The 113,629-nt window shown below is 43.1% G+C and carries 125 protein-coding genes and 1 pseudogene (1 of these 126 only partly in view); 45 read left to right on the top strand and 81 right to left on the bottom strand.

Translation table 11 applies throughout. The annotated features are described in order from the left end of the window. From wrbA to NKI27_RS06200, 4 genes are all read left to right on the top strand, one after another. On the top strand, positions 1–62 hold the 3' portion of the coding sequence (wrbA, locus tag NKI27_RS06215) for an NAD(P)H:quinone oxidoreductase (protein ID WP_265048817.1). 544 nt of this gene lie to the left of the window's left edge; only the last 62 of its 606 coding nucleotides appear in the window; the start codon falls outside the window, past its left edge; it ends in the stop codon at positions 60–62. Positions 63–81: 19 nt separating this feature from the next. Then, positions 82–447, top strand: a complete 366-nt coding sequence (locus tag NKI27_RS06210) for a DUF2069 domain-containing protein (protein ID WP_265048816.1) — start codon at positions 82–84, stop codon at positions 445–447. A 123-nt stretch (positions 448–570) separates the two neighbouring features. Continuing rightward, positions 571–2,343, top strand: coding sequence for a GspE/PulE family protein (locus NKI27_RS06205; RefSeq protein WP_265048815.1), 1,773 nt, complete (start codon positions 571–573; stop codon positions 2,341–2,343). Between the two features lie 117 nt (positions 2,344–2,460). After that, positions 2,461–3,189, top strand: a complete 729-nt coding sequence (locus NKI27_RS06200; RefSeq protein WP_265048814.1) for a hypothetical protein — start codon at positions 2,461–2,463, stop codon at positions 3,187–3,189. Positions 3,190–3,258: 69 nt separating this feature from the next. On the opposite strand, the gene NKI27_RS06195 is transcribed toward NKI27_RS06200, so the two are convergent. After that, positions 3,259–4,479: a hypothetical protein gene (locus tag NKI27_RS06195; protein WP_265048813.1), complete on the bottom strand. Its 1,221-nt coding sequence runs from the start codon at positions 4,477–4,479 to the stop codon at positions 3,259–3,261. An 83-nt stretch (positions 4,480–4,562) separates the two neighbouring features. Between NKI27_RS06195 and NKI27_RS06190 the strand changes: the two genes are divergently transcribed. Continuing rightward, positions 4,563–5,719 (top strand): IS3 family transposase gene (locus tag NKI27_RS06190; protein WP_265049475.1). Its coding sequence is split into 2 segments (ribosomal slippage): positions 4,563–4,809 and positions 4,809–5,719, totalling 1,158 coding nucleotides; the frame shifts between segments, so codons are not numbered across the junction. Here NKI27_RS06190 and NKI27_RS06185 read toward each other — a convergent pair. The 8 genes from NKI27_RS06185 to NKI27_RS06150 all read right to left on the bottom strand — a co-directional run bounded on the left by NKI27_RS06185 (position 5,651) and on the right by NKI27_RS06150 (position 13,597). Next, positions 5,651–7,135 carry a hypothetical protein gene (locus tag NKI27_RS06185; protein WP_265048812.1) on the bottom strand — a complete coding sequence of 495 codons (1,485 nt, stop codon included), beginning with the start codon at positions 7,133–7,135 and terminating at the stop codon, positions 5,651–5,653. The genes NKI27_RS06190 and NKI27_RS06185 overlap by 69 nt on opposite strands. A 68-nt stretch (positions 7,136–7,203) precedes the next feature. Further along, positions 7,204–8,163, bottom strand: a complete 960-nt coding sequence (gene icmH / locus NKI27_RS06180; protein ID WP_265048811.1) for a type IVB secretion system protein IcmH/DotU — start codon at positions 8,161–8,163, stop codon at positions 7,204–7,206. Between the two features lie 116 nt (positions 8,164–8,279). Further along, a complete protein-coding gene (tssK, locus tag NKI27_RS06175) occupies positions 8,280–9,605 on the bottom strand; it encodes a type VI secretion system baseplate subunit TssK (protein WP_265048810.1) in 1,326 nt (441 codons plus the stop codon). A gap of 23 nt (positions 9,606–9,628) precedes the next feature. After that, entirely contained in the window at positions 9,629–10,093 is a 465-nt protein-coding gene (gene tssJ / locus NKI27_RS06170) for a type VI secretion system lipoprotein TssJ (protein ID WP_265048809.1), read from the bottom strand. A 137-nt stretch (positions 10,094–10,230) separates the two neighbouring features. After that, a complete protein-coding gene (gene tagH, locus NKI27_RS06165; protein ID WP_265048808.1) occupies positions 10,231–11,586 on the bottom strand; it encodes a type VI secretion system-associated FHA domain protein TagH in 1,356 nt (451 codons plus the stop codon). Between the two features lie 123 nt (positions 11,587–11,709). Further along, positions 11,710–12,417: an acireductone synthase gene (gene mtnC / locus NKI27_RS06160; protein WP_265048807.1), complete on the bottom strand. Its 708-nt coding sequence runs from the start codon at positions 12,415–12,417 to the stop codon at positions 11,710–11,712. Next, entirely contained in the window at positions 12,414–12,974 is a 561-nt protein-coding gene (locus NKI27_RS06155; RefSeq protein ID WP_265048806.1) for a 1,2-dihydroxy-3-keto-5-methylthiopentene dioxygenase, read from the bottom strand. Before NKI27_RS06155 ends, mtnC begins: the two co-directional genes overlap by 4 nt. Next, positions 12,974–13,597 carry a methylthioribulose 1-phosphate dehydratase gene (locus NKI27_RS06150; RefSeq protein ID WP_265048805.1) on the bottom strand — a complete coding sequence of 208 codons (624 nt, stop codon included), beginning with the start codon at positions 13,595–13,597 and terminating at the stop codon, positions 12,974–12,976. The genes NKI27_RS06155 and NKI27_RS06150 overlap by 1 nt, the downstream gene beginning before the upstream one ends. Positions 13,598–13,970: 373 nt before the next feature. Here NKI27_RS06150 and NKI27_RS06145 point away from each other — a divergent pair, with 373 nt between their 5' ends. Further along, positions 13,971–14,741 carry a PEP-CTERM/exosortase system-associated acyltransferase gene (locus NKI27_RS06145; protein WP_265048804.1) on the top strand — a complete coding sequence of 257 codons (771 nt, stop codon included), beginning with the start codon at positions 13,971–13,973 and terminating at the stop codon, positions 14,739–14,741. 19 nt (positions 14,742–14,760) lie between these two features. On the opposite strand, the gene smrA is transcribed toward NKI27_RS06145, so the two are convergent. After that, positions 14,761–15,342, bottom strand: a complete 582-nt coding sequence (gene smrA, locus NKI27_RS06140; RefSeq protein ID WP_265048803.1) for a DNA endonuclease SmrA — start codon at positions 15,340–15,342, stop codon at positions 14,761–14,763. 248 nt (positions 15,343–15,590) lie between these two features. Between smrA and NKI27_RS06135 the strand changes: the two genes are divergently transcribed. Continuing rightward, on the top strand, positions 15,591–17,582 hold the full coding sequence (locus NKI27_RS06135) for a DUF294 nucleotidyltransferase-like domain-containing protein (RefSeq protein WP_265048802.1): 1,992 nt from the start codon (positions 15,591–15,593) through the stop codon (positions 17,580–17,582). Positions 17,583–17,657: 75 nt separating this feature from the next. Continuing rightward, positions 17,658–18,389 (top strand): 3'-5' exonuclease, encoded by a 732-nt coding sequence (locus NKI27_RS06130; protein WP_265048801.1) that lies wholly within the window; start codon positions 17,658–17,660, stop codon positions 18,387–18,389. A gap of 16 nt (positions 18,390–18,405) precedes the next feature. On the opposite strand, the gene acnA is transcribed toward NKI27_RS06130, so the two are convergent. From acnA to NKI27_RS06115, 3 genes are all read right to left on the bottom strand, one after another. Next, on the bottom strand, positions 18,406–21,159 hold the full coding sequence (gene acnA / locus NKI27_RS06125; RefSeq protein ID WP_320109455.1) for an aconitate hydratase AcnA: 2,754 nt from the start codon (positions 21,157–21,159) through the stop codon (positions 18,406–18,408). Positions 21,160–21,319: 160 nt separating this feature from the next. Continuing rightward, entirely contained in the window at positions 21,320–22,108 is a 789-nt protein-coding gene (locus NKI27_RS06120; protein WP_265048799.1) for a substrate-binding periplasmic protein, read from the bottom strand. Between the two features lie 279 nt (positions 22,109–22,387). Beyond that, positions 22,388–22,705: a hypothetical protein gene (locus NKI27_RS06115; protein WP_265048798.1), complete on the bottom strand. Its 318-nt coding sequence runs from the start codon at positions 22,703–22,705 to the stop codon at positions 22,388–22,390. A 247-nt stretch (positions 22,706–22,952) separates the two neighbouring features. Between NKI27_RS06115 and NKI27_RS06110 the strand changes: the two genes are divergently transcribed. The 5 genes from NKI27_RS06110 to NKI27_RS06090 all read left to right on the top strand — a co-directional run bounded on the left by NKI27_RS06110 (position 22,953) and on the right by NKI27_RS06090 (position 24,660). After that, entirely contained in the window at positions 22,953–23,234 is a 282-nt protein-coding gene (locus NKI27_RS06110) for a type II toxin-antitoxin system Phd/YefM family antitoxin (RefSeq protein WP_265048797.1), read from the top strand. A gap of 238 nt (positions 23,235–23,472) precedes the next feature. After that, positions 23,473–23,745: a type II toxin-antitoxin system RelB/DinJ family antitoxin gene (locus NKI27_RS06105; protein ID WP_265048796.1), complete on the top strand. Its 273-nt coding sequence runs from the start codon at positions 23,473–23,475 to the stop codon at positions 23,743–23,745. A 9-nt stretch (positions 23,746–23,754) separates the two neighbouring features. Next, complete coding sequence (locus tag NKI27_RS06100; RefSeq protein WP_406802954.1) at positions 23,755–24,018, top strand: type II toxin-antitoxin system YafQ family toxin; 264 nt, start codon at positions 23,755–23,757, stop codon at positions 24,016–24,018. 100 nt (positions 24,019–24,118) lie between these two features. Next, positions 24,119–24,358, top strand: a complete 240-nt coding sequence (locus NKI27_RS06095) for a type II toxin-antitoxin system ParD family antitoxin (RefSeq protein ID WP_265048795.1) — start codon at positions 24,119–24,121, stop codon at positions 24,356–24,358. Beyond that, positions 24,358–24,660 (top strand): type II toxin-antitoxin system RelE/ParE family toxin, encoded by a 303-nt coding sequence (locus NKI27_RS06090; RefSeq protein WP_265048794.1) that lies wholly within the window; start codon positions 24,358–24,360, stop codon positions 24,658–24,660. Before NKI27_RS06095 ends, NKI27_RS06090 begins: the two co-directional genes overlap by 1 nt. A 65-nt stretch (positions 24,661–24,725) precedes the next feature. Here the strand turns inward: NKI27_RS06090 and bla are convergent, their stop codons facing one another. The 9 genes from bla to NKI27_RS06045 form a co-directional block, all read right to left on the bottom strand. After that, positions 24,726–25,610: a class A beta-lactamase gene (gene bla, locus NKI27_RS06085; protein WP_406803129.1), complete on the bottom strand. Its 885-nt coding sequence runs from the start codon at positions 25,608–25,610 to the stop codon at positions 24,726–24,728. Positions 25,611–25,669: 59 nt separating this feature from the next. Continuing rightward, a complete protein-coding gene (locus NKI27_RS06080; protein ID WP_265048792.1) occupies positions 25,670–26,335 on the bottom strand; it encodes a hypothetical protein in 666 nt (221 codons plus the stop codon). Positions 26,336–26,398: 63 nt separating this feature from the next. After that, entirely contained in the window at positions 26,399–26,662 is a 264-nt protein-coding gene (locus NKI27_RS06075; RefSeq protein ID WP_265048791.1) for a Txe/YoeB family addiction module toxin, read from the bottom strand. Then, complete coding sequence (locus NKI27_RS06070; protein WP_265048790.1) at positions 26,655–26,909, bottom strand: type II toxin-antitoxin system Phd/YefM family antitoxin; 255 nt, start codon at positions 26,907–26,909, stop codon at positions 26,655–26,657. The genes NKI27_RS06075 and NKI27_RS06070 overlap by 8 nt, the downstream gene beginning before the upstream one ends. 245 nt (positions 26,910–27,154) lie before the next feature. Beyond that, positions 27,155–27,703: an imm11 family protein gene (locus tag NKI27_RS06065; protein WP_265048789.1), complete on the bottom strand. Its 549-nt coding sequence runs from the start codon at positions 27,701–27,703 to the stop codon at positions 27,155–27,157. Positions 27,704–27,824: 121 nt separating this feature from the next. Then, complete coding sequence (locus NKI27_RS06060; RefSeq protein WP_265048788.1) at positions 27,825–28,349, bottom strand: HNH endonuclease; 525 nt, start codon at positions 28,347–28,349, stop codon at positions 27,825–27,827. Positions 28,350–28,590: 241 nt separating this feature from the next. Next, positions 28,591–28,878, bottom strand: coding sequence for a type II toxin-antitoxin system RelE/ParE family toxin (locus NKI27_RS06055; RefSeq protein WP_265048787.1), 288 nt, complete (start codon positions 28,876–28,878; stop codon positions 28,591–28,593). Then, positions 28,875–29,141 carry a CopG family ribbon-helix-helix protein gene (locus tag NKI27_RS06050; RefSeq protein ID WP_265048786.1) on the bottom strand — a complete coding sequence of 89 codons (267 nt, stop codon included), beginning with the start codon at positions 29,139–29,141 and terminating at the stop codon, positions 28,875–28,877. The genes NKI27_RS06055 and NKI27_RS06050 overlap by 4 nt, the downstream gene beginning before the upstream one ends. A 154-nt stretch (positions 29,142–29,295) precedes the next feature. Then, on the bottom strand, positions 29,296–29,730 hold the full coding sequence (locus NKI27_RS06045; RefSeq protein WP_265048785.1) for a hypothetical protein: 435 nt from the start codon (positions 29,728–29,730) through the stop codon (positions 29,296–29,298). 189 nt (positions 29,731–29,919) lie between these two features. Between NKI27_RS06045 and NKI27_RS06040 the strand changes: the two genes are divergently transcribed. Both NKI27_RS06040 and NKI27_RS06035 read left to right on the top strand, forming a co-directional pair. Then, entirely contained in the window at positions 29,920–30,165 is a 246-nt protein-coding gene (locus NKI27_RS06040; protein WP_265048784.1) for a type II toxin-antitoxin system CcdA family antitoxin, read from the top strand. Next, the gene (locus NKI27_RS06035) at positions 30,165–30,482 is read left to right on the top strand and encodes a CcdB family protein (RefSeq protein ID WP_265048783.1); all 318 of its coding nucleotides are present in this window, start codon (positions 30,165–30,167) and stop codon (positions 30,480–30,482) included. Before NKI27_RS06040 ends, NKI27_RS06035 begins: the two co-directional genes overlap by 1 nt. A 95-nt stretch (positions 30,483–30,577) precedes the next feature. Here NKI27_RS06035 and NKI27_RS06030 read toward each other — a convergent pair whose 3' ends face one another. Further along, a complete protein-coding gene (locus NKI27_RS06030) occupies positions 30,578–30,778 on the bottom strand; it encodes a hypothetical protein (protein WP_265048782.1) in 201 nt (66 codons plus the stop codon). A gap of 285 nt (positions 30,779–31,063) precedes the next feature. Between NKI27_RS06030 and NKI27_RS06025 the strand changes: the two genes are divergently transcribed. Beyond that, entirely contained in the window at positions 31,064–31,312 is a 249-nt protein-coding gene (locus NKI27_RS06025; RefSeq protein WP_265048781.1) for a type II toxin-antitoxin system Phd/YefM family antitoxin, read from the top strand. Beyond that, positions 31,302–31,547 carry a type II toxin-antitoxin system RelE family toxin gene (locus NKI27_RS06020; RefSeq protein ID WP_265048780.1) on the top strand — a complete coding sequence of 82 codons (246 nt, stop codon included), beginning with the start codon at positions 31,302–31,304 and terminating at the stop codon, positions 31,545–31,547. Before NKI27_RS06025 ends, NKI27_RS06020 begins: the two co-directional genes overlap by 11 nt. 110 nt (positions 31,548–31,657) lie before the next feature. Here NKI27_RS06020 and NKI27_RS06015 read toward each other — a convergent pair whose 3' ends face one another. Then, entirely contained in the window at positions 31,658–31,873 is a 216-nt protein-coding gene (locus NKI27_RS06015; protein ID WP_265049560.1) for a hypothetical protein, read from the bottom strand. Between NKI27_RS06015 and NKI27_RS06010 the strand changes: the two are divergent. After that, positions 31,841–32,056 (top strand): annotated as a pseudogene (locus tag NKI27_RS06010) (transposase domain-containing protein); the annotation flags it as partial. The gene NKI27_RS06015 and the pseudogene NKI27_RS06010 overlap by 33 nt on opposite strands. Next, positions 32,046–32,339, top strand: coding sequence for a hypothetical protein (locus NKI27_RS06005; RefSeq protein ID WP_265048779.1), 294 nt, complete (start codon positions 32,046–32,048; stop codon positions 32,337–32,339). The pseudogene NKI27_RS06010 and the gene NKI27_RS06005, both read left to right, overlap by 11 nt. Before the next feature lie 14 nt (positions 32,340–32,353). Here the strand turns inward: NKI27_RS06005 and NKI27_RS06000 are convergent, their stop codons facing one another. The 8 genes from NKI27_RS06000 to NKI27_RS05965 all read right to left on the bottom strand — a co-directional run bounded on the left by NKI27_RS06000 (position 32,354) and on the right by NKI27_RS05965 (position 35,573). Beyond that, complete coding sequence (locus NKI27_RS06000; protein WP_265048778.1) at positions 32,354–32,593, bottom strand: hypothetical protein; 240 nt, start codon at positions 32,591–32,593, stop codon at positions 32,354–32,356. Between the two features lie 46 nt (positions 32,594–32,639). After that, complete coding sequence (locus NKI27_RS05995) at positions 32,640–32,939, bottom strand: hypothetical protein (protein WP_265048777.1); 300 nt, start codon at positions 32,937–32,939, stop codon at positions 32,640–32,642. A gap of 117 nt (positions 32,940–33,056) precedes the next feature. After that, a complete protein-coding gene (locus tag NKI27_RS05990; RefSeq protein ID WP_265048776.1) occupies positions 33,057–33,464 on the bottom strand; it encodes a lysozyme inhibitor LprI family protein in 408 nt (135 codons plus the stop codon). A gap of 81 nt (positions 33,465–33,545) precedes the next feature. Continuing rightward, positions 33,546–34,010, bottom strand: coding sequence for a GFA family protein (locus NKI27_RS05985; RefSeq protein WP_265048775.1), 465 nt, complete (start codon positions 34,008–34,010; stop codon positions 33,546–33,548). 198 nt (positions 34,011–34,208) lie between these two features. Continuing rightward, entirely contained in the window at positions 34,209–34,457 is a 249-nt protein-coding gene (locus NKI27_RS05980; RefSeq protein ID WP_265048774.1) for a hypothetical protein, read from the bottom strand. 292 nt (positions 34,458–34,749) lie between these two features. Then, a complete protein-coding gene (locus NKI27_RS05975) occupies positions 34,750–34,950 on the bottom strand; it encodes a hypothetical protein (protein ID WP_265048773.1) in 201 nt (66 codons plus the stop codon). A gap of 66 nt (positions 34,951–35,016) precedes the next feature. Beyond that, complete coding sequence (locus tag NKI27_RS05970) at positions 35,017–35,328, bottom strand: type II toxin-antitoxin system RelE/ParE family toxin (RefSeq protein WP_265048772.1); 312 nt, start codon at positions 35,326–35,328, stop codon at positions 35,017–35,019. Further along, entirely contained in the window at positions 35,316–35,573 is a 258-nt protein-coding gene (locus tag NKI27_RS05965) for a type II toxin-antitoxin system Phd/YefM family antitoxin (protein ID WP_265048771.1), read from the bottom strand. Before NKI27_RS05965 ends, NKI27_RS05970 begins: the two co-directional genes overlap by 13 nt. A 1,009-nt stretch (positions 35,574–36,582) precedes the next feature. Here NKI27_RS05965 and tnpA (NKI27_RS05960) point away from each other — a divergent pair. From tnpA (NKI27_RS05960) to tnpC (NKI27_RS05950), 3 genes are read left to right on the top strand one after another with little or no spacing between them, the layout of a single operon-like run. Further along, positions 36,583–36,894, top strand: coding sequence for an IS66 family insertion sequence element accessory protein TnpA (tnpA, locus tag NKI27_RS05960; RefSeq protein WP_265048683.1), 312 nt, complete (start codon positions 36,583–36,585; stop codon positions 36,892–36,894). Continuing rightward, positions 36,891–37,250 (top strand): IS66 family insertion sequence element accessory protein TnpB, encoded by a 360-nt coding sequence (gene tnpB / locus NKI27_RS05955; RefSeq protein ID WP_265048682.1) that lies wholly within the window; start codon positions 36,891–36,893, stop codon positions 37,248–37,250. Before tnpA (NKI27_RS05960) ends, tnpB (NKI27_RS05955) begins: the two co-directional genes overlap by 4 nt. Before the next feature lie 24 nt (positions 37,251–37,274). Then, on the top strand, positions 37,275–38,870 hold the full coding sequence (gene tnpC, locus NKI27_RS05950; RefSeq protein WP_265048770.1) for an IS66 family transposase: 1,596 nt from the start codon (positions 37,275–37,277) through the stop codon (positions 38,868–38,870). A 146-nt stretch (positions 38,871–39,016) separates the two neighbouring features. Here the strand turns inward: tnpC (NKI27_RS05950) and NKI27_RS19395 are convergent, their stop codons facing one another. The 6 genes from NKI27_RS19395 to NKI27_RS05925 all read right to left on the bottom strand — a co-directional run bounded on the left by NKI27_RS19395 (position 39,017) and on the right by NKI27_RS05925 (position 44,766). Beyond that, the gene (locus NKI27_RS19395) at positions 39,017–39,415 is read right to left on the bottom strand and encodes a GFA family protein (RefSeq protein ID WP_406802947.1); all 399 of its coding nucleotides are present in this window, start codon (positions 39,413–39,415) and stop codon (positions 39,017–39,019) included. Between the two features lie 239 nt (positions 39,416–39,654). Then, a complete protein-coding gene (locus NKI27_RS05945; protein WP_265048769.1) occupies positions 39,655–40,401 on the bottom strand; it encodes an N-formylglutamate amidohydrolase in 747 nt (248 codons plus the stop codon). A gap of 33 nt (positions 40,402–40,434) precedes the next feature. Beyond that, positions 40,435–41,637, bottom strand: coding sequence for a hypothetical protein (locus NKI27_RS05940; protein WP_265048768.1), 1,203 nt, complete (start codon positions 41,635–41,637; stop codon positions 40,435–40,437). After that, positions 41,615–42,022: a gamma-glutamylcyclotransferase family protein gene (locus NKI27_RS05935; RefSeq protein WP_265048767.1), complete on the bottom strand. Its 408-nt coding sequence runs from the start codon at positions 42,020–42,022 to the stop codon at positions 41,615–41,617. The genes NKI27_RS05940 and NKI27_RS05935 overlap by 23 nt, the downstream gene beginning before the upstream one ends. Before the next feature lie 34 nt (positions 42,023–42,056). Then, positions 42,057–44,351 (bottom strand): VIT and vWA domain-containing protein, encoded by a 2,295-nt coding sequence (locus NKI27_RS05930; RefSeq protein WP_265048766.1) that lies wholly within the window; start codon positions 44,349–44,351, stop codon positions 42,057–42,059. A gap of 1 nt (position 44,352) precedes the next feature. Then, entirely contained in the window at positions 44,353–44,766 is a 414-nt protein-coding gene (locus NKI27_RS05925; protein ID WP_265048765.1) for a helix-turn-helix domain-containing protein, read from the bottom strand. Between the two features lie 488 nt (positions 44,767–45,254). On the opposite strand from NKI27_RS05925, the gene NKI27_RS05920 reads away from it, so the two are divergent. After that, on the top strand, positions 45,255–45,812 hold the full coding sequence (locus NKI27_RS05920; protein ID WP_265048764.1) for a hypothetical protein: 558 nt from the start codon (positions 45,255–45,257) through the stop codon (positions 45,810–45,812). Position 45,813: 1 nt separating this feature from the next. Here NKI27_RS05920 and NKI27_RS05915 read toward each other — a convergent pair whose 3' ends face one another. After that, entirely contained in the window at positions 45,814–46,059 is a 246-nt protein-coding gene (locus NKI27_RS05915) for a hypothetical protein (RefSeq protein ID WP_265048763.1), read from the bottom strand. 315 nt (positions 46,060–46,374) lie between these two features. Between NKI27_RS05915 and NKI27_RS05910 the strand changes: the two genes are divergently transcribed. The 9 genes from NKI27_RS05910 (at position 46,375) to NKI27_RS05870 (ending at position 51,418) form a co-directional block, all read left to right on the top strand. After that, the gene (locus tag NKI27_RS05910; protein WP_265048762.1) at positions 46,375–46,542 is read left to right on the top strand and encodes a hypothetical protein; all 168 of its coding nucleotides are present in this window, start codon (positions 46,375–46,377) and stop codon (positions 46,540–46,542) included. Between the two features lie 11 nt (positions 46,543–46,553). Then, a complete protein-coding gene (locus tag NKI27_RS05905) occupies positions 46,554–46,823 on the top strand; it encodes a hypothetical protein (protein ID WP_265048761.1) in 270 nt (89 codons plus the stop codon). A gap of 4 nt (positions 46,824–46,827) precedes the next feature. Continuing rightward, positions 46,828–47,124 (top strand): hypothetical protein, encoded by a 297-nt coding sequence (locus NKI27_RS05900; RefSeq protein WP_265048760.1) that lies wholly within the window; start codon positions 46,828–46,830, stop codon positions 47,122–47,124. Between the two features lie 15 nt (positions 47,125–47,139). Further along, on the top strand, positions 47,140–47,445 hold the full coding sequence (locus NKI27_RS05895) for a hypothetical protein (RefSeq protein ID WP_265048759.1): 306 nt from the start codon (positions 47,140–47,142) through the stop codon (positions 47,443–47,445). Between the two features lie 49 nt (positions 47,446–47,494). Next, on the top strand, positions 47,495–48,088 hold the full coding sequence (locus tag NKI27_RS05890; protein ID WP_265048758.1) for a YdbT family protein: 594 nt from the start codon (positions 47,495–47,497) through the stop codon (positions 48,086–48,088). Continuing rightward, the gene (locus NKI27_RS05885) at positions 48,085–48,579 is read left to right on the top strand and encodes a hypothetical protein (RefSeq protein ID WP_265048757.1); all 495 of its coding nucleotides are present in this window, start codon (positions 48,085–48,087) and stop codon (positions 48,577–48,579) included. Before NKI27_RS05890 ends, NKI27_RS05885 begins: the two co-directional genes overlap by 4 nt. Further along, positions 48,569–49,411 carry a hypothetical protein gene (locus tag NKI27_RS05880; RefSeq protein WP_265048756.1) on the top strand — a complete coding sequence of 281 codons (843 nt, stop codon included), beginning with the start codon at positions 48,569–48,571 and terminating at the stop codon, positions 49,409–49,411. Before NKI27_RS05885 ends, NKI27_RS05880 begins: the two co-directional genes overlap by 11 nt. 1,006 nt (positions 49,412–50,417) lie before the next feature. After that, the gene (locus NKI27_RS05875) at positions 50,418–50,870 is read left to right on the top strand and encodes a hypothetical protein (RefSeq protein ID WP_265048755.1); all 453 of its coding nucleotides are present in this window, start codon (positions 50,418–50,420) and stop codon (positions 50,868–50,870) included. Between the two features lie 29 nt (positions 50,871–50,899). Next, the gene (locus NKI27_RS05870) at positions 50,900–51,418 is read left to right on the top strand and encodes a hypothetical protein (protein WP_265048754.1); all 519 of its coding nucleotides are present in this window, start codon (positions 50,900–50,902) and stop codon (positions 51,416–51,418) included. 331 nt (positions 51,419–51,749) lie between these two features. On the opposite strand, the gene NKI27_RS05865 is transcribed toward NKI27_RS05870, so the two are convergent. The 20 genes from NKI27_RS05865 to NKI27_RS05770 all read right to left on the bottom strand — a co-directional run bounded on the left by NKI27_RS05865 (position 51,750) and on the right by NKI27_RS05770 (position 67,254). Next, positions 51,750–52,529 carry a hypothetical protein gene (locus NKI27_RS05865; protein ID WP_265048753.1) on the bottom strand — a complete coding sequence of 260 codons (780 nt, stop codon included), beginning with the start codon at positions 52,527–52,529 and terminating at the stop codon, positions 51,750–51,752. Between the two features lie 89 nt (positions 52,530–52,618). Beyond that, complete coding sequence (locus NKI27_RS05860; RefSeq protein ID WP_265048752.1) at positions 52,619–52,891, bottom strand: hypothetical protein; 273 nt, start codon at positions 52,889–52,891, stop codon at positions 52,619–52,621. A 50-nt stretch (positions 52,892–52,941) separates the two neighbouring features. Beyond that, positions 52,942–54,537, bottom strand: coding sequence for an IS66 family transposase (gene tnpC, locus NKI27_RS05855; RefSeq protein ID WP_265048751.1), 1,596 nt, complete (start codon positions 54,535–54,537; stop codon positions 52,942–52,944). A 24-nt stretch (positions 54,538–54,561) separates the two neighbouring features. Further along, positions 54,562–54,921, bottom strand: coding sequence for an IS66 family insertion sequence element accessory protein TnpB (gene tnpB, locus NKI27_RS05850; protein WP_265048694.1), 360 nt, complete (start codon positions 54,919–54,921; stop codon positions 54,562–54,564). Beyond that, positions 54,918–55,229 carry an IS66 family insertion sequence element accessory protein TnpA gene (gene tnpA / locus NKI27_RS05845; RefSeq protein ID WP_265048695.1) on the bottom strand — a complete coding sequence of 104 codons (312 nt, stop codon included), beginning with the start codon at positions 55,227–55,229 and terminating at the stop codon, positions 54,918–54,920. Before tnpA (NKI27_RS05845) ends, tnpB (NKI27_RS05850) begins: the two co-directional genes overlap by 4 nt. 337 nt (positions 55,230–55,566) lie before the next feature. Further along, positions 55,567–55,710 carry a hypothetical protein gene (locus NKI27_RS05840; protein ID WP_265048750.1) on the bottom strand — a complete coding sequence of 48 codons (144 nt, stop codon included), beginning with the start codon at positions 55,708–55,710 and terminating at the stop codon, positions 55,567–55,569. A 203-nt stretch (positions 55,711–55,913) separates the two neighbouring features. After that, the gene (locus NKI27_RS05835; RefSeq protein WP_265048749.1) at positions 55,914–56,348 is read right to left on the bottom strand and encodes a hypothetical protein; all 435 of its coding nucleotides are present in this window, start codon (positions 56,346–56,348) and stop codon (positions 55,914–55,916) included. Positions 56,349–56,441: 93 nt separating this feature from the next. Next, positions 56,442–56,939 carry a JAB domain-containing protein gene (locus NKI27_RS05830; protein ID WP_265048748.1) on the bottom strand — a complete coding sequence of 166 codons (498 nt, stop codon included), beginning with the start codon at positions 56,937–56,939 and terminating at the stop codon, positions 56,442–56,444. Between the two features lie 77 nt (positions 56,940–57,016). Further along, the gene (locus NKI27_RS05825) at positions 57,017–58,111 is read right to left on the bottom strand and encodes a DUF7146 domain-containing protein (protein ID WP_265048747.1); all 1,095 of its coding nucleotides are present in this window, start codon (positions 58,109–58,111) and stop codon (positions 57,017–57,019) included. An 89-nt stretch (positions 58,112–58,200) separates the two neighbouring features. Further along, positions 58,201–58,362 carry a hypothetical protein gene (locus NKI27_RS05820; RefSeq protein ID WP_265048746.1) on the bottom strand — a complete coding sequence of 54 codons (162 nt, stop codon included), beginning with the start codon at positions 58,360–58,362 and terminating at the stop codon, positions 58,201–58,203. 74 nt (positions 58,363–58,436) lie between these two features. Continuing rightward, the gene (locus NKI27_RS05815) at positions 58,437–58,757 is read right to left on the bottom strand and encodes a hypothetical protein (RefSeq protein ID WP_265048745.1); all 321 of its coding nucleotides are present in this window, start codon (positions 58,755–58,757) and stop codon (positions 58,437–58,439) included. A gap of 77 nt (positions 58,758–58,834) precedes the next feature. Continuing rightward, the gene (locus NKI27_RS05810) at positions 58,835–60,661 is read right to left on the bottom strand and encodes a VWA domain-containing protein (protein ID WP_265048744.1); all 1,827 of its coding nucleotides are present in this window, start codon (positions 60,659–60,661) and stop codon (positions 58,835–58,837) included. Between the two features lie 10 nt (positions 60,662–60,671). Then, on the bottom strand, positions 60,672–61,607 hold the full coding sequence (locus NKI27_RS05805) for a DUF3150 domain-containing protein (protein WP_265048743.1): 936 nt from the start codon (positions 61,605–61,607) through the stop codon (positions 60,672–60,674). A gap of 231 nt (positions 61,608–61,838) precedes the next feature. After that, a complete protein-coding gene (locus NKI27_RS05800; protein ID WP_265048742.1) occupies positions 61,839–62,237 on the bottom strand; it encodes a hypothetical protein in 399 nt (132 codons plus the stop codon). 123 nt (positions 62,238–62,360) lie between these two features. Beyond that, on the bottom strand, positions 62,361–62,660 hold the full coding sequence (locus NKI27_RS05795; protein WP_265048741.1) for a hypothetical protein: 300 nt from the start codon (positions 62,658–62,660) through the stop codon (positions 62,361–62,363). A gap of 64 nt (positions 62,661–62,724) precedes the next feature. Beyond that, complete coding sequence (locus tag NKI27_RS05790) at positions 62,725–63,534, bottom strand: hypothetical protein (protein ID WP_265048740.1); 810 nt, start codon at positions 63,532–63,534, stop codon at positions 62,725–62,727. Continuing rightward, the gene (locus NKI27_RS05785; RefSeq protein ID WP_265048739.1) at positions 63,531–64,496 is read right to left on the bottom strand and encodes a CbbQ/NirQ/NorQ/GpvN family protein; all 966 of its coding nucleotides are present in this window, start codon (positions 64,494–64,496) and stop codon (positions 63,531–63,533) included. Before NKI27_RS05785 ends, NKI27_RS05790 begins: the two co-directional genes overlap by 4 nt. Before the next feature lie 318 nt (positions 64,497–64,814). Then, the gene (locus tag NKI27_RS05780) at positions 64,815–65,054 is read right to left on the bottom strand and encodes a hypothetical protein (RefSeq protein WP_265048738.1); all 240 of its coding nucleotides are present in this window, start codon (positions 65,052–65,054) and stop codon (positions 64,815–64,817) included. A gap of 157 nt (positions 65,055–65,211) precedes the next feature. After that, positions 65,212–66,219, bottom strand: coding sequence for a lambda-exonuclease family protein (locus tag NKI27_RS05775; protein WP_265048737.1), 1,008 nt, complete (start codon positions 66,217–66,219; stop codon positions 65,212–65,214). Between the two features lie 81 nt (positions 66,220–66,300). Next, positions 66,301–67,254 (bottom strand): recombinase RecT, encoded by a 954-nt coding sequence (locus tag NKI27_RS05770; RefSeq protein WP_265048736.1) that lies wholly within the window; start codon positions 67,252–67,254, stop codon positions 66,301–66,303. Positions 67,255–67,315: 61 nt separating this feature from the next. Here NKI27_RS05770 and NKI27_RS05765 point away from each other — a divergent pair, with 61 nt between their 5' ends. After that, complete coding sequence (locus NKI27_RS05765; RefSeq protein ID WP_265048735.1) at positions 67,316–67,657, top strand: hypothetical protein; 342 nt, start codon at positions 67,316–67,318, stop codon at positions 67,655–67,657. Between the two features lie 377 nt (positions 67,658–68,034). Here NKI27_RS05765 and NKI27_RS05760 read toward each other — a convergent pair whose 3' ends face one another. The 4 genes from NKI27_RS05760 to NKI27_RS05745 form a co-directional block, all read right to left on the bottom strand. Beyond that, positions 68,035–68,397 (bottom strand): hypothetical protein, encoded by a 363-nt coding sequence (locus NKI27_RS05760; protein ID WP_265048734.1) that lies wholly within the window; start codon positions 68,395–68,397, stop codon positions 68,035–68,037. Next, on the bottom strand, positions 68,397–68,696 hold the full coding sequence (locus NKI27_RS05755) for a hypothetical protein (RefSeq protein WP_265048733.1): 300 nt from the start codon (positions 68,694–68,696) through the stop codon (positions 68,397–68,399). The genes NKI27_RS05760 and NKI27_RS05755 overlap by 1 nt, the downstream gene beginning before the upstream one ends. A gap of 270 nt (positions 68,697–68,966) precedes the next feature. Next, the gene (locus tag NKI27_RS05750; protein ID WP_265048732.1) at positions 68,967–69,110 is read right to left on the bottom strand and encodes a hypothetical protein; all 144 of its coding nucleotides are present in this window, start codon (positions 69,108–69,110) and stop codon (positions 68,967–68,969) included. A gap of 57 nt (positions 69,111–69,167) precedes the next feature. After that, on the bottom strand, positions 69,168–69,434 hold the full coding sequence (locus NKI27_RS05745) for a hypothetical protein (RefSeq protein ID WP_265048731.1): 267 nt from the start codon (positions 69,432–69,434) through the stop codon (positions 69,168–69,170). A 571-nt stretch (positions 69,435–70,005) separates the two neighbouring features. On the opposite strand from NKI27_RS05745, the gene NKI27_RS05740 reads away from it, so the two are divergent. The 5 genes from NKI27_RS05740 to NKI27_RS05720 all read left to right on the top strand — a co-directional run bounded on the left by NKI27_RS05740 (position 70,006) and on the right by NKI27_RS05720 (position 73,187). Then, positions 70,006–71,415, top strand: a complete 1,410-nt coding sequence (locus NKI27_RS05740; protein WP_265048730.1) for a fused MFS/spermidine synthase — start codon at positions 70,006–70,008, stop codon at positions 71,413–71,415. Positions 71,416–71,418: 3 nt separating this feature from the next. After that, positions 71,419–71,829 carry a CFI-box-CTERM domain-containing protein gene (locus tag NKI27_RS05735; protein ID WP_265048729.1) on the top strand — a complete coding sequence of 137 codons (411 nt, stop codon included), beginning with the start codon at positions 71,419–71,421 and terminating at the stop codon, positions 71,827–71,829. Next, positions 71,822–72,331, top strand: a complete 510-nt coding sequence (locus tag NKI27_RS05730) for a PD-(D/E)XK nuclease family protein (RefSeq protein WP_265048728.1) — start codon at positions 71,822–71,824, stop codon at positions 72,329–72,331. Before NKI27_RS05735 ends, NKI27_RS05730 begins: the two co-directional genes overlap by 8 nt. 94 nt (positions 72,332–72,425) lie before the next feature. After that, entirely contained in the window at positions 72,426–72,695 is a 270-nt protein-coding gene (locus NKI27_RS05725) for a hypothetical protein (RefSeq protein WP_265048727.1), read from the top strand. Between the two features lie 144 nt (positions 72,696–72,839). Beyond that, positions 72,840–73,187 (top strand): hypothetical protein, encoded by a 348-nt coding sequence (locus NKI27_RS05720; RefSeq protein ID WP_265048726.1) that lies wholly within the window; start codon positions 72,840–72,842, stop codon positions 73,185–73,187. A gap of 16 nt (positions 73,188–73,203) precedes the next feature. Here NKI27_RS05720 and NKI27_RS05715 read toward each other — a convergent pair whose 3' ends face one another. Then, complete coding sequence (locus NKI27_RS05715) at positions 73,204–76,206, bottom strand: Tn3 family transposase (RefSeq protein ID WP_265048725.1); 3,003 nt, start codon at positions 76,204–76,206, stop codon at positions 73,204–73,206. A gap of 123 nt (positions 76,207–76,329) precedes the next feature. Here NKI27_RS05715 and NKI27_RS05710 point away from each other — a divergent pair, with 123 nt between their 5' ends. Next, entirely contained in the window at positions 76,330–76,827 is a 498-nt protein-coding gene (locus NKI27_RS05710; protein WP_265048724.1) for a DUF2894 domain-containing protein, read from the top strand. Positions 76,828–76,937: 110 nt separating this feature from the next. On the opposite strand, the gene NKI27_RS05705 is transcribed toward NKI27_RS05710, so the two are convergent. From NKI27_RS05705 to NKI27_RS05675, 7 genes are all read right to left on the bottom strand, one after another. Beyond that, complete coding sequence (locus NKI27_RS05705) at positions 76,938–77,675, bottom strand: DsbA family protein (protein ID WP_265048723.1); 738 nt, start codon at positions 77,673–77,675, stop codon at positions 76,938–76,940. Between the two features lie 458 nt (positions 77,676–78,133). Further along, complete coding sequence (locus NKI27_RS05700; protein WP_265048722.1) at positions 78,134–80,230, bottom strand: HlyD family efflux transporter periplasmic adaptor subunit; 2,097 nt, start codon at positions 80,228–80,230, stop codon at positions 78,134–78,136. Beyond that, complete coding sequence (locus NKI27_RS05695; protein WP_265048721.1) at positions 80,227–81,648, bottom strand: HlyD family efflux transporter periplasmic adaptor subunit; 1,422 nt, start codon at positions 81,646–81,648, stop codon at positions 80,227–80,229. The genes NKI27_RS05700 and NKI27_RS05695 overlap by 4 nt, the downstream gene beginning before the upstream one ends. 118 nt (positions 81,649–81,766) lie before the next feature. Then, positions 81,767–82,579 (bottom strand): efflux RND transporter periplasmic adaptor subunit, encoded by an 813-nt coding sequence (locus NKI27_RS05690; RefSeq protein ID WP_265048720.1) that lies wholly within the window; start codon positions 82,577–82,579, stop codon positions 81,767–81,769. Next, positions 82,580–84,496, bottom strand: a complete 1,917-nt coding sequence (locus NKI27_RS05685; RefSeq protein ID WP_265048719.1) for a TolC family protein — start codon at positions 84,494–84,496, stop codon at positions 82,580–82,582. It lies immediately after the preceding gene. Positions 84,497–84,573: 77 nt separating this feature from the next. Beyond that, positions 84,574–95,760 carry a cadherin-like domain-containing protein gene (locus NKI27_RS05680; RefSeq protein WP_265048718.1) on the bottom strand — a complete coding sequence of 3,729 codons (11,187 nt, stop codon included), beginning with the start codon at positions 95,758–95,760 and terminating at the stop codon, positions 84,574–84,576. A 627-nt stretch (positions 95,761–96,387) separates the two neighbouring features. After that, positions 96,388–96,540, bottom strand: a complete 153-nt coding sequence (locus tag NKI27_RS05675; protein ID WP_265048717.1) for a hypothetical protein — start codon at positions 96,538–96,540, stop codon at positions 96,388–96,390. A 192-nt stretch (positions 96,541–96,732) separates the two neighbouring features. On the opposite strand from NKI27_RS05675, the gene NKI27_RS05670 reads away from it, so the two are divergent. Beyond that, positions 96,733–98,229, top strand: a complete 1,497-nt coding sequence (locus NKI27_RS05670; protein ID WP_265048716.1) for a flavin-containing monooxygenase — start codon at positions 96,733–96,735, stop codon at positions 98,227–98,229. Between the two features lie 16 nt (positions 98,230–98,245). Here the strand turns inward: NKI27_RS05670 and NKI27_RS05665 are convergent, their stop codons facing one another. From NKI27_RS05665 to NKI27_RS05645, 5 genes are all read right to left on the bottom strand, one after another. Then, positions 98,246–101,248, bottom strand: a complete 3,003-nt coding sequence (locus NKI27_RS05665; RefSeq protein WP_265048715.1) for a Tn3 family transposase — start codon at positions 101,246–101,248, stop codon at positions 98,246–98,248. 364 nt (positions 101,249–101,612) lie between these two features. Continuing rightward, entirely contained in the window at positions 101,613–102,164 is a 552-nt protein-coding gene (locus tag NKI27_RS05660) for a condensin complex protein MksE (RefSeq protein ID WP_265048714.1), read from the bottom strand. Then, complete coding sequence (locus NKI27_RS05655) at positions 102,157–103,527, bottom strand: hypothetical protein (protein ID WP_265048713.1); 1,371 nt, start codon at positions 103,525–103,527, stop codon at positions 102,157–102,159. The genes NKI27_RS05660 and NKI27_RS05655 overlap by 8 nt, the downstream gene beginning before the upstream one ends. Beyond that, positions 103,518–106,397, bottom strand: coding sequence for a coiled-coil domain-containing protein (locus tag NKI27_RS05650; protein WP_265048712.1), 2,880 nt, complete (start codon positions 106,395–106,397; stop codon positions 103,518–103,520). The genes NKI27_RS05655 and NKI27_RS05650 overlap by 10 nt, the downstream gene beginning before the upstream one ends. Beyond that, positions 106,378–107,193 carry a hypothetical protein gene (locus NKI27_RS05645; RefSeq protein ID WP_265048711.1) on the bottom strand — a complete coding sequence of 272 codons (816 nt, stop codon included), beginning with the start codon at positions 107,191–107,193 and terminating at the stop codon, positions 106,378–106,380. Before NKI27_RS05645 ends, NKI27_RS05650 begins: the two co-directional genes overlap by 20 nt. A gap of 118 nt (positions 107,194–107,311) precedes the next feature. Between NKI27_RS05645 and NKI27_RS05640 the strand changes: the two genes are divergently transcribed. Then, positions 107,312–108,151, top strand: coding sequence for a WYL domain-containing transcriptional regulator (locus tag NKI27_RS05640; protein WP_265048710.1), 840 nt, complete (start codon positions 107,312–107,314; stop codon positions 108,149–108,151). A gap of 113 nt (positions 108,152–108,264) precedes the next feature. Here NKI27_RS05640 and NKI27_RS05635 read toward each other — a convergent pair whose 3' ends face one another. Together NKI27_RS05635 and NKI27_RS05630 are read right to left on the bottom strand one after the other, a co-directional pair. After that, a complete protein-coding gene (locus tag NKI27_RS05635) occupies positions 108,265–108,858 on the bottom strand; it encodes a mobile mystery protein B (RefSeq protein WP_265048709.1) in 594 nt (197 codons plus the stop codon). Then, positions 108,851–109,318: a mobile mystery protein A gene (locus NKI27_RS05630; RefSeq protein WP_265048708.1), complete on the bottom strand. Its 468-nt coding sequence runs from the start codon at positions 109,316–109,318 to the stop codon at positions 108,851–108,853. The genes NKI27_RS05635 and NKI27_RS05630 overlap by 8 nt, the downstream gene beginning before the upstream one ends. Before the next feature lie 1,188 nt (positions 109,319–110,506). On the opposite strand from NKI27_RS05630, the gene NKI27_RS05625 reads away from it, so the two are divergent. Genes NKI27_RS05625 through NKI27_RS05615 form a run of 3 tightly spaced genes read left to right on the top strand, consistent with a single transcriptional unit; the run spans position 110,507 to position 111,739 of the window. Then, entirely contained in the window at positions 110,507–110,887 is a 381-nt protein-coding gene (locus NKI27_RS05625; RefSeq protein ID WP_265048707.1) for a hypothetical protein, read from the top strand. 9 nt (positions 110,888–110,896) lie between these two features. Next, on the top strand, positions 110,897–111,262 hold the full coding sequence (locus tag NKI27_RS05620) for a hypothetical protein (RefSeq protein WP_265048706.1): 366 nt from the start codon (positions 110,897–110,899) through the stop codon (positions 111,260–111,262). 42 nt (positions 111,263–111,304) lie between these two features. Further along, positions 111,305–111,739 carry a hypothetical protein gene (locus NKI27_RS05615; protein WP_265048705.1) on the top strand — a complete coding sequence of 145 codons (435 nt, stop codon included), beginning with the start codon at positions 111,305–111,307 and terminating at the stop codon, positions 111,737–111,739. Between the two features lie 9 nt (positions 111,740–111,748). Here NKI27_RS05615 and NKI27_RS05610 read toward each other — a convergent pair whose 3' ends face one another. The 3 genes from NKI27_RS05610 to NKI27_RS05600 form a co-directional block, all read right to left on the bottom strand. After that, positions 111,749–112,456: an endonuclease gene (locus NKI27_RS05610; RefSeq protein WP_265048704.1), complete on the bottom strand. Its 708-nt coding sequence runs from the start codon at positions 112,454–112,456 to the stop codon at positions 111,749–111,751. Positions 112,457–112,496: 40 nt separating this feature from the next. Further along, positions 112,497–112,685: a carbon storage regulator gene (locus NKI27_RS05605; RefSeq protein ID WP_265048703.1), complete on the bottom strand. Its 189-nt coding sequence runs from the start codon at positions 112,683–112,685 to the stop codon at positions 112,497–112,499. A gap of 225 nt (positions 112,686–112,910) precedes the next feature. Continuing rightward, positions 112,911–113,180 carry a hypothetical protein gene (locus tag NKI27_RS05600; protein WP_406802933.1) on the bottom strand — a complete coding sequence of 90 codons (270 nt, stop codon included), beginning with the start codon at positions 113,178–113,180 and terminating at the stop codon, positions 112,911–112,913. Between the two features lie 307 nt (positions 113,181–113,487). Here NKI27_RS05600 and NKI27_RS05595 point away from each other — a divergent pair, with 307 nt between their 5' ends. Continuing rightward, positions 113,488–113,610 (top strand): hypothetical protein, encoded by a 123-nt coding sequence (locus tag NKI27_RS05595; protein WP_265048702.1) that lies wholly within the window; start codon positions 113,488–113,490, stop codon positions 113,608–113,610. Positions 113,611–113,629: the final 19 nt, after the last annotated feature.

Raw genomic sequence — 113,629 nt, 5'->3', positions numbered from 1 at the left:
AAACACTGTGCCAAAAACAAGGCCAGCGCGTGGCTGAACTTGCATTAAAATTAAATCGTTAAACCACTGAGATAGACCACCATGACATTGAACCAAAAAGTAAAGTACTCCCAAATAACCGCATTATTATCCTACTTGTTATTGCTGGTTTTATTGGTGGTTTCTACCCTGATTACAACGCTGCCACCCGAAGCCTCTCGAGGGCTGATGCTCGCAGTCAAAATAGTCCCTTTGATTATCTTTTTGCCGGGCTTGCTAAAGGGTCATCTTCGTGCCCATATTTGGCTCTGCTTTGTTGTACTCTTCTATTTTACCCGTTCAGTCGTTGCAGCCTATTTAACCGAAGGTGACTTATTAGAAAGCGCCATTACGGCAACAACCGTCTTGCTATTTATCGCCTCTATGATGAATGTGTTTTGGCAAAAACGAACCGGTGTGCCCCTTTAAAGCAACAAACGAGAAGGAAATCAGCATAAAGATAAACAGCCGTTATACTTAGAGTAATACACGCGATCTCTCTGATTGCAGCGGCTATTTTTCAGGTTAACTTGAACGGACATTCATATCCAAATGAATAATGCAGTTTCGAAAAAAATTAAACAGACATTAGCGCTCTCCGATATTGTTAACCAATTGTTAGCTGATGGCATTATTAATCAAGAAGATTCTGACCAGCTCGTTAACCAATCAAAATCAAGACAAGCGTTATCACTGCATCCGTTAGAAATTATTGCAGGGGCTAATCTAAAAAACCGTCTCTGTGATGAAAACCTCACCTTAGACAACCTGAGCCAATGGTTAGCCGACTGGGCTGATCAGCCACTTTTCCATATTGACCCTCTCAAGGTCGACGCCAGTAAAAGTGCAAATGCCATGTCTTTCGCATTTGCACAACGTCACGGCATACTCGCTGTCGAAACGTCACCAACACAAGTGGTGGTTGCCAGTGCTCAGCCGTTTGTCGATGACTGGGTTGAAAATTTACAACACGTATTAAGAAAAAGCATTAAGCACGTGGTTGTAAACCCTGCCGACTTAAAACGTTTTACCATTGAGTTTTATCAGCTTGCCAACTCTGTTAACAAAGCCTCTGGTCAGTCTCAAAGCAGTATTCAAAACTTTGAACAAATGCTACAGCTCGGTAGCGATGCTAATCCAGACGCCAACGACCAGCATATTGTTAATATAGTAGACTGGTTGCTGCAATATGCATTTGAACAACGCGCTAGCGACATTCATATCGAACCACGCCGAGAAATTGTGCAGGTCAGATTTCGTATAGATGGCGTATTGCACAATGTTTACGAACTACCCGCTCAAGTGGGGATCGCGGTCATTAGCCGCCTTAAAATTCTAGGTCGCCTGAACGTTGCCGAAAAGAGAAAACCACAAGATGGCCGCATTAAAACCAAAGGTGAAAACGACAAAGAAATAGAACTTCGTCTTTCAACATTGCCAACAGCCTTTGGCGAAAAAATGGTCATGAGAATTTTTGACCCTGATGTATTATTAAGGTCCTTTCCTGACTTAGGGTTTTCAGCTGAAGACAGCCGTCGTTGGGAACGCATGGCAAAGCAACCAAACGGCATTATTTTGGTGACAGGCCCCACAGGGTCAGGCAAAACCACAACGCTCTATTCAACCTTACGCCAACTGGCCACCACCGAAGTCAATGTCTGTACCATTGAAGACCCTATTGAAATGGTCGAGCCTCTGTTTAATCAGATGCAAGTTCAATCTAATATTGACCTCTCATTTTCGAGTGGCATCAAAGCACTCATGCGACAAGACCCCGATATTATTATGATCGGTGAGATTCGTGATTTAGAAACCGCAGAAATGGCAACCCAAGCCGCGCTCACTGGGCACTTAGTACTATCAACCTTACACACCAATGACGCCCCCAGCACGATTACTCGATTAATAGAACTCGGGGTTCCCTCGTATATTATTAAAGCCACCGTACTCGGGGTAATGGCACAGCGGTTGGTCAGAACCCTTTGTTCTAAATGCAAAGCGCCTCACCCTATTGATGAAGACGCATGGAAGAGCATTACAACGCCATGGCGAGCCCCATTACCGTCAAATACGTGTAGACCAGTCGGCTGCCTTGAATGCCGCGATACCGGCTATAAAGGCCGTGCAGGAGTCTATGAGATCATGCCTATCAGCAATACAATGAAGCCGCTTATATCCGATAACTGTGATCTTGAAGCATTAAGAAAGCAGGCCATAAAAGAGGGTATGCACAGCCTCAGACTCAGCGGCGCAAATAAAGTCGGTGCAGGCTTAACCACCATAGAAGAAGTGTTACGTGTGACACCTCAAAGTATGAGGCAATAGAATTTTCTACTGAGTAACAATTTTATATTTCTGTGTTGAGTGACTATTTGATAGAATAGGCGCTCAGCCCTCTTAACGGATTAAGAGGTGGTTATTATTGAGCGAAGGATTCGCAGCATGTCACACCATTTTTTAGCTATATCCCCTTTTTTAAATTCAGTTTTCGCGCTTAACACGCCGGTCAAAAATATGGTTTTGGCGCTTGTTATTCCATCGGTACTGGCCAGCCTAACCGCATGTACTAGCAACGTACGATTTGACGATGCTGAGTATCGGGCTGTTGGGCTAACTCAACCGCAAAATGGCAAGATATCAAACCCGCCAGCAACTCATTATGATTCACCTGAGCAACTGCAGTATGACGCCGATGGCTATAATGAGATATCAGGCAATATTAACCGGCTGTCCCGCCGTTACGGTCACGATTTAACCATCAGAAAAATCATTCAAACCATTCGTATACACTGCACCGCTCAACCCCTTACCTCAGCCAAACAAGCAAACGCAGAACCACTTCAATTCTGTCATTATCAGTTCCCCAAGACTTGTGGTTCTCACCGTTTTTCACTGATAGAAAACACTGACAATACCGCATTGGTCTATCATGACCGAGTCACTCAGAGAAATATCCTAGATCAGATTCGAGATAACGAGTACGCACAACCAGGCTTATGGGATTTTGCAGACCAAGTCAGCGTCAGCTCCCCATATCCTGAGCAGCAACTGTACTATCAGTTTTCAGGACAAACCTCTCAGGCTTGGGTAGTGGGCATTAATGATAAAGATCGCGAGCAATTTGGAACGCTCTATGCGAAAGCAGTGAACGAAACATTGGCTTGTTTTTAGAGGGTTGAAACACAAAGGAAAAGAGGGGAAATCACCCTCTTTTTTTGCTATGACCGCGCATCGTTTTTATTATTTATACAGTTCATTCCGGTCAATGCGAACAGATCTTGTATCTTTCTCAATCCATTTCTTAATCGCCTTCAGTTTTTCTAAATATGCCTTTTCTTTAGCCTCTTTCCCCTTGATGCCGGCTTGTTTCAGTATAGAGTCTTTAGGGTTTTCGGGTTCTTTCATCCACGGGGCATCGCCGTCATACTGCTCGGGAACACTAAACCGAAACTCATAAGGTATATTGTTATTAGGAGTGACATATAGAGACGCTTTTTCACAACTAAACCCTGTTTTACCCAGCGTTTTAAAGTCTCCAAACTGGTAACGAAATGGGTCCGAACTGTCTGCTTTTAACTGCGGCGGATTTGTCTCAATAACCTCAACACGCCCCTCTCCAAAGGGTCTAATCCCTTTCACAACGTAGCCCGTAGGCGACTCATAATCAGGCACATAGTGAGACACAAACAGGTGTCGTTTATTGGATTCTTGCTCACTCACACCAAACCAACCCGCTAGGGCTTCCATTTTTTCTTTCCATTTAGGTGCAGTGCTATCTTCAAACAGTGCCAGCAATTGTTTAAATGCAGCGTTCTTTTTAAAATGAGTGCTTTCATCTGCTTTAAAAACAATGGGCGCAGGGTTATCAGCCTGATAGTATCCGCGCGCCACCTGATTCATCTCTCCCAGATAATGCATTGTTTTAGTCAATTTTGGACCTTGGGTATTCTTGAAAACAAAATTAAACTCTTCCAACTCAAACGCTAGGTTGAGATGCTTCCATACACTCCCCAAGTTTTCGTATCGATCTTTTTCAACGTTCGAAGCCATCACCACGACCATAAATTCAACCGATGCCGCCCAATCATAATGTTCAAACGAAATGGCCCTCTCTCCTTCAAGGGTGATAGGAATGCCCAAATGCGTGGCAACCTGCTTGATGTCGTCGGAGAAACTAGCATGAGGTAGAATCCACTTGCCTTGCCCCTTTGCATCGGGGATGCGCACCAACACAGCAACATTTTGATAGTCAGCTTGATTAAAAAGTGGCGGATACTGAGTCGTGGCCGCTCGATCAAGTAAAAAGTCTTTGTCGATCATTAACGCCTCATGAGGTCGTTTTTTATCTACTTGAGTACGAAATGACTCGCGATAATCGACATCCGTAGATTGTTGGGTCCAGTATTTTGAGTGCCCTGTCGCGTCCTTTTCCCACTCACAGCCTTTTTTGCCATTAGCCACTGAAAATCGAACGGGGTGCTCTGTTGTGTTTGAATTAACAGGACACTTTAATAATGGAATATAATCCTATTATTGAGGTGAATATGACTAAACGAACAAATAAAAGTTATCCAGACGAGTTTAAACAAGAAGCAGTTGCTTTAGTGCTCGAACAAAATTATACCGTTGTAGAGGCTGCCGCATCATTAGGCGTCACTGACAAAATCTTATATAACTGGGTCGCAAAACACAAAAAGCAGGCTTCAGGTGAAATGCTGTCAGTTGATGAACGAGCAGAACTGATTCAGCTTAGAAAAGATAATAAGCGCTTACAAATGGAGCGTGAGATATTAAAAAAGGCCAGCGCCTTCTTTGCGAAAGAAATGAAATAAAATATTCATTTATCAGTAAGCTTGGTACAAAGTACACCATATCAATAGCGTGCCAAGCAATGCAGGTTAGTTCATCCGCTTATTATGCTTGGTTAAAAAAACCAGGTGAATTAATAAACGATGAAACACTGCGCTTGTATCGACGTACTAAAGTTTTGTTTCAAGCAAGTCGAAACAGCTTGGGTAGTCGAGAGCTTGTTAAGGTATTACGCAAAGAAGGCTTTAAAGTAACGCGTTATCGCGTAATTAAATTAATGAAAAAACTGAAGTTAGTTGTGACCCAGCGTATTGCTTATAAAGTCACAACAAAACGAAAACATAGCGATAGTGTTGCAGACAACCTGCTAAACATGAACTTTAACCCTGTTGGGCCAAATCAAGTATGGGCTGGCGATGTAAGTTACTTAAAGACAGGTGAAGGCTGGCTTTATCTAGCCATTGTGATGGATTTATATTCACGCCGTATTGTTGGCTGGCATATATCTAAGCGCATGACGCGTAATCTAGTGGAGAAAGCACTAACAAAAGCACATCACTTGCGAAAACCTCCAAAAGGGGTGGTATTCCACAGTGATCGCGGCTCTCAATACACAAGTAATGGCTTTAGGCGTTTATTGAAAAGGTTAAATTGTCGTGCGAGCATGGGTGATGTTGGAGCGTGCTGGGATAACGCTGTTGTTGAACGTTTTTTCGGTAGTTTAAAACATGATTGGTTGCTTAAAGTGCCGCAACCAACGCGTGAACATATGCAAGAAGACGTAACAAAATACATGAAATATTATAATGTTGATCGACTACATTCAGCTAATGCTGATCAGTCGCCAATTGAGTTTGAGAATTCCTTTAGGAAAGTGTCCGGCTGGAGTTGACCAGAACAAAGTGTGCTCTAATGCGGTATTAAATTCCTTCATTAGCATACTCTCTGAAATAACAGCTAACGTTTGCTGCTGGCTGTCGGCGGTCTGCCTCATAAATGCACTAGGCCACAACGCAAGACGCTTCTCTTCACTTAGGTCATCATTAAACCGATCAATAAACATCAATCGTTCTAAAACACGATCAAACCCTATTACACTACCCGGTCCATTCGCATCAACAGATAACAAAGGCATAAGTTGTTCGTTAAACCGGTCTACCATTGCACCCGCATGCGCATAGTCCCGCCACATCAACTGACTCCAAGCCAGCCCAAACAATACGGCAACCCCCATACATATCATGATCAGTTTTTGGTGGGTGTTGTTTTCAGGTTCAGCCTTACCGCACCCTCTATCTTGGTGCAGAATATTGCTAAATCGCTGCCACCACTGATTACTACTAGATTCGATTGGTTGAGATTGCTCAGTGTTGGAGAGCAAACGATGAACAGAATACATACCAACAACAGAGCGACTATTAGGTGCAATAAAAACGGCTCTAACCCAAGGGGTGATAGATTTTCCAGAAAAGTGCCAACGATGATTGAACTGCTCGGAGACTTGTTTGAGCTGCTGAACGCCCTGTTCTATTGCATTGAGTTCTGCAAACGCGGCTTTGCGGGTTTCAACATCATGAACATACTGAACATCCTTAAGTGATTTTCTCAATAATCGGTTTTTAAGTTCTGCTTGTGCCTGAGAAAACCATTGTCCAAATTGTTCAGCCAATACTGTTTCTTCGTCTCGAAACAACCCTATAGGCGTGGATACACGGCTAGATAAACCGACACCTTCAAGCACGAGATATACGGGAAGGTTTTGTTTTGCTAGTAAAGAAGCCTGACCAACAAATGAAGCCATCTTGCTCAGCCAAGCAGGAGCACTATCGACCTCTAGATCATGCCGGTGGAGGTAAATCAGCACGCCACCAAAACGCTTTACATGTCGACGTTTGCCTAACATATCGACCAAAGGCTGGAGTGTATCGTCGTATGAGTAGTTTGAGCGGTACACTTCATTCTCAAAGTGCAGCCTCATGAATAACGATGAGCCCTCACTGTACCAAGAAGGTAACGTATACCCACTTTGTTGATGTTTAATACGAGGGGTTACGTCTGCAACGGAGCGTCCACTCAGCGCGACCAAGTCGGCATGAGGAGACTCTAACACCCAGTAGAGCGTTTTATGGCTCAGTGGTTTTTTATAAAAACGCTCAAACGTTTTCTCTCCCATCCCCTCTCTTAATGCCTTAAGCTGCTGCCGAAACAAAGCTTGATAAGTCTTTGAAGAGAGGGTTGTCTCTGAGAGTTCGATTGATGATGTCTGTTCTCGTTTTTTACTAAAAAAACGAATACCCGTCCAATTCATGCGCTCAATTCCATTTGATCCGCTCGTTGTTGTTTCAGGCAAGTATGCTCAAGTTGGCGTTAAAAGCGCTAGTTTGATACACCCATGCTACTTAATACATATTCAGAGGCTGTATCCATACGCGCCTCTAACTGATTTGATAAAACCCAATAGCCTGCAGCGTTGCCTAATAACAGTGTCGAAATAACAACAGGCCCTAGCCACTTTGCTCGTTTCTTTATCGCCACCTGGCGATGAACATCTCCTACCACCACGCCTCTATTATCAGGCTTCTGATTAGCCGCGATTGTTGTCATCATAGATTCGCGGATGTTTTCTAGCTTGGTTGCGCCCTGCGCATCAACACGATAACGCCCCGAAAAGCCAAGCGAAAGACAGACATACATCAACTCTAATAAATCCAAATATTGCTGGGGTTGCTGCATGGCCCGCTCAAGTAACGTAAAAAAACCATCTCCACCATACGTTTCGTGATGAAAACAACTCAACAAACTTTCAGCCCCCCAGCGATGCGACACACCCCAAGGGGTTGTGGCAATGGCTTCATCAATAAACGAACAGAGTATATATCGAGCGGCCACAATATGGCGTTGATCGCTAATACACTGTTCTGCTTTATTTTGAAAGCGTCTCATATCAGATATCAGACTAGACCGAACAGCTTGAATATCGGCAGGCTCTGACGATGACGCCATGCTCATTGCCTGATGGATTAACGGCATCGCGCAATTCACTAGCATATTGTCATTAACGGTTCGACGATGCATAGCAGACTGCGAGCCCTCTGAATACCCATCTGAACTCTGGCGATCAGAAAAAGAGCCAGCCACATCAGGCGTATAATCGCTAATACTGCGTTTGGGTTTCTCGTCTAATACAATGGTTTTCTCATCAAATACTGAAGACTGATCTGGCTCAATGGGCTCAACTTGTACAACAGTCTTTTCAGATATGACCTCTAACATAACCTCTCGGTTTTTCCCTGTAATAGGTGAGATGTGATTTTCTGCTTTAAGTAAACTATCCATTGTCTCTGTATATCCCACAGCCTCTTTCCTTAGAGTCTGTTTATCATCGTTTATGTAACAATACCTGTAACAATGCCTGCGCCTGTGCTGCTTTTCGTGCTGATACCGATAAAACATTACTCTGCAGATACAACCCAAAACTCCAACTCCATACCCGGAACATCCCCCGAAACATGAAGCCCAACGCCGTTTGAGTGTTTTATACGCCCTTTCATCTCAGCATCTGGTAGCAAGCGAAAATAGTGCATGCCTGCATGATAAGGAATCTGGCGGGGCGTGACGGGTAGCAGTTCTTTAACACAGCCAGGTAACTGCAAGTTAACCAAGTCTTTAATATTATCAATACTTCCGGCTTTAAGTTTACTGCTGACCAGTTTACGAATGGCGTCTGCTGACAAATCTGCTTTTATTGCTAAGATAAACTCATCATTTACCATCGACTCGGTGGGTAGGCCTACCACACTTATCCCAAACTTCTTACGCTGCACCGGTAAAGCAACCGCTTTACTCTTGAAGGCTGTTGAAACCAATACTCTCGCGTTCTCTATGAGTGCCTGCAATTTCTGAGAAGACGCTATATGACTGTATTCAACGCCTATCACCGCCACTCGTTCAGCCCGTGCAAAAGTACTAATTTCTGCAACAAACATAGAGAGACGTTTAAACAATTTGTAAGGGTGCAAAGGTGATTGCTGAGTTAGTATTGTTAGCTCTGCCCCCCAACTGTTAAGTGCTTTTAGCATCAACAAATCAACCACCGTGCCTGCTCCATTCCCCTTGCCACTCTCTATCGTCGACGCAAGCTGCTTTGCTTTTTCGTGCATTAAAATAACGAGATCAGTCAACCTCGTCATACATTCAGCATGAATAGACATATCGATAGCAGGCGCACCAAAGAGTGAATTGAGCACAACCGAGCCATCAACACTAACGGCGTTAATCTGAGCAATTGGCAAAGCAATAAACGCATCTTCTAGCTGGTCTTCTGTCAACAGTCGAACGTTTAGGTCGCCGGTTGCAATCGCATACACTCGATCATTATCAACACCGTGACTGTCTCTAATGTCCTGATGTTTCTGTCGGTATCGTACACCTTGACTATGCGCTGATTCGTCACTCGCTACAGCTCCGTTAATTTGAGCTGGAATAGCCAGATAAAGGCATTGATTCTCTTGCCCTTTAGTTACCTGTATCACTAAGGGAAAGTCTGGGTCATAATTAACGTTAAACAAACTACCATCAGGAAAAACACCTTCAGCAAACACCACCGCCACCTTACCAACCGACAGTAGTGACAAATCAAACTCTAATGTTTTTACACCCCAATAATAGGGTGTAAAGTAGCGGTTACGAGAAACAACCTGATCCTCTATATATCGTTCAAACTGCTGAAAATGCTGAGGACGAAGAAACATACCTTCGCTCCATATCACCTTATCCATGGCGAAACCCTTTATTTAGTTATCTAGTCCAGTACGTCTATGCTGCTGCCGGAAAACACAATATTCTTTCTGTTTTTATTCTTTAGTGACATTGGAATAATGCGCCTCCAATTAGCCCCATTCATATCACGATATGCGCCTAAAATAGCAATGTAATTAGTGTCATTTTGAAGAGCCAACTTCATCTTTAATTGTTCGCCTGGTTTGAGTGTCAGCTCTTCCATTTCCACAAAATCAGGACCAAGCGTTTCTTTGCCGTAGTCATAAAGGCTGTAAAAGTCAGCATTTTCAAATATAGAAGGCGCTTTTAACTCATAGAGCCGGACCACTAATGGTGAAGGCCTACCCGATATATCGGGGTTTAAATCGCCTGATGCCGTGAGCCGAATATCTAGTTTTGTGATGTCAGATACAAACCAACTCGCACACCCACTCAAAATGCTACATAGCATCACGCTTAAAAACACTGATATGAAATACTTAGTCATTGAGTTCCTTTCCTCTATATCCCGTTTAGGATTACCAGCCTATTGTTACCCTTCAGGCAGCTATCCTACAGACCGCTATCCAGCGGACGGTGACCCTACATACGATTAACGCTTGCTATTGGTGCACCTAAAGCACTCTACCTGGGGTTTTCTGTTTTAGGGGTAGCTGAGTCTAAATACTGGTTGGCACGCTCAGGATTTTGATAAAAATAGGCAAAGCGAGGAGAGAAAAACTCATCGGAGTAATACCCTGGGTCTTTTAACATCGCCGTTTTTTGTTGCAACTGTTTTAGTCGCTTACGGTAATGCCAAGGCATATTAGATAAGGTTTGAGTGGGTTGTTTTTTATGGGGTGTAATAGCAGAAGAAGCCGTCTTCCCGTCTGTCATGCCGATAAAATCAATCAGCGAAGATAGCGTCCCTTGATACCCTTTTTCTACGCGAGAAAAATGATCACGGATATCCTCCATCGCTGACTCAATGGCCTGCCCGCCAGATAGATTTTCGCGCTGCGGGGAAATGATCATCTCACGTAATGCTTGTACTTCATTTACACAGTATTTCAGCGGGTTATTATGCTCGGCGGCCACCAATGTCATATCTAACCGACATTGGTTTTTATAGCGGCTTCGCTCTCCCATCAACTTCATAATCTCACCCGTATAACGCTTTAATAAAGCGCCAAAGTTGAACATCAATTCATTGAGTTCGGGGTGCAAAAGAAGCTCATCATCTAAACCCGCGCCACGTAAAAACTGAAATAATGGTAAATGCTTGTCGCCTCGATCAGATGGTTCAGCCGTATGATGTAATGTTCTTTTTGCGCTGACTGTAGGCGGATTGTTACAAGGTGGAAGAGCGACAGATTCAATCGTATGAGAAGAAACCGGCTCAGCAGGTTCCCTTCTTACATTAGCTTGGTCCGTTACCTCGAGGGGTACAGGCTCTTCTTGCTTAGGCGTGGGGAATTCAAGCAGGTCATCAAAGCTCGTTCCATTTGCGCTAATTAGGTGCTCATGCTCAACCAGTGATATTTCATCAGTGGCCGAGTCATCCGGCATTAAGGGCTGAATACCTTCTTCATCCGTTAGCATTTCGGTCAAATCAATGTCGGGTGTGTTAACGGCATTAGCAACACTGGCCACCATACAAAATGGCCCCATTACAAACCGGTCACCGGTATTAATGGCGTGGGTATTTCCCTTACCTAACGGCTCTAACTGATCATTAACAAACAACCCATTAGTGCTAAGATCTGTAATTTGATATTGATGATGTTCAAATGAGATTGCAGCATGCTTCCCTGAGAGGCGAAGATCAGGGTCAGCTAACACCCAATCACATTCTGTCGAGCGCCCAATTAGGCCACCCAAAGGTGAGAAGGTAAAATGATTATCTGCTGATAAGTTTGTAAATGAAGCGTCTCTATGAGCGCTGTCTGTATCTAAAAGAGCTTCAGACTGAACTGGCTCAATCCGGAATAACAAATCCATGTTTTTACTACCTACATCCGTGTGGGTGAGTGTTTTCTACCGCTCCCTCAAAGTCCTTTTGAGTGGAATAATGCGCGGCAGATTAACAAACAATTTAAACGATTACCACTGCAATTGATCGACTTAAATCACTATTTCACTAAAATCTCTAGCCACCAAATACTTTTTAGCGGCTTCGCTAATCGACATTCTTGAGTCATGTTTCCTTATTAACCAACAGGTTTGCATTGTTGCAATTGTAGCGGCATCGAGCTCTTGTTCGATGTCAGATAAAAATAAAATTTCTTCTCCTTTTAGCCCGATTTCACGAATAATATGTTGGTATGACTCAACCTCTCTCTTTCCCCCTACTTGAGTATCAAAGTACCCTTTAAACAGCGGCGTAAGGTCACCAAACTCAGTATGACCAAAAATCAACTTCTGTGCATTAACCGAGCCTGACGAGTAAACATAAAGATCTATGCCCTGATCATGCCATTGTTTTAAATAATCGGCGGCATCCTTGTAAACATGCCCCACAAAATCACCTTGCCGATAACCTTGTTGCCAGATCATCCCTTGCAGGGCCTTAAGTGGGGTGGCTTTTTTGTCTTCGTCAATCCAGTCTAATAACTGCTGAATAAGGGCTTCTGTGTCATCTCGCTGAATACCAGAAAGGTGCGCGACCTCATCTAACTGATTACTCACGTCATGCTGCGCGCGATCATTTAGCGCCTCTGCATGACGAATAAATCCGGCCATATGCTTTTTTGCGTAGGGGAACAAAACCTCATGCACAAAGCTAATTGAACTAGTGGTGCCTTCAATGTCAGTGACAATCGCCTTAATCATTCTGCAGTCTCCATTAACTGCTCCCAACCTGGCACCTGATCAGCAATAGTGCTTCCCGTAAACTCGGCAACCCAACCTTTTGGGTTGGTAAACAAGCGAATACACGTAAACGAAGGCTTAGGCCCCATATCAAACCAATGCGTGACGCCATCTGGGACGCTTATTAGGTCATTTTTTTGGCAAAGAACCACATACACTTTACTATCAATATTTAGAAAAAATAGACCTTGGCCTTCAACAAAAAACCTAACTTCATCTTCGACGTGTATATGCTCAGCTAAAAACTTTTTCCTGAATTCATCTTTTTGTAGATTGTCAGGCGTAAGCTTGACTACGTCAGCAGTGGTAAAGCCACATTCATTTTTTAATCTAGAGACATCAGCGCTATAAGCCGCCAATATTTCTTCTTGTTCAGCATTTGCAGAGAGAGATTGAGTGGGCCAATGCTCAAAGCGAACCCCCTTCTCATTAAGTAGATCCGCTATTTTAGCGCTATCTTCTGTCACCAATGCAGGCGTATTGAAATCCTGATCTTCATAAACCGTTAATTTGCTCATTAGGGTAACCTTCTCATTTCTAATTCACACTGCAATAAAAATTCAAATGCCTCAACGTGGCGAAGGCAATCTGCCATAGTGTTACCCCAAGTATATAAACCATGCCCTCGGATAAGGTAACCAGGTATATGCGGGTTCTGTTTAAAGTAAGCCTTTGTCTCGGCGGCCAACGCATCAATATTTTGCGTATTTTCAAAAATGGGTATGGTCAATGTGGATTCATGACTCTCATAACCAGGAAAGGCTTTTTGTAGTTCATAGTCCGTTAAACATAGCTCATTCTCACCCTTCATCCAGCGGCTTAGCACGGTCGCCGACATCGAGTGAGTATGTAATACCGCACCGACTTCGGGAAAAAGCGCATAAACCACCGAATGAAGCAAAGTTTCTGCTGATGATTTACAGTCACTCTGAACAGGGCTTCCTTCAAGGTTAACCACCATTACATCCGCACTGGTTAAAGCTCCTTTATGCTTTCCTGAGACCGTAATAGCAATATGTTGTTCATCAATCCGAGCAGAGTAATTGCTGCTAGTGGCTGGCGACCAACCATTGGCGTAAAGAAAACGGCCCGCTTCAATAATTTTATGAGACGCGTCCGCATAGCGAGTGATATCAAACATTCTTATCCCCATTTGTTATGGCTATTGCCCACCCAGAAACTCCGTAATGGTCCCTTCTTGTCACCCACGAAAAGTCGGGGAACCGACGTTTTAGCGTCGTTTAAAATCATTCATTTCCGCTTTCGCCGGAATGTCTGTTGTGTCTCAGTAGAAACAAGCTAGAACACCTTATGCTCAGGCCTATAAGCAGCCTCTCTAACAGATTATAACTGCGCATTTGTTAGGAAAAAACAGATCTTTAACAGAAGATGAAAAAGATTCTCATCTCGCTTTGTATATTTATTAATCAGGACTAGACTGAAGATAGAGACACTCTACTCTAGACCCCCTTCTTTCATCAATGACAACTACCGAGGGTGAGAAAAAAATCATTATGAACCAAGCTCCCCTTCACCTGAAGCAAAGCAGTTCGCCAGCTTTAGCTCAAATGTTTGCGGACTACTTTCAACTGCAGCAGGTATGCACGCCAGACCAGTATGATGAGATCTATAAGATGCGTTATCAAACCTACTGCGAAGAGTTTGGCTACGATATCTATCACCATAAACTCAGAGAGCGAGATGAGTATGATCGCTTTTCTCTACAGTGTTTACTCAGGCTTCAAACAACACAAGAAGCCGCTGGCAGCATAAGACTGATTATCCCGCCGACTCAAAAGCGCGGGCTATTACTCCCTTTTGAGCGGAATTACAGCCAAGCATTTTACCGAAATTTAATTAACCCAGACACACTACCTTATGGTTCCTACTGCGAAATTTCTCGCATGGTCATTACTAAAAATTTCAGGCAGAGGAGTGGAGAACAGCTCTCTCCCAGAGGCGTCATTAACGACTTATCGACTGAGATGACCGAGCAGCAGCGAAAGTTTCCGTTTATCAATATAGGGTTATACCTTGCCGCTATCTCTCTCTTTATCCAAAGCCACCGTAGCATTGTATTTTTAGCAATTGAGCCCAAATTGGTGAGGCGGCTAGATCAGTTTGGGATATACCTGACTCAAGCTAGCCAAGTAATTGATTATCATGGACAACGAGCCATCTACTTTGCTACACGTGACAGCTTATTAATGGATATTTCGCATTTCAGGCAAGATTATCGAGGCTTTTACTTTTTTATCAATGACTGTCTAAGAACTTACCCTTAATCAGATGTTAAGGTAAGCGCTATCGTAAACCGTGACGCTCCCGATTCGCTTGGCGGTCATTGTCACTTTTTCTCAATAAAACATACACGGCACCAGTTCCACCGTGGTGCTTTTGTGCAGAGTGAAACGCCATCACGTCTTCCATTTCGGGTAACCATTTAGCCAAATGACTTTTAAGAAGCGCTTTTTTGTCTGGGTTTCGATCCCCCTTCCCATGCAAAATGATCACGGTACGTAAGTCATACTTCATACAGTCATGAATAAACCGAAAGACTTCTTTTCTGGCAACCTCAACCGTCATTCGATGCAAATCAAGCCTTGCATCAATCGGGTATCGCCCCATTCTAAGTTTCTTATACACACCATGCTGTATGCCAGCTTGCTTGTATTCCAGTACGTCCGTCGATGAGAGTATTTCAATATGGTCTGTAGCGGTTAAGTGGTTATCATCAACTGTTTTTTCTGTAACGGCCGTTACTCGCCTGACCAAATGACCAGGGGTAAGCGCCTTCTGGGCATCAAGGTGTGCTTTGTCTCTTTTTTTTAACGGCTCTACATCGCCCATTTCTTCAAAAAACAGATCAGAATCTTCTTCAGCCATAACCATCTTCAGTAATATTTATCTTTAATCCAAACGCCAGTTAAGAGGCAAGTTATCATTTCTTTTTCTTTTCTCCAACTAGTTATCGATTATTAGGCATTGATATTAACACTTAGACATAGGTCTTAGATCAAACCCCACCACACTGAACTAAACTAAACTAATGAGGTTACTGTCCTCCCTAGCATGCTTATTTCAAACGTGATTCTAGGAACAATAACCGTGGATATTCAGAGGCGAAAGGCAACATGACTCAAGAAGAAACAGGAAAGTCAGCAGTACAACAAAACATTCGAGCGCTCATGACTTTTTTGAACCAATACCCGCCTTTTAGTCAAATGGAAGATAGTCATATTGCATCATTACTTGAACAGGCAACACTCACGTTTTATGCCGATGGGGACGTTATATTAAGCCCAGACTTAGGGGTTGTAGGCCACTTCTATATCGTAAAGCAAGGCAATATCCGCGGCGAGCGAAAGTCTACTCAACGCCAAGCCCTTATTAACGGTGAGACATACTCTACCCCTGACACCTCCTCTAAAATGAATGATGCCGCTAAAGCACCGGCGAGCACCACGTTTGAAATTGCCCCTGGAGAGTGTTTTCCCATTGCCGCACTGGTCAGCGAGCGAGCCACCCAGACCGTTCATAGAGCCTCTGGCGATACCTTTTGTTTAAAAATCCCCCGTGACCACTTTGTTAAGATTTTTACTCAAAGTGACATATTCCGCGATTTCTGCGTCAGGGGTGTAAGCAGTTTGCTTGATCAGGTAAACCAGAAAATACAAAAAAAAGCCGTAGAAACACTCGGTCGCCAACATTCATTAGACCAAGCGATATCTGAACTCGCTATTCGTAATCCCATCGTTTGTACGCCCGACTTACCGCTGCAAAAAGCCATTAGCGTGATGCATAACAAAAATGTTGGCAGTATTATTATCACCAATGACAGCCGAGAGCCGAGCGGAATATTCACCCTCCGAGATGTCAGACGTGTGATTGCAGAAGGTCAGTGTGATTTTAATGTGCCGATATCCAGCGTGATGACCCCTAACCCAATGTCACTGCCCTCTTCCGCCTCTGCATTTGAAGCGGCGTTATTAATGGCAACACACCACTTTGCCCACGTTTGTGTCGTAGATGAAGATAACAAGCTCACAGGCGTTGTCTCTGAGCGAGATTTATTTTCATTACAACGTGTTGACCTTGTTCACTTAGCAAGAGCCATCGCAAGCGCTTCGAGCGTCGTGACTCTACTGAGTATTCGTGAAGATATCACCCAACTTATTGATACCATGATTGCATACGGTGCAGCTTCGCAGCAGTTGAACCATATTATTACACTACTTAACGACTACACCGTTGTGCGCGTCATAGAGCTCACTATCCAATCATTCGGAGACCCAGGAGTCCCCTTTACCTGGTTGGTGTTTGGCAGCGAGGGCCGCAAGGAACAAACACTGGTAACCGATCAAGATAATGGCATCCTGTTTCAAGCACCTGAAGGTATGACCAATGACCAAGCCCGCAGTCTGCTCTTACCGCTAGCAAAAGAAATAAATACTCGGCTCGATGAATGCGGATTCACCTGGTGCAAAGGTAACATTATGGCCAGTAACCCAGACCTTTGCCGCAGCCGAAGTGAATGGGAAGAATGGTATTACCAATTTATCAACACCAATACGCCTGAGAACCTATTAAACTCAAGCATATTTCTCGATATGCGGCCTATTTGGGGTGATGAAAAAATCGCAACAGATATGTTTAAGCGAGTCGTTGCCGCGATCCAAAAAAATACTCTATTTCAAAAAATGATGGCCGTTTGTGCCATGCATAATCGCCCCCCTTTAAATATGTTTAAGGGATTTGTGTATGCCAAGGGGGGTGAGAAAAATACCCTCGACTTAAAAATACAGGGACTAACCCCATTTGTGGATGCCGCACGAATTCTTTCGTTGGGGCGCGGTATTATCGAATCGAATACCATTGACCGAATTCAAGCACTCGTCGAGTGTGGTGCCATGGATCGCAAAGATGCGAATGCTTGGATCGAGTCTTACGGTCTTATTCAGTTGCTTAGAATGCGCAACCATCAAGAGCTATCACGCCACGGAAAAACACTGACAAACCGAATATCACCCGCGCAATTAAACCAGCTCGATCAACGCATATTGCGTGAAGCATTCAGGCAAGCTAAGCGACTTCAACACAAACTAGAAGTCACCTATGCCTTATAACATGCCCCCTGCTTTGGCATAAGGCCTCAGTACAAGTGTATTAGAATATGAGCCTTAAACACACGCGATAATGATATGAGTAATAAAACCGGACGTTTTCTTAACCTTAACTGGTTAAGCCGTTTTAAAAAAACATCTAACCTCAAGGCTGACGCTAAGGGTTTTCCGCCGCCTCAAAAAATCGATTTTACACCGTTAAAAAGCACTCGATTTGTGGTTATAGACCTTGAGACCACAGGCCTTAATATTCACAAAGATCAAATCATTGCAGTCGGCGCTGTGGTGATCGAAAACAATGAAATTCAACTGACCCAATCCTTTGAGCGAACGATATTCAGAGAGTTAAACAAAGTGGATGATACCGTTCTAATTCACGGTATTTCGCCCAACGAAGTGGCTAGTGGTGAACCCGCAGAAGCTGTTTTAGCTGAATTTATGGCCTATACCGGCGAGTCCGTTTTTCTCGCCTATCACGCACCTTTTGATCAAGGCATGCTAACCCGCGCACTAAAGCGTGATCTAGGGTTACCGCTTAAGCATACGTTCTTTGATGTAGCCGATATTGCGGCCGCTTTACTTCCATCCATCGAAGTTGGCCGTTCGATGCAACAGGCAGGGTTAGATGACTGGGTGAATCACTTTGGACTTAACGTTAGCAATCGTCACAACGCCTCAGCAGACGCCTTAGCGACCGCTGAGATCATGCTGATTCTACTGAGAGAAGCCGAAAAACAAGCAATCGACACATTAGCCCAGTTAGCTGAAAAAATTAAAGGCTATAAACGACTTCGTATTATGAAACGTTAATAGCCTGTGCGTTGGCTTACTCGTTATCAAGCAGTTGTCGCAACATGTAGGGTAGAATTCCCCCATGTCGATAATAATCAGCCTCAACAGGTGTATCGATACGCACCTTCGCCACAAACCTAGTCGCGTTCCCCTGCTCATCCGTCGCACATACAGGCACTTCGTGCGGTGGCATCTCATTCCCTGCCAAACCACTAATATCAAACACTTCTTCCCCCGTGAGCCCCAATGATTCTGCATTTTCACCGTCATTATACTGCAACGGCAAAACCCCCATACCAATGAGGTTTGAACGGTGAATACGCTCGTATGACTCAGCAATGACCGCACGAACACCTAGCAACGCAGTGCCCTTGGCAGCCCAGTCACGAGAAGATCCTGAACCGTATTCCTTACCGGCTAAAATCACTAGCGGCGTGCCTGCCTTGATATAGTTAACAGACGCATCATAGATACTACTAACAGGCCCACCCTGTTGCGTAAAATCACGCGTGAAACCACCTTCGGTTCCCGGTGCCAACTGGTTACGCAAGCGGATATTGGCAAAGGTACCTCTGATCATCACTTCATGATTACCTCGTCGCGAACCGTAGGAGTTAAACCCCTTTTGATCAATACCATGATCGCTCAGATACTTGCCCGCAGGCGAGTCAATTGCAATGGCACCGGCTGGGCTAATGTGGTCGGTAGTCACAGAGTCACCAAGTTTAGCCAGTAACCGTGCCCCTTTTACATCGGTAATAGCGACCGGCTCTCGACCCACACCATCGAAGTATGGAGGCTGACGAACATAAGTTGAGCCAGCATCCCACACAAAGGCACTACCGTCAGGTATCTTAAGACTGCGCCAGTTTTCGTCACCCGCAAAGACATCGGCATAGCCGTTCGTGAACATATCGGCTTGTACACACTCATCAATCACGTCTTGAATCTCACGAATCGAAGGCCAAATATCCCGTAGATATACCGGTTTACCGTCACTGCCTGTGCCGAGCGAATCTTTCAACAGATTGGTATGCATCGTCCCCACCAAGGCATAGGCGACCACCAGCATAGGTGAGGCAAGAAAGTTCATCTGTGTTTGTGGATGAATGCGCCCCTCAAAATTTCGGTTACCCGAGAGCACCCCGCTAACGTTAAGATTATGTTCATCCACAGCAGTCGCGACTTCCGGTATTAACGGCCCTGAATTACCGATACAAGTAGTGCAACCATAACCCACCAAGTTGAAACCAAGCTTATCTAAGTACGCGGTAAGCCCCGCTCGCTCATAATAATCAGTCACCACACGAGAGCCAGGCGCTAGCGAGGTTTTAACCCAAGGTTTTCGAGATAATCCTTTTTCCACCGCACGCTTAGCCAACAGCCCCGCCCCAATCATCACCAACGGGTTCGATGTGTTAGTACAAGACGTGATAGCCGCGAGCACTACATGCCCATTGTCGAGTTGAGTTTGAGTGCCATCAACCAAGGTGATACCGACAGGTCTATGGGGCCAGTTATGATCGACCCCACAATCGTATAAGTCCTCAGCTTTGATAGCGGTTGAATCAGGTATGATGGTCATCGTGTCGCTGGCAATCACCGACTCACCGGCCAATAGCGCCCTAACTGTGTCTGGTGCAACATCTACCGAGATACGATCTTGCGGCCGCTTAGGCCCAGCGATGGATGGCACTAATGAGCCCAGATCAAGCTCAACGGTTTGCGAGTACTCTGGCTCATTGTTCGGGTCATGCCATAACCCTTGTTCTTTTGCGTAAGCCGCTACCAGCCGAATCTCGTGTTCAGACCGACCCGTCAATCGCATGTATGTTAACGTCTCATCATCAATCGGGAAAATAGCACACGTTGAGCCGTACTCAGGGCTCATATTGCCTAGCGTTGCGCGATTGGCCAATGGGATGTTGGCGACACCAGGGCCATAAAATTCAACAAACTTACCCACTACCCCCGTCTTACGTAATAATTCCGCGACAGTAAGCACAAGGTCTGTAGCTGTCGTTCCTGGGGGGAACTCTCCCGTCAGTTTGAGGCCAACGACTTGAGGGATCAGCATACTCATCGGTTGCCCAAGCATCGCCGCTTCCGCTTCGATACCTCCCACCCCCCAACCCAATACGCCTAATCCATTAACCATCGGTGTATGAGAGTCAGTACCAACCAACGTGTCCGGGTACGCCACCATGCCATCAGGCCCTTCTCGCGTAAATACAACTCGCGACAAATACTCCAAGTTAACCTGATGACAGATGCCTGTTCCCGGTGGTACCACCTTAAAGTTATCAAACGCCTGCTGCCCCCAACGCAATAACTGATAACGTTCAACGTTACGCTGAAACTCAAGCTCAGCATTAGCCGTAAAGGCATTAGCTTGGCCGAACACATCGGCTATCACAGAGTGGTCAATCACCAACTCACTGGGCACTAGTGGGTTAATACGCTGAGGGTCGCCACCCAGTGCGATAATCGCATCACGCATCGCAACCAAATCAACCACACAAGGCACACCGGTAAAATCTTGCATCAATACCCGCGACGGTGTGAATTGAATTTCATGTTGCTGAGAAGCTTGCGGTTTCCAATCGGCGAGTGCTTGGATCTGTTCACGAGTGACGAGACGGCCATCCTCATTACGCAGCAAATTTTCTAACAGCACTTTAAGGCTGAAGGGGAGCCTATGCGACGTTTTAATCTGATCAAGTCGGTAGATATGGTAGGCGGAGTCATCAACCAGCAACGTGTCGCGTGTGCCAAAGCTATTAGTTATCATGCAAATATCCCTCGTGAGCAATACCTAACACAGATACATCGCGGACATACTTGCCCACGGTAGGCGCTCTTTCACTGTAGGTCGCGCAGACAGTAGAGTCAAGGTAACAGGTTTGTTTGGGAAAGGTAGCCAAGACTCAGCTATAACGGTGTCAGCCTTAACCTGCTCCACCCAAGTTAACCTTCCCTGTTGCAGGGAGGTCAGGTTGAAGATGCTTATAGTAAGGAGCAAGAATAGTATCCACATCAATCAGGGGAATCAGCTCATCTATCACTTTCTTTAGCCGCCTTCCTCGTTCAGTGTTTTGAAGGCCCACACCAATACTGCCTTGCTTGCCTAGCTTAGGATATTCATAGTAGTAAATATTAGATACATTGTACTGTTTAAGAGCCTGCCTAACCGCTACTCGGTCAAACCATATCAAATCGACCCGCTTTGCCGCTAACATTTTAATCAGCGAATTCATCGTATCAACTTCGTAGAACTTTTCTTGAGGAATCCCTGTCAATTTGCTCGCAAATTTAGCATTACCTCTAGGGATACCAATTTGTTTATCCCCTATCTCAGAGAGATTTTTGAAAGACTTAGGATCCACTGCATATAAATCGGCTTTAACTGGCACAGACCAGTCTAGATAAATACCGTACTCATCAAAGCCCGGCTCCACCCCATAAGGGAGGTGTAAAACAACATCTGCTTTATCTTTTTTGAGGTTCAATAACGCACGCGAATAGGTTGACCGAGTAAATTTAAATCTAAGGTCTGAAACCTTCTCCATTGCCTTAAATACAGAGATGCCTAGTGAGCGCCCCTCTTCGTCCACCAACACCGACGGCGTCTCCACATACACCCGTACGGTTTCAGCGTACACGTTGCTATTTAAACAACAGACAACAAGCGCAATATAAAAATGAACAAATATAGGCATTTGCTTCTTCATAAGCATAGATACTCGCCCCAAGAATAGTCGTTTTTATTATTCATATTCACCCAAAAAGCATTTTGTCGTAACACAATAGACAAAATAATCCGTACTTGTACGCACTTACCCATTAGGGGCGAACCATATCAGTACTTCTATACCGAATCGTTTGGTCTGTCGTGCACTGAAATATCAACTTAACAGAGTCTAAACTCACTAACAGATATCACGTTTCAAATCACTGCAAACAACCAGAAACGGCCTCTAATCTTGATACCAATAAAATGAATGCGTCTACTTTTATTACTGCTTTTCCAATCTGGCTTTTGCAGCCATATATTCGGGTGTCCGCCCAATGTCTTCGTATATGGGCTCACCCTCCTCAATTCGAATCACTTTATCGCCAGCCACATAGGGCATTTGTTCTTCTATTTCTAACAAAACAGTATTGATGAGGTCGGCTAGCAAATCACTGGCAGGCATTTTATAAGCCTCTGCAAGCGCTTCTATCTTGACTAGGTCCTCCCTGTTGAGAACAACCTTGGTACTTACTTGCTCTTTAATATGAGCTGAACGTAGCTCCCAATTGTCGAGCATTTTCTTGATTAAGTTGCTGGTCATATTGGACTCCAGTTAAGTTTCATTGCAACGCTATTAGATATCTATAGCGCTAGGGGTGAACCATAACTATAGCAAGGTGTCCACTAATTGTGAGGAAATTCGAGTTCCGCAAGATTGCTTTACTACAAGCCTTTTTTAATTGCTTTGCTCAAGTCGGATTGTGATGGGTTGACAGCTTAGCAAGGCGTTAGTTTTTTTTTGAAGAAGAGTGATACTGTAGTGATACATTTTAATCTAAGGTGTCACTATGAGAACCGAAGCCGTTACTACTTTAAAGAGGCAAGCAACGAAACTGCTTGCAGACCTTCATGAGTCAAAAGAACCTATTCTCATAACTGAGCATGGTCAGCCATCAGCCTATTTGCTTGATGTAGCTGATTACAAGTTGATGGTAGATCGGATGATAATTTTGGAAGGTATCGCAAAAGGCGAGCAGGCAATCCGTGAAGAAGTTTCGACTTGGTTCGTCGCAGAAAAAAACATATGCTGCAAAACATGTCGCGCAGAAACTTCTTTCTGGTATCGATAAACTAAAAGATTTTCCTGAAATAGGTTTATCGGTCACAACCCTGTAAAATATACACTATAAATACAAGGAGTTAGCACACCTAACGCCGTCATTTGCGGTCGAAGTTTGATGGCGACTTTTATGCGTTTCTTTGCATAAAAGGTGACAGAAAACGAGATCCGCAAGATGGCCTTGTTACATGCATTTTGCTATACCTCGTCTTACTATGTATTACATATTAAGCAAATAGGTATCAAACATGAAGACAGAAATGCTAAGTACACGCATAGACCATGACACAAAGCTAGCATTTACTAATGTATGTGACGATATGGGTCTAAGCACCTCGCAAGCCTTAAAGCTATTTGCCAAAGCTGTTATTAATTATGGTGGAATACCTTTTGAACTTAAAGCAAAAACACCAAATACCTTGACAGCAAATGCAATTGAAGAGCTAGAGTCTGGAAATGGCACTAAAGCTGGAACGATTGAAGAGCTTTTTAACCATTTAGACATTGATGGCTTGAAATAATGCTCACACTTGAATACGCAACGCAATTTAAAAAAAGATTTTAAGAAAATTGCGAAACTGCCAATACCTGATGTAGTTGAAGTTGGGCACGTGATTAAACTATTACAACTTGGTGAAACTTTGCCAGATAAATATGTTGATCATTTGTTGTCGGGTAATTGGCAAGGTTACCGTGATTGTCATGTTAAGCCAGATTTAGTTTTGATATATAAAGTAGATAACAACTCTTTAAAACTTGCAAGGATTGGAACTCATAGTGAGCTATTTCGCTAGCATGTAACGCCTTGCTAAGCGATTTACCACAATCCGACTTGAGCAACTTGTTATGGGGTAGTACCATAAAGTACCAATTAATAATATATAAGGTAATCTTATGCCAAAAAATACCAGTATGACACTTGGTAAGCACTTTGATGGATTTATTGCCAACCAAATTAATGAAGGTCGCTTTGCCTCAGCAAGTGAAGTTGTTCGAGCTGCGCTTAGAATGTTTGAAGATAACGAAAGAAAGATAGCCGTTCTTAGGCAATTGCTCGACGAAGGTGAAAAAAGTGGTACGGCAGAGTACAGCTATGAAAGCCTGATGAATGAACTTGATGATGAACTTGGTTAATGGGTACATTTACGCTTACTACTAAAGCTAGAGCTGATTTGAAATCGATTGCGATTTATACCCAACGAAAATGGGGAAAAGAACAACGTAAAATTTATATACGACAATTTGATGATACGTTTCATATGTTGTCAAAAACCCCAAGAGTTGGAACTGAATGCGATTATATTAAGACAGGTTACAGAAAATTCCCAGTTACCAGTCACATTGTTTTTTACCGTGGTACGAGCGAGACAAGTATTGAAATCGTTCGTATTTTACATAAAAACATGGATGCGAGAGAAAGACTTGTACACCCATAACGCTTGGTTTTGCGGCGTGCCGGAGCGCAGCGTAGGTGCGTCCGCCAACAGCCATTGGTTATGTTTTATCGGCCCCTATTCACGGTCACAATTAGCGCTTTACCTATCTCCGAGATAGCGTCATTTCTTTTTGAAAAAGGCGCCTCAGTTTCCGCAAGGTACAAAGCCACTATGATAGGCTGGCGCTCCGGTGGCCATATTATTGCTGTTATAGATCGCGATCCGAAACCTCCAGCCCCAGTTCGATCAGCAACGATCCAGCCTTCGGGTACAACAGCCCTAAAAAGTCCATCTGCAACCTGGTTTCTCTCAAGCCAGTCCCGTAGTCGACCTCTAGACTTTGCAGATAATGCGTCGCCCAACAGCAAATCCTGAAGATTCGTCACCATCGCATTTGGAGTTGTGGTGTCTCTTTGATCGCCTGGCGCGGCCTCATTGAGGTCCGTTTCCCACCGATCGAGACGGGTTACACCATCCCCCAATCCCCTGGCGAACGATGTAACATTTGCCGGCCCACCCAGAACTCTCAATATTAAGTTTGCGGCTGTATTGTCGCTCATTGTCAAAGCGGCCTCACAGAGATCCGAGAGGGTCATGGCTTGCCCGCCAGCGTATTTCTCCGTAACAGGGGAGTAGGTAACCAAATCAGACTCTGAAAAACTCACCTTTCTGTCGAGATTCTCTTGTCCCGCATCGACCCGGTGAAGCAGTGCGGCACAAGCAAGCGTTTTAAACGTGCTGGACATCGCAAATCGCTGGTCAGCGTGATATTCCCACCGCTGACCAGACTCCAAATCATAAGCACCAAAGCCCACGCGAGCTCCTAGCTCGTCGGCGATTCGCTCTACTGTTGTGATAAGGGAGTTATCATCATCAGCAAATGGCATAGATGGGAATACCGCCAGAAAAAACATCACAAAAAAACTTAAAGCTGTTTTCATCAAACCAATTCTCATGTATTTGTCAGAACTCGTTCCTGGAACTCCATAACGCCCCTACGATAGCCTTGTTAGCTTTTTATTCCATGAATTATGTACTTGTTTAGCATTTCAATTGTTTCTGACATAGCTGCTTGGAGCAATGTTTCCTCAGCCTTACTGAACGTACAAATTGATTTGTGTAACTGCTCGAAGTACAGCATGCTTAATAAAGTTTCGGCATATATGACGCAAGTATCACTGTGCCCAACTTCGCAAGAAACAAGCAAACCTGGTGTAGACCTAAGACCTTCTAAGAGTTTTTTGAAATATGCTTCTTTAGGGCCCGACTCAATATAAGGGTAGTAATCATTGTTAACGACGATTTCATTAAGTCGATTAGCTTCGTCGATATTACCGTTTTTCTTTTCAATGTAAGCTTGCAACAAAATAGCTTGGCAAGTCGCAATTCTGCGCTCCCATCTGTGTTCGATGAAAGGGATGTTTTCAGAATAAGACTTTAGTATTTCAAGCGCCTCAGCAGGACGGTCTGTGGCAACTAAAAAAGTACAAAGAAGATTTGCCGCTTCAATAGTCTTTGATTTTCTAGGCTCAAACTTTTTAAGAACTGCCTTCTTTTTTCTTTTCAGAAAAGCGTTATCTAGTTCGTTTTCAATTATCTTGATCATAGTTTTGTAAGTTAACGCCTGCCTCATGGGAAAAGTGCAGTTGGCGACTTTTGTGAGTGTTTTTTTCACAAAAGGTGATAACTGTACTTTGTCCTATGCAGGCACTTGTTGGCAGTTTGTTTGATATCCATACTAATAATGATACCTGCACGAAATTATGGTCAATGCTTTGTCATTGACTACATACACTAACCTATTTGTATCATCTATTCTACGAGACCAGAAACCTGACAAATTTTCTTTAAGAGGTTCAGGTTTACCTATACCCTCAAATGGCGAGCGCATTGTGTCACTAATTAATTTATTGATACGTTTTAAAGTCTTTTTATCCTGACCTTGCCAATAAATATAGTCATTCCACGCTTCATCTGTCCAACTAAGCAACCTGCTACTCATCAATTATTTCTCTTTGAGTTGTTTGGCCACTTTTGTATTGCGCTATAGATTTACTTAGATGCTCGGCATTTGCAGGAGACCTTAACAAATGAACAGTCTCCATTAAACTATTGTAGTAATCTAAAGACATTACCACAGCGTCCTCTGAGTCTCTGCGCGTTATAACGGTGGTATCTGCATCGTTAACGACAGAATCTAAAACAGCTTTTAATCCATTTCTTGCTTCAGTAAAAGATACAACTCTCATATATCACCCACATGTACAATTAGTTGAACAACTATAACTTAATATTACTTCATGTACAATATATGAGACAGGTTTTAATACTGCTAACGCCTTGCACATGGGCAACAGCAAAAGTGGCCGGCTCTTTGGCCGCTTTTGTTGTTGCCCCTTGCTGCTGATTGTTATGTGTTTGATAGTTCATTAAAAAGTAACTTATTAGAACATGGATCGATAACTGGATATTCCAGCATAATATGACCTACAGCCTAAAAACGATGTTTATCATTCCAACCATCAACAGGCTTCATTAGTAATCCGGATAATTTTGCCAAACTCAATTGTTGTTGAATCGTCTCAGATATGAATATAGCAAGTGGAAACTCGTTAGCCCTGAAAAGCTCAACTAATTGAATATCGGTATTCAAAACTAACTTTTTTATTCTAACAATTACATTTTTAAACATTTTCAAGTTGCTCGCATCCAAATCAATACATGCAACACGACCAACAATATTTAATATGTAATATCCCTGTAATTGGCTATCAGGATATTTAACCGTGACAGGAAATAGTTGATAATTATCAATCGGTAATGACTTCCATACCTTTATAAAATCCTCACTTACAATAGGCGTTTCGTCTAGTTCAAAATAGTCAGGTAATGAACCATGATTGTCTTCGAACTCAACCGTAATATCCCCCCCAAATTCAGGGTCAAGTAATTTTCCTTCAGTAAAGTCTAACCCCCAACCAGTACTCTGAAAGGATATTCTTCCTACTAGTTTATGATGTTGGCACTCTAATATATAAAACATTTAGCCTCTCCTTTTAGAGTGGACCAGTATCGAGCGAAGGGTTTGGGTATTCAATTGATTTACCTATGTTGCCTTTGCCCATTTCGGTACGATAAATATTAGTTCCGTTTTAAATGCCTTGTTATATTTTTTTAAACGCTGACTGCACTTCTTCAACTGTATACGGTGGGTTTCGTTTATGTACAACCCTATGGCAATTAGGACACAGTGGAACTAGGTCATTGATGGGGTCAATTTGATAATCAATACCAACTTCAGAAATAGGTTTGATATGGTGAACCTCAATAATACCGTCAGCAATTGCCCCGTAAAGTTCACCCATATTATTTAAACAGCATTGACATGTTAATCCGTGGTGCTCAATACAAGCAGCACGTGCATATCTATTTCTTTCAAATTTACTGACTTGAATTTTAACTCTTTTTCCTTCCCACAAAGGAGCGTCTGTTTCGATTTCAGGTAATAAAGCTGACTCTTCATTTACAATACTTAATACTTTTTCATGTAACTCAGTTTCACTTAGATTTTTAAGAGAATCATTAACTTTTACACGAGATGATCTCTTTTCTGCACCTTTATAACCGGCTCTATGTGGGAAAAAAGCATCATATTCATCTCGCAGTCTCTTCAATGAGCTGTCTGGCATTGAAAAGAACCGAGAGTAACTAATAAGCAAATTCGTCATATTTTTATTAGGCTCAATATTTTTATAAGAACCTGGGGGGTTACCAAATAGTAGGCCACGACATGTGCTTCTTCTGGGATATGAGCCATTGTTACCTCCTACACTATGAATAAAAATATAACGCCGCGATAAAGGACCGGAACTGCGTAGCAGTGAAGGTCCAGTCCACAGGCTCTTTTGTGGGCGATCATTGATGTACTTGTTACAAGTCTTTTTCGATTTCTTTGCCGTGCCAAACCCGAAGTACAAAAATGGCTTCCTGACCAATAAGGTACCTAACAGTATAATTTGTAATAAATAAGTCTCTGATCTTTTCTGGTTCTGGGGACCGCTGAACCGACAAGCCAATTTCAGGAAAATCTTTCAGTTTTTCGATACCAGAAAGAAGCTTCTGCGCTACATGTTTTGCAGCATATGGGTTCTTTGCTGCAATAAACTCTCGTAGCCGAACTAAATCATCAATTGCTTCTGATGAATACTGAATTTTCATACTTTCGGTGGCGACAATTCTTCATTGCTTCCCCAGCTATCCAGCCACGCAGCAACTTCATTACCATCTATAGCTTTGCCAGATTTAATTGAGTTTAAAGCTTCCAGCGTATCTTCCCAGCGAGCATCATCCATTGATTGCCGCTGGAGAAACTCTTTAATAGCTTGATTTATAATATAGTTTTTAGATCTATCTAACTTGTGAGCCAAATTTTCAAGTGGTAGCTCCACTTCAGAATTTAGACGAATACTTGTAACAGCCATTTTATTTACCTCTTAATGTATTCACTTGTATTACATTATAGTACAGATGGCGAAGCTGCGTATAGAATTTGTAACGCCCTAATTTTAGGTAGATTTGTGGAACGGCGAAGCCGTGGAGCAAAACTATCCTAAACATTTGCTTGTTATAAATATCTTATTCTTTATTTAAATTTACCAAGTAAAAACTGCCAATAGAATAGACTACTTCTGCACTAGCCTTAACTCCATGCTTTTTCCTAGCTTCACCTACAAGTTGAAAGATATCTTCATCAATTTTTTGCTTTAACCCTGCTAGGTCTGAAACTTTATAGTTACTTTGGCCAAGCACTCTTTTTAAAACGACTCCACGCCACATTACATTAAGACGGTTAATCATTTCTTCATAATCTTCAGATGTGTATGGAGCTTTATCGAAAGGTTCATTTAAGAATTGAACAGAAACTACTAAGTTGTATATGCCTTTGTCTTCAATGGAAACCGAGGTCGCAATTGAGCCACCAGACGAGGGTGCAGAGTAAAATGACCCTCCGTACGTGAGTTGGGCTGTAACTAATAGAACAAAGAACGTCCATATTTTAATGTTGTTCATTAAGAGCTTCCTCTATACCTAATGATATTTATAACGCTCGGCTCACCGAGCAATTTTTTGTGGCGGCATTTTTGGAACAAAAATGATGACACTAAAATTTGTCCGGTGGAGCCGCTTGTGGTTAAATGCCTTACAATGCGCACATTTATGCGCATAATTTATTTATTGCTAATAAGTGGAGTGTAAACAATGCAAGAACTTTATGATACCAGCGCACCAAAGAAAGCTACAAACCTAAGTATAAACAGTGATTTATTAAAAAAAACACGCTCAATTAATATCAACTTGTCTGCGACTCTTGAGTTAGCCTTGAGAGCGGAACTTGCCAAATCTGAAGCCGAACAATGGAAAAAAGAAAACAAAAAAGCAATTAAAGCTTATAACGAGTTCGTTGAAACACATGGTTGTTTTGGTGATGAGTTCAGGAGCTTCTGATGTCGCAACTTGATGTTTACAAAAACCCAAGCAAGGCTTCAAGTAAGTTTTACCCTTTTCTAGTAGATATACAAAATAACTATATTTCAGATATTGAGACTAGAATCGTAATACCTCTAGGAAAAACTGAAAACTTTAAAAACCAAATAATGCAGAGATTACAACTAGAGATTCACTACGAAGGCCAAGATCTAGTATTAATGACACCACAAATATCTTCAATTTCTAAGAAACTGCTAAAGTCTCCAATTGGTTCTTTAGGACACTTAAGACAAGAAATAATTGATGCGTTGGACTTTGCCATTACCGGCATTTAACGCCTTGCTAAGCGGCAGGCAAATTGATGGTTTGACTGTCCAGTGGAGGCGCGTGTTTTTGCGCCGGAACGAGGCTTGAGCAACTTGTTATGCACTTACCACTGAACCAAGACGTCTTGAACTTTTGATGTCTCTAAATCAAAGCCTATTGCCCAGAATACCATAAAGTTACTTTTACTGTACTTTGCCTTCCAGAGAGTAAACTTTGAATCAGCTCTCATTAAAACCTCTATGGGTTCGATGCTCTCTATATCACCCATTTCATTATCTATGTCACTGCACATTTGTATGTACATATCTTCTGTTATCTTTCGGATCTTTAGGCGGCATAGACATTTCTTGGAGTGCGCGATAACTTTTCCCGTCGTGCAATTTTATAAGTCTTTCAGCTAATTCAATTTCTCGTTCATTAAGCATGTGGCTCAATTCTCCTTGAGGACTTATAACGCCGCAATAAAGGGCGCGCGTATCTTTGCGCGTCCAACCCACAGCTTTTTGTGGGCGATCTTTGATTGCTTTGTTATATTTTAAGCTTTATAGTAAGACCTAATTAGCGACCATTTTATCGTACTGGTGAATTTATGACAACGCGAATTTTAACTGAAATGGCTGCAAGCATAAGCGAGCTCAAAGCAAATCCAATGAGAGTAGCACTCAGCGGTGACGGTGAGCCAATAGCTGTACTGAATAGAAATGAGCCTGCATTTTATTGTATACCTGCTGAAACCTACGAATACTTAATGGATAGAATTGAAGATCTCGAGCTTATTACACTTGCTGAGAAACGGAAAAGTGAAGAAAGTGTAAAGGTTAATTTGAATGACCTATGAGCTAGAGTTTAAAAAGTCTGCCCTGAAAGAGTGGAATAAACTAGGCGCTACGGTAAAAGAACAATTTAAGAAAAAGCTAGCCGCAGTTTTAGATAGCCCCAAAATTAAAAGCGCCAAACTATCAGGGGCAAACGAGCTTTATAAAATTAAGCTAAGGCAGGCTGGATATAGATTAGTTTATGAAGTTAATGATGAAATAGTAATAGTTACCGTGATATCTGTGGGAAAACGATGAAGATATAACGCTGCCATTTGCGGGCTGAGTTTGATGGCGACGTTTATGCGTTTCTTTGCATAAACGGTGACAGAAAACGAAGATCCACAAGATGGCCTGATTATACATTTCTAGTCTTTATCACGAACAGGGTTAAGGCTTGGCATACTATTCTCTAGTTCATCTATTTGTAGATTAACCAAAGAGAGCAATCGATTTAAATATAGCCTGTCATCTTGTATTTCAGAAAATTCATCCTCATCAGTGCACTCATTTTCAGAGACAGAAGATAAACTTCCTTCGTAGCTTTGTATGAGATTGGCGCGGAACAGGTGGGTGTTATTCAAAGCTTACTAGTGACTTGCAAGCTGCATGGCGTTAACCCTTATGACTACCTAATTGATGTTTTACAGCGTATTAGTTGTCACCCTGCCAGTAAGGTAGAAGAACTAACCCCTCGGGAGTGGAAAGAAAAGTTTGCCGCTAACCCAATGCGTTCAGATGTGGAGAATGTCAATTATGGCAGATAAAAAGGTTTACCAGGACTGGTCTGATAGTGCGGCCAAAGTCAGATCGATTGCGTCTGACTCCTCGTTAGAGCTATGGCAGAAGAGCCACTTGGTGGCAGGGGCTTATGCAGGGTTAGCCCTTGAGGGGTTGAAATCTAAACATCGGCATAAGATCCTTGGCGGGTTCTCAAAAATGAATGGGATACTCTCAAAATATACGCTGAACACTTATGATGAATACGAGATCATTACAGAAGAGGATTTACGTGAGATCATTAGAATCGTTTTATCGCTGGAACCGTAAAGAGCATTAGACTGTTAGTGCAATAACGTCTGAAAATGACCGGTTACGATTCTACTACTGAATTTCACCTTGGTACCATTATTACGACTTACTTCTATCAACGGTATATCATGATTGCGTGACTCCCATTCAATGAAGGAGACACGTCCATCGAAAGCAATGCGCTCAACCTCATCAAAGTCTCGGTAACTCATAAATATACCAATAGATAAAACAGGTATAGCTAGCAAGATAAACTTTATGATATTTGGCATTCTAACCCTGACCAAACCACGAAGTGGTTGATGTTGATTGGCCTTGTTATAAAGTTTTATCCTTGTGAAGCTGAACATACAAAGGCCACTCCCCTGTAATTTGAGTATGAGTTGTTTCATATTCTTTTTTTTCAATGTTTACCCACTTCAAAGTTTGGATGTTGCTTTTAAGAACAGCCTCACCCTCAGAGTTAGTAAAAATACTTTTCATATTGATTGAATATGACATCGCTATTACCTCAGCCCCAGCAATAGGTAAACCGTTTACGTCCGTGACAATTATAACTTCTTTAGCCGTAGATTTAGTCGAAAACATAAGTAGTACAATTATTGGAAGAAGCTTCATGTTTTAGTTCAATTTATAACGCCTTGCTAAGCGGATAAAAATGGTTGGTTATATTCGCGAAGCGATGGCCAACTGTTTTTATTCCGTTTAAGCAACTTGTTATGTACGATCAATTTATTACAACTCGGGTTCTGGTAAAACAGCGGGCGTACTATCCATATAAGTTAGAAAGTTAGCCCAGATTTCGTGTGTCCGTTGTTTCGTAACTTTCGTTTTACAACTCAAAGACATCACTCCTCTTATTGTCCCATCACGCCACTGCGTATAAATAGAATCGCAATGTGCATTTGCATACAACAGCCATGCTTTTTGGGCTACATTAATTGATTTAATTAGCTCAAGGTCATAGTTATTATGTTCTTTGCTCTTAGCTAGATATGTATTCATTTCATGTTGAGCTTTTTCTAATTCAACTCCAGCACAGTAATTTATCTGAGGAGTAGTCATTGCTTCATTACAATCAAATTCATCACTCAAAGCATTAACAGAGTAGATACTGAGTAGTAATATAAAAAGTTTATTCATTGGAATTCCATTAGTACATAACGCGGAGCGAAGCGGCGGCCCGTCAGGGACGTCCGCCTTACGCGGCTTGTTATCACTGTCTCAGTCATACTCCGCACTCTGAGGCAGGTCGTCAGTAATCTCGAACCAAGGAGCCTTGCTGCCAACGAACACGTGGCGCTCGGCTTTAACTCCTGGGTCGGTATCGAGTGTTCCGAGTGGAAAACCAAAGATAGCGGGGTTTGCATCGAATTTTGTGTAGAGGCTGGAACCACAGTTTGAGCAAAATCCCTTATGCTCACCCGGAGAGGATTCGTAGAACTTCATCAGCTCCTGACCTTTAACGGTATGCCAGTCAGAAGACTTTACCTTGGCGCGGGTTCTGAACGCTGAAGCATGTAGCTTCCGGCACATTGAGCAATGACAGTTCAAAACATCGGTCAACGGACCGCTGATTTCGTATTCGATGCCTCCGCAGAGACAACTACCCGTTTGCTTCATTGATGCACTTCCTTGTTTGATAACGCCTGCAGCAACGGCAGGCTTGGAGTGGAGCGATTTGTGCAATAGTGGCGGAGCCACGCACAAATAGGGCCACGGAAAGACTGTCCAGGGCACGTAGTGCCCGAGGTTGCCTGCACTTGCTATTCATAAATATTTTTAGCTAAGATAAAGGCCGAAATCAAAACTATACCATTTGAAAATAAGTAACGATTAAAGAGCCCTCTACCAACTCCAGGGCTATAATGCCAACGATTGACGGTTTTAAAAGCAAGCCAAGCCCCAACATACGTTGCTAACGTTTGATTTTAACAGTAGAGAATAAGCTGCAATTTCCATTACCCCTATTAAATAGGGTAACCAAAAATCATCTTTCCCCTTAAATATTTCTACAAAGCTTCCAGAATCTGGATCTGATGCTCTCAAAGAAGAATTTAATATTCGAATTCCGAGGCTAATTAAAGCTGAAAGAATAAGTAACTCAATCCAACTTCTAGGCTCTACTGTAAGCATACTATGACCTCAACCCTTGCATAACGCTTTGCACATGAGCAACAACAAAAGCGGCCAGCTTTTTCTCTTTGGCCGCTTTTGTTGTTGCCCTATGCTGCTACTGGTTAGGTGTGGAAGTCACTTCGGACTTTGACCTTTATACCAAAGGCTCTCATTCCCGTGACTCACACCTTCTAATTTTTATTCCACTTCATCCATCGTGCACGATGATTAAAACGAAGAATGTTAAACGCTATTTTCAACAGTTAATGTGGGATGCCCCACAACTAAAGCCTTTAATTATACGGTACTTTCAGCACTTCACTTTTGCACTGGTTTTGGATCGTAATCGCACACTGTTAAAACCAAATACACCATAAATACAGTCTGGTAGCACACTGGTTCGCCCCTTGTTACCACAACATTCACAGTCACTTGTAATCTCTTTATCCTGATCAAGCTCAAGGCCCCTTACTGAATACAGTCTCCATAGCCCTTTAATTACGTGAATCATCCGATTCCCTTCGCTTAACGCCGCGTTAACCGCGCGAGCCGAAGGCGAGTCCTGTTGAACGTTTGGTTAGTTTTCATTTTCGGTAGATAGTAAAAACTTACGTAAATCTCTTTCTTGCCTCATCACGTGAAGGATATAGACTGAATCGTTATCAACCTTATAGAAAACACGACAAGGATTTACCACCACTTCTCGGTAATTTAGGGTAGAAATTTCTTCAGGCACTCTGCCTGAATCAGGAAATTGCTCAAGTCTTTGAACCTTACTGAAAACGTTTTCTACTAACTGTTTAGCAGCATACGGATTGCTAACTGCAATATACTCAGCAATATCATTCAGATTTTCTAGAGCTGGCTCAGTCCAAGTTATTTGAGCCATTTATTCATTTTCTCTCTAGCTTGCTCCATACCCAAGGTTCGGCCATCTCGAATAGCCTGCTCGCCTTTAGCGATACCCTCAAGAATCTTCATCCGGTCTACCATCAACTCGTAATCAGCAACATCAAGTAAATATGCAGATGGTTGACCATGTTCAGTTATGAGAATAGGTTCTTTTGACTCATGTAGATCAGCAAGCAGCTTCGTTGCTTGCCTCTTTAACGTCGTAACGACTTCGGTTCTCATAATGACACCTTAATTTAAAATGTATCACTATAGTATCACTCTGCGACAAAAAAAACTAACGCATTGCTCTTGGGCAGTTAATAAATGCGGCCAGTCTTTTTTGGCCGTATTTATTGGCTGCCCTAAGCAGCTATTGGTTAAGTGGTTTTGGTTAACGGTACCATTCCGCAGGATACCACTTTTGAAAAAATAAGAGCTTGAACTGCTCATTAGTTACTCCTATTTTTTTCCTCATGACAGACCTAAAACCAACATATATTACAAACTGATTTAATAAAACCTGTACAGCAAAAATAAAGATAAGACCTGTAAACGGTAACCAATTAGGATCGGGTGGCGTATTGTATTTTTCAAACATAGAAACCCACAAAAAGATGGCACCAAGTGCAGGAAAAAAGCCCAGCGCCCCCAATGTACTAATGAGACACCTATACTTGAATTTCAGTTTATGTAGCTCTGTTTGCATAATTGATATTGACACTTAACGCTTTGCTAATGGGCAAATATTTGATGGCGTTTTTTGTGCGTGTTTTTGCACAAAAAGTGACAGCGAATATTTGTCCTATTGAGCTACTTGTTAACTGCTGATGGTTGCACATATTGGCATATGGTCACTTACAGACAGCCATTTACTAATTTTACCTAGCTCAATTGTACTGCATGACAATAGGTTATTAGACATAAAAACATAATCAATATGGTAAGGTTTATCTTCTTTTCTATGAAGATAGAAAGTGGGCCGGGTCTCCTGCCCTTGCTGCTCACCTGTTTGATGATGGTATAAACTCTCGATATTTATTGCGGAAAGCTCATTAATTGTATCGGTGTGACTCCACCAACGATCCTGTTTGTCCCATACTGCGTTACTATTAAAGTCACCCGCAATAATTGTGTTTTTTTGATCTAGTTCGTCTCTGTGTATTTGCAGGGTAAGCGCTCAATAATCCCCACCTAACATCTGCGAAGTTATTCAAATACGCTCAAGCTTCATTCATTATGAGGCAAAATCATGAGCAAATCAGCACTCACAAAAAAACAAGCCTACTGGCTCAACCACATACAGCAGTGCGAGCAGAAGAAGCTAACCGCTCCCGCTTACTGTGATCAACATGACCTGAAAGTATCACAGCTTTACAGCTATAAACACGAACTTCGCCGCAAAGGTTTTCTGCAAACCGAATCTACAACGGCTTTTGCAAAAGCCCTCGTTACACCATCACAAAAAACGGCGACGGTTAGGGCGCACCCTGTCGCTTTCTCTTTGTCCGTTGCCTGGGGTAAGTTCCGCTTACAAATGACGACGGGTGGTCCGTTGTCATGATGAGGCCTGATGACTTATCGATTACCGTCTACCTGCATAAAGACCCCGTGGACTTTAGAAAGTCGATTAACGGCTTGGCCATCCTGGTCGAAGCGGAGATGGAACTGAACCCTTTCGAGAAAGCGCTATTCGCTTTCTGTAACCGTCAGCGTGATAAAATCAAGGTACTGTATTGGGAGCGCAATGGTTTTTGTCTCTGGTATAAACGCTTAGATAAAGAACGGTTTAAGTGGCCAAATAAACAAGCGTCTGATGTTATTACCCTGACGACTCAGGAACTAAACTGGCTATTGGATGGCTTTGATTTATGGAGTAATAAACCTCACCAAACCCTGAATTATCAGTCGGTTATCTAAGCGTAATCAGGTATAATACAGGCCATGAAAATCAACCCAAACAACCTACCTAACGATGTTGAAAGCCTTAAAGCTTTAGTCCAAAAACAGCAAGTTCTGTTGGATGAAAAGCAGGCTGAGGTCGATAAGAAGCAGGCTCGCGTAGAGCAACTAGAAGAGCAGTGGCGTCTGTTCCTGCATCGTAAATTTGCCTCGCAAAGCGAGAAAGCGCCAGGTCAGGGTGAGCTCTTCAATGAAACGGAAGAAACCGCAGAAGACCCCATTCTTGAGTTGGATGCGGAAGCTATACCCAGTCCTGAGACAAAGACCAAAGCCAAGACTCGTGGCCGTAAGCCATTACCGTCTGAGCTACCTCGCGTTAAAGTAATCCATGATCTTCCTGAGTCTGAGCGTCAATGCCCTTGCGGCTGCCAACTCTCGGAAATAGGTGAAGAAACCTCCGAACAGCTTGATATCATTCCTGCCAAAATACGCGTACTTCAACATATTCAGAAGAAGTATGCCTGCAAGGCCTGCGAAGAGAAGGTCAAAACAGCGACCAAACCTGCTCAGCCCATTCCAAAGAGTAATGCCAGTGCGGGTTTGTTAGCCCATATTGCGGTATCGAAGTATCAAGATGCACTACCGCTATACAGACAGGAAGGTATGTTCAAGCGCGTAGGCATCCACCTTCCACGGCAAACACTGGCTAACTGGATGATCCGCTCTAGCGAACTGCTACAACCGCTCACCAACCTGATGCGTGACCAGTTACTGGCAAGCCCAGTCATTCATTGCGATGAAACGGTCGTTAAGGTGCTGAAAGAGCCCGATAAACCGGCCAGTAGCCAATCCTATATGTGGGTTCAAGTGGCAGGGCCGCCGCAACAGCGCATTATTTTGTTTGATTATGATCAGAGTCGTTCCGGTCAGGTACCCCTGCGCCTGCTGTCTGGCTATCAAGGCTATCTGCAAACGGATGGTTATGAAGGCTATAACGCGGTGGCATCACAACCAGGCGTTACTCAACTCTGCTGTATGGCTCACGCTCGGCGTAAGTTTATGGAGGCTAAAAAAGCACAACCTAAAGCTAAAGCCAAAACGCGCAGTAAGGTTGATGTCGCTATCGACATGATTGGCAAGCTGTATGGGTTAGAGCGAGCTTATCAAGATGCGACACCAGAAAATCGTTATCAAATGCGACAAGAGAAGGCGAAGCCAGTTCTGGAGAAACTGCGACATTGGCTGGATAAAACATTACCCACTGTCCCGCCAACGATCTTGCTCGGAAAGGCGCTGAACTACCTGCATAAATACTGGGCTCGGCTGACTGTCTACCTGGAAGATGGTTGCTTGAATATAGACAATAACATAGCGGAGAATGCTATCCGGCCGTTCGTAATAGGTCGTAAGAACTGGTTGTTTAGTGATACACCGAGAGGGGCTCACGCCAGTGCAAGAATCTATAGCGTTATTGAAACGGCTAAAGCGAATGGGCTGGAGCCTTATGCTTATCTTAAGCAGTTGTTTACCGAACTACCGCGCGTGAGTAGTGTTGATGACGTAGAGGCGTTGCTGCCTTGGAATCAGAACCTGACAACCTTGCTCATGAATGAAACACTGCCGCAAGGTGGGGTTTAATTACCGCTTACATTAATAGTGGAAACTAAATTTATAGGTATGCTGTGACCAACAGGGGTATTCAGATTTGGATAGCTACTTGAGTAAGTGCTTAAAAATAAACGAACTTCCTTTTAAAAAGCAAAGTGAGGCCTTTTTATGTGATTTCATCTCCCAGGTTCCCACTCATCGTAAGTAGGTATTGTTGAGGTGTAATTTAACCAAGGAACTTCATGTGAAGACCAAATTCTGAACTCCGGTATTTTACCAGGATCTTCATCAAGAGTTGCCACCCTCAAGACTAGAACTGAACTTCCCTTCTTTTCTTTAATCAAGTGAGTTCCACACTTTGAACAAAAATATCTTATTTTTCCCGGCGACGATTCAAATTTAGAAAGCAGCGATTCTCCTTTTAACCATCGAAAATTGCTATTTTGAACTCCTGATGCTGTATTGAATGCCGCAGAATGCGCTTTTCTGCACGTATTACAAGAACAATGCTGAATCGGTGAATCTAGTTCACTAACTTCATATTCTATTTCACCGCAGAGACAACTACCTTTCATGATGCGTCCTCAGTACTTTTCACATAACGGTTTATTAAAAAGATCCCTTATTTCAAAGTATTAGGCAGAATCCGCCTAACCCAAAGACTGCTAATATTAAAGTCTCTCTTTATTAAAGACAAATTTCTGTAATCATCTACTCGGCCGCAGCTAGAAATAAATGGACTTAAATTAGTCACTGAAAACACTTTGAGTCTTTCAATTGTATTTCAGGGAGGTGTTTTTATTCGGGGGAAGGTTTAAGTTTCCTTAGAAATTTCATACTCACTTATTATCTCCAGTAATCCTGTAAGTACATTTTGAATGCTTTCAAAGTTGTCATTTTTCTCACCGATATAAGGTGCTTTTAAGTAAAGCTTTCTATTAACCTCAATCATAATCGACTTTACATCTTCATTTTTATGCAAGTGTATCAATGGCACCATAGTTCCTTTAAACGGAGAGTTAATAGACACAGTAAAACCTAACCCTTCAAGGTATGCTTTAACTTCATCAACAACCTCAACTGGTGTATGAAAGTCATCAGTGCCGATGCAGAAATCAGGTCTATCACTTGATTCCTCATGCGCGAGTTTAGTTGGGTAAAAACTGTGGCAATCGACAACAAACACTACCGGAAATAAACCAAGCGAGCGATTAACCGCAACTGAAAATTTACGGTGATGCCGATCATAAAAAGATGATTTGATTTTTTCCTCAGCCTCTAATGTGGTCACATCTTTTAGAAGGTTTTTTCCATCTAACCCCTTGCGATAAACAACCCCCATACCCAACTTAGACATCGATTCATCTTCATTATTTCTAAACCGCTCAACATCACAGAAAACCCGACTCCACGGAAATACTACCGGCGTTGCAAATTCATGATAAAACAATTCATCAGTGTACCAATCTGTTAGCTTATCAATCGCTTCGCGTTTAGTTTCTTCAATGAACTTGTCAGTGTCCCATGTTTTCGTTGAGGCATGTGGTATATGTAAAATCATCTTCTTTCCTTACAATAATGAATGCTAGACGCCCTATTTTGTTTTGACATAGGCTTGCACGTAGACTTCAGCAACTCGCCCTCTAAACGTAATAGATTGAGGGATCACTGCATAGAACCGGTTTTGAACCTCTTTCGGCAGCCAGTCACTTCTGAAAACATGAATACATTGCCTCATGAAGGCCATCACTCTTTCCTCTATATCCTGCTGCTCAAGATGGATGCATTCTTGGGGTTCGGGTATATCAATCTGAGCATCAACCACAATGCCAAACGGCAGTGCTACTTTTGTTTCTAACGCAACTGCTTGAGACATACCTTCTAGTTTTCTTGAAGGAAATACCACGCTGGCGGGTAGCGCATCATACAATTGTTGGAAGCATTCCAGCTTATTAAACAGCTCTTCTTGTACAGACGCCTGTATGTGCTCATAAGCATCCAGCGCTACACGTTTTGCTAACCGTTCAATCCAATCGTCGGTAGCCTGCTGGTACCTTTGTAGCCTCTCGGGTAATGCGACTAGCTTGCAGGCATCCCCCCCTTGAAGCAGACAAATAGCTCTTTGCCGAAGGTCATAAGGGACAAAGTACCAATTAACTTCTTCCGGACCTAATTGATCAGGGCATGACTGCAGATAAATCAAAGCCTGATCACAGATCTCTGTCAGCTTGGGGAAAAAGGTCGGCTGCTGCTTAACAAAATCAAACACCTTGCCCAGTGCCAGGATTTCAATGGCTTCAACTAACAGCCTATCTGCGTCATAACCACTTCCTCTCAAGCGGCGACCGAGCATAAACTTTATTCCTTGTCGTAACTGTCTTTTGAAATCAGGTAATTGATCACTCAACTCTGGATAGCGCTGCCAAGCTAAAACCAATGTGCTAACAGCGATATAGGTAGGGAAATAGATAAACTCTACTCGAGCATCAGAAGAAGGCATAGCCAGGTCTTCAGTCAGCCCCCAAGAACCAGGCGAAATTTTTATAACTCGCCCCCTCTGGAGACTGAGCAGGTAGCGACAATAATTGGCTACCTCTGCTTGCGTCGGGGCTTCTGAGCAAGCATTACCACAAGCCAGTTCAATGAGGTGAGCTCGCCAGTTATCACGGATTTTGAACATGGTGTCTATGCAAACTTCACGTAACGGAAACTCCAGCTGGGTATCCCCCCAATGTAACCGCTCAAGCTCTCCGTTCATATTGCTATTATTCTCACTAACCTCTGTGTCGATATCCATTCCGTACTCCTTGTGCGTCTTTTCTAGCGCAGTACTTAACCCAGTCACCTTTTTCGACTTCATCATAGTCTTCTGTAAGGTGGTGTATTACGTAAATCCAGGCATCCCCCATGGGGGTGGTGATCTGTATTCGGTCGTAATAGGAGGGATAACCTTCAAGCTGGTCTAGATTTTTAGCGGTTTGCTGGTCTACCCGATATAGCTCGCCGCTTATCGATGTTTTCCCAGACGGCGTAACCGCTGGGAAGTAACCTAAATCAAACATCGTATATTCAGACTCTGTTTCATAAAAACCCAGAGATTCAGCCTCTTGCAATAAGGCATCATTACTTTCACCCTTACGCAAAGTGCCATAAACAAACACTAGAAAGTCGTTACCCTTCATTAAATTTTCCAAGCTCATATACACAACTTAAACGCTAATACATTAAACGTGAATCATCAGTGGCAGGTTTCGGTAGCCACGGCGATCTATCATTTAATCTAGCGATGGATGTTGCAACCTCCTCACAAAGATCAGCACTAATGGAGCCCTTTTTAAACGCTTTCCTGATGGATCTAATGACGAATCTGGGCAATAAAATTTGACCCAATTCAGCCTGACTAAATAGATACAGAAAGACGGCAACCACTTCTTGCTCGCTATACCCACTTTCAACCAATGCGAACAATACCGTCACAATCTCGTCATCTAAGCCAAAACCAACTAGCTCATCAATCGCTCTAGGTGCTGATTTGAGCGGATTAACAAGTAATCGACGATAGTGCTTTTCAAGATTATTCGCGAAATCATCTGCACTGCTATCCGTTTGACGCCTTAAAAACATGGGGATATCAGAATAGTTTTCGTTACGCGAAAATTCAGGCCCCAGCATCGGTCTCATCACCCTAGGCTTTTCAAGCGATGCATAATCAGGCAGGCTTTCAAAGCATGCCGAATCCATCACCTCGAACGAACTCGTCCCACCCCAACCAGCAGGCAACATACTTGGCACTTGTCGCAATTCAGGTCCAAACGCTGATTCGTCTTTTACATCCCTCTCCACAATCACTAAGTAGTTAGTCAGCGATGATTGAAGTTGATATTTAATGCCAAGCTCAACCTTTTCTTCAGTTGATTCACTTTGAGTTATACGTTGTGCAGCGCCCAAGCGAGCCAGCGTGAGTTCAGATAACGGTGTGCTTTCTTCACTCTCTCGCGGTTTATAGGGTTCCAACTTAAATGTGTTACTCCAAGCCGCCTCGCCAAATGTTAGCTTTATTGCCACAGCCCCCTGAGGACACTGATCAAATACCGCAAACAGGTGAAGCGTATCACCACTAAAGGCATGCGTTATCTCTGTGGGGATTGCTTCCATAGGGGTATGAGGCCATACAACCTCAGACCAGGTGACAGGAGGTAAGTACATTCGATTAAAGTGACGGACAATAGACAAAGCCATATCTTCATTCGGCGTCACTAACTCGCAAGCCCCACCTGTTTTATCGGCTAAACCACGAACTAAATCTTCAGCTACAGCACTTCCCACGCCCACGGTAAAGTGCCGATGACCACTGTTTGAGGCATTTTTGCAGACCTCTGTAACATCATAGGTTTGACCATCAGTAATCAGTAGCACGTCAGCGCCTAGGTCACACTCTTGACTCTTACCAACAATACGATAAGCCGCATCCAACGCGGCTTCAATTTCAGTGCCTCCAAGATCGGCATCTGTCTTTGTTATCCATTTGTATGCCTTACGCTTATTTGCGTCAGATGCAGGTTGCAGTTGTTTAAACAGTGCACGCCAACTGGAGCCAAAATTAATGACGGTAAAGCTATCTTCAGGCCGCAATTGGTCAATTATTTCTCGCAAAGCAATTTTTGCCTGCTGAATAGATGTGCCTGCCATTGAACCAGAGCAATCAACGACAATTTTCACCTGCTTGGGCTCTGACACAAAATCCACACGGGGGTTAACGGGCACCCAAGCGACCCAACGCCCATCTAAGTCCACATCATAATAGGCTGTAGCGCTTTCCTGCTCGGTGCGCTGAATAAGTAAAACAAAATCCCGATCCATGGGAAGGTCTTTGTTAGCAGGGCGCACACATAGTGTTTCGTCCTCAGCTTGGATACTGACCCCATGGCTTGGGCAGCTCACCTTACTTTTAGCTAAGTCGCCCTCAATACGAACCGTTAAGTCCATTAAGTGCGTAACAGCCAACGAAGACGAAGGCACTTGGTGAGGCTGCATCCCCAGTTCTAGAGGGTTTCCGTAGCGAGGCCCGAGTGTTGTAGGAATCATCAGGCGTAGGTGATCGTCTTGCCAGTGTAATAACTGCACATAGTGAATTTCGATAATGGCAATATCATTTTGCTGCAGATTACCGAGATTCAGCGTAAACAGACTGTCATCGACCTGCTGTAGCCGCATAGCGGTATCACCATCAGTAATCGCTTCTTCATATTGTTCTTCTGCCTGCTTAGCCTCAACCACAACGCCGGCATGCTGCTGGCCATTTAAGCCTACATTTAGCGACAATAACGTAGCGCCAACAGGCAGAGGGAAAGTGTAAACCGCTTCAATAGCGTGCTTTTCCTGGTTGCTATATTCTTGGCGTATCACCGTTTCAATGGATGTGTCTTTTACTACCGCGTCAACTCGAACCCCTGTTAAAGGAATCGCTTCACCTTCTGTGGTGAGCATTTCAAACACTGCTGCCTGTTCCATGTTAGCTCTCGTCTTTATCTAATTGATCAACTAACGCGCCAATCTGCTGATACAGTTTGCGTGTCATTTCTGGCGTCATACCTGCTTTTTCTGGGTTGATATGGAGTTCGACACCGGGTGCAAGATGAATGTGACTCCACACAGACACATCACCCCGCTTCGGTTGCAATGCCAGTAAGGTATCCGCAGGGGTTGCCGACTGACCCATCAGCTCTTTGATGCGATCCAAACTATAGCCAGCACTTTGCCATTCCTGCAGCTGTTGCAACTGCTTCAGATGCGCACCGGTATAGTAAGCACCTCGCTTTTGTCCCATAGGACGATCAACTAACCCTTCTTGCATGTAATATCGAATGGTTCGTTTCGATAACCCTAATAGCTGGCATAACTCATCTAAAGAATATTGTTTTTCCATAACTGTTTATTCCTGTGATTTTTATATACAGTAGTTATGTACATCTAAGCTGTCAATTAAAATTGATTTAAATTTTACTATCAATAACTGGAGGCAGGTTAATGGTCGACAAAATATAACCGAGGGGAGGGCGGGGTCGGGTACTGCGCGTTATAGTCCAATGTTTCATAAAACATCGCTCACCCCGTAGGTTAACCCCTCTATATTTTTAGTTGAGGAATGTTTGTTATTTATATCTTCTCTGAGCTGTTTAAGAACGTCATCGGCGCTGGGTTGAATCAGAATTAGTTTTGAATACATCTCGCCATCATAAGAAGCAAAGCAAGCAGGGCAGGCATCGCATAACCCTTAACAGAATAAGTAATAGCCAGAACTGCAGCAATGAAACGGGGTAACAGCTTTAAGCTCTGCAGTTTATTCAATGATGAAAGTAAGAGTTGCCAGTCTTTAAACCTGTGAGATAGTAATTTCAAACAGGAGGAGGCACCATGGACAATAAATTTAGCGGTATCAATGTTTCAGCAGTTACTTTTACAGGACTTTCCTTGCCTTATCATCGAAAGATCGCATTGATTATGTCTTTGGCTATCTGGTCAGGATTTGTATATTTATTTGTTATGTTTACTGACGCAGTGAGAGTCAATATTGATATAGAGGAGATGGCTCTCGCGGCTATAAGTGCAATGCTGCTTAATTATATTTTTGGCAAGGCATTCTTTATGGCAAGGATGGCAGAGTGGCTAGTTAAAAGAACTCCCTTAGGAATCCTTTATCAGCAGGACAAGCGAGTACTTAATCAAGCAAAAGCGGAGTGCTTGTCTATTGCAAATAGAGTTAAGTTTATGGATTATCTGGAGTACAGCAAGATAAATCCAGCAATACGATCCAAAGAAAGTGCTGTAGTAATGGCTCACCAGAGAAAAGGGGATTTACAAGACTGGATTAAGAATGTCAGAAACCTAAAGTTATTGGCAAATTTGATATATCAAATGTATTTAGCTGAGCTCATTCTTCAAAATGAGCAGGATCATTATGAAACACCCTAATTTAATTTTGTTTAATAATGAATTCAGTAAAGCCACTCTTTTTTGCCAGCCATAATGGGAGCACGATAGCTGTTCTGCCATTATCTAAATCGCGAGTTTCTATCACTTGTGATTTTGGAATAGTGAATAAGTCATTATATAAACTGGCTTGGTAATTGTCCGTATATTCAAAGTTGCTGCATGACACCTGATAAGAACGGGCATTAACACGCCTAATGATGACGCTAATTTCACATAAGTTGCTCATAAAAACCTTAGTTTTTCCGTACATTTTAATTCGTTATTGTAATAATCCTACCACACCGATTAGTGAGTTTTATACTGGGCTGCCTGAATACAACCGTTTTCTATCGGGAGGGAAATAAGTGCCACAGCAATAGGGCATTATTAGCGCTTTAACTGACTTGCATGATCCGCATTAAAATAGATTAAGGAGTATCGCTTGCTCGCGAGAACTCTACTCAATCTCCTCAATTAACGGTAATGGGTCTTAGTTATCTGACCCATTTATCACTACCTTCCAATTATAAAAATATAATATTGCTCTAAACAGGAGCTTTTTATGTTTATAGGTAACCCACTCGTAGTATTCACCGTTAACTTACTCTGCAAACAGGGAAAAATTGACAATAACCAACGCGATAAACTTATCATTAAAGATAAGAAGATAAACTCAGTAATCGCTATTTTCGCCTCTATTGCTCTAACTGCTTACCTTTTGCCGCAATAGGAGTCTTTGTTATGGGAAAGGTGATACGGGTTAACTTTAATCATGCGCCTAGCATTATTGCCTATAGTGCTGATGTGTACTCGCAAGACATGAAAAAGCATCAATTCCAATTGCTATCTGAGTCCATAGTCGACGCTTATCATGCCTTCATCAATGAAGCATCGATTGTGGGCGTGAAGGTGGTTAAGTGTATCGCCATTTACAAAGGCACGCTTAATACTCGGGAGTTGTCACAACCTCCAGTAAGTGTATGGCACATGCAAAGTGGAAAGCATGGTTGAATCTATGAGATGGTTTAAGTCACCAAAATACTACCCTTATATAATCGTTGCTCTGGCATCAATACTAATGCTGGTCATCATCAATACAGGCAAGTTCTCCTATCAAACGTTTCCATTAGCGCTTTTCTTGGCTGCAAAGCTAAGTATTTTATTCGGTGCTGTTGAGGTGGGCCTCTCCTATATCGGGCAATACAAAGAAAAAGAAGAGACTTATAGGGCGATAAGCCGAGCTATATCCTCATTTGGGATGGCTATTTGCTTTGTTGTACTTCTAGTCTCTTTTGAAGCCGCAAAACCTTGAGTACCTGGAGTCTGCGTGAATATAGTTAGAATTACCGATACGACCAGTTCAAACAAAGATCGAAACCTTTACAGGCTAATTGAGAATTTCAATAACTTTACTCTACTAGAGTGCAAGAACAGAGGTTCAATTTTACTAGATGAGGTCAGTAATACGTTAATTCTAGATCATATTGATGAAGCCATTAAACCGTTAGAAATCATACAGCAGGTACTTAATTCAAGCCTACCTACAACGTTACTTATAGTGGTTGATGGCAACCAACATTATGAACTCCCGCTACCTAACCAGTACCTACTAAGCAAACATATTATTTTATAGATGACAGGGCTTTAGCGTGTCCGTAACAGGCAGAATAAGGAAATTAAAAATGAGTAATCCAGACAACTTAATGGCCATTGAAGAAGAGTTAGATACGCATGACCGAGCTACTGTTGCTTATGATGATGAAACCATACTATGGCAGGGAAAGCCTTCACAGTGGGTTAATTTAGGTACCTTCTTATGGTGGTCAATTATTTTAGTTGGCGCACTCGTCTTCAAGGCTTTATGGGGCGCAGGGTTAAGTGAAGAGTACACTGAAATAGTGGTCAGCGTTATAGGCTGGGCCAGCCTTACATTAATTACTATATCTGTACTAAGTATCCTGCATGCGTATTTGAGTGTCCGTTATGAACACACCACAATAACCATGAATAAAATTAAAGAAGCAAAGGGAATAACCAGCATATTTCGAGAAGAAAAGCTTTGCGAACTGAGTGATGTTAATGACTTTAAAAGCCCACCAGCGGGAATTCTTGGCTTGTTAGGCTTGTCTACGTTGGTTATGGAGACTAATGATAGCGATCAGCCCATCATAAAAATTAGAGCTATAAAAGATCGAGAAGAGTTAATTAATAGGATTTTACCCATTCAGCGTAAGCTGAAGATCGAGCGTAAGGGATACTTCGGAGATAGAGGATGAACATAATACGAGTACTGTTAACTAGCGCCATTGTACTTGCTAATCAAGCCATAGCTGGTGATGCAAGAGAAATCGATCACCTAAAAGGCGCCACAGAGAAATCCGCAATCGAATTTGTGGATGGTTTTTATCATGAAGTTCGGGAGGGCATGAGTCGATCCGATCTGCAGTACTATTTTTCTAGTGATGAAAATAAGATCTTGGACCTTTCCATCATCATCATGTCTGAGTGGTCTAATAAAGCTACTGAAATTGAAACTCAGCACTTTATGGACTTGATGAATATAGAGGCTAGATGTGAAAGCCTCGAACTAGAGAGCATGAGCCTGTCTGGCATGTACACAAAATATGCTAGGTTGAATTATAAAGTAACTAACATTTGTACTGAAACGATTAACCCTAATAAAAGAGAAGTGAAATTAGAGTACCCCGGTACAACAAAGCGATGGATTATAGAGAGTATTCAAGCAAAGGTTGCGAATGATGAGTAAGTTAAGTGCCATACAAAACATTGTTTTTGGCTGCATTCTCGCCGGTATAAGCCAGTCATTGTTCGCCTTACCAAAGCTACAGCCTCAAGAAAAAAGCGCCCCAGTAGTTACTTTTGACAAAGTAGAAGAGCTCTTCGGGCATAACCTAGACACTAGCGACTTCACACTCATGGGTCTATTACTAGCTATTGGAATGGATCACACATCAAAAAGTACGCCCAACACTGATCAAGACGTTGGTATTCCTTTTATTGTTGCCAAGGGACCTAATTATTGGGTTTCAAGATTATCTGACGGTGAAAGAGGTGTTGATGTATTAGTGAATAATGCACTGTTATTATTATTCACAAAAGAAAAGATTCCAAATGCAAAGGAGGGAGCTCTTAAATTGATGGAGGCAGCCTCTGAAAAAGGTTATTGGCCTGCTGATTATTATGTCGCTGATTACAACCTTACAACACACTTAACGCGAGACTTTTCTGAGTTTTCAGTACCCCCTAAGAACATAAACACAGATCAGTTAACATTAGTGGCTAAAGACACCATGAATCGCTTTAATAGCTGTGCAGATATGGGCTTTGCTCCCTGTCAATTTCGCATTGGTTACTGGTTAGCCAACTCCCCTAGGTCACTTGGGCCTGGGCTTGAAGTGCTTCGACAGGCTATTAAAACAGCTCAGAGTGATACTAGGTATGAAGGGTTACTAGACGATGCAACGGTTATTGCTGCTAGAGAGATAGTACTAAAGGGTGAGCAGGTTGGTATTGACCAATCTGTTCTAGATGAATATACGAACTTGATCGAAATAAAATACAGAAAGATGAGCCTGTAAACTCTTAACAAGCCTATATCGTGCGCCCAAGTCTTGACGTGTTTTATATCGACTAAGGTTTTGCTATCTTTGAACAACTCTTAACAGCCCCCCTTTTAAAGTTTTCTTATCACACAAACTAAAGGGATCTCTTAAAACGCAAGGGGGTGTAAGTTATTCACATGAGAATAATTATTCTTATATTCTGATAAGATTGTTTATATCGAAATTTTAAAAAAGGCCCATCTGATCGCCCGTATCTACATCCCTATTAACGCCATCAAAATAAGCCTGAAACTGACTATCAGTGGAGGAGGAAGTGTTGAATAGTTGCCGAAAGTACGGGGAGTTTTCAAAATATCACCCAATAATTCACCGTAACTCCCTCTTTTGTTCTCTGGAAAAGGTGGTAAATTAACTGTGTTAAATTTAAGGCCGCTAACTTTTTTTTGAGGTTTTCATGGTTTGCTTCAAGTGTCAGGTTGAATCACCAAATGGGTCTAATTTTTGTACAGGCTGCGGAAAGAGTTTTAAACCGAAAAAACCTCCTGCCAACACTAATCCGACAAGTTGGCCGAAGCAGGAAGCTCTGAATGAATTACAGCGTATTTACGAAACTAAAGCAGCCTAAAGTAAACGAAATTTTTGGACAGCATTTTTCAGCTTACTTATTATTTGGTTTATTGGTGGTGTGTATGTTTTCTTATCGGGCTCTGTAGGTCTGCATTATTTTTGGTGGCTTATAGCTGTATGGATAGGAGCGATAATTTTTAGCGCTACTCCACCAACAAACCGTGAAGAGTACTATTCGTTACCGTATTCTAGCGATCAACATGGGTGGCATCAATGTATTCACTGCGGTCATCGCGGGATATATAAGAAGGGTGTGTACAAAAATGACAACAAGACACTTTTTAATTGCTCTCGGTGTGAGACGCTACTGTTCACGGAGGGTTAATGGATGGATAGTATCAGCTTAGGCAGGCAACCCTAAATAACTCCAACATAATCACTGGATGTATGTAAATTGACTGTGATGTATCACCCGAGCAAAGACAACCCTCAGCGAATAAGAGTTTTAGACAAAGAGTTGGGGATTCAGGAGTATTTCTCATTCTCCATATTAGGTAAAAAAAAAGCTACTCGACTAGCCGAGGAGCGTCAGGCAGAAATAGATAGGCGAAAACACATTCGACGACTTCAGCATGATCTTGCTATTAACAAGTTGTTCAAAGAAGACGGTAGCATTAAAGGGTTATCAAAGCGCCGACGCAGCAGAAGTAAGAAAGAAATAGAGCTGCTTTCGTTGCAAGTAGTGGTTGATAAGGGTGTGCAAAAGCATAAAGAAATCAGCCTTAATTGCAGGTCTTTCGATGAAGCCTGGGAGATGCTTCGTTCTGCGCTGCTGGAAATTCACAAAACTGAGGCAACCTACGAGATTAATGAGTTATTTAGGAATGCCCGCCGGCATTATTGGTGATAGCCAATTTCGGATCACGGGTACACTTAATGGATAGAGAGGCTGGTACGGAGGCGTCAGTGAAAAATAAACCAAACAAAAACAAGCAGCTTGAAAAGGCGATACAAATAGCGGTTAGTGCTCACCGTGGCCAGTTTGATCGAGGCGGAAAACCGTACATATTACACCCCCTGCATCTAATGAATCAGCTGATGTTTGACATAGAATTGGCAACCATTGCAGTGCTTCATGATGTCATTGAAGATAGTGATATTACGTTGGAACACCTAGAGGAAGAAGGCTTTAGTGAGCGGGTTTGTACTGCTCTTACATACCTTACCCATAAGTCAGGGCAAAGCTACGAAGACTATATCAGCGACATCGCGCAAAATTATGACGCCATTAGAGTTAAACGTAAGGACTTGGAGCATAACTCCGATATTACTCGCCTAAAAGGCGTTAAAGAAAAAGACTTGCTTCGAATGAAAAGGTATCACAAAGCGTTTGTATTGTTGAGCAAGGCAAAAGCTGAGTTTTTAGCGAGAGAGGAAGACGCAAGAAAAGAGTAGTCGTAAAGTTTTGTTAACTACTTCATGGCCCAAAGACTATGTAAGCGCGAGCTATGGAGTAAGAGTTTAGGATTTTTCGTTAAAACGCTTTAGGTCAGCTGCCTCCGTTATGAAGGGCGATAAACGCAGGCAAGGGAGTAAAAGCGCTCGCTTTTCGGGTAACGATAAACCGCTAGGAATTGACCTACTGTCTCCGTTTAAACTCAGTCGTTATTTTAAGCTATCCACATTCAGGGTAAAGTTTTCCTATCACAGACTTAGAACTTTCAATGCTTTATTTCTCTGCTCATGAGAAAGCATTATAGTGAAACTATCTCTATGAATCAGACATTTAATCATCAGAATTGTGCTCATGGAACTTCTTAAAACCTTTCACTACAGGCTCATAGTAACAGCTCTGCTGAGACTTAATAGCTGAAAAATGGTACAGGTCAATAAGTAGGTATTTTTTATTGGCTGTTCGCAAAGTATAGTAACTAGCGCATTCTCCGTACTCAATCACGCTGACCTCACCCAGCACCTTTAACCTAGACTCTAAGTTCATTGTTAGAATGATATCAGGGCAAACTGTATCAATCTGATTAGCAAAATAATTTACAGGGGAATCATTAAACACATCAACAAACCCATCAATCAGCGCCCAATCAGCATTCCAGTCATCCGTATCATTACTAAGCTTTGATAAGTTCATGAAAGCAAAACTGATACCCCGCTCAGAAGCAAACGTATCAGCTATTTCTGTTGCCATTGGTATATCATTCCAGTGACAACAATCATTATTCAATCCATAAGTGATATAAAACATTAACGCATGAAATCTATGCTGGTTAAGTGTTTTATCACCAATAGTCTTTTTTGTTGTATAAATATGATGCAATAAATCTATGTAATTATCACCAGTTAATCCAAGTGATTCGCGACCTACAAACAAAACTTTACATTTTTGCTTGGAGTAATACGGATAGAAACCATCTAAGACCATATCATCTGATGTTCGCTTATTAGGAAAGGGTTTACCTATTGCAAATGAACTCCATTCACGAAATACTGAATTAAGCTCATTCTGAATAACCAGTTCATTTTCGGGGTAGTGTAATTTGGACGCGTGCATTTTAATTATCCCTACTATTTGTATTTTAAAGACACTTGAGCTTTCATAGTCACAAGTCAACTTTGTCACTTTTAAGATCAAGGTATAACTTAACGATCAGATAAAGCCCAAAGCATGTGAACCCCTAAGCCCCGTAAGTCAGAGTCTTCGTGTACATCGACTCTTGCATTCATATTACTATGACCAAATAATCTAGGTGGAACACAATTAAATAATGGTTCTAGCTCCTCCAAGGCATTAATAATAAGCACTAAGTTTTCTAATATGTTAGGTGAGATAATACCTTTTATACACAAAAACAATCCTGAAACCTGCTGATCATTATTTTTTGCTATCGCTTTAACATTATTTTGCTTTTCCACAACTTTTAATTTTAATTCATCGATAGATTGAGAATAAACGTAAGCGGTAATTAAACCCCACCTTGCGGCAGTGTTTCATTCATGAGCAAGGTTGTCAGGTTCTGATTCCAAGGCAGCAACGCCTCTACGTCATCAACACTACTCACGCGCGGTAGTTCGGTAAACAACTGCTTAAGATAAGCATAAGGCTCCAGCCCATTCGCTTTAGCCGTTTCAATAACGCTATAGATTCTTGCACTGGCGTGAGCCCCTCTCGGTGTATCACTAAACAACCAGTTCTTACGACCTATTACGAACGGCCGGATAGCATTCTCCGCTATGTTATTGTCTATATTCAAGCAACCATCTTCCAGGTAGACAGTCAGCCGAGCCCAGTATTTATGCAGGTAGTTCAGCGCCTTTCCGAGCAAGATCGTTGGCGGGACAGTGGGTAATGTTTTATCCAGCCAATGTCGCAGTTTCTCCAGAACTGGCTTCGCCTTCTCTTGTCGCATTTGATAACGATTTTCTGGTGTCGCATCTTGATAAGCTCGCTCTAACCCATACAGCTTGCCAATCATGTCGATAGCGACATCAACCTTACTGCGCGTTTTGGCTTTAGCTTTAGGTTGTGCTTTTTTAGCCTCCATAAACTTACGCCGAGCGTGAGCCATACAGCAGAGTTGAGTAACGCCTGGTTGTGATGCCACCGCGTTATAGCCTTCATAACCATCCGTTTGCAGATAGCCTTGATAGCCAGACAGCAGGCGCAGGGGTACCTGACCGGAACGACTCTGATCATAATCAAACAAAATAATGCGCTGTTGCGGCGGCCCTGCCACTTGAACCCACATATAGGATTGGCTACTGGCCGGTTTATCGGGCTCTTTCAGCACCTTAACGACCGTTTCATCGCAATGAATAACGGGGCTTGCCAGTAGCTGATCACGCATCAGGTTGATAAGCGGTTGTAGCAACTCGCTGGAGCGGATCACCCAGTTAGCCAGTGTTTGCCGTGGAAGGTGAATGCCTACGCGTTTGAACATTCCTTCCTGTCTGTATAGCGGTAATGCATCTTGATACTTCGATACCGCAATATGAGCTAACAAACCCGCACTGGCATTACTCTTTGGAATGGGCTGAGCAGGTTTGAATGCCGTTTTGACCTTATCTTCGCAGGCCTTGCAGGCATACTTCTTTTGGATATGCTGAAGTACACGTATTTTGGCAGGAATGATGTCCAGCTGTTCGGAGGTTTCTTCACCTATTTCCGAGAGTTGGCAGCCGCAAGGGCATTGACGCTCAGACTCAGGAAGATCATGGATGACTTTAACGCGAGGTAGCTCAGACGGTAATGGCTTACGGCCACGAGTCTTGGCTTTGGTCTTTGTCTCAGGACTGAGTATAGCTTCCGCATCCAACTCAAGAATGGGGTCTTCTGCGGTTTCTTCCGTTTCATTGAAGAGTTCACCCTGACCTGGCGCTTTCTCGCTTTGCGAGGCAAATTTACGATGCAGGAACAGACGCCACTGCTCTTCTAATTGCTCTACGCGAGCCTGCTTCTTATCGACCTCAGCTTGCTTTTCATCCAACAGGTTTTGCTGCTTTTGGACTAAAGCTTTAAGGCTTTCAACATCGTTAGGTAGGTTGTTTGGGTTGATTTTCATGGCCTGTATTATACCTGATTACGCTTAGATAACCGACTGATAATTCAGGGTTTGGTGAGGTTTATTACTCCATAAATCAAAGCCATCCAATAGCCAGTTTAGTTCCTGAGTCGTCAGGGTAATAACATCAGACGCTTGTTTATTTGGCCACTTAAACCGTTCTTTATCTAAGCGTTTATACCAGAGACAAAAACCATTGCGCTCCCAATACAGTACCTTGATTTTATCACGCTGACGGTTACAGAAAGCGAATAGCGCTTTCTCGAAAGGGTTCAGTTCCATCTCCGCTTCGACCAAGATGGCCAAGCCGTTAATCGATTTTCGGAAGTCTACAGGAGCTTTATGCAAGTAGACGGTAATCGATAAGTCATCAGGCCTCATCATGACAACGGACCACCCGTCGTCATTTGTAAGCGGAACTTACCCCAGGCAACGGACAAAGAGAAAGCGACAGGGTGCACCCTAACCGTCGTCGTTTTTTGTGGTGGTTTAACGGTGGCTTTTGCAAAAGCCGTTGTAGATTCCGTTTGGAGAAAACCTTTGCGGCGAAGTTCGTGTTTATAGCTGTAAAGCTGTGATACTTTCAGGTCATGTTGATCACAGTAAGCGGGAGCGGTTAGCTTCTTCTGCTCGCACTGCTGTATGTGGTTGAGCCAGTAGGCTTGTTTTTTTGTGAGTGCTGATTTGCTCATGATTTTGCCTCATAATGAATGAAGCTTGAGCGTATTTGAATAACTTCGCAGATGTTAGGTGGGGATTATTGAGCGCTTACCTATTAATGATATATATGTACATCCTGATGCCCAAGATTGGTTTTTAAAGACAGTACAAGATGTAGTTAATAAATTCGGTCTTTCAATCAGTGTTAAAAGAGGTTTATGTGGCAACCAATTCTAACCAAGCAATCTTGCGGCGTTAGTTGGTTGCCCCATAGATTAAATGAACCTTCAGCAACCATCTTTAATACTCAACCACAATTATTAATCTGCAGATAAAGAAAAAGCCTCCTGTGTGGAGGCTTTTAATAAACTAATTAAATCCCTTAATATTGGAGTCTGATGCCTTCGCTTCAATCTCCTTCCAAGAGCGTCTATCATCGACTATCACTTTTATACCGATAACCGTAAATAGAACAAGTAAAGCAATACTAACGATCATTAATGTATTCATCATAATCTCAATTAACAGAACTTATATTCTCTCTCATTGATATACCTTGGACGATCTATTGTCAAGATTCCAAAAGTTGAATTCAGAAAACCCACAAAGATAGAACGCCCCTTACGGGGCTTTCCCCGCAGGTTAGCTATAAGTGAATTGTTGTTTATAATAGGACTCTTGCTGCTAACGCAACGCGACCAACTATACCAACAACCTTAAAAAGGGTATCGAACGCACTTAAAGGGTTCTATTTCCTTTTCGCAAACATCACATTTGCTCTTACTTTTCGAGTTAGAACGTAACTCCCAAGTTTTACCGCAGCATTTATAGCAGTTATCAATCGGGGTGTTACTTTCTTCATCACTGGCAAACTCTTGGAAGGAAACGGGAACGGTCTCATAAAACGAAACCTGTACCTCTTCTCCTTTAATATTTTCAATGAAAACAGAATTAGCAGCTAATTTTGAATTTCTTAGCTTCGCCATATCGAAGGTTTCAGAAATAAGATTACTTTCATCATCAACCCATGACACAACGATATTTCCATTCTCACAAATAGCTGCAGCCCCCCCTAATAGCGGAGAGTGGCCGACAACCATTGTTTTATATTGAAACGCTTCAAGTATTTGTGTTGCTAGTAAATGGTTCATGGTTAAGTTTCCAGTAGTTGAGTTAAGGAAACCTACAAAGACAGAACACCCCTTACGGGGTGCTTTGCCCCGTAGGAGAGTTCTAAGTTAAATTTAGAGTACGCCTCGTTGTGCTAATGAAACGCAACCATTGGTCGCAACAACAATATGATCCAATACCTTAATATCGACTAAAAGTAGAGCCTTCTGTAAACGCAAAGTTATTTTCTTATCGCATTCACTAGGTTCGGGCTCACCAGATGGATGATTATGGTAAATTATTAATGCCGCCGCGTTATGAGTAAGAGATTGTTTAACCACTTCTCGTGGGTACACTGAAGCGCCATCAATAGTGCCTCTGAACAGTTCCTCAGATGCAATCACTCGGTTTTGGTTATTCAAATAAATAATGCCAAATACTTCGTGCTCATGATTTCGATACAGCGCTTCAAGATACTCAAAAGTATCTTTTGGGCTTTGTATCTTTGAACCCTTCGATAGTTTGTTTCTAGCCAGTTGACGGGCCATTTTAAGAATGTCGTCTGCAGTAACACTACTATCGACAATGTATGTTCCAGCTTCTTCACCGGCTTTAAACTTATGATATTTCATGAGTTGTCTCGTTAAGTTAGGAGACATACTCCACCCATAAGGGGAAAGTAAATCCCCATTTGGGCTGAGTAAAGTAATTAAGCTTGTTTCAATTGCACAAAATCCACCGCTTGATCTATAAGATCAAACCCTCTTGGATCTCGTATCAACTGATCAGCCCAATCGACACCCTTCTTATCTGTATCAAGAATGGGTATTGGTGGAAGCAGGTTTATTACCCGAATACCTTGAGCCTTTAAGTTGGCCTCCAAGATCAGCGCTGAGTTCTCGCCTGCCGGTTTTTTTCCTGCTTTACTTCTGTCCTTATCTACAAAGTTGATCACTGTATGAATTCCCGGAGGAGCTATAAACGAATGCAAATTTGTATTAGATAAGTTGGGCCATATAGGGAGCTGTTTAGCCTGGTGTACTGCCAATGCAGTTTCCAGTCCCTCACAGACACCCAAGTAGCCATTTTTTGGTTCGAATAAACGAAGCTGGCGACCTTTACTGTCTTTTAAGACAGGCGGGGTTACCTTTCGTGCTTTGTTCTTCTCACCAAGATTCACTTTCACGCCTGATTTTGTTAAAAACGTTCGGTGAATAGAGACAGGATTGCCTTCATTATTTCGCACTAAGCAAAGCACAGCGCCAAACGTCCCAAGGCTATTTCCATTAGTGTCCTTATAGTTAAGGTTTGGGTGAAACCGTATATCACTTGCGGTTAATGCTGCTTGTGAAATACGGCGATACCCAAAATAAGCTCTTGCGGGATATGACATTTGGTGCTCCAGAGATAATGATTCTCCCCAGATACGGTTTAGCCACTTCCTTAGGTTAGCTTCATCAACTACTTTGACTTTTGGTATATGGATAACCGGTTGGGACTGGATAGGCGCTCCATTCATCCAACCTTCTAATTCATCAAATGCTTGTGTAAATGACCAATTGTTTACCCACATAAGCATATCAATCCCTTCAGGAATGATTCGCTCAGATTGTTTTACCCCACCACCGGTTTCATTTGCATCGTTGAACAACCTGAAACCATCTGTTCCACCATCAATAGGGCAAGGTACATTTTGTCCTAGCTTTTTAACGGCGTGCCTTAATCCAGGAGCGAGAACGGCAAAAGCATTAAGCCAATAGCCGCTCATTTTTTCTTTTAGTTGTGTTGAGTTTCTTTTTCTCATTACTTTTCTCCTAACTGATAGATTCACTTATTTACTTAGTTTCACTATCAGCACAGTGAAATAACAAAAGGCGACTAGCCTATTGGCAGCTAATGCACGGAGTGGACCACTCGCTTAAACGGTACCCAAGAATTTTCAACAAACTGAAAAGACAGCTCTGTTACAAACTCTTTGGTATATACCGTCATATGACGAATTTTGGTTCCGTGTGCATTTACTTGATGAGTTAAAGCTTTGGGTTGAGCAGGCATGATGATTTCCTTCCGTATAGACAGGGATACATCAAGCCCATAGGGACAAGATGTATGTCCCAGTTTGGGTGAAGTTAGCTTAATAATTTACGTCTGTAATACCGTAAACCTTCAAGCACTTTGTCAGGATCTGCGTTCCATTCGCGGCAACATGCAGCAAACGAAAATGGCAACTCTCGATCTTCTGACAAAATCCATTCCCAGGCTTCATCAGATGGTTTTCTCTTATTGCCTCCTCTGCTTAATCCAAACGCAGACTTCGCAGTTTCAACAATAAGATTTTCTTTTAATAGAAGTATTTCTTCTTCAGTAAGAATGTTTCCAATATCACTATCAGGGTCAGTTGAGCCTTCAAAATCGTTGGTAGCATCCAGCATAGGCAGTTGTTGCTTCATGATGTTTCTCCCAGTATGAGAGACACACCCCACCCTTGCAGGGAGATGTATCCCCACAGAGCGGTGAGCGAAGCCAGTTAGTTCAGTTCTAAAAAATTACCCGCTATCTTGAACAAAGCGCTTTGAAGCTCGCTTATGTTTTGAATAGTGGACCAGTTTTCAAAAAACCGACTAACAGCAGTTGTGGCGATACCTATTGCATAGGTATCGATATGGCCATCGATAAGACTGTTCAAATAATGAACTCCTTGAGCATTATTTGGAGCACCATCAGTAATGATGATCAAAACCTTACGTTGACGAGGACTAGCAGATAACTCTCTAGCGGCATACAGCATGGCTTCAGCCAGCGGCGTGCCTCCGTGTGAGGTAACTGCAAATCGTCCTAAGTTAGCCCTGACGGGCTGACCACGGTGAACCATTGGGCTGACTGCTCCGTTAACTCCCGGAAACATCGATACTGCAATGTCGCATTTAGGAATAGACGATATAGCCAGAGCTAAAGACACTGTCGCGTGATTAGCAATATCCTGAGTTGCATCCATAGAACCACTGGTATCCAGCAATACATGAACCGCAGTTTCAGGCTTTTTTAGTTCCTCACGTTTAATAAATACCCGTGAATCACCAGTTGCCAATCTGCTCAGACGCTTTCCAGACACCCGATTACCCCTTGTATGGAGCCATTCTTTTTGGCGGCTTTGAGCTTGAAGTAGGCCAAGTAAGCGAGACCGTAGAGCTGACGAGGCAAGTATTCCTGTCGCCAAACTACTGGTATCACCATTTGAGCCCATAAGATCGCCAACGCTTGATGTATTAATATCAAAACGCTGACCGTTGTTATCTTCTATAGCTTGCTGACTCAACTCACCTTTTAGGTTACTAATGGCATCTTCCGGCAGATTAGTCTCATTACTGACTTTCTCATGCAAAGAAGCGCCTTTATCACCTAAACCTGCATCGCTGCCTTGACTGCCCGTTTGGCTGTCGTTGGTGGACGATTGCTGATCCGTTGAACGTGAATCATCAGCCGGGGAACCTCCCTGGCTACTAACCTGGTTACTATCATCACCAGCATCTCTGCTAGACGAAGAACCTTCTTGACCCTGATTGACCTGCTCATCATTTGATGAACCAGCTTGATCAGTTTGTGACTGTGAAGAACCTTTAGCATCCTGACCAGTTCCATCACCATTCTGACTTTGCTCATCTTGAGACTGAGCGTTGTCATCCTGTTGTTGGTTTTGATCATTTAGCTCTTGTTGACGCTGTTCTTCTTCTGCCTCTTCTAGAGCCTTCATAATAGCTCTAGCTAATAGCAGACAATCATCGCTGCAGGAAAGGTTGTTCATATGTTTTGCTAGGAGCCCATCCAAACGGATGAAGAAGCCAAGCGGAAACGTCTGTTCAACTACCTGTAAACTCGATTTAGCCAATGGTTTTGAGGAATCTTGATCCAGTATTTCTGCACGTAATCGATGCAAAAGGTATTGGTGCAATTGAGATGCCTCATTATCTTCAGGTGTTGCGGGGAGGCTCATGCCCTGCTCCACAACATAAGTCGCCACAGCATTCAACGTGAATTGAGTGCCAGGAAACTCTTCCTGAATAAGTTGTTCAATCCTTATATCCTCAATGATATTGAGAAAAGATTTTTCTAACGGGCTCTTACATTTTTTAATAGTGTCAAAGCACGAATTTTTTACATGCGAAGCTTCATGAGCCAGATACCCAAAAAGGACATCCTTTAGTTCACTCATTGATTTCAACATTGGCAGAACAATGGTTTCACCGTCGGTATAAGCGTCAGAACCCGAAAGCACGACTTTTACACCAAATTGCTCGCCATAAGCAGCGGCAACAATAGGTAGTGCTCTTTCCAGAGCGGTTTGTATGTTAGACATACATTTCTCCCTAGAAGTAAGCGCCAGCTGAAGCAATAGAACTCATTGCAGCCGCAGGCTTAGTTGTTGATAAGTCACTTCCTACCGCGTCCTGTGATGGGGCTGGAGGCTGTGAACTTTGGATCAGTTTCGCCACTGATAATTGTCCATCAATAATACGTTCAAGCTTTTCGCTATCCGCACACATTGAAAGAAACAGCACTGTCTGGCTATGACTTGGGTGGTCCTGATCGATGCGTTCTAGCGGTACTGAATTGTGCAGTGCACGAAATTCATTCAGTACTTTTAAAATGCGACCATTTCCGAAGGACAAGGTGTCCAGTTTCTTGATGAGAGGTTCAACCTGCTCTTTGAGTTTCTTACCACTTATGGCTGTTTTACGATCCAGTAGGCGATTAGACATCTCTTTGCAGGTCATTCCAATTTCATGCAAGACTTGATTAGCAACGTCATCTGCATCAGGTTCAAAACCTTCAACAGGTTGCATTTTGTATAGCGTAAAAGAAAAGTCGAACGATTTTTCAACCGCTTCACGATCAGGAACTTGGTCACGGATAATATGAGCAAACTCGACATTATCCGATAGCCAATCTTCTTTGTTCCGGTCAAAATCAGACAAGAAATCTGCCAATGCCAACCGGAACTTTTCTTTAATGCTATCTAGTTTTATAACGATCTCATCAACATCTTCGTCTGGAATGGCATAGCCACCCATGAAACGCGTACCAATTGATAAACACGCTCTTTCTGCCGCTTTACGTTCTCTTGCTAATGGATCAAACGCCTTTGGTGGAAAGATTTTCTTTCTGCCTAAATCAAGCAGTTTTTGAGGTGGTAATTCGCCATTTAAGCCCAGTTTAATATCATGATCACGTGAGGCTTTTTTCTCCCCTGACCAGCAACGGATTTTTAAATGGACGAGTGTGGTTCCATGGATGAATTCCATGTGTATCTCCTAGTTAAGTTGAGATGGTGCGTAGAGTTAGCCTTATTAAAAAGACGTTATTGAGTGTGCCTGCCTGAAATCGACGGACGAGATAGAGAAACGAACCCAAACGGGTTGATTCATTTAGTTTTATACCGGTGGGGCGAAGAGTTTCCTGTCTGAAATCGACAAGAGGTATAGATAAACAAGCTAAGCCTGCTTAGGTTAAACGAAATTAAGTCAGTCCTAATTTCACTCTGGTATACAAGAAAGACAGAAAGTCGGTGAATATGAGGGAGCCACATAGTTACAAACGCTACAGCACTCCTCCAACCCGTATTCACTATCTTTTGCCCATAAGACCGTTTTACGTTGGGTCAATAGCATGTCCTTAATACCGTTACGATTTGCATACAATCCACTAGTATCGGAATAGTTCATGACCTCATCCTTCAAGGCATCTTGCATTGCTTCGTCAATAGATTCGTTTAGAAATCCGACGATAAGATTATTTTCTTTATCCAGGTCAACTCGAATAAGTCCAACACTTTTGTAAGGGTCAATGTCAGACAATGAAACCCATACTTCAAAGGTTACAGAAGTATCTTCAGGGTCGATTCCGAAGGTTCTCTTGCCAAAAGAAAAGTTCATAAGGTTGTCCTAAGTATTTATAAGGAAAACCGACCCGAAAGGGTTGATTTCCCTTTGGGTTAAGTTTCTTGTCTAGGATCGACAAGAAATTAGATAAACAGGCAGAAGCCCATTAAGGTCGTATTACCCGTGATAAGGGCAAATATGGCTAGTTGGGTCTTGGCAATATCCACATCCATTTCTAGAGATGCGAATCATTCCTTCGTTGTACCCGTCATCCCACGGTTTAACAAACTCTGGGTAGTGGAATAAAAACACTCCATACTTTTTAGTTTTATCCATTAGACAAGCATCTAACCCTGCGTTGAAGACTTCATCATAAGCATCCAGATACAAATCACTTACTCGTTCTTTATCGCCCAAGCTTCGATTAACCTCAACTTGTATAAGTAGTTCTCCTACTCGTTGAATCAATGACAACATAATATTGCTCCCTGGTTGTCTTGTTCGTTGGTATAGAAAAGAAAGAAAAACTCTCTTAAATGCGCTAAAAAAATGCGGCCTTTGTTTCTATCTGCAGAACAGACAAATCAATTGGTGCATTAATACAGCCCATGGCTATTGCTAGTTGTTTAATTGTTTTAATGGATGAATAGTGCTCCATGCCTACAGGTTTTGCAGTGGGAAGAATGAACATCTCATCATCAAATCCAAGCTCATTAAACAATTGTCTACAACTATCTGTAATATAATCACCTAGATCTTCAAAACGATCAGGCAACATATTGTTATTGTCGTCGGCAATTTGAACTAACCCACCACTATGAAAAAGATGTTCGACCTTTTCCTGAAAGTAGCGGCGAAGCGCGAAAAGCAAAAGAACACCCAGAGGGCCTTCTTTATATTCTGCACATCCATTCGAATTACCAAACTGCAACAACTTATAAACTGGGGTCGCCTGAAGGTACTCAGACTGCCTTTTATCATAAGCTGCAAGATTACTTACTGTGGATTTCAAAAAATCACTCATATCAGCTAGGCTGACTTGATCATGAATTCGATACCACAGAGAGGTAGGAAGAGAATCGGTGGTTTCAGTTTCCTGATGAATAGAGATCATTCTGCAAGTTTCTGCATCTATGGTTCTATCCTTCAGTCGTACATACCCACTATTCAGCTTTTCGTTTATACGAGCCACTCGATCAGGACTAATTGACACGGAATCATGGCGAAGCTTGCTGCCATTTCTTCCATACCAAACAGTGTATTCCCCTGATTGATTTATCGTTGAGTCAATTGCCCAGACTTTATCAGAGCGATCATCTGCAAAGTGAAAAACAGCTATGTCATTACTCATGCTGCATCCTTTTGAGTCCAGTTTTCACCAAACACATCTTTAGCAATTTGCTCAATGGCAATCTTTTGCTCGGGTTCAGCCTTTGCAAGCAAGGACTGATTCAAAGCATACGAAAGCGCATTAGGCGCATTGCGAAACACCAGTGTTAACTTAGCCCAGCGACACAAAGCCCTTGTAGACATTGTAATCGTTAGAGGCGTTGCCACTTCCTCACCACCAATGAAAAGGTTGCGTATTTTATTTGCAACTTTGATCATATTCTTTCGAATTTCTTCTGGTAGGTCAGGTGTTTTCTTTTCGAGAATTGCCATTTCAATATCCTCAGTGGGGTATTGAACTTCAACGACTCTAAAGCGATCCATAAAAGCGATATCCAATTGGTTAACGCCTTGGTATAGCCCAGTACTGTCTCCAGAACCTAAGCTATTTCCTGTTGCTATGAATCGGAAGTTCTCATGTGCGCGTATAACCTCTCCACCATTAGTTGCAATAACTAAAGGATGTCCTTCAAGAACATCATGCAAACCAGCAAGCTGACCAGGATCAGTGCGGTCAATCTCATTCAAAATGAAAAGGTGACCTTCACGCATAGCAATAGCTAATGGGCCGTGTAGAAATTCCATAACACCATTAACGAGCTTCCAGGTACCCATTAGGTCATCAAACTCCAGACGACTATGCGCCGTAAGAGATTGAATGGGCCAGCTGAGCCTTGCGGCTACTTGGTAAGGAAGGGTTGTTTTACCAGCACCGTAGTGACCAGCAAAGAACAGTCCATCTTCATCTGGATCATCCAGAAAAGACAAAATGTCGCGTAGAGTCTCTCTTCTAAAAATATACCCCTCATTTATTTTTGGTACATGAGGATTATTAGTATCAGAGAAACCAGTAGTGATTACCTCTACAGGTACATCAAGGTTGAAAATAGTGCGTACAGCAAGAGCTTGGTCGCGTTTGAACATAGTTATATTCCATTGAGTTGAGTTATCGTCAACCAATAGATACATCAATCACCCAGTAGGTGATGATGACCTACTGGCATGACATTATTTTTTTAGTTTAGATATACAGCCGCAGCCGTTGTGTCCGTTTCAATATCTAGGATGGACACTTATTTTGTCGCACTAAGTACGAGCAAAAATTCTTTTACTTAATCTTGCTTTCATCACCTCATCTATAGCGACTCCAGCTGAGTCGTTATAGATGAGGTGAGTACAATTATTGCACTCACCTCAATCATATTTATTACAAATATCGTTTGTTTTTCATGGCACCGGTATTTATCCCGTTTCCGCGAATTTGAAACCGTTTTCAGTGTTGTAGATTTCTTCTACGATCTCGTGTTTGCATACAATCATTTTAAAGTCAGGGTAAACACAAATTCCATAATTCAGTGTGCGAACCACTGTCATTTTACAGCCACTTCGTTTAGCCAGTTTGTCTGCGTCGTCAATAGCAGCTGATATTGCGGCATTAACTTGCGAATCAGCCGGTAAATGTATTTCTCTTTGGTAAGCCATAGCGCTTCTCCACAATAAGTTAACTGGATTTGAAGCTCACAGGCTCCCCTAAACACTCTCATATGACATAAAGCATTTAGGGGAAGCCTGTGAGCCCGCCTCCAGTTGGAGAGCGCGCTACACGTAGACTTCTTTATTTTTTGTTAAACCTGTACTTTTAAAAGTAAGCGGCTTTCACTGAGGTAATAACTTCTCCCTCTTCACGGTTAACAAGCTCATCAGAAGACCTAGTAAACCTGGTTTCTTCACGAGATAACTTCCTATAGCTTTCAAGTTCATCAGATAAATCCTGACCCGGAAACTTGTCTTTAAGAAACTCTTTGTAATCAATACCTCCTTGCTTTGTAAATCTGGAAACTTTCACACCACCAATGTCGGCCTGATAATATGGCCCCATTAACTGGATAATTTCTTTTTGTAGAGGTTCCTGCGCCTGTTGCAGCGCAATAAGTTCAGCTTTCAACGTATTGATGCGATGATTGTTCATACACCATGCTCCAACCTTGGTCTCCCATATAAAGCAAGTCTCACCCTTTTCGGGTATAAACCAGTCTCTTTCTGGGTCAAGTGCCGGCGGCTTCTTTTTAACAACCATCTGCCAAAAGATTTTAGCTTCATTAATGATGTGTTCTGCATATTCATTCGTAAGCGTTACGGTGAAATCCAGATCTTTGCCATCTTCTTTATAGAAAATAAGCTGGCCTTCTCGTTTGCCGGCAACAACACATTGAGCATGAACTTGCGCTTCATACATTTTGTAAGTGCTGGCGTTGACACCTTCTTGTTCTAAAGTTTCGTAGGTTGAATCGGCGGGGGCTTTAAATTCATACGGTTTGAGGGCAGTATCTAAACCATCAAAACTCGCACGAAGAATAGGCCATTCACCAAATTCACCACATATAGGCAGTAGAATGTCACCATAGCGGTCTTCCGCTAACAGGCGAATATCATCCTCCAGTCTATTTCCTCTTATAACATTCGGGTTTTTTGATATATCAGGCGCATTAATGCGACCAACTTTCTCTGCCCAAAGCTGCCATCGAGTCTTATGAGGGCTTAATCCTAGAATGATGATGATGTCTGTAGCGGTAATGCCACCAGACCTCCATTTCAGCCATTCATCAGTCCCTTGAGAAAGATTTACTACAATCATCTTAGCTGGCATAAAATCCTCCCTAAGAAAAAAATAACACCAGCCCAATGGGATGATATTATTCCCTTCGGGTTTGGTTATAGCGAAATAAAGTTAAGAATTAGGCATGATTTCAGCTACAACAGAGTTGTCATATTGACCTTGATCTGTTGCTGCCCTACCTATCTCATTTAACGCGTATGAAAGATCACTGAGGTTTGTTAGCCTGGATCTAGCGAGTTCTTTGGACGCTTCATAAGCACCCGTATCGATCGCTCGTACAACCAGTTGGTTCACGAAAGATACGACTTTAGTTGAAACATCTTCAGGTCTTGGTGGTTCAGGTAATGACACAACAGTGGAAACCGATTCTTTAATGCTAGACAGTCCTTCTTCATTATCTTCATTAAGAATTCGAACGGCTTCAGCCATTCGATAGTTAGAACTGGGCCACCATTTGTAAGCACGTTTTACGATACTTTTAAGTTGCATCTGGTCTTCCCACTCTACCCAGGGGCCAGATTTCTTTTTGAACGCTTCAGATGAATTTCTGATTTTGTCCATGTCAGCTTTCGACATAGCTTCAACCAAGAATCCGCCACTGGCTAATTCAGCAATACAATACCCGCCTCTAAGCTCACCACGATTTGATTCAAACGGATCGTAGTTATGAGTCGGTTTTTCTGCTGGACCGTGGTAAGTAAAGCTATCTTGAGCATAAACTAACTCTGCTTTTGCCCAACGAATTGCCCCACTTTCAACACCAAGTTTAATTAAACCTCGATATGAAATATCGACAATTATTTTCCCCTTGCGAGGAATAAGATACGCCAGCCCACTACTTGGATGTAACGAAAGTCCAATTGCGGCTACGTTATACAATGCCAATTTAAGTGAGGTTGGGTCTTTCTTTGCGGTTTGAAGAAGATAGTCATTGTTCTTCATTAGCTGGGTCGCAAAGATCTGCTCTTGAGAAAAGTCTAACGTATTGAATTCTTTAAACTTAGACTCAGACGTTGAAATTGCTGTTTTCCAGTCCATCGTCGCTACTGCTTGAGTAGACGTCATAGATTGCTCCAGTTGCTAGTTGAGTATATGGGGTATAAGCTCCCCATAGAGGTTGAGATATATGCAAAGCAAAGATTACATCGTTGATAACAACGGAAATTTTCGATTTACAAAAGTGGGCCTTGAAAGTCAGGAACCATTACTCGCAAAGGCGGGTATTGAAGCCAGGTCAATCAAAACTTATGCGCAGTACATCAAGGCAAGAGAGGCAGCAAGCCCTTATTTTCTTGAGTATTTGCGCGAAGAAGCCGACAAACATTTGAGAGATAAGCCGAACACATTGGAATGGCAGGCATTACAATCAATCATTTGTGGTTCAGAGGATGAAACTAATTTGTTACTTGAAAAGTTGAGAAAGAAGAAGACAATTTTTAGCGTTGTCCAGCCTCCTCACGAGCATTAATTTCCTCAATGATTTTGGTACGAAACCATTTCGATGAGGCTAGCTGCTCTTTACAGGATAGTAGATTGTTATAGGCGCCTAATGAATCAAGCATGCTTTTTAATTGCTTGGTAGTTGCCGTTTCCAACCAGTAGTACACTTCTTTTCTTGCGAATCCCATATTCATTTACCTTAGAAAATGATGAGACTCGCCCTTGATGGGTAAAGTCCCATCGGGGTTATTGGTTAAGCCGTTCTAGAAATCTATATCATCATTAAAAGCACGCCCTAATGCTTGTTGCGGTGGGTGTGATTGATGCTGCTGATATTGATTGTCGCTTTGTTTAATTTAGCCAATATGGCCAATTAATATAGCCTTTTGATACGCGATGTATCGCCTATTTATTTTGTTGAGAGGGATATTCAATCAGAACAGGCGAGCGCCTATGGGGATTGATTATCTTTTGGTTAACATCCCGTAATAATTCTTCAGGGGAGGTATTGAGCTCCGTAATAATCACATCACCATCTCTATTCAATTTATGACCTATTTTTTTGGTCATACCGAGTAGAAAGCCGAGGCATATTACAAGTAGGTTTAAGCTTAGTTTAAGCGTTTTTTTAAGGATAGCAGGGCCATACCTTAGTGTAGCTCCCACTGATTTATCGCCGAAGGCGAAACCGTATTCAAAAACCTTAGCAAGCAACGATGTGAAAAAGAAACAAATGAGAGCACCCAAAAAAAGACTGAAAAAAGTCATTAGATTGCTCCTTTAGTGTTCGTGCTAGACAGGTGATAACCGTTAACCGTATCAAATACAATACCGGTAATATCATTTCTAACCTGAGCTGAATATTCGGAAAGAATCAGAACATTCTTAGCACGGGTAATACAGACTATGAATTTCCCCAAATGGGATTTTTCTACTGATTTATTAACAGCCTCTTGAATATTATTCTTTCGGTTGTTAAGTGCTACGTGAGCAATAAAATCAAACATTATTGATTCTCCATGTTTTGATTTGTAGGTTGAGTTATAGCCAAACACAGTAGTGTCCATTCCCGTTTCATGGCTAATTGAGGGAACTTATCAAGTGTTATTGCAAATGCAGCAACATACGAGATTTGAGGAATTTCGAACAAACAAAAGCAACCCTTATCACATAGGATAGGATCAAAAGATTGATCTATAGTTCGAAACGATTGAGCGCGAAACTAGATAGTTATGCTGCTCTAAGGGGGTTTCAGAAATGTAAAAACATATCTTGAGGCATAAGTTAACGATGCTCTAAATGGATTAGAGCATACGGATTAACTTAAAGAGCCAATATTAATGGCTGTTAAGATGGTTCTTATTCTTAATATTTCGAATAAGTTTTTTTTCTGCTCTAGTATCAAACCATGCAAAAGCGAGTATGGTTGCCACTAACAGAAATGTGAAAATAGCTATTTGTTCAATCATCATATTACTCATGGTAATTATCTCCTTTTATTCTGTACCTATGTGATCAAAAAATCAACACAGGTAAGTTTAAGGTGCACTACCAAGCTTTTTCTCCAGCAATTTCACCATACTTTCGTAGTGAGCGACTTTGCTTTCAACGACGAGTTGAGCAATGCATGAAGCAGTAATCATGCTCAATGCAATAGCTATATTAATTGGCTCTTTTTCAAAAACATTCCATAAGGTTACCCCGGTAGGAACAGACAAGTAGCCAAGGCACAGTCTTTTAGCAATACGCCAAACCCCTAAGGATTTGTACGCACGCATATAGATTATTTCTAGATCATCGAACATAGTTGTATCTCCTATTGTTTCGAAATTGGTTGAGTTTTAGCCAAACACCGCAGTGTCCATTCCCGTTTCATGGCTAATTGAGGGAACTAATCAAGTGCTACTGCAAATGCAATAACAACAAGAATCAGGTGCGCCAAAGGCGATTGGATTTGTACTCAACCAGTAGGAGAACAAACTAAATCGTCTTTTTGGGGGTGATTAAATAAAAATGGTTCGTCAATCAAACGGCCATTAAGCAGTGACAGTTAAGCGACGTAGTAGATATTTTGTGGGAGTTATAGATACAAAAATAGAGGGTACAGGTCGACAGACCTATTAGATTAAGGGGGTAGTGAAGAGTATAGAAAGATTGGATTGTGGAGTTTGAGTCAAACCTATATCGGTCAATGCCTGCTTCCTGACTCATTGTGGCATTTTTACGCTGTACCCTAAGGTACATTTAGGAAATTACAATAAATCACATCAACCCGCAAGAAAAATTAAAGGTATCTGATCTTTGACCCTTTCTATGAGGTATGTATAAAGCAGAAAAGGTACTTTTCCAGCCTCTTTGTTTTTTGTGGTTGTTTCTATGATGCTTAAGTATAAGGCTGCTTTGATTTTACTTCTGGAAGGGTTAGCTAGCAGCGGTCTTCAGATGATTACAATACGCCAGACAGCGCCTTACGTTGGAAGCTCCGTGCTGACAACATCTATTGTAATTAGCTGTTTCTTAGGCGCACTGGCCTTGGGTTACTACTGGGGAGGGAAGAAAAGTAGTGCAGCCTACTCCAGAACATTAATTATTAACTTATTATTCAGCATCTCATTATTTGGGATTGGCCTTTCATATGTTTTCGTCAATTTATTTTTCGAAACCATTATAGAGATGACACCCTTAATCCCTACCCTGCACAACCCACTCGTTCATCTATTTGCGTTCTGTTTATTAATCATGTCTCCATTAGTGTTTTTTCTAGGGCAAACCGTTCCACTGTTATTACACACGTCCAACCAGGATACGAACAAGAGCGAAGCCGCAGGAAATGCAACCGCACTAAGTACTGTAGGTAACGTGCTTGGATGCCTTCTGACCTCGTTAGTCATCATGTATTTTCTTGGGGTTGGTTACTCAATTTTCATCAACTGCCTCATTCTGGCTAGCTGTTTAGTATTCCTTTTGAATTGGCAATCGACAAAATCTAAATTTATTATCGCTATTGCGCTTATATCATTGTCCATCACCTACGTTCTAAACATAAAAGTGAGTAACAGCATATTTGCTGAAACAACGCCGTACTCTAATTTCAACGTGGCCGACCATCCAAAGGGGAAACGTTTTATTATTAATCGAAGCAGCGCTTCTTTTATTGGCAAAGAGGACCGTAAAGGGTGGCCTTACATTGAAATGATCAAAGACGGCATTTTTTCAGATGACGCATCTAATAAAGAGATCCTTGTATTAGGGGCTGGGGGGTTCACTCTTTCCGCAGAAACCCAAAATGGAGCCCATTTTACTTATATTGATATCGACTCAAAAATTAAGCCTGTAGCAGAAGACCTTTTTCTTGGTGAGCCCATCAGTGGGCAATTCATAGCTCATGATGCAAGAAACTTTTTGCTAGCCAACAAGGAAGCAAAGTGGGACTCGATTGTTGTAGATCTCTACTCTAATGCTGCAACTATCCCTATGCACACATCGACTTTCGAATTTTTTTCTTTAGTTGAATCAAGGATTAAGGATAATGGCAGGGTAATTCTTAATGTTGCAGCGAACCCCATGCTAAATGATAGTTATTCAGCCAACATGGACAAGACTATTCGATCAGCTCTTTCTCGGTGCATAACGGACTTAACGCAGTTTAGGGATGAGCTAGTAAACATCGTTTACTACTGCTCAAAGAACAACCAGACAGTCACAGAGATTTATCGAGACAACAATACCAAGGCAGCGGTTGACGGCTACATTGCGTCCATGAAAACAAAACAATGGGAAGAGTGAGTAATGAAAAAACAAAGTAACTGGGTTTCTGCTAGCAAAGTAGGCCGCGCGGCGTTTTGTCCTCATTATTTAGAGTTAGCCCAAAAGGGAGCTAAGGTTTCAGACAAAGCTAAAGCAGCTCGGATTAAAGGGGATGCTGGACACGACCAGTTGAATAAGTTGGCAGAAGATAAGCGATGCTATGTGGCTTCACACCTTTATGGTGTAGATGACCGCCGTACTCAGCTATTAAGAGGTTTTCGAGATCAGCATTTGAAGAATAACCTGCCAGGTAAGGTGTTTATAAATGTCTATTATCGACTATCGCCGCTATTAATTAGTGTCGCTAGCGCCTTCCCTGCGCTTAATAAGCCTTTGCTCTACGTAGTTAACGGCTTAGTGTTAAAGCTAGATAAGGCAAAGAACAATGATTGATGCTCTACTTTTTGGGCTGATAGCTATCGCCCTACTCTCTTTTATTTTTCCATTACTGGGGAAGATGCTTAGCCGAAACAAGCTAGGGATTGAGGGTAAATTAATATGGGTCGATAAAGGACGTAAAACAAATCCTTTCTTTAACCGAGTTTTTGAAGTCTTAGGTAAACCAGACCTCATGTATAAAATAAAGGGTGGAATTTTAGCGGTTGAGTATAAAAGCCGTAAAGGCACCAATATTTATCAAAGTGATATTGTTCAAGCCAAAACTGCAGCCTTAGCCGCTCGTGGAGAGGGGTATAAGGTCATTCGTATTCTCATTAAAACGGGTTCAAAAGATCAATATATTAATCTCCCTTCAAGTGACAAGGCATTATTTGACGAGGTTAAGCAGTATGTCGATATAACACGAAGCGCTCATAGAGGTACTGCACTCAAAGCATGGCCGAATAAGTTTAAATGTAGAAGTTGTGCGTTTAATCATTCTTGCAGTCATTCATAGATTTAAAAAATACAATTGATGTGTCGACGCTGACCCTAGTTGCTGGATTGTAAGTCCGCGAAATACTGGTAGCTAACTGTATGAAGAGACTATTATGCTGAACAATAAAACGTTAACGGTCAAAAGAAAAAGATATTACACGCGTCGACTAAAGCAGTGTCTATCATGCTCAGAAAACCTGTATGATTTTTTCTTCCACTTGGGTTACCAGAGCTTGTTAATTCCCAGAGTAGTAAGAAAATTAATTGCTAAAAACAACCTACATAGAGCTTGGTTAAGTGGTTATACGGGGGCAGGGATCGCTAAAGTCATGGAACGCGAAGAATGGAGAAAACCAGAAGCTACAGATAAGTGCTTTAATTAACTCCCCAAATATCTACAGTTTTGTGATATGTAATAGCAATTTTAATGCGATTATCTGTATCTTTTTAAAGTGGGTTGCCATACTGGTAGCCTTGAAATTTGGTTACTATGCCTGCGGTTGTCTCACCGATATAAAGAGCGAAAGATGTCTAAATGGTCTGATAAGGAATTGCTTAAAAAAGTGAAATCAGGGAGTAGCACGCAAAGCTCTATTGCAAAGAGTGTGCTAAAGAATCGAGGTTATAGCGAAAATAATCAAACTCAGCCATCAAGAGAAACTAGTCCAGTTAGTCCTGCAAAAAAGAAAAGGACTGAGACAAAAACCACCCCAGCATATCGAGAGGGAGACTCTGATAAAACAAAAACAACTATTGTACTTTCTGCACCTTGTCAAGCTGAAGAAAAGCTGGCAGGCCTGCCGCAGGTCAAACAGGGGGTTCTGGGGACATCCCCGCCTAATGTAACACTTATCGCTACAGCCCACGCCTCATAGGGTCTCCAGAGGTGCCTTAATTTTCATTTTGCACTATTGATTGCATAATCTCATCCAAATTGAGTAAATTGTGCTCAAAGCTGAAGCTGTAAGTCCCATTCAAATTGATATTATGCCAAGCCACTGGTGATACCTGCTTGATAATTTCGAGCTTCTTGTCGTCACCTTCCGCCTCAAAATGCTCGAGTAACCGCGTCAATATCAGTGAGTTAAAATAAATAATGGCGTTAGTTAACAGCCTAGCGCATTCATTCCACAAAACGATTTGGTCGTCTGATTTTCCTTGAAAACGGTTACCATTCACATGAGCAATGGCACGACGTAGTTGATGATAAGCCTCTCCGCGATTCAATGCTCGCTGCACATAAGTTCTTAAACTAGCATCATCAATATAGTCCAGTAAGTACATGGCCTTGAGCATACGATTGTATTCAGTTAACGCTTTCAGCAAGGGGTGGTTTTGACTGTAACCAGAAAGCTTTCTAACAAGTGTTGCCTGCGTTATAGTCTTCTGCTGTAGCGATATAACAATGCGCTGAATAGTATCCCACTCATCGATGATCAGTGCTGTATTGATAGGCTTTTTCAATGATAGGGTCGCCTTATTATCTTCTCCCTCACTCACATCAAAAAGATCTGATATCACTGTTCCAAACTGAGCATAGCGCGGCGCAAAGGTATAGCCAAACAGGTCCAGCAAAGCAAAGTTCACATGATTAACCCCGTGCGTATCCGTTGATAATATATCCGGCTTAATTTCAGAGGTATTGTTATGAAGCAGGTCTAAAATAAAGTGTGATTCATGTTCATTGGCACCAATAATCTGGGCATTCAAGGCGACATGATTGGCAATCAGGTTCATCGATGTCAGTCCTTTATTCGTGCCAAAGTATTTAGATGAATAGCGGGTTTTAAAAGTCTCTAACCGCGATTCGAATTTCTGCCCATCGGCACTGGCATGAATGAGTCCTTCCTGGATATTGTAATGCTTGAAGATGGCTAATTTCGCCGTCGCATCGTTAATTGCATCATTGCCGAGGTTGAGCGTTTCAGGCCGCAAATAATTGGCCTGTACTGTGCGTAGGTGATCATATGACCGGTCAGAGATACTGGCCATACCATGTAAGCCGTAATAAGTACCATTGCCAATGACTGCTGCCAGCAAGTCATTCAAATGATCGCTCTGTCCAGACTGTACCTGACGAACATGCTCAAAGTGCTTTAAAAAGCCTGTTTCCTGATGCACGAAGCGTAATACATCGGCAATGTTAATCGGTTTCATGCGATCAAAAAAGGGGTTGTTTAAAGCCGATTTTGTTCCTGAATACGGCAACCTCCATTGCGTCTTTCCTGAGCGATTACGCAGTATCACATTTTGATTGTCACCATCGTCAATGCGCTGGCAAACTCGTTGCAGCTTATCATTCATTTTCTGTTCCATTGAGTTCACAAGCTGGGCAGGTTCGGTATTCATGCTGTCTAGCATGGAACCTTTAAGTAGCTTGTCTTTCTGTGCCCAAGGGATATCTCCAACAAGGTCATCATGTAATGCACGATATTTAATGGCCGTCGGTATAAATAGTTTCCCATCAAGGTTATTTTGAGCTGCTAAATACAACATGATCTCATAACGTTCAGGAAATACGTTGTTATCTGCATCGATCACATACAATTGTTGCTTAGACGAAATTAACCGTCGGTCTGTAGACGCTAATTCACCAGAGTCTAACAATGTTTCTTTCATTCCATTTAATTGTGCAGATAAAGCCTGTGTTTTATCTGACCCTTCAAAGGTCAGGCATAAAAATATAGGGCGTATTAAATGTTTAATAAGCTCACGCTGTTTATCATAAAATTCCCAGATGTAATCATTTTTCGTGCGTTTTTGTTTCTTCAGATACAAGCACAGTGATTCTATTTCTCGCGCTCCAAGTAAGCTTTGTACCTGTTGTTTTATTTGTCGAAACGACACCTGATCATCAATATCATCGTCAATATAAAAGTATAATAAGTCAGCGGCTTTGCTGATATTTGATACTGCACCTTCCCAATCTTTATAGGCCATCTCCTTGGCGTACTCTTTGGCTTTTTCACGCAATTTTCGAACGTGGTAGATAAACCCATCGGCCAAACGTTCAATATTGATTTGTGCGCGCTCCTGAAGATAACAAAGTAAATAGAGCTGCTGCGTGACACTGTCAAAGCGTTTAAGCTTAGTAATAGAATAGTAATCAACCATCGCCGCATAATGCAGCTGGTTTTGTTGTGATAGTGCTAGAGCAGAGACTACCTGATTCACTTCATCCATCCAGGGCTGAATGAGTTTGTTAACGTTCAACTCTTTTTCCAATTCAGGGGCATTAAAACTTTTGGCAGCCTGTTTAAGTTCTTTGAGCGTTAGTGTGCCTTCTCCATCGATTAAATTAGCGAGGTTAGAAGCTAATTCATCTGACATAGTTGTTTTTAATGTGTCAGAAAGTCGCTTACGTTCCTGCTTGCTTACCTGGCTGATAATTCGCTGAAGTACGGTATATTTAGGGATAGCTATATGATTTCGAGCAAGGTATTCGGTGCATGCATCAAATAAAAATCGTGGTTCAATCCAGGATTTGGCAACCTGTTGCAAATAGGTAATGAGAGGTTCCTGATGTTGCTCTACATCCCATGCTTTGAAGTCCTGCAGGTTGAAAATCTTGTCGTAGATACGTGCTTTTTGCATACGACTAACACTGAAGCGAGGGACTTTAAATTTAGGGAAATACTCTTCAGCGATAAAGGCCAGGTCTTCCTGCAATTCCTTGTAAGGTGGGTTGAGTTGAATCGGTTTGATTTTAAAATAGCAGAGAAGTGCTATGGCATAGCATTTATGCTTTCGATCCCTGATGGATTTAATAACGTCTTGTTCCAAGTCATTTAGTGCAAAGCTGACGCGCTTTTCTTCCAGTGATAGGCTGGGAATGCCGTATAAATCGTTAATTTCTGCTTCGTGGAGTATGGTCAGGCGTTTTGAATTAGGCATGGGCTTCTCGCAAAAGCCGGAATACTACTATAATTGGGATATTGCAGCGATTTTGAAAATTAAGGCACCTCTGGAGACCTTATGAAGCGTGGGCTGTAGCGATAAGTGTTACATTAGGCGGGGATGTCCCCAGAACCCCAACAACAGCGCCAGCACAACCCACTACAACAACTAACCGAAAGTCTACTGCAAGATCATGCCCCAGAAACACAGTCACAGGGCTCTCGTCTCAATCAACAACTCAGTCAACAAGAGGCCGCGGCCAGCGCATCGCTTGTCGGGAACGTTAGCAGTTCCAGCAAACGCTCAGCCGCTGGCGAATTAAAATCCATCGCATTATTTAGAGATTCTTGGGCAAAACGTCATATCGACAACTTGACCACCCAAGCTATCAATAACCGCCCCGATAATCCTGGCCCACTCAATCCCGAACGGCTAGCCAGTGGTTCGCTATCAAGAATAAAAGACATTTCACCGCGCTACTTAAATCGTTTTATTGGTTATGTCGATACGCTGCTGTGGCTGCAGCAGGCAGATCAACAACGAAACAAGGCGGTGAAAAAACAACAGGCGGAAATAGCTAAAGGCAAAAAGCCTAACCAAGCGGAGCCCGCCAGCTAGGTAGAGGCTATCCATCGAGCCAGTCATGGACCACACCAAATGCCTCTTCAACCTAAAAAACCCAGCACCTAAGGGCGCGGGGCACGCCTCTTTATTTAGAAATAGCTAGGCTATGAAGCCAATCGACCGGCGATAACTTGCTGTAATTGAGAGATAACTTTCTCTGCGGTGACATAGCCTGCGGCCAGCGGCACTGTCTCGCCATCGCGCTCTAGCAGCAGCGTCGGAAAAGAGCGCACGCCCCATTGTCGACAGCGAGCGAACTCCTGCTGAACCGCTTGCAGAGCTTCTGGCGAATCGAACACAGTGCGAAACTGATCAAAATCCAGTGATAAGCTGGCGCAAATACTGGCATAGTAATCTACGGTTTTAGGGTCTTGCCCTGCAACGTAAAATTTGTGCTGAACCGCCGAGAAGAATGCCAATACGATTGAGGCCGGGAGGACATCCCTTACCTGAAGTAATTTCACCGTCGCCACGGCTCGGCAGGCGGGCTCGGTATCATAATCAAAATGTGCGGCTTCCAATAGCGTGAAGCCAAAAGGCTGCCCAGTAATTTCAGCGATGTGCTGCCACTCATTGCGCAAAAAGTCCTTAAACGCTGGATTCCACAACTCACCACCGCCCGCCCGTAGACCACCCATGGTGATAGAGAACTCAATACTTTGCGCTTCACAAAAAACTTCTATTGCGCGGACGGTGGGAGAGATACCCCAGCACCAAGAGCACATCGGATCACCAATATAGCGAACAGCCAAACCTTTATGCTTAGCAGGCAGGGACGAATCGTCAGGCTGGTCTTGATCGGGTAGCAGGCAGGCGCCTGTAACGGGGTCACACTTCATCATAATCAGAAACTCCTTCGAGTAGTTGCTAGAGCACGCTAACCTGTCCAATTTCACCATGCACTAAAAACAGCACTAGGCGCTCATTCTTGCTTCGCTTACTATAAACAATAAACGACTAGTTCGGCAGATTAGAAATTTCTTTTTACCCCGCTGTGGAAACGGCAATCAACAATCACTTTAACAACAGTCACTTTAACAACAGCCAAAGAAAGACGTTCTAAAATTGGTTAATAATTAATTGCTATCAACGATTAACCTAGAGCTAGCTGCATCGTAAAGCGAGGATCACCAATAAGCCTTTGATTTATTCGCCTGTCGATTATCTAACCGTATAATCGATAGACTGCTTAGGAGTATGCTAGGACTAGCATTAATCTGTTTTTCACGGTAACTGCCCTACCACTAATCAGTCCTTATCGTTGTTCACGAAAACCGGTCTGTTAGCCAAACGAGAACAATTAAAAGCCGCTCTCTCGAATCAACACTGCCGCTACTGCCCTCAATTTATCAGGCAACCAGGCACGCGCCTCACCTTGTACGGTAACATCGGCTAAGCCCATTCGAACTGAGTGTGGAGCTTCAAGCAAACGGATTCTAACTCGAAATAAAACTTGCTGTGGTTGGCGTTTATCTTTGCCATGAGAGGTGGTGCTAATAGGACCGCCCGCCGTGGCATCTAGCATGGGGTGTGGTAAATGAGCCAGCGGCGATACATCAATAGTTTCGACAACGCCGTTTATAAAATACGGTTTCTGCTCTCTTAACTTGATTCGTGCCTGAGCACCCTCCGTCACTCGCCCTATGTCATTTTCAGGGAGATAAGCTTCAACTATCCAGCTACTATCATCGGCTAACATAGCCAGCGGTTGATGTGATTTAACCCATACACCTTTAGCTAAGTAAGGGTCAATATCAAATAATTTACCGCTAAAATGTGCCTTTAATACCAGCCGCTGCTGCTCCTGTTGATAGAGCTTGGCCTCTGCTAAGTAGCGTTCATAGCGAGACATTAAACCAGGGCGCTGCTGCTCGCCATTGCTAATCCCTATTAAGCCATTGAGCTGGCGCCAAGTGTGCTCAGCCATAGTCCGTGCTTTCTGTTCAGAATGCGCCAGCTCGGGTGAGGTCAAAACAAAAAGCGTATCGCCTTGTGCGGTCTGTTGGGTCGAGGGTAATTGTTGCAACTGGCCAGCCAACGGTGAAAAGATCACTTGCTGACGCGCAGCATGAACCCAGCCAATACTTGAAATGCTGGTATGCCAAGGAATCATCACCAGTAATAAAAGCGCGATAAATACAATTAACCACCGTTTTTTCTTAGTCACACTCATCTCGTTACGCCGCTGCCACCAGACTGTCAGCTCGGCCAATACCGGCCTGCCAATAAAAACAAAAAGCTCAATAATAAAGAGCGCGATACCCGCCAATTTAAAAAAGAAAAAATAGACCAGCAGAGCAATACCAATATAAACAAAAAAACGATAAACCCAAGTCAATAGCGCAAAAACGATCAACCAAGGCCGCCAACTGGTTTGCTCGGTGACAGGCCAATCGTCTTCGATGCCAAACAATGCTCGCCTCAACCAGACTTTAGCCATGGCCGCTGAACGTTCGTGAAGATTGGGCATATCGAGTATATCTGCCAAAATAAAATAACCATCAAAGCGTAAGAAGGGGCTAACATTGATCAACAACGTGAGCACCCAGCTTGTAGTGGCAAGATAAAACATAGCTTCTCGAACTGCGCCATCGGACATTAAACACCAAGCCAGCGTGGCAATGATTGCCAGCCCAAGCTCGGCAATAATACCCGCACTAGCAATAGCCATTCGCTGCTTCGAATTTGATAACTTCCAACTTTCACTGGTATCGGTGTAAAGCATTGGGAACATCACCACCATCGCCACACCCATATGTGCAACTCGAACACCGTAGCGAGTGGCGGTATAAGCATGTGCTAATTCGTGCAAAGCTTTTGCAATAATGAGGGCAATAGCAAAACCAAAAATACTGTCAAAACCCAACTGATTGATGAGCGTTGCAGTAAAGGTGTCCCACTGACGACTAATTAAGTAGCCGCCCAAGAAAGCAAAAAAAACCAGGCCAAACAAGGTCGCTTTTGAATATAACCATGCAATATACGGATAGGTATTTTTGAGCCAGCGTTGTGGTTTGATTAGCGGTATACGAAAGAACAGGTAATGCTGCAACAGCCACTGAAAAGTATTTTTCTTCTGATTTTCTGCGCGCTGTTGTAAATCATTAGCGGCTTTCGAGTTAGTGGCCTGAAGCAGATTATGCTGCTGTAAAAAAACGATCAAGCTATCGATGTCAGTCTCATCAACGTGCAAGGTTGTTTCTCGATTAACGGCCTCTAATAATATGTTGGCCTGTCCTACCCCCCAGCGCAGTAGTAATTCGAAATCTAACCAACCAATGCGATAGAAGCGATTGATAATGGGGTCTAAAATCATCCAAGCTGGTGAACCGTCGTTATTGGCCGCCGCAGGTAAAAGTTTTAGCTCTTCACGCAGTGCAGGAAAACCGCCGCTCATAAACCGGTAAACTCACGCAGGGCAGCAATGGGACGACGAAACAGGTAGTAACCTAAGATTGTCCAATCAGATGAAATGCGCGCGGTACCACGAAGCCCTAAGCGGGGGAGATTGTTTTCAGCATTAAAATGGCCAAACAAAGTATAGGATGAAACACCTTCGGGGCTCTGGCTAGTCTGATAGCTAGTCTGTAATAAACGAGCGTCTAGGGGAGACAAGGGCTGCGTGTGTAAGAAAACACGAATGGGTGCACCAATATCCAAGTTGATAGCATCAGCTACGGGTAGCCAAATTTCAATACCCGCATCTTCAGCACTGGCAAGCTGCATAATACGCTCACCCACTTGCACAGGGCGACCGATCCAATCATTTTTATCAGCAAATATCGCTAAGCCCTTACGATCAGCTTTTACGGTGACGCGCTGTAGCAGTAATTCAACAGCTCCAAGCTCAGCTTCTTTTTCTCGGACTCTACCCAACGCTGATGCCAAATCTGCTTTACTACTATAATCATTAAACGCTTGCTGCTCTGCTACCAAAGCATCGGCCCTTGCGATCACGAGTGCCTTTAGGGCGATATTTTTTCGGCTTTGCAGTGCGCTATCATCGAGTGAAAATAGCGCGTCACCGATATTAACCACGGCATTGGGCTGCACATAAATTTCTCCGATAACACCATCAATAGGCGAAGCTACTGCTTTGGCATTTAAGGCCACAACTTCAGCTGGGGCAAGTACTGAAAGTCGAACAGGAATAAACAAAGCCAGTACTATCAGCATTGCCGCCCAGCGTAAACGGCCAGTGCTAATGAATTGTCGTAGCTTTCGGGCGAGGTTATTTTCACCCTTATCCATGGCCCGATAACAATACGCATAACAGTCGTGTAACCGATGCAGTAAATCTAAGTCTAAAGGCGACCAGGCTTGTTCCCGCGCATACAGCACTATCATGGCGACGTTATTATCGCTATCGAGCACAGGGATAATTAACAACTGCTCTGGCAACCACTCCAGCCAGCCCGGCTGCAAATCTTCTCTAATAGATTCACTTTGCACCAGTATCGACTTAGCCTCGTGGCCATCAAGATCTAAACTGGCAACCATCGATTGCAACCAAATGGAAAAAGGAGAATCTTCAACGATATGAGCTAAGCCTGAGGCTTGGCTCAGAATAAATTGACCACCAATATTCTTTTCCATTATCAGCGACTGCCGATATGGCGTTAACAGATGTGTTTCATTCGCGATCACAAAACTTAATGCTTGGTTATTTTGCGCAGCCAAGGCACGTTTTTCTAGGTGCAGTAACACCGATAGTTTTGTTTGTTCTGCCGAGTTTTGTGCTGGAGTGCGGCTGGTTTTAATTTGCTGATTAGTTGCCGACGCTTTTTTTTCTGCTGAAGGTTTTTCTTTATTCATAAAGGTAACTTTTTTAAAGCGTCGCTGATTGAGAGATAAAGTATTCGTTCAAACCCAACACCCTATGTAGCTGGCACAAGATCAGTTAAATTAAGGTTAGCACCCTATTGGCAAACCATCACTCAACTTGTTTCTCCGCAAGAATAGCAGTGCCGCTCATACCGGCTAGCAAGCCGGGGTAGTGTTCTATCATTCGACCTTCTAGTTCGATAGTTTGACTGACTGAGTCAATACGGCTGTTGATGGCAACAATTTTTGCTTGATAGCGGCTGCCGGTTTCGTCGATATTGACAGCAAACAGGTCACCCACATTGATGTGGCTTAGCTTTTTTGAGGGTACGTTCAAACGTATTTTCAAACGACCATCTTTAACTAACTCTAACAGAGGTTCACCAGCAGCCACGCTCATGTGATTACTAACAAATACTTTTGAAACTCTACCTTGCCAAGGCGCTTTTATCTGGCAGTTTTCTATTTGTACAGCGCTAAGCGTTAATTGCGCCCGCAATCTGGCAACTTCACTTGCAGCCAAGGCCACTTCAATACTACTCGCCTGCTTTAGGCCCTGCATTTTTACTTTGCCTTCATGTGTTTCTAGAGCCCCAGCCAACTCAGCTTGTACCATGTTTTTTCGAGCTGTTTGTTCCTTACATGAAAACTCTAATAGCAATTGATCTTTTTCAAACGAGGAGCCAAGAGAAACATTAAACTGATTGATTTTGGCGGCTACCGAGCTCGATAACACCGTTTCTTTTTCGGGCGCCAATAAAACTCTAATAGCAGCATGTCGATAATCTGCTTGCGAAGCCAAGTTAGCACTTTGATTTAAACGATTGTTTTCTAAGTTTGTCTGCCCAGCAAGCTGTGCTTGAGAAAACTGGACAGTGAACGTAGCAAGCAATAATACAAAAAATTTAATACGCTTTATCATTTACATCTCAACGGATTGAGCAGAGGGCTGAGCATTGTGCAGAGGTTGCGACAACCAGTTTCGGGTTGACGACAAGCTAGCAGAAGCCGCAGCTAATAAACTGGCTTCATAGGTCGAGGCGCGAGCGTTTTGTGGCAAAGTTGTTTCATACTCAACACTGTTTGAATCATCTTTATTATCCATTTTCACTAACCATAACGCCTTTTGTAGACCATTAGCATTGTTGCGACTAAGACTAAAAGTAAGTGGTATTCCTGCTGCTTGATCAACGCTAATATCATTTCTTTCGAGCATAGTTACCAACTGCTCAGTCATGCTGTTTTTTAATATTGGGTCATCAATACCTTGCACTCGAATGCTGACATTGGCTTGTTGTCCAAACAACTGCGACTTCAAGCTGAAGGAATTTGTCTGTAATTGTGTCCGATGCTCACTAATTAGTGCGGTTAATTGGGCTAAGTCTAAATCACCACCCTCATAAGGCAACGGATCAAATCCAAGCGTATTGTATAAGCGACCAAAAGCAATTTGAGAATTAGCATAAGCATTAGCACGCTGATAATCACCTAATAGCGCTTTGGCTTCAGTTCGAATAACTTCAAGTTCGCTATCCATTTTTGAGCTCAGCGCATCACGAGCGTACTGTGACAAGCGATGATCTACGTCAGCCGCTTTATCAGCCAAGTTAAACTCACCGGCCGCCAAGCGATAACGCTCTATCGAAATGCGTACTTGGGTGAGGATCGCCATTGATAATGCCATGCGGCGTGCGGTGTCAGTTTTTTCTTGCTCTTCACGAGAATCGTTCAGCGAAGGGATGCTGGCTAATTTCATCAAGTTCCACGACAGCGAAACACCGCCCTGCGTCCATTCATTGTTATAAAGGTATTTATTTGAGTCTTTAAATAAACCATAATTCAAGCTGATTGCCGGAAACATACTCAAAATTTGCTTGCGTGTTTCATCCGCAGTGATCCGCTTTCTAAAATCCTCCTCGCGCAACTCAGGGCGTTGTAACAGTGCCATTTCTTCGAGTTGATTTATATTGTTAGGCGCAGCAGGCAATGTGTGCTCTTGAGTGTCGGCTAAGCTAAAGGTGACACCAGAGGGGACATTCATCAAGGCAGCAAGCTCACTCTTTGCATAAGCTAGATCTTGACGACGCTTATTGAGCATGTAGGCCGCATCTAATAATGCCCGCTGATAATTAAGCGCCGTCACCGGCGCAATAATTTGCTGGGCTTCCGCTTCAGTGGATTGATCAATCGCACGATCAATTCTCTGTATGGTAGCACTAACCTGCTGCTCTAAGCGCTGCGCACCTAGCGCACGCCAATAGGATGCACGAACATCTTGAAATAAGCCTTGCACTACTTTTCTGCGACGCTCTTCAGCAATTAAGTACTGATCAGCCTGCTGCCTTGCACGATAATAAGAAACGCCAAAATCTAATGAATTCCAGCTAAACTCAATACTTTCAGTATGGTAACTTTTTTCTTGAGACGAAGAAGGACGCAACGACTCTAAGCCATCTTCGATGCCATAACTGGAACCGCCAGAGTCATTATTACGTTGACTGTAACCTGCTGATGCCAAAACACGCGGCAGCATATCGAATTTGGATAGTTCATTTAAGCCCAGCGCCAACGCTGACTCCATATTCTTTAAACGAAAATCCAAATTATATTTTAACGCTCTGGCCAGCGCTTCATCCAAGGTAATAGGCCCGTTAATAGCCTCCTGGTTCTCAAACATTTGTGTTGTATCCGACGCCACCCTGTCTCTAACTTCATCCTGAGTTGCCAACTGAGGAGATACAGCACACCCTCCCAAAAAAAGACAAAAAATCGGCGCATTAAAGCGCCAAGAACGCGTTATTGTCTCGGTAAAAAACCGCTTGCTTAAAAGGGCTTTCATTACACATTTACTCCACATTTACTTTCAATTATTTTAATCATAATTCGTTAAATTTTTACCATACAAACCAGTAGTACTTAGGCTTTTTTATGGTGAGTGATAATATTTTCTGAGCCGCTAGCCAGCCTCAGTGCTGCTGATTGTTTAAGCTGCTCACTAAAACTACTTGCAGCAGTGATGCTTTCTCCACCATCGTCGATATCATCAAAAAAACCTTTATGGTCGGCCATCAATGAACTCGGTGCATCATCATCAGCTAACTTTTCCTGCGCGTTATTAACATCGTCATCTGCTTGCCAACGATCATTATTAGCGACTATTTTTGTGGCAGACAATTCAGGCTTAGCAAAAGGGTCAAGTAAATGATTAACCCCTAGTGAAGCCGAATTAAATGAATCAACCAAACCATTGCGGGCTGCAGATTCAAGCTGCGATTGATTAACCGCTAACTGCACGAAAACTGCATGTGATGTAGGTAACGGGATTTGCCGGACAGACTGCTGTACATAAAGTGCATTATCGGGGTAGCGTTCAATACCCAGCGGTGAAAAATCTTTACCGCCTAACTCGCCTAAGCCTTTATCACCAGAGGCAAACGCTAGGCCGATATCCAAACCACCTAGTAGTTCTTTGTAGGCAACGGAGTCAATATCTAAAAGATTTAAACCAGAGCTGAGTTGGATTTCATTTCTCGCTTCTTGAACACTCAACAAAACATGCAGCGCAGGGTCAACGGGGCGAAGCGGCACGGTAAAGTCAGGTCTAAAAGTACCGGAATGTCGGTGCTCTCCTTCCACCCGTGACTCCGCCGTTATATCGATGTAAATTGTTGCCGAAGCTGTACCGCCCTCGCCATCACTAATTTCATAATCGAAATTAAAGCCGCCAACAAAACTAGGGTCCGGATAAAAAGTGATTACACCACTGGCGCTGATAGTGACTTCACCATTAGGCACAGGCAAGGTTTGTGCTTGACCTGCGATCACTGGTTGACCTGCAATACTAGTGACAACAAGGGTGTCGTCATTAATATCGGTGTCATTATCAAGCAAGTTCAACACAACACCTGTGGTACCGGTGGCGCCATCAACGCTATAACTATCATCGTTTGCTACGGGGTTATCGTTTACAGGTAGCACGGTGATATTAACCGTCGCTGTTTCAGTGATACCGTTAACGCTCGCCGTATACGTAAAACTATCGGTGCCTTCGAAATCTACATTCGGCGTATAACTAAAAGTACCATTTTGATTTAATACCACTATGCCATTTTGAGCTTGGGTGAACACTGAGACTGTCGCGACACCTTCAAAATTATCATTGGCTAGCACATCAAACGTAACCTGTTGAGTTTCATTAGTGGTAACTGCATCATCACTAATATCAATAACAGGTAGCACCGTTAAAGCCAGTGACGACACATGCGTTGCAAACCCTTCGGTGATTTCAATACCCATAGCGATAGGTCCCGATGCGGAGGTATTAAAATCGTCAGCGGGCGTGTAATCAACGGCTAATAAAGCAGCATTGATTTGAGTAGATGTACCCGTAATAACAACCGTATTGGTGCCGTTATCAGTAATGGTTGCCCCACCCCCAACGATCACATTAATAACGCCAGCATTAGCGGGCAACGATAATGTTGTGGTGAGGATAGCGTTTTCAGCATCCTGCACACCGATGCCATTGATCGTAAGCGTTGTGTCTTCGGTTGCGGTTTGTGGCTCAGGCAAAGTACTAACCGCGATATCGTTAAGGCCGGTGACGGTGATAGTGACCGTTACGGGGGTACTGACACCGCCATTATTATCACTGTTTGTGTAAGTGAAGCTAACGTCTCGGCTGCCGCCCGGTGCTAAATCATCAAAGTCGCCGGCCGGATCAAAGCTATAACTGCCATCGGGGTTAAATGTCAGAGAACCTTCACCCACGTTAGTCACTAACGCAAAACCATTGGGATCAATGGTGCCATCGACATCACTACCAGCGGGCACAGTGGCATTGAGCAGGGTGTCTTCGTCGGTAGTCTGAGTATCGCCAGCGGCAACAGGGTTGTCATTTGTACCGTTAATGGTGACTTCTATTGTTGTCGGTGTGCCATCTACCGTAGTGACGTTAAACACTTCATTAATCGAGTCACCAACATTTAAACTGTCGAACGCACTGCTGGCAGTAAAGGTCCATGTGCCGTTAACATTTAAGATTAATTCGCCATTGGGGCGAGTAATGGTCACGGGTGTAAACGTGTTGTCTGGGTCATCAGGATCGATGCTAGTGAGGGTGCCACTGAATATCAACGGCGCATCCGTTTCATCAAGACTAACGTCTGCGCTACTGACTGTTGCCGCATTATTAACCGGTACAACCTCAACCGTGGTGGTAACCACAGCAGACGTTTGCTGGCCATTGGCTGCGGCCTCGACATTTTCATCGCGCACCGTCCAATTGATAATGCGGTCTGCATTGCCTGGATTAGCACCAGAGCTGTAACTCACAGTCTGCAATAATGATTGGTATTCGGCTTTAGTGGCATTGCCGCTAATGGTCAGCGTGCCTGCTACCGAGCTGTCTACCGTTAAGCCCAATGAGGTAACCAGTGCTGCATCCAGCGCCAGTGTATCGCCTGCGGTAAAACCACCGGCTATGGTAATCACGGCTTGGTTTAAATCAGCATCGTCAATATCAGCCAGGCTCAGCGCTGGCTCTAACACCACCGCCGGATCATTTTCTGTGTAACTGTGCGTAGTAGCAACACCGCTGATGACCGGCGCATCGTTGACGGGGTTAACCACCGTGGCGATGTTGATGTTAGCCGCCGACCACGTTTCCGTCGTGCCTAGGTTGGCAGAAATATCCTGACCCGAGGCCTCCGCTTGCACGCTGTCAGCAAGGTGCACCGTTAATTCACCCGGGGTGCCGCTGTATTCTGCCACCGGTAAAAAACGAATATCGGCGGTGGCGGGTAGCACTAGGGCATTGCCCGATGACAAACCCACGTTGGTGATTGTTACCCAACCCGCACCACTGTCGTATTGCCAGCTACCTTCTGTAACTGGGTTAGCGGCGTTGCCAATAATGGCGATACCACCAAGGGCTGTCGCACTGGAGCCGCCCACAACGGTATCGGTGCTGTCATCGTATTGTGAGCTGGTGATAACACTGCTCAGTGCAGCACCGGCTGGGTTGGTGTTGTCTTCATCAATGGCTGTAAGGGTTGCACTACCACTGGCGACAGGCGCATCGTTGACTGCGGCAATAACAGTGCCCAGCGTGACGGCATTGGCCGCATTGGAGAATGCGGTGGTGCCACCGGTAGCGGCTGCGCTCAAATCAGCACCCGCACCTGTGGTAACTGCACCGCTGGAGCTATCAATTAAGCGTACGGTTAAATCACCGGGCGTGCCGTTCCAATCAGGCTGCGCTAAAAAGCGAACTTGATCGGTGCTCGATAATAAAAACGGATTGACCAAGCTGGCGGTGGTCGGGATGACCAGCCAGCCTCCACCACTATTGTACTGCCAAGCGCCTTGAGTGGCGGTCGCGGCATTATCAACAATCGCCACGCCCGCCAGGGTATTGGCCGTAGAGCCATTGGTGACGGTATCGGTGCTGTCGTCAAACCTTGGGCCAAATAAATTGCTAACGGTATCGCCTGCTGGGTTTACTGTGTCCTCTAATAGCGTCGGCAAGCTTGCGCTCGGGGCTGTTCGCAGCGGTGCATCATTCACCGGGGTAATAACCGTACCCAAGGTGACCGCATTGGCCGCATTGGAGAATGCTGTGGTGCCACCGGTAGCGGCTGCGCTCAAATCAGCACCCGCACCTGTGGTAACGGCTCCACTGGAGCTGTCGATTAAACGCACCGTTAAATCACCGGGTGTGCCGTTCCAATCAGGCAGCGCTAAAAAGCGAACTTGATCGGTGCTTGATAATAAAAACGGATTGGCCAAGCTGGCGGTGGTTGGGATGGCCAACCAGACTCCACCACTATTGTACTGCCAAGCGCCTTGAGCGGCGCTCGCGGCATTGTCAACAATCGCCACGCCCGCAAGGGTATTAGCCGTCGAGCCATTGGTGACAGTATCGGTGCTGTCGTCAAACCTTGGACCAAATAAGTTGCTGACGGTATCGCCTGCAGGGTTGGTGGTGTCTTCGGGTAGTGTTGGTAAGCTGGTGCTCGCCGCTGTTCGCAGCGGTGCATCATTGACCGGGGTAATGGTGATTTGCAGGGTTTCTGAATCGGTCAACGCACCGCCGGTGCCGGTGTTGCCTTGGTCATCAACAGCGATAGTTAATGCCTGTGTAAAAGCCACGGTATTTTGATCGCCAGTCGGCGTAAACGTTAATGAGGCCAGCGCGGTATTGATAGCCGCTTTGGTGCCAGTAAACACCATCGCGGTGTCGTTAGCGCCATCACCGGTAGTAAAGGTTAAACCGGCAATCGTGCTTAAGTTAATGGTGCCTTTGGGAGTACCGCCGAGAGTGAGACTGACTTGTAAGTCGCTGCCAGAATCATCGGCATCGGCAATTGAAACGCCGATTGCATTAGCGGTGCTGTCTTCCAAAACCGTAGAGTTAGCGGGCACGGTAATGACGGGAGCATCGTTAACCGGTGTGACTTCAACCGTGGTAGTCACCACCGCTGAGGTCTGCTGACCGTTAGTTGCGACCTCTGAATTTTCATCGCGCACTGTCCAATTGATAATGCGGTCTGCACTGCCAGGGTTATCAGAACTCGAGCTGTAACTCACTGTTTGTAGTAACGATTGGTATTCAGCTTTGGTAGCATTGCCGCTAATGGTCAGCGTACCTGCTACCGAGCTGTCTACGGTTAAACCCAATGAGGCAGCCAGTGCAGCATCCAAGGCAAGCGTATCACCCGCAACAAACCCGCTGAAAATAGTAATCACTGCCTGGTTTAAATCTGCATCGTCAACATCAGCCAAGCTCAGCGCCGGTTCTAACACCACAGCCGGATCATTTTCTGTGTAAGTGTGCGTGGTAACAACACCGCTGATAACTGGCGCATCGTTGACGGGGTTAACCGCCGTGGCGATGTTGATGCTAGCCGCCGACCATGTTTCTGTCGTGCCTAGATTGCCAGAAATATCCTGACCCGAGGCCTCCGCTTGCACGCTGTCAGCAAGGTGTACCGTTAATGCACCCGGGGTGCCGCTGTATTCTGCCACCGGTAAAAAACGGATATCGGCGGTGGCGGGTAACACTAAGGCATTGCCCGATGACAAGCCCACATTGGTGATCGTCACCCAACCCGCACCACTGTTGTATTGCCAGCTACCTTCGGTGACGGGGTTGGCGGCGTTGCCAATTATGGCGATGCCACCCAGCGCTGTCGCCGTCGAACCGCCGGCGATGGTATCGGTGCTGTCATCGTATTGTGAGCTGGTGATCACACTGCTCAGTGCAGCACCCGATGGGTTGGTGTTGTCTTCATCAATGGCTGCAAGGGTTGAACTACCACTGGCGACAGGTGCATCGTTAACTGCGGTGATAACCGTGCCCAAGGTGACCGCATTGGCCGCATTAGAAAAGGCAGTTGTGCCACCGGTGGCGGCTCCACTTAAATCAGCACCCGCACCCGTGGCAACGGCTCCACTGGAGCTATCGATTAAGCGCACCGTTAAATCACCGGGTGTGCCGTTCCAATCAGGCTGCGCTAAAAAACGAACCTGATCGGTGCTCGATAATAAAAACGGATCAGACAAGCTGGCAGTGGTTGGGATGGCCAACCAGCCGCCACCACTGTTGTACTGCCAAGCGCCTTGAGTGGCGGTCGCGGCATTATCAACAATCGCCACGCCCGCTAGGGTATTGGCCGTCGAGCCATTGGTGACAGTATCGGTGCTGTCGTCAAACCTTGGCCCAAATAAGTTGCTGACGGTATCGCCAGCTGGGTTTGCCGTGTCTTCTGGCAGTGTTGGTAAGCTCGTGCTCGCTGCTGTTCGCAGCGGTGCATCATTGACTGGGGTAATGGTGATTTGCAGGGTTTCTGAATCCGTTAACGCGCCACCGGTGCCTGTGTTGCCTTGGTCATCAACAGCGATGGTTAAGGCCTGCGTAAAAGCGACGGTGTTTTGATCACCTGTCGGCGTAAAAGTGAGCGAAGCCAGTGCGGTATTAATGGCTGCTTTAGTACCAGTAAACACCATCGCGGTATCGTTAGTGCCATCGCCAGTGGTAAAGGTTAAACCGGCAATCGTGCTTAAGTTAATGGTTCCTTTGGGCGTGCCGCCGAGAGTGAGACTGACTTGTAAGTCGCTGCCAAAGTCATCGGGATCATCGATTGAAATACCGCTGATCGCGTTAGCGCTACTGTCTTCTAAAACCGTAGGGTTAACAGGCACAGTAATGACGGGGGCGTCATTGGTACCAGAAACAGCGATTAGAAAATCTTCAGCGTCGGTGTTGTTGCCATCCACACCAACACCTTCGGTACCATTGCCAATACCGCCAACGCGATCATCGGCAGTAGTGGTGATCCGAACAACGGTATCGACGTTGGCATTGGCTGGGGCATAAACCAGTGAATTTAAGGTGGCTTCAACATCAGCGGAGGTGCCAGTTATAGTAATGGTATCAGTATTGTCATTAGTGATTACTGCCGCGCCAGAGGCCGTCGCGGTTAAGGTGCCATAGGGTGCGCCACCAGCGTTATTGGTAGCAGCAACCGAGACTGATATAAGATCGGCCGCACCCTCGCTAGTATCACTATTATCATTCAAGGTGAATGAACCACCTTCAGCATTAATGCTAATGCTGGTTCCAGAGTTTAAGGTCAAGCCTGATGCTAACGTTGCGTTGATCGCTAAAACAGGAGCATCGTTAACTGGAGTGATGGTGATTTCATTATCGACAGTCGCCGTTTGCTGGCCATCGGCATGATCAAAATCGGCAATAGTGGTTGTTAAATATAACGTGCCATTGCCAAGGCCTGGGCCATTAAAGTCACCACGACCCTGAAAACGTAGCGCATTTAATGCATTTTCGACGTCGGTTATGTTGCCGGTGATTGTGAGCGTATTAGAGTTGTTACCAGCAATGACTATACCGGGTTGGCTGCTTAATCTTAAACGTCCCTCATTTGTACTGCTGGCTAAAGTGGTTCGACCAGCATCGTTAAAAAGCTCAACGGTGGCGGTAACATCTTCACCAAAACTATCAGCATCTGATAGTGCAAAGCCGCCTAAAGTAATTTGTGCATCTTCGTTAACGGTAAAACTCGAAACATTGGTGATAGTGGGCGCATCGTTATTGTTAGAGACACGCAAAGCAATATCAAAGGCAACGCGGTTATTGCTGCTATTAACAGCAGAGCCATCGTCATTGATAGCGCCGCCGTTGGCACCGGCTAGCAAAACACCTGAACCATCGCGCAAACGATCATCGCCGATCACTCTCAGCTGTATGCTGTCGCTATTTTGGTCGGCACTAAAGGCAATGGTTAGACTAGCAAGCACAGCATCAATCTCTGCTTTGGTACCCTGCAAAATCATATTGTTAGTGCCTTTGCCAGCAACAAGACTGCTAGGGTCGGGCGCGGTGTAATTTAATATATGAGCACCTGAGCCTAAGCAACTAACCTCAATACGCATAAAATCGGTTTCGCCTGCCGTTATGCCGTCATCAAAATCTAGGTCAGCCAGTGTGATAACCGGCACGTTAGTGGTTGCAGCACCCGCTGCGAAAACATCCAAGTTATCGGGGCCGGAAATTTCGATAACATCATTAGTAGGGGTAATTTCAATTAAAAAGGTCGAGCCCAGCGCTGGAGTGCCCTGAGCAAAGCTCTGCGAATCATTCGCGGTCCAATCACCATCGCTAACGACATAATCAAAAGAGTCGCTGTTTGTTTCACTGCCATCATGCTCATAACTGATCAGGCCTGAATCTAAAGCGTCTTGAGTGAATACCGAACCTGCACCAAGCGCTTTACCACCCAAAAATAAACGGCCATTATTGGGGGCATCGGTGATGCGGTATTGTCGCTGAATGCTAGAGTTATCGTCATCGCCAAACACTAAGTGCGCGACAGCCGTATCAGAATCAGGTGTCGGTAAACCTGAACCGCTAATACCATTAATCGTGGCATAAGATTCAGCACCCCCGATAACCCGTGTACCGCCCTCAGCAACAGCACCAGCCTCGCCAGTTACCAGCTGCCATTTTGAAACAAACGAGGGAGCATCATTGACTGGAAAAATAGTAATCGGCACGACCAAGGTCGAGCCTTCTGAACTAGCGTTAGTAGCAGTTGGCACAACCACACCTGAATCATCAAGTGGCACAATAGAAAACGAATCGGAAAAATTTTCACCGCCTGAATGGGTGTAGGTCAAATCACCATTTTGCAACTGCGCCAGCGTGACCACGGTTGTATTGGCGGTTATCAGCACGCCATCAAGCCTTAACTCACCGTGAAGGGTGTCGGCAGTAATTCTAAAGCTCAGCTCGTCGTTAGCCGCATGAACACCGCCCTCGTTATCAGAGGCCGAGTTATCTCGGTCACTCAAAATAATGTTGGCATCGGTGATAACAACAACATTGTTTTCACTGACAAAAACAGCATTATTGTTGACTGCCTCTGGCGTGTCATTTTGGGGGGTTACTGCAATGCTGAACGATTGCGGTGCTGACTCCGTATTACCATCTGAAAGGGTGTAATTAAAAGAATCAACAAAGTCTTCATCACCATTATGAACGAAGCTAACATTACCGTTATTGACATCAGCTTGGGTAAAAGTTTGGTTGTAAGTTAGAGAGGCGCCATTGAGACTAATAAAACCGCTCGTTGGTAAAGAAACTAATCGGTACACCAACTCATCGGCACTGCTCTCAGCGTCGGTAATTAATAATTCAGTATCACTAAAGTTGAATGTGCCACCCTCGTTTAGGTCAGCCGCATCGATAGTATTTGAGCCACCACTCACCGGCGAGGTATTAATGGGGGCCGCACTCGGAACGGGGTCAGGGCTGACAATCACGGTATCGGGGACAATCACGTCAAAGGTTATCGGCGTTAGTGGGCTCCCCTGTGTAGGATTATCGTAAATACCACCGTCTCGGCTATCTGGAAACAACCGGATACCGCCGTCCTTTACCGTAAAAGTCATACTGTCGGTACGCGGGGTGTCGCTAAGTGTTACATAGCTTACATTGCCAGCATTAATATCAGCCTGAGTAAACGTAGCACCGGCGGTGAGCGTTTGACCGTTAACGGTAAAGTAGCCATCTGCTGGGTTTGGAACACTTGTTAATGTGTATGTTAGCGAGGTGTTTGCCGAATCAACATCAGTTACTTCAAGCATAGCGGCAGTCAAAGTTATTGACGAAGAACCTGGAGCCATGGTCTGAGGTACATTAGTATTCAGCAGTGGGTCATCATTGTTGGGCACAATATCTAACTGAATGGTCGCCGCATCAGAAAGCACATTGCCCTCACCACCGCCATCATCCACAACCTGCATGTTAAAACTATCAGAGGTGTTTTCACCGCCTGAGTGGCTGTAAGTCAGCAAGCTAGGGTCGGCAACCGCAAAAGGGGTGCCGACAGTGGCGGCCGTTATTGCTACACCGTTATAGAACAGCGTGCCATTGACCGGCAAGCTGGTGATTTCGTAACTTTGCGCAGCACCCCCCTCAGGATCAAAAAAAGTAATCGCCCCTCTCGGGCTATTAAAGGGCGCTATTAATAAACCGTTATCAGCAAGATTAACCGCCGTTTCGCCTTCAATTACAGTGATAACACCCTCTAAAGTAGGTGCTTGATTAATCGGGTTAATATTGACTGAAATCGACTGGTTAGTGATCAACCCACCAGCACCATCATCAACAGTGATCAAAAAGCTGTCGGTTGTCGCCGCAGTCACTTGTGAGCCGTCGTGCTGATAAGAGAAGTTAGCAATATCTGCTGCTGAAAAGGTCGAGCCAACCGCAATTAAATTGCCGTTGAACAGCAAATCACCATTGGTGGGCACAGCCGCTATTTTAATGATGGTCTGAACGGCTTGGGTATCGATATCCGTCAACCCTAGCTGGGCTTGAGTAAAACCAAAACTCGTTGTTGTCACGGCAGAAAAACTGCTGCTGCCACCCTCATCTATCTCTAAAGGCGTGCCGCCGCTGATAGTCGGCGCATCATTTATGGCGACCACTTCAATATCACTGATTTGAATGGTTGTCGGACCATCGGGGGTATCAACATCATTGACGGTAATATCAATAAGCGGCGTGTAGGCTGGATCCAAGCTATTACTGTTAGCGGTTGGCGTAAAAATCATGCCATTGAGAGCAGTATTAATTTCTGCCTCGGTGCCAGTAATGGTGACAGCACTGCTACCATCGGCACCTGCTGTCACTGACCACCCTGCCCCAGCTAAAGTGATACTGCCGCCGGTCACGCTGATGGCAGCCTCTAGCTCCACACCCACATCGTCATCGGTAACGCTAACGCCGGTGATGGATAGTGGCGTGTCTTCATCAGTGCTGCGGGTATCAAGCCCTGCTTGGGTATCAGTTATTTGTGGTGGGCCGAGCAAACTAGCAAAACCTGTCACCTCAACGGCTTGTGTTTCAATATTACCGGCTTGCCACTCCAAATCCCAATCACCACCTAAGCCTTTTGCCCCAGTGGGGTCAGTAGAAGCTGCTATATCGGCTCCGGTCGCCGCCGCCAAAGCAGCCACAAAAGATTGGCCTTCAGCACTGCTTGCCACATCACAACCATAAAGCAAAATATCGGCATCACCCGATAAAGCCGCACGTATTTGGCTTAGGGCCGCACTATAGTCTTGTGAGTCTTGCCTTAGTGCCGCTTCATTAACAGCACTATTGCCTAGCTGTAACTCCCCATCGCTGCCGTGGCTGAATAAATGAATAGCGTCAATATCGTTGCGCCCAGCTACTGCCGCAGCAATTTGTAGCAAACCATCTTCTTCGCCATTGAGTAAAATAACTTCGCTATTGGCGAATTGATTCGCTATTGATTGTTGATTTTCAATACCCGCATCAATAAAAACTAGCTGCCGAGTTTGGGGGCTTTCAGCAAATATTTCAGGGGAAAAATCACTGAGTGATTCCGCATCTTGGTGGGCTGCGGCCGTTGTTGATGGCTCGGTGTTAGTGGTGTTATCCACCTGCTCAGCGATAGCTATTGGCAGCGCTGCATCAAAGACTATCCGCGGCTCAAGCGCCAAACGCTGAGTTTTGGGCTTGAAGATTGAGCTGAAACCTTTTTGCTGACTCATATTGCCAATAACCATTGTTATAAATTTTTAGAAAATAACTAATTAGAAAGGGACTTATTAGAAAGGGATAAGCCTTAATCTTTAGCTGCGAATAAAAACCAGCCAACAAACATCACCATCCTGCATTGAATTTAGTATAGCCTATAAAACAAGTTACAGCCTTTTAATGTTGGGTTAATTGAATCACAAAAGAGAACATAAACGTGTAATAGGTTACCCAACCAAAGGGTTCGAGTAAATTTTAATCAAAAACTGCATGACCAGAGCGCTATCGTCAAGCTTACGTACAATTAGACATCTGTGATGTTAAACAGCATAACGCGCCAAAATTTACCGATACCAACTCGTTTATAGCCAACACTTTTTGGTGGTGGTTGATGCGATCTTCTTTCCCTATCAACGCTCCCACCGTTGAGAACAATACTAGCAATAGCACTGAGACAACGGCCGGTAAAACGCGCGATTAATTGGCTATCATGTGTAGCAAGGCCTTTCGGAAACCTTAATCAACTAGTACGGTTTTTTCTGAAAATGATCCCAGTGGGTAAAGCTGCGCGTCTCAGTTCATATTTGGCCTTAAGGTTATTGTCAGTGTTGTCAACGGTATTTCTGCGGGTATTAGGTGGCCTAGGTACCGCCCGCCTGCCACTGGATCAGCACTGCAAGACTAATACCTTCATCATTACTGGCAATAACTCTAGCCCTAGCCGCGCCCGAAGACATGGGAGCGCGCACCGCTGTCAGCCATAGCTGCCCTTCGCTTCTGCAGACAATAGCCAATCGGGTTGAAATTTCGTCAGATAACTAGCACAAACGTACGGTGCGGACCCTATTGCATACCTTTATCTTGTAGCATAATCAGGCATCACCGGAACGCTTGTGTCGGAACATGAGTGTCGCGACGAACTTGCTATGCTCAGTTACCCGCTGGGTATTCCAGATGTAAATCAAACTACTAGTCACAGGATTTTTATGAGCAGCACGAATGTTGAAACCGTAGATGTTGTTATTATTGGTGCAGGTTTTTCTGGTATGTATGCCATACACCGCCTGCGTAACTATAAAGTAGTCTGCCTTGAAGCTGGAGACGGTGTCGGCGGTACTTGGTATTGGAACCGCTACCCCGGCGCGCGGGTGGATATTCAAAGCGTTGAATACTCCTACGGATTCGACGAAGACTTACAGCAGGAATGGTCTTGGCCGGAGTATTTTTCTGCCCAGCCAGATCTCGAGCGCTATGCAAACCACGTAGCTGATCGCTTCAATTTACGTGAGCATATACGCTTTTCTAATCCCGTTACCCGCATGAAATTTAATGAAGCCGAGAACCTCTGGCATGTTTACACCGCCACCGGTGGTCACTTCGCCTGCCGCCATGTCATAGCCGCAACGGGCAGTCTCACCGCACCCAACTTGCCACCGTGGCCAGGCCGCGAGCAGTTCAAAGGCGAGATCTATCACACGGCCAGATGGCCAGCCGAGGGGGTAGATTTCTCCGGCAAGCGGGTCGGTTTTATCGGCACCGGATCTACCGGTATTCAAGCAATGCCAATCATTGCCGAGCAAGCCGATGAATTATATGTTTTTCAACGCACCCCAGCCTATTGCATGCCCTCTGGAAACAGACCGCTTGACGAGGCGCATGAACGGGACTGGAAAGACAACTATCCACAGCGCCGCGAACATATACTGCAGACCTATGGCGCTTCAATGGTCGAATACCCAGAGTTTTCTGCGCATGACTGCAGCCCAGAACAGCGCGAGGAAATTCTTGAGAAAGCTTGGAACTCGAAAAGCGCATTTCAGCTAATAGTCGCCTTTAGTGATGTCATGACAGATACCGCAGCCAACGAAATAGTCTGCGAATTCGCCCGCGGAAAAATCCGCTCAATCGTCAAAGACCCAGAAGTGGCTGAGCTGCTATGCCCAACAACCTACCCTATCGGCGGCAAGCGCCTGTGTGTCGGCAATGGTTACTTTGAAATGTATAACCGCGACAATGTCACGCTAGTGGATGTAAAAACAGCGCCTATTGTTGAGTTTACCGAATCGGGCTTACGCACCGCGGCGGCGCAGTACGACTTGGATGTGATTATCACAGCTACGGGGTTCGATGCTGTTACCGGCGCCATGGATCGGATCGATATCGAGGGCTGCAACAACCGCAAGCTTAAAGACAAGTGGGCTGATGGCCCAACCACCTATCTTGGGGCGATGGTATCCGGTTTTCCCAATATGTTTATGATCCACGGCCCGTCCACCCCAGCCGCGCAAGCGCAGATGATCACTACCGGTGAATGGCAGGTCAACTGGACTGCCGACATCATCGACGCCATGGAGCGTGAAGGGCTTAACCGTATCGATGTAACCGAAGAGGCTGAACAGGAGTGGGCGCAGGAGGTCGATATGGGGGTTCTGGGGACATCCCCGCCTAATGTAACACTTATCGCTACAGCCCACGCCTCATAGGGTCTCCAGAGGTGCCTTAATTTTCATTTTGCACTATTGATTGCATAATCTCATCCAAATTGAGTAAATTGTGCTCAAAGCTGAAGCTGTAAGTCCCATTCAAATTGATATTATGCCAAGCCACTGGTGATACCTGCTTGATAATTTCGAGCTTCTTGTCGTCACCTTCCGCCTCAAAATGCTCGAGTAACCGCGTCAATATCAGTGAGTTAAAATAAATAATGGCGTTAGTTAACAGCCTAGCGCATTCATTCCACAAAACGATTTGGTCGTCTGATTTTCCTTGAAAACGGTTACCATTCACATGAGCAATGGCACGACGTAGTTGATGATAAGCCTCTCCGCGATTCAATGCTCGCTGCACATAAGTTCTTAAACTAGCATCATCAATATAGTCCAGTAAGTACATGGCCTTGAGCATACGATTGTATTCAGTTAACGCTTTCAGCAAGGGGTGGTTTTGACTGTAACCAGAAAGCTTTCTAACAAGTGTTGCCTGCGTTATAGTCTTCTGCTGTAGCGATATAACAATGCGCTGAATAGTATCCCACTCATCGATGATCAGTGCTGTATTGATAGGCTTTTTCAATGATAGGGTCGCCTTATTATCTTCTCCCTCACTCACATCAAAAAGATCTGATATCACTGTTCCAAACTGAGCATAGCGCGGCGCAAAGGTATAGCCAAACAGGTCCAGCAAAGCAAAGTTCACATGATTAACCCCGTGCGTATCCGTTGATAATATATCCGGCTTAATTTCAGAGGTATTGTTATGAAGCAGGTCTAAAATAAAGTGTGATTCATGTTCATTGGCACCAATAATCTGGGCATTCAAGGCGACATGATTGGCAATCAGGTTCATCGATGTCAGTCCTTTATTCGTGCCAAAGTATTTAGATGAATAGCGGGTTTTAAAAGTCTCTAACCGCGATTCGAATTTCTGCCCATCGGCACTGGCATGAATGAGTCCTTCCTGGATATTGTAATGCTTGAAGATGGCTAATTTCGCCGTCGCATCGTTAATTGCATCATTGCCGAGGTTGAGCGTTTCAGGCCGCAAATAATTGGCCTGTACTGTGCGTAGGTGATCATATGACCGGTCAGAGATACTGGCCATACCATGTAAGCCGTAATAAGTACCATTGCCAATGACTGCTGCCAGCAAGTCATTCAAATGATCGCTCTGTCCAGACTGTACCTGACGAACATGCTCAAAGTGCTTTAAAAAGCCTGTTTCCTGATGCACGAAGCGTAATACATCGGCAATGTTAATCGGTTTCATGCGATCAAAAAAGGGGTTGTTTAAAGCCGATTTTGTTCCTGAATACGGCAACCTCCATTGCGTCTTTCCTGAGCGATTACGCAGTATCACATTTTGATTGTCACCATCGTCAATGCGCTGGCAAACTCGTTGCAGCTTATCATTCATTTTCTGTTCCATTGAGTTCACAAGCTGGGCAGGTTCGGTATTCATGCTGTCTAGCATGGAACCTTTAAGTAGCTTGTCTTTCTGTGCCCAAGGGATATCTCCAACAAGGTCATCATGTAATGCACGATATTTAATGGCCGTCGGTATAAATAGTTTCCCATCAAGGTTATTTTGAGCTGCTAAATACAACATGATCTCATAACGTTCAGGAAATACGTTGTTATCTGCATCGATCACATACAATTGTTGCTTAGACGAAATTAACCGTCGGTCTGTAGACGCTAATTCACCAGAGTCTAACAATGTTTCTTTCATTCCATTTAATTGTGCAGATAAAGCCTGTGTTTTATCTGACCCTTCAAAGGTCAGGCATAAAAATATAGGGCGTATTAAATGTTTAATAAGCTCACGCTGTTTATCATAAAATTCCCAGATGTAATCATTTTTCGTGCGTTTTTGTTTCTTCAGATACAAGCACAGTGATTCTATTTCTCGCGCTCCAAGTAAGCTTTGTACCTGTTGTTTTATTTGTCGAAACGACACCTGATCATCAATATCATCGTCAATATAAAAGTATAATAAGTCAGCGGCTTTGCTGATATTTGATACTCCACCTTCCCAATCTTTATAGGCCATCTCCTTGGCGTACTCTTTGGCTTTTTCACGCAATTTTCGAACGTGGTAGATAAACCCATCGGCCAAACGTTCAATATTGATTTGTGCGCGCTCCTGAAGATAACAAAGTAAATAGAGCTGCTGCGTGACACTGTCAAAGCGTTTAAGCTTAGTAATAGAATAGTAATCAACCATCGCCGCATAATGCAGCTGGTTTTGTTGTGATAGTGCTAGAGCAGAGACTACCTGATTCACTTCATCCATCCAGGGCTGAATGAGTTTGTTAACGTTCAACTCTTTTTCCAATTCAGGGGCATTAAAACTTTTGGCAGCCTGTTTAAGTTCTTTGAGCGTTAGTGTGCCTTCTCCATCGATTAAATTAGCGAGGTTAGAAGCTAATTCATCTGACATAGTTGTTTTTAATGTGTCAGAAAGTCGCTTACGTTCCTGCTTGCTTACCTGGCTGATAATTCGCTGAAGTACGGTATATTTAGGGATAGCTATATGATTTCGAGCAAGGTATTCGGTGCATGCATCAAATAAAAATCGTGGTTCAATCCAGGATTTGGCAACCTGTTGCAAATAGGTAATGAGAGGTTCCTGATGTTGCTCTACATCCCATGCTTTGAAGTCCTGCAGGTTGAAAATCTTGTCGTAGATACGTGCTTTTTGCATACGACTAACACTGAAGCGAGGGACTTTAAATTTAGGGAAATACTCTTCAGCGATAAAGGCCAGGTCTTCCTGCAATTCCTTGTAAGGTGGGTTGAGTTGAATCGGTTTGATTTTAAAATAGCAGAGAAGTGCTATGGCATAGCATTTATGCTTTCGATCCCTGATGGATTTAATAACGTCTTGTTCCAAGTCATTTAGTGCAAAGCTGACGCGCTTTTCTTCCAGTGATAGGCTGGGAATGCCGTATAAATCGTTAATTTCTGCTTCGTGGAGTATGGTCAGGCGTTTTGAATTAGGCATGGGCTTCTCGCAAAAGCCGGAATACTACTATAATTGGGATATTGCAGCGATTTTGAAAATTAAGGCACCTCTGGAGACCTTATGAAGCGTGGGCTGTAGCGATAAGTGTTACATTAGGCGGGGATGTCCCCAGAACCCCAAGGGCCTAGAAGGATTCCGAATAAGAGAATGGGGATGTGAGGTGTGCGGTACGCACCACACCTGTCGAGGTACAAACTCGGCGATCAATATTCTCGGGGTCGGGCTAGACCTTCTCGCAGGAGAACAGGTAGCGGGATAAGCCGTCCTGGTCTTTGGGCTCGTAATGGCCCTTAGAATCACCTTCCTTTAGGTGGGTGAGAAGTCAAAGATATCGAATTGATAGTTACTGGTCTTTATAGTTGGATTGTATCTCGTCATAAAATGCAATTCCCGCATCAGAAAGGATATATTTTCCAGCTGACGGCATTTCTAATAATATATTTCGGTCAATCAAATTGCTTTTTATCGCAACCCATAAGCCCTTTTTCAAGCCAGACTTATCAAGCAACTCTGCGGTGTCAGGCATTTTTTCAATGTCTTCAAAGTCTGATTTAGTCAAACCACCATTCGCTTCAGTAAGCTTCCCTATTTTATAGTTATGTTCATTTATAAACTTTCCGATCAACAATAATAATACGCACACTTTCATAGTGGCATCAGTTTTTAGATCTTCTTTTTGACCAGACCTTTCTCGAATCAATACATAACTAGATTTATCAACAAAGTCATAACCGTTCATTCTGTACTGGTTATGATATACATCCAAATTATCCATAATTTCAACAAAGAGTTCGTTGTCTACCCGACTCCCGCTATTGTTTAATATGGATTTATTAATCACTTTGCCATTCATTAGCTCGTTGAATATCTGAACACTTTTGGTCTGATTAAACATATGGGTAATCCTTTCTATACTGAATACATAGGTACTCATAAAAGTGCGTTGAATCACACAATCTTTTTCTATCTTTTCGAAAAATAAAATCAGTTTTTTTATATAAAGCAGTGAATGCTGCAATACCATAAAGCACATCAAATAATTTGAAATCGGTGAGGTTTTCTTGTAATAGATTGTGAATGTATGCGTGAGTGTCTTCTAATTGCTCAAGTGGTTTATTTCTTATTATTATTTGAGTTATTTTTTCACTTCTTTCATCCGAAACTTTACCTTGTATCTGTAAAGGCTTTAACGTTTCCTCATTTTTACTTTTCTCATTTAGTCCGATAGTCCTTACAAACTCATTAAGTCTTAAGGGGGTTCGCTCTTCATCCCAGTTTAACTTTGACGCATATTTAGATTTAGCTGTGGCCAAACCGTCAAGGGACGTGAACGAGTGAAATATTTCGGAGTCCTTTGATAAGTATTTATTTCGCTGCTTTCCATGCCTGAGAGGTATTAAGCTAGCCATCAGATCGCTATATGCGCTCTCTATAGAGAGAAAGCTATTTCTGTCTTTAGATAGGTGCTGTGAAAACTGTTCTAATTTCCTAACTAAAACCGCTATATCTTTGTAATAACTCGCTATGGCTGTTTTCCTGAACCCTAGGTTGTTTGCTAGTATGTAGCGTTGATGGCCATCGTCTAAATGATAATCTATCACTGACTGAATCGATAGGGAGACTGATTTAGTGTTCTTCATCACCATAGAAGGGTCTATAAATTCATAGCAAGGCAGTACATAGCGGTTATACAGACTGGACACTTTGTCGTATAGGTCAAAAACACTAATCGAGCCGTCGCCAGAGTCATACCCTTTGTATTCCTCAGAGACCTGGTCTACTTGAAAATGAAGGGCGGTGACATTTTGTTTTATTTTGGATTGTATTTCACTAAGGTTCCCATTAAAAAACTGCATTGATTCTTTATATTCGTTCGAATCAATTTCACTAAAAATCACATTATCCGAAGAGTGAGAAAGCTGAAGTCGCATGCCTTCAAAATCGGCGCTAGTGAGTTCTCGGACTCGTTTAATATCCAAAAACCGTAACAGCTCTACAATTACACGCTCTAATGTAATCATGCCCGTGTTTTTATCGTTATGTATAAATATTCCATTCTCAAGCAGAGTTGTAATACTTAAGTGGGCGGGAATATTATCGTCAGGATCTAAGCATATTTTTCGATTATATAACTTTAGATATAGCGCCTCGGGGATTTCAAAGGCTCCATCACTTGAATCTATATAATCAATAAGCTCCAGAAAAGTGTTTTGGTGCTTAACTATTGCTTGTATTAATATATCTCGGTTTAAGCGCATTCATCCTGCCCTTCAAATGACTCGATATGTGCAGGCAATATGTGCATGTGACATTTTTTTACCAGTGGAGCTGTCACGGAAAAGCGATCAATTGAAACCCACCGCCCCACCAAATTTGCGACTAAAGGGCTAAAGGTAGGGGTGGCGCAAAATATAGAAAATCCATGCTCTGCAATTTGCTTAATTGTCGCGCTGGTATTTTTGCCGTCCAGTGTTCCAATTTCATCTACTATGATTGGGATTTGAAGTTTTACGTAATTAGGCGTGATTCGCTTTAAAAGAACAGCCAAAACAAATGCGGTAATAGTACTTGTAGTTCCACCTGACTGACTTTTAGTTACAACTTCGTTGGTCTCTGCCAGAGTGTATTGGTATTGGATCGAAGTGATGATGTCCTTTAATTTAAGTCGGCGGGTCCTTTTATTAAAGTATTTGTCTACGAACTTTAACAGTGATGAATAAAAAGAAGGGTCGAGTAAGGAGTCGTCCTGAATGTTGTGCTTATCCAGTGTGTCTAGCAGCGCTAGGAAATTTGAATTTAACTCTACATGTAGTTTGATTTCAGATAAGTTCGATACATGTTTGCTGTTTAAATCCTGATTCAACTCTGAAATATAATTGGTAATAAGTGCCTTAGAGTCTTTCAGTTCACTAAGTTGATTATTAACTAGCTGATTATGGCTTTGTTTAGCATTATCATGCTTTGTTTTTTCGTACTCAAAAGTATCAAATGTGGTTGAGTGTATTTTGATTAATTGATTGTATTCATGAAGATCTTCGCGCCTTTTATGAGGATCAATTTCACTGTGAGGCAGCTCAATTGCCAGAGTGTTAAAATCAGCTTCAAACTCTCTAAAACTTATTGACGCCTTCTTGGCTTGGTTTAGTACCTCCAAACCATCTTCACTTTTTATCTCTTTCAGCGAATCTACTTCCCCCTGAAGATCGAAGGGGCGAATGAAAGAAAATGCAGTCTTAAGATTAGCTTTTATTCCTTCCAGCGAATCTATTTCTTTTTGTATTCCAGTCAACTTGTTTGAAAGTTCGCTGTATTCCCTCTGAATTTCGCTATGTTTATTTTTCTGTTCGTTGTTCTTATTTTCAAGCTCTTGCTGCTTTGATTGCTGAGCAGCTAATGATACTTCCGTTTCTTTTGTATCTTTTTCAAGCTGTTCAAGTCCACCTATCAGATCTCGTTCCTTTATTGCCTTATTAAGGTCGGCGTCTTCGCGCTCTATCACACCCTCAATGGTGTCGTGCTTTACAGCCTCATGGTGTACGGTAATATCTTTTCGTACTTTGCTTAGCTCTGCGCAATAATTCTCTATACTTTTAACCCATTTAACTCTTTGTTCTTCAATGTTGAATTTGTTATAGGGCACTTCATTTAAGGTTGACTCTAAAAATGTCAACCGACCAGAACCATCTTTGCCTAAAAGTGAGGCAAAATCTAAAATGGTTCTTTTTGTTTCTGGATCAATAACTGAAGTGATATTACAAAGCTGTGAGTTAAGGGAGTGCAAAACATCAGCGGCGTCCTCATTTCGCAGCTGGAAGAAAATGGTCTCCTCAGTTTCTTTAGCTAAAGATTCAAGACCTGAAATATTTTCCTCAAGAACTGCCCGCCTAGTGTTTAGCTTTACCAAGCTTTTTATTGCGCCATCTTCTTCTTTTAGTGTCTTAATTGACTCCGTTAACGTCCTAATCTCATCATTAAATGCACCTAATATTTCATCGATAGGCATATTAACGTAGCGTGCTTTTAATGCTTTCACCTTTTTAAGTTTATTTCGGCTACGCACTAGCTGCTTCACTAGCTGTTCAGTGGCACCAGAGAATATTAATTGTTCTGCGTCGCTGGTTTTGATGTTTTCTTCAAGGTTGTGTTTTTGCCTGCTTACATCATCAAAAGGAGTTTTTATTTCACTTAATCGCTTTTTATTGCTCTTTTCAAAAGCCTCTACTGCATGATTGACCGAGCGATATAGCCTTGAATATTTAGCTATTCTTATAGCTGATTCATCGAATGACTCTTTCGTTTTTCGCCACGTCAGGGATGCGTTTTCGATTTTTTGCAGCCATTCCTGCTGATCCAACAACTGATTATGCTGTTCAATTAAGTCTATTAGGTTGGCGTCTAGCTTCTCCTGGTCACGACTCCTGCCCATATCTATCAATGTAGCAATAGCTGTTGGAAGGGTTTCTGTTTTTGAGCTTCCCGTATCAAAAGCTAACTGATAAATTTTCTTAAATGCCGAGATTGCATCTTTAGAGTCTCCATCTTTTAGCGGAATGACGCAGAAGCGTTTTCGATCAGGCGAGTCTCGAAAACTAGCAAACATAAGACTCGCTATTTCTTTTTCGTCAGATACTTGAATTGCTTTCAGTGACTTTAGTTGAGAGCCAACACTTGATAGTGACAAATCAGGCGGAAAGCTATCTTCAGAGTCATTCCAAAATACAGACCTTAATGCTTCGTATTCTGCAGGGACAAAGAATCGACCATAACCCCAATTCTGATTATTCCTATATAGAACCATGCAGAATTTACCTTCAGGATTACTAACTTCTAACACTATGTAAGAATGGGGGCTGGGAAAGTAAAACAGGTAAGACTCTTCCGTTGAGTAGGCTCCATCTCTGCCTTCAAAACAAAACTTCTCTGCACAATTAGTAAGAGATGTCTCGGGGTACAGTAATAATTTTGTCCCAGCGAGGCTGGCTGTTTTGCCTTGATTGTTATCGCCAAACATAGCTAGGTGCGTATTTAGCATGATTTCAGAATACCCATGCTGGGCAGAGTTAATATAGACAAGTCTATTTAGTACATAATCTTCATTTAATAAATCACTAACACCATTCATAGACATGTAAAAAACTCTCCTGTTCAATCGTTTTTCTATGTTTTTTAATTAACCGTGCAAAAGGAGCTAAGGCATCAAACTTAACGCCTATCTCAATTACTTTGTCGATATGTTCAGGCGATGCAGTTGTTTGAACTCTTTCTAATCGTTTTTCAATATCATCAGGAACAATAAATTGATGCTGATAGTTATCAGTTAACACCATGATGTTAGCTGCTATTTGTAAACCGCCTAAATCCAAGTCTAAAAAAAGAAAAAGTTCTTTGTATTGCCTTAAAAAACTGGAATGAAGTGAATTGCTTACCTCATTTCCACTCGTGAAAATAACATCAATATCCAAGCCAAAATCAACATTTGAGTTATCTGCCAAAAACTCTAAAGTTTCACTTATGTTAAGAAAGTTTTGTCTGTTTTCGATCAGTAATGCAGTATCAGCTCGCGCGTAATCTTTAGTTAAATTACCGTCACCATCAAATACAATTATCTTCGGGTCTGAAACACCCTTTCTTATAATCAAAAAAGAGCCGTTAACCTTTACCGAGTGGCTATTGTTTTGAACGGCAGCTTCTGACCTTGTTTCTGCCTCTGATCCCCTAGCAATCTGCTCCAAACAGCGTTTTAAAGATGGTGGTAAATAGGTAACTATGTATTTATTTCCCTTTACCTTTGTCGCTCTTATCTCATCCTGGCTAAAGCTAACATCCAATCTTATTGTATTTAATAATCGGTAGAATGCACCTAAGTCTATAGGCCTCTCGCTACTAATCTTTTGAAGGTATCTTGCTAGCTTTTTAAATTCCATAACAGTGTATTCGCTGACATAAGTGTATTATTTTAGACGCTATATATATTTATATACTGCCTATTATTGTACAGTATGTTAAAATTAACAGCAAAGGGACACATAATAGGAACAAAACATGCAGTTAAATCTCACTGAAGAAAGGCAACAGCAAAGACTTAACTATATTGATTTATGTGCACTGGTTTTGGGCTGTGTAAGCAGAAAGCTGTTAATGAATCGATTTGATATAAAAGAAGCAACCGCATCCAAAGACATTAAAACCTATCAAGAAAGATCAGGAGAGCGATTAAAGTATAGCCATCAGCTTAGGGCATATACTCCGGTTGACTGGTTCTCGCCTCTTTTTGAGCACTCTGTAGAGCATGCTCTTGATCTTATTGGCAAAGGTTCTCTGTCAGTTACATGCGATCCAAGTATTGCTGACAATATATACACACAACGACTCCAATCTTCATTGCCTGTGCTAGCCAACATTTCTTCAATTTTTCGCGCCCTTTATTTACGTAAGAAAGTGGAAATAGCGTATATATCGCAAACGTCAGGTGAGAGCACAAGATTAATAGCCCCTCATAGCCTTATTGCCACTGGAACTTCTACCTATGTTAGAGCTTTTGACCATAAGAGTGGGGAATTTAGAAGCTTTAAACTTAATCGAGTCGTGCACTCAAAGCTGACAAACTATCTTCCAGAACCTAAACAGGAAAAAAGTTTTGATTCTGAATGGAATGAGCATGTTACGCTAAAAATCACGCCAAATCATAAACTAGAACACCCTGAATCAGTTGAACTTGATTACAAGATGGCTAATGGTGTTTTAACAATTAACATCAAAAAAGCACTAGTGAAGTTTTTTCTAATGGATTGGCATATTGCTCCTTTAGAGTTTCCAGATTTGCCTGGAGTTTTATTTCCCCTCAAGCTGGAGAGCATTACACCAGTTATCGAAATAACTTAACTAGGCTATTCGAGGTAAGCTAACGTATCTCCCAGCCATGTCGCTTTAATTTGACTTCTAATGATGGGCTGGCAGGTCGAAAATACTGGGTGGGATATTCAAAGAGCTACTTATCAAGCCCCAACAAAATCCAGTAGAAGAGTGTAGTCACCTTGATCCGCCGCTCGAAGTGCCGCAATGTATGTTTTACGATGATCAGACATAGATTGAAGGTTATGCCCTCCTGCCCAGTCTATAGGCTCTTCATTCATCGCAATCGTCAAAACTGAGTCGGCCATTATTCGGGAGAACCTTCCATTGCCATTGGGGAATGGATGGATAGCAACTAATCGGTGATGAAAGCGCGCTGCTAACTCTTTTGATGCGTAAATGTCATGTTCAACCCAATAACGTACATCGTCCAATAAATTCTTCAGGTTAACGCCAATATAAATCGCATCACAGCCAATATTTTTTTCCGTCTTACGAAAGCAGCCTGCCCACCTCCATACATCACCAAACAACCTCTTATGTAAGCTGCACACAAAGCCCTCCGTAAAAGGGTCTGCCTTTTTTTGTTTTTTAAGCCATTTAATACCAGTTTGAACGTTAATCAGCTCAAGTTGGTCGAGTTGCCCCCTTGTCTGAATGTGAGTGAAAATAAGACCCTCCAACTCATCTGGGTCAAGAGGTGTAGCTCCATCTGGGTTACCTATAATTTCATTCATCGTCATTCCATAACTCAGCACTAGCCTCATTGAACATTTCATCGGCAAGCCTTCTGACTTCGATATCCAGCATACTACTGCTTAGCACCTGCTCTTCCAGTGCCATATGCACGCTAGCCTCTTCAATCTGCTCTCTTGCCTTTTTTAACGCTCGGCGGTAAATAACATCTTCTATATTTTTTTCAGGCACTACGGCATAAACAAATCGACACCCCAACCCTTCAGCCATTTGTTGCATAGCTTTGAGTGTAACTCCACCGTTAAGCTCGGCCTTTTCTGTGTTTGAAATAGAGCCGCGTGTTACACCAAGCCTCCTCCCAAGTTGTGCCCCAGACATTCCAAGAGCCTTTCGGGTGGTACGAAGCCACCCCTCTGAAGGTACACGGAGTCCTTCGACCTTTTGCTTTGCGCGATTAACATTTTCTCTATACTGCTGTATTACGACTTTTTTAAGGCTCATATCATGTCAACTTATAGGTATGCATACATATAGTTAATGTATAGCTATATATATACTATATATAATATATTGTCAATCTATAAGTATACATAGATACTCTATCGATAACTAATCACTGGATTAGAGACGGGCATTTTGTAGAAGTTTCACTTCACGAAAAGGAAGGAAGGCCTGATTATTGGCCTGCCGAGGAGCTTTATTCTTTTAGCATATCCATCGGAGTTTGATGGATCGATACACTTTAAAATCATCAGCTCAAAGACATGCACTTATTTGTACATAAAAACTATTTATGTACAAAAAACAACCAACCCTTTAAGAGATAGAGGCCACCGTACTCAAGCATAAATATCCCCAAGCTTATCCACAAACGCTGCGGATAAGTGATCCCTGAGGACGCTAGTGATATTAATCAGTCGTGATGAAAAGCTGCGACAAATTGATCTACTTGTTTCTCATAGAATTCTAATAGGTCAGTGTCTTTTTCGTTATAATGCGGCTAATGTTCGTTACAAAAGTATGGCGGTTTTAAGTGCAAAGTAGCACCCATATTTTGGTAGGGTGCAGCCCCCCTTTTTAAAAAATGTTCAGGTCGCTTGTATCCTGGTGGTTTAGTTCAGAACAATTAGTACAGAAATTAATGATACGTAAAATAATAGACCAGTCAGGTATGCAGCACCCAGCTCTTTATTCCCCTGTTTCTTTTCTTTATTGAATACATTCCTGAACCAGTGAAGCCAATAGTGATTCCCCATATTTTCAATGAACGGACAGTGAAGTCATGTGAAGATAAAGTGCAGCGTTATATTGCTGAATACAACAATGTACCTGTAGGTGCAGGTCTGCGTCGTCATGCACTGAATAAACTGGCATGACGTTTAACGCATGACGTTTAACGCATCACCTTCAACGTCATGAACTGGAAGCAACGCTATATCAGATTGTGGGTAATGAATCGAAGATGATGAAACGGATTCAGACAATGGTTGATGATGTTTACCAACATGTCAGGCTGCATGACATGGAGGTGAGTGCAACGTTGCTCATCACTGAAATAGTTTAACCTAAATTAAAAATTGACCGAGCAATGTAACTGATTGATTTTTGATCACCAAAATAGTATGATTCACAGATACTTTTGATTAGTTGGCAAAGAAATTTGGCAAGTCAACAACAAAGGTCTCTGCCATGCTACTCAATTTTGAATCCATTCTTATCAGTCACGGGTTCACCCCTGACCGTTATGATTTTGAATCCACCATTATTGGATTCGACTACGATTTACATATATCCCTTTTTGATTCACACACATGCTTTGATGTTGATAAATGCAGTACTTACCGGCAATGGAATCAACCAAATGAATATCTTCGTGCCGACTTGATAACCCTTACCGGTGATGTTGATGCCGGTATTCAATTCTTCTATCAACGTTGGTGTACCGAACTACGATACCAAAATCCAGTTCGGGAAGTTATCGATGTACAACGACTGAAACAGTCTGCGGCCATACATGTACTGACCGTAAGTCAACATAATGCTATGACACTGCTTTTCAACATTAAATGAGGTAACTATATGAACCGCTTTAAAAAAGAGGAGAATCGAAAACATACTGAAGCCCGTATTGGACTATCTACCCCTGAAATTAAACACCTTGACAGTGAAGATGCTACCAAAGCCGAAATCAATGAACTTGCTCACAAGATTCATATTGAAAAATACCCTGAAGAATATGACCATATGTATGATTCAGGTGTTGATTGTAAAGAGCGCAATAAAGGTATTAACCCAATGAGTAGTGAGTACATTGCTAAAGTAGAAGCAAAGCGAGCTACTATGGGTGTGACGCCCTTATCACCAGCGGGAATGCCTGTATCAGATGACAGCTTTAAAATAGCTTATGCAGAAGCTGAGAGATGTGTGCGCGGTAATAAAGAATAGCTTCAGGTGAATGCATAAATACCCCAAAACAACGGGGTACTTATGACAAAGCCAAAGAAAATACCATCACGACTAACTATCTCATTACCAATTGAATACATCGAAACCTATCTTCAGCTATGTGATGCTTTTGAATTAACACGCGACCAGTTATTCATGATTCTCACTTCTGGTAATGGCTTGATTGATGGTGGTGTTGAGAAAATATTTCCTGATGGGGTATCAAAATCTGAGTGGGGCAGAACTTATAGCCAACAAGATTTTTCAGTTTGCAAATTCATAGAATTAACAGGAGTAACTATGGATTATTTGTTGTTTGGTTTGATTACTATTTTGTGGTTTACGGTATCGACATTATGTCTAAATTATTTTAACGACTTCTGCGGTTGTGAAGATGAATGGGATAGCTTTCCATTCTGGGTAAAGTTACCGATGCGAATATTCGCACCGGTATTGTTTTTAATGTGGTCACGGTAATAACCGCCGTTATTGGATAAACGGGTTTGAATTACCTTGGATACTCTCAATACGTTTATTCTTGGTTCGTTCCCAGTCGTCAACAGGGTCTAGCTTGTCCCAAGCTGAAAGCAGCTGCCGTTGCTGCTTGCTTAATCGCACATTGTATCGTTCTGACATATAAAAGTAAGTTCGTGCAATATCCCCCCGAACACTCGGTGAAGGTTCAAATCGTTTACCCTTGAAATCAACTTCAGCATCACATGAGCCGTAAACCCGCGATTCGTTTTCTATCATGCCGTATTTGAAGTTGGAACGGTCACCGTTAACTTCACCTATAGCGGGTACTAGGTTGTGCATATCGCCTTCCATTTCTTTGAATACATTATCCTTCTTACATACTTTACGCCCACCATCGCGCCAGCATTGCATATGCTGCCCAAAATGATGTGCTGGCATGACGTGTTCCCATTCAATGCGACTGGCGCGATTGGGCTGTTTACGGGGCGTGTAGCCGCAGCTATCCCAATCAGGAGTTAAACGTTTCTTGGTTTTAGACCCTGCTTTTAATTGTGATGAAAAGGTGCAGCCACAATAGAAACTGATCTGGTTGTCAGAGTAGACCTTTTGTAGTTCCTTCTTAGCCTTTCGGAAGTTTAGGGTGTCAGCATGGGCAACTAGTGCAAACGTGGTAATTAACAATGCTATAAGGCTTATCAGGTGTTTTTTTGTATTCATAAGTATATGAGCAAAGCACAGTGAATTATTTTGAAAATAATTATTTGCTTAATAGTTCATCTCTAATAATTTGAACGGTTTTAGGTGCATCGATACCTATTTTTACCTGATTGCCAGTGATTTCGTTAAGGTCAATCCTGATTTTTGTAATAGTACCATTAGAGTCTTCGATGAAAAAGAATAGTTTTTCACCTTCACGGCGGGTTAATGCTAGGTATCCGTTACCCATAATAAAATCCATTTTTTTGAGTGGAGCGTTGAGGATAATATATTTTTAAGGCGGCGGGAATATTATGGTGCTTATAATTATTACCTGTTATTTCATTCCCGCATCTAAATATACAGCTTTAACCTAGTAATCAGGTATTACTTCATTTATCTTTAAGCAATGAATTTAGCAGTTCATCATCAATCGAACTTCCACCCCTCCAGTATCTGTCAAGCTAGCTGTCCGTTATTCTAAGCTACTTTTTTCAAACTCTCTTGCTCTCGGCTCTGCAGTCTTCTCTTTTGGTGGATTAAGCAGCACTTCATTTTCATGCTCCCAGTTGCGTGATTTTCGTCCTTTCCAGCGGGCTGGGTTGGCTATTTTAGCGGCTTCATAAGTGATGTTACGCTGTTTGAAAACTGCTTTATCTTCGCCATAATGACGTTGCGCTGGGGTAACAAATTTAATGCCGCTATGGCAGTGCTCGTTGTTGTACCAAGTGCTAAAACTATGCACCCACCTCCTAGCGTCATCTAAGCTTGAAAAAGGCTTTGATGGGGAAGGGTAATCGCTGAGAGCCAAGTATGTCTCAGTTTGAACGGTTACATAATATTGACCATCTAGATAATAGATACCGCCCCAATCAAATGGACACTGTTATTATTTTCACCATATAAACGAATGTAACACGCGATGTACCAACGAAGATTGTTATCGGACTTATGACGATGGTCGTAAGGTGCATTTCCAAGCAAATCAAAATTACGAACAAGCCTGAATGCTATTCTGGGGGGTGTTAAAAGGTCAGTTTCAAAACAGTATCATGCCGAAAGTATGGTACTTTGTTATCTTGTTTTTTGGTTTCGAGCGTTCTATTCCTATTCCTATTCCTATTCCTATTCCTATTCCTATTCCTATTCCTATTCCTATTCCTATTCCTAAATAGCATGATATTTTATGGAATC

This window comes from Alkalimarinus alittae (assembly GCF_026016465.1).
In the GTDB taxonomy this organism is placed as follows: Bacteria; Pseudomonadota; Gammaproteobacteria; order Pseudomonadales; family Oleiphilaceae; genus Alkalimarinus; species Alkalimarinus alittae.
This window is presented reverse-complemented; position numbering and strand designations above follow the sequence as displayed.

Coding starts and splice junctions, on each gene's coding strand:
- icmH (WP_265048811.1), bottom strand. CDS start 8,163: ATGGATAGTTTACTTAAAGCAGAAAATCACATCTCACCTATTACAGGG.
- NKI27_RS06060 (WP_265048788.1), bottom strand. CDS start 28,349: ATGCCAGACAGCTCATTGAAGAGACTGCGAGATGAATATGATGCTTTT.
- NKI27_RS06120 (WP_265048799.1), bottom strand. CDS start 22,108: ATGCTTATGAAGAAGCAAATGCCTATATTTGTTCATTTTTATATTGCG.
- NKI27_RS05940 (WP_265048768.1), bottom strand. CDS start 41,637: ATGGATATCGACACAGAGGTTAGTGAGAATAATAGCAATATGAACGGA.
- NKI27_RS05820 (WP_265048746.1), bottom strand. CDS start 58,362: ATGCCTGCTCAACCCAAAGCTTTAACTCATCAAGTAAATGCACACGGA.
- NKI27_RS06045 (WP_265048785.1), bottom strand. CDS start 29,730: ATGAACAACATTAAAATATGGACGTTCTTTGTTCTATTAGTTACAGCC.
- NKI27_RS05840 (WP_265048750.1), bottom strand. CDS start 55,710: ATGATGAATACATTAATGATCGTTAGTATTGCTTTACTTGTTCTATTT.
- NKI27_RS05765 (WP_265048735.1), top strand. CDS start 67,316: ATGCAAAGCAAAGATTACATCGTTGATAACAACGGAAATTTTCGATTT.
- NKI27_RS05645 (WP_265048711.1), bottom strand. CDS start 107,193: ATGGAATTTAAAAAGCTAGCAAGATACCTTCAAAAGATTAGTAGCGAG.
- NKI27_RS05865 (WP_265048753.1), bottom strand. CDS start 52,529: ATGCACGCGTCCAAATTACACTACCCCGAAAATGAACTGGTTATTCAG.
- NKI27_RS05790 (WP_265048740.1), bottom strand. CDS start 63,534: ATGAGTAATGACATAGCTGTTTTTCACTTTGCAGATGATCGCTCTGAT.
- NKI27_RS05805 (WP_265048743.1), bottom strand. CDS start 61,607: ATGGAATTCATCCATGGAACCACACTCGTCCATTTAAAAATCCGTTGC.
- NKI27_RS05800 (WP_265048742.1), bottom strand. CDS start 62,237: ATGAACTTTTCTTTTGGCAAGAGAACCTTCGGAATCGACCCTGAAGAT.
- NKI27_RS06105 (WP_265048796.1), top strand. CDS start 23,473: ATGAAGACAGAAATGCTAAGTACACGCATAGACCATGACACAAAGCTA.
- NKI27_RS05990 (WP_265048776.1), bottom strand. CDS start 33,464: ATGAATAAACTTTTTATATTACTACTCAGTATCTACTCTGTTAATGCT.
- NKI27_RS05755 (WP_265048733.1), bottom strand. CDS start 68,696: ATGGACACTACTGTGTTTGGCTATAACTCAACCTACAAATCAAAACAT.
- tagH (WP_265048808.1), bottom strand. CDS start 11,586: ATGGATTTGTTATTCCGGATTGAGCCAGTTCAGTCTGAAGCTCTTTTA.
- NKI27_RS05740 (WP_265048730.1), top strand. CDS start 70,006: ATGATGCTTAAGTATAAGGCTGCTTTGATTTTACTTCTGGAAGGGTTA.
- NKI27_RS05630 (WP_265048708.1), bottom strand. CDS start 109,318: ATGAGCCTTAAAAAAGTCGTAATACAGCAGTATAGAGAAAATGTTAAT.
- tnpB (WP_265048682.1), top strand. CDS start 36,891: ATGATGAGGCCTGATGACTTATCGATTACCGTCTACCTGCATAAAGAC.
- NKI27_RS05715 (WP_265048725.1), bottom strand. CDS start 76,206: ATGCCTAATTCAAAACGCCTGACCATACTCCACGAAGCAGAAATTAAC.
- NKI27_RS06200 (WP_265048814.1), top strand. CDS start 2,461: ATGTCACACCATTTTTTAGCTATATCCCCTTTTTTAAATTCAGTTTTC.
- NKI27_RS05680 (WP_265048718.1), bottom strand. CDS start 95,760: ATGAGTCAGCAAAAAGGTTTCAGCTCAATCTTCAAGCCCAAAACTCAG.
- NKI27_RS05975 (WP_265048773.1), bottom strand. CDS start 34,950: ATGATTCACGTAATTAAAGGGCTATGGAGACTGTATTCAGTAAGGGGC.
- NKI27_RS05730 (WP_265048728.1), top strand. CDS start 71,822: ATGATTGATGCTCTACTTTTTGGGCTGATAGCTATCGCCCTACTCTCT.
- NKI27_RS05930 (WP_265048766.1), bottom strand. CDS start 44,351: ATGGAACAGGCAGCAGTGTTTGAAATGCTCACCACAGAAGGTGAAGCG.
- NKI27_RS05870 (WP_265048754.1), top strand. CDS start 50,900: ATGGATAGAGAGGCTGGTACGGAGGCGTCAGTGAAAAATAAACCAAAC.
- NKI27_RS05880 (WP_265048756.1), top strand. CDS start 48,569: ATGATGAGTAAGTTAAGTGCCATACAAAACATTGTTTTTGGCTGCATT.
- NKI27_RS05625 (WP_265048707.1), top strand. CDS start 110,507: ATGCTACTCAATTTTGAATCCATTCTTATCAGTCACGGGTTCACCCCT.
- NKI27_RS05825 (WP_265048747.1), bottom strand. CDS start 58,111: ATGAGAAAAAGAAACTCAACACAACTAAAAGAAAAAATGAGCGGCTAT.
- tnpC (WP_265048751.1), bottom strand. CDS start 54,537: ATGAAAATCAACCCAAACAACCTACCTAACGATGTTGAAAGCCTTAAA.
- NKI27_RS06050 (WP_265048786.1), bottom strand. CDS start 29,141: ATGGCTGTTACAAGTATTCGTCTAAATTCTGAAGTGGAGCTACCACTT.
- NKI27_RS06055 (WP_265048787.1), bottom strand. CDS start 28,878: ATGAAAATTCAGTATTCATCAGAAGCAATTGATGATTTAGTTCGGCTA.
- NKI27_RS05935 (WP_265048767.1), bottom strand. CDS start 42,022: ATGAAGGGTAACGACTTTCTAGTGTTTGTTTATGGCACTTTGCGTAAG.
- NKI27_RS05635 (WP_265048709.1), bottom strand. CDS start 108,858: ATGAATGAAATTATAGGTAACCCAGATGGAGCTACACCTCTTGACCCA.
- NKI27_RS06025 (WP_265048781.1), top strand. CDS start 31,064: ATGACAACGCGAATTTTAACTGAAATGGCTGCAAGCATAAGCGAGCTC.
- NKI27_RS06110 (WP_265048797.1), top strand. CDS start 22,953: ATGAGAACCGAAGCCGTTACTACTTTAAAGAGGCAAGCAACGAAACTG.
- tssJ (WP_265048809.1), bottom strand. CDS start 10,093: ATGACTAAGTATTTCATATCAGTGTTTTTAAGCGTGATGCTATGTAGC.
- NKI27_RS05640 (WP_265048710.1), top strand. CDS start 107,312: ATGCAGTTAAATCTCACTGAAGAAAGGCAACAGCAAAGACTTAACTAT.
- tnpA (WP_265048683.1), top strand. CDS start 36,583: ATGAGCAAATCAGCACTCACAAAAAAACAAGCCTACTGGCTCAACCAC.
- NKI27_RS05610 (WP_265048704.1), bottom strand. CDS start 112,456: ATGAATACAAAAAAACACCTGATAAGCCTTATAGCATTGTTAATTACC.
- NKI27_RS06000 (WP_265048778.1), bottom strand. CDS start 32,593: ATGCCAAATATCATAAAGTTTATCTTGCTAGCTATACCTGTTTTATCT.
- NKI27_RS06155 (WP_265048806.1), bottom strand. CDS start 12,974: ATGAGCAAATTAACGGTTTATGAAGATCAGGATTTCAATACGCCTGCA.
- NKI27_RS05685 (WP_265048719.1), bottom strand. CDS start 84,496: ATGAAAGCCCTTTTAAGCAAGCGGTTTTTTACCGAGACAATAACGCGT.
- NKI27_RS05835 (WP_265048749.1), bottom strand. CDS start 56,348: ATGAACCATTTACTAGCAACACAAATACTTGAAGCGTTTCAATATAAA.
- NKI27_RS05595 (WP_265048702.1), top strand. CDS start 113,488: ATGCCGAAAGTATGGTACTTTGTTATCTTGTTTTTTGGTTTCGAGCGT.
- NKI27_RS05620 (WP_265048706.1), top strand. CDS start 110,897: ATGAACCGCTTTAAAAAAGAGGAGAATCGAAAACATACTGAAGCCCGT.
- NKI27_RS05945 (WP_265048769.1), bottom strand. CDS start 40,401: ATGATTTTACATATACCACATGCCTCAACGAAAACATGGGACACTGAC.
- NKI27_RS05830 (WP_265048748.1), bottom strand. CDS start 56,939: ATGAAATATCATAAGTTTAAAGCCGGTGAAGAAGCTGGAACATACATT.
- NKI27_RS05720 (WP_265048726.1), top strand. CDS start 72,840: ATGTCTAAATGGTCTGATAAGGAATTGCTTAAAAAAGTGAAATCAGGG.
- NKI27_RS05915 (WP_265048763.1), bottom strand. CDS start 46,059: ATGAGCAACTTATGTGAAATTAGCGTCATCATTAGGCGTGTTAATGCC.
- NKI27_RS05670 (WP_265048716.1), top strand. CDS start 96,733: ATGAGCAGCACGAATGTTGAAACCGTAGATGTTGTTATTATTGGTGCA.
- NKI27_RS05695 (WP_265048721.1), bottom strand. CDS start 81,648: ATGAATAAAGAAAAACCTTCAGCAGAAAAAAAAGCGTCGGCAACTAAT.
- NKI27_RS05780 (WP_265048738.1), bottom strand. CDS start 65,054: ATGGCTTACCAAAGAGAAATACATTTACCGGCTGATTCGCAAGTTAAT.
- NKI27_RS19395 (WP_406802947.1), bottom strand. CDS start 39,415: ATGAAAGGTAGTTGTCTCTGCGGTGAAATAGAATATGAAGTTAGTGAA.
- mtnC (WP_265048807.1), bottom strand. CDS start 12,417: ATGATTAAGGCGATTGTCACTGACATTGAAGGCACCACTAGTTCAATT.
- NKI27_RS06020 (WP_265048780.1), top strand. CDS start 31,302: ATGACCTATGAGCTAGAGTTTAAAAAGTCTGCCCTGAAAGAGTGGAAT.
- NKI27_RS05735 (WP_265048729.1), top strand. CDS start 71,419: ATGAAAAAACAAAGTAACTGGGTTTCTGCTAGCAAAGTAGGCCGCGCG.
- tnpC (WP_265048770.1), top strand. CDS start 37,275: ATGAAAATCAACCCAAACAACCTACCTAACGATGTTGAAAGCCTTAAA.
- NKI27_RS06090 (WP_265048794.1), top strand. CDS start 24,358: ATGGGTACATTTACGCTTACTACTAAAGCTAGAGCTGATTTGAAATCG.
- NKI27_RS05615 (WP_265048705.1), top strand. CDS start 111,305: ATGACAAAGCCAAAGAAAATACCATCACGACTAACTATCTCATTACCA.
- NKI27_RS05660 (WP_265048714.1), bottom strand. CDS start 102,164: ATGTTTAATCAGACCAAAAGTGTTCAGATATTCAACGAGCTAATGAAT.
- NKI27_RS06095 (WP_265048795.1), top strand. CDS start 24,119: ATGCCAAAAAATACCAGTATGACACTTGGTAAGCACTTTGATGGATTT.
- NKI27_RS06135 (WP_265048802.1), top strand. CDS start 15,591: ATGACTCAAGAAGAAACAGGAAAGTCAGCAGTACAACAAAACATTCGA.
- NKI27_RS06130 (WP_265048801.1), top strand. CDS start 17,658: ATGAGTAATAAAACCGGACGTTTTCTTAACCTTAACTGGTTAAGCCGT.
- NKI27_RS06035 (WP_265048783.1), top strand. CDS start 30,165: ATGTCGCAACTTGATGTTTACAAAAACCCAAGCAAGGCTTCAAGTAAG.
- NKI27_RS05890 (WP_265048758.1), top strand. CDS start 47,495: ATGAGTAATCCAGACAACTTAATGGCCATTGAAGAAGAGTTAGATACG.
- NKI27_RS05655 (WP_265048713.1), bottom strand. CDS start 103,527: ATGCGCTTAAACCGAGATATATTAATACAAGCAATAGTTAAGCACCAA.
- NKI27_RS06040 (WP_265048784.1), top strand. CDS start 29,920: ATGCAAGAACTTTATGATACCAGCGCACCAAAGAAAGCTACAAACCTA.
- NKI27_RS05815 (WP_265048745.1), bottom strand. CDS start 58,757: ATGAAGCAACAACTGCCTATGCTGGATGCTACCAACGATTTTGAAGGC.
- NKI27_RS05745 (WP_265048731.1), bottom strand. CDS start 69,434: ATGTTCGATGATCTAGAAATAATCTATATGCGTGCGTACAAATCCTTA.
- NKI27_RS05925 (WP_265048765.1), bottom strand. CDS start 44,766: ATGGAAAAACAATATTCTTTAGATGAGTTATGCCAGCTATTAGGGTTA.
- NKI27_RS05910 (WP_265048762.1), top strand. CDS start 46,375: ATGTTTATAGGTAACCCACTCGTAGTATTCACCGTTAACTTACTCTGC.
- NKI27_RS05760 (WP_265048734.1), bottom strand. CDS start 68,397: ATGACTTTTTTCAGTCTTTTTTTGGGTGCTCTCATTTGTTTCTTTTTC.
- NKI27_RS05980 (WP_265048774.1), bottom strand. CDS start 34,457: ATGCTTACAGTAGAGCCTAGAAGTTGGATTGAGTTACTTATTCTTTCA.
- NKI27_RS06145 (WP_265048804.1), top strand. CDS start 13,971: ATGAACCAAGCTCCCCTTCACCTGAAGCAAAGCAGTTCGCCAGCTTTA.
- NKI27_RS05605 (WP_265048703.1), bottom strand. CDS start 112,685: ATGGGTAACGGATACCTAGCATTAACCCGCCGTGAAGGTGAAAAACTA.
- NKI27_RS05705 (WP_265048723.1), bottom strand. CDS start 77,675: ATGATGAAGTGTGACCCCGTTACAGGCGCCTGCCTGCTACCCGATCAA.
- NKI27_RS05700 (WP_265048722.1), bottom strand. CDS start 80,230: ATGAGCGGCGGTTTTCCTGCACTGCGTGAAGAGCTAAAACTTTTACCT.
- NKI27_RS06205 (WP_265048815.1), top strand. CDS start 571: ATGAATAATGCAGTTTCGAAAAAAATTAAACAGACATTAGCGCTCTCC.
- NKI27_RS05810 (WP_265048744.1), bottom strand. CDS start 60,661: ATGTCTAACATACAAACCGCTCTGGAAAGAGCACTACCTATTGTTGCC.
- NKI27_RS05900 (WP_265048760.1), top strand. CDS start 46,828: ATGAGATGGTTTAAGTCACCAAAATACTACCCTTATATAATCGTTGCT.
- NKI27_RS05995 (WP_265048777.1), bottom strand. CDS start 32,939: ATGAAGCTTCTTCCAATAATTGTACTACTTATGTTTTCGACTAAATCT.
- NKI27_RS05795 (WP_265048741.1), bottom strand. CDS start 62,660: ATGTTGTCATTGATTCAACGAGTAGGAGAACTACTTATACAAGTTGAG.
- NKI27_RS06030 (WP_265048782.1), bottom strand. CDS start 30,778: ATGTACATACAAATGTGCAGTGACATAGATAATGAAATGGGTGATATA.
- NKI27_RS06150 (WP_265048805.1), bottom strand. CDS start 13,597: ATGTTTGATATCACTCGCTATGCGGACGCGTCTCATAAAATTATTGAA.
- NKI27_RS05905 (WP_265048761.1), top strand. CDS start 46,554: ATGGGAAAGGTGATACGGGTTAACTTTAATCATGCGCCTAGCATTATT.
- NKI27_RS06210 (WP_265048816.1), top strand. CDS start 82: ATGACATTGAACCAAAAAGTAAAGTACTCCCAAATAACCGCATTATTA.
- NKI27_RS05970 (WP_265048772.1), bottom strand. CDS start 35,328: ATGGCTCAAATAACTTGGACTGAGCCAGCTCTAGAAAATCTGAATGAT.
- tssK (WP_265048810.1), bottom strand. CDS start 9,605: ATGGATAAGGTGATATGGAGCGAAGGTATGTTTCTTCGTCCTCAGCAT.
- NKI27_RS05650 (WP_265048712.1), bottom strand. CDS start 106,397: ATGTCTATGAATGGTGTTAGTGATTTATTAAATGAAGATTATGTACTA.
- NKI27_RS06115 (WP_265048798.1), bottom strand. CDS start 22,705: ATGACCAGCAACTTAATCAAGAAAATGCTCGACAATTGGGAGCTACGT.
- NKI27_RS05690 (WP_265048720.1), bottom strand. CDS start 82,579: ATGATAAAGCGTATTAAATTTTTTGTATTATTGCTTGCTACGTTCACT.
- NKI27_RS05885 (WP_265048757.1), top strand. CDS start 48,085: ATGAACATAATACGAGTACTGTTAACTAGCGCCATTGTACTTGCTAAT.
- tnpB (WP_265048694.1), bottom strand. CDS start 54,921: ATGATGAGGCCTGATGACTTATCGATTACCGTCTACTTGCATAAAGCT.
- NKI27_RS05785 (WP_265048739.1), bottom strand. CDS start 64,496: ATGTTCAAACGCGACCAAGCTCTTGCTGTACGCACTATTTTCAACCTT.
- NKI27_RS05710 (WP_265048724.1), top strand. CDS start 76,330: ATGTCCCCAGAACCCCAACAACAGCGCCAGCACAACCCACTACAACAA.
- NKI27_RS05965 (WP_265048771.1), bottom strand. CDS start 35,573: ATGAGAACCGAAGTCGTTACGACGTTAAAGAGGCAAGCAACGAAGCTG.
- smrA (WP_265048803.1), bottom strand. CDS start 15,342: ATGGCTGAAGAAGATTCTGATCTGTTTTTTGAAGAAATGGGCGATGTA.
- NKI27_RS06070 (WP_265048790.1), bottom strand. CDS start 26,909: ATGAGAGTTGTATCTTTTACTGAAGCAAGAAATGGATTAAAAGCTGTT.
- NKI27_RS06005 (WP_265048779.1), top strand. CDS start 32,046: ATGGCAGATAAAAAGGTTTACCAGGACTGGTCTGATAGTGCGGCCAAA.
- NKI27_RS05665 (WP_265048715.1), bottom strand. CDS start 101,248: ATGCCTAATTCAAAACGCCTGACCATACTCCACGAAGCAGAAATTAAC.
- NKI27_RS06065 (WP_265048789.1), bottom strand. CDS start 27,703: ATGTTTTATATATTAGAGTGCCAACATCATAAACTAGTAGGAAGAATA.
- NKI27_RS06185 (WP_265048812.1), bottom strand. CDS start 7,135: ATGAATTGGACGGGTATTCGTTTTTTTAGTAAAAAACGAGAACAGACA.
- NKI27_RS05775 (WP_265048737.1), bottom strand. CDS start 66,219: ATGCCAGCTAAGATGATTGTAGTAAATCTTTCTCAAGGGACTGATGAA.
- NKI27_RS05725 (WP_265048727.1), top strand. CDS start 72,426: ATGCTGAACAATAAAACGTTAACGGTCAAAAGAAAAAGATATTACACG.
- tnpA (WP_265048695.1), bottom strand. CDS start 55,229: ATGAGCAAATCAGCACTCACAAAAAAACAAGCCTACTGGCTCAACCAC.
- NKI27_RS05770 (WP_265048736.1), bottom strand. CDS start 67,254: ATGACGTCTACTCAAGCAGTAGCGACGATGGACTGGAAAACAGCAATT.
- NKI27_RS06075 (WP_265048791.1), bottom strand. CDS start 26,662: ATGAGTAGCAGGTTGCTTAGTTGGACAGATGAAGCGTGGAATGACTAT.
- NKI27_RS05920 (WP_265048764.1), top strand. CDS start 45,255: ATGGACAATAAATTTAGCGGTATCAATGTTTCAGCAGTTACTTTTACA.
- NKI27_RS05750 (WP_265048732.1), bottom strand. CDS start 69,110: ATGAGTAATATGATGATTGAACAAATAGCTATTTTCACATTTCTGTTA.